Source organism: Faecalibacterium sp. IP-3-29 (genome assembly GCF_023347335.1).
Classification (GTDB): Bacteria; Bacillota; Clostridia; order Oscillospirales; family Ruminococcaceae; genus Faecalibacterium; species Faecalibacterium duncaniae.
Window position 1 is genome coordinate 2,918,733 of the sequence record NZ_CP094471.1, and the last position, 83,331, is coordinate 3,002,063.

General features: G+C 57.0%; 75 protein-coding genes, 4 tRNA genes, 3 rRNA genes and 3 pseudogenes (1 of these 85 cut by a window edge). 25 read left to right on the plus strand and 60 right to left on the minus strand.

All coding sequences use genetic code 11. The features are described 5' to 3' along the window. The 17 genes and pseudogenes from MTP40_RS13995 to MTP40_RS14075 form a co-directional block, all read right to left on the minus strand. Positions 1-397, minus strand: partial view of an amino acid ABC transporter permease gene (locus tag MTP40_RS13995; protein ID WP_207684840.1) — the 5' portion only. The gene continues 377 nt to the left of window position 1, outside the view; 397 of the gene's 774 nt are visible here — the first part of the coding sequence; it begins with the start codon at positions 395-397; its stop codon lies off the left edge, out of view. 1 nt (position 398) lies between these two features. Beyond that, positions 399-689 (minus strand): hypothetical protein, encoded by a 291-nt coding sequence (locus MTP40_RS14450; RefSeq protein WP_255536600.1) that lies wholly within the window; start codon positions 687-689, stop codon positions 399-401. A 234-nt stretch (positions 690-923) separates the two neighbouring features. Then, positions 924-1,586: pseudogene (locus MTP40_RS14005) on the minus strand (recombinase family protein); the annotation flags it as partial. 130 nt (positions 1,587-1,716) lie between these two features. Then, positions 1,717-3,444 (minus strand): ABC transporter ATP-binding protein, encoded by a 1,728-nt coding sequence (locus MTP40_RS14010; protein ID WP_249259574.1) that lies wholly within the window; start codon positions 3,442-3,444, stop codon positions 1,717-1,719. Positions 3,445-3,447: 3 nt separating this feature from the next. Further along, complete coding sequence (locus MTP40_RS14015; protein WP_215697839.1) at positions 3,448-5,217, minus strand: ABC transporter ATP-binding protein; 1,770 nt, start codon at positions 5,215-5,217, stop codon at positions 3,448-3,450. A gap of 68 nt (positions 5,218-5,285) precedes the next feature. Beyond that, positions 5,286-6,041, minus strand: coding sequence for a hypothetical protein (locus MTP40_RS14020; RefSeq protein WP_005935769.1), 756 nt, complete (start codon positions 6,039-6,041; stop codon positions 5,286-5,288). A gap of 73 nt (positions 6,042-6,114) precedes the next feature. Next, positions 6,115-7,092, minus strand: coding sequence for a helix-turn-helix transcriptional regulator (locus MTP40_RS14025; RefSeq protein ID WP_215697840.1), 978 nt, complete (start codon positions 7,090-7,092; stop codon positions 6,115-6,117). A gap of 135 nt (positions 7,093-7,227) precedes the next feature. Next, positions 7,228-7,433: pseudogene (locus MTP40_RS14030) on the minus strand (zinc transporter); the annotation flags it as partial. 111 nt (positions 7,434-7,544) lie between these two features. Beyond that, the gene (locus MTP40_RS14035; protein WP_249259575.1) at positions 7,545-8,024 is read right to left on the minus strand and encodes a hypothetical protein; all 480 of its coding nucleotides are present in this window, start codon (positions 8,022-8,024) and stop codon (positions 7,545-7,547) included. Positions 8,025-8,170: 146 nt separating this feature from the next. After that, a complete protein-coding gene (locus MTP40_RS14040) occupies positions 8,171-8,773 on the minus strand; it encodes an L-2-amino-thiazoline-4-carboxylic acid hydrolase (RefSeq protein WP_249259576.1) in 603 nt (200 codons plus the stop codon). 6 nt (positions 8,774-8,779) lie between these two features. Further along, positions 8,780-9,412: an L-2-amino-thiazoline-4-carboxylic acid hydrolase gene (locus MTP40_RS14045; RefSeq protein ID WP_249259577.1), complete on the minus strand. Its 633-nt coding sequence runs from the start codon at positions 9,410-9,412 to the stop codon at positions 8,780-8,782. A 1-nt stretch (position 9,413) separates the two neighbouring features. After that, on the minus strand, positions 9,414-10,346 hold the full coding sequence (locus tag MTP40_RS14050; RefSeq protein ID WP_249259578.1) for an acyl-CoA thioester hydrolase/BAAT C-terminal domain-containing protein: 933 nt from the start codon (positions 10,344-10,346) through the stop codon (positions 9,414-9,416). Then, positions 10,343-11,185, minus strand: coding sequence for a class I SAM-dependent methyltransferase (locus tag MTP40_RS14055; protein ID WP_207684842.1), 843 nt, complete (start codon positions 11,183-11,185; stop codon positions 10,343-10,345). Before MTP40_RS14055 ends, MTP40_RS14050 begins: the two co-directional genes overlap by 4 nt. An 11-nt stretch (positions 11,186-11,196) precedes the next feature. Next, positions 11,197-11,688 carry a hypothetical protein gene (locus tag MTP40_RS14060; RefSeq protein WP_207684843.1) on the minus strand — a complete coding sequence of 164 codons (492 nt, stop codon included), beginning with the start codon at positions 11,686-11,688 and terminating at the stop codon, positions 11,197-11,199. Further along, entirely contained in the window at positions 11,688-12,389 is a 702-nt protein-coding gene (locus MTP40_RS14065; RefSeq protein WP_207684844.1) for an L-2-amino-thiazoline-4-carboxylic acid hydrolase, read from the minus strand. Before MTP40_RS14065 ends, MTP40_RS14060 begins: the two co-directional genes overlap by 1 nt. After that, on the minus strand, positions 12,386-13,249 hold the full coding sequence (locus MTP40_RS14070; RefSeq protein ID WP_249259579.1) for an MBL fold metallo-hydrolase: 864 nt from the start codon (positions 13,247-13,249) through the stop codon (positions 12,386-12,388). The genes MTP40_RS14065 and MTP40_RS14070 overlap by 4 nt, the downstream gene beginning before the upstream one ends. A 101-nt stretch (positions 13,250-13,350) precedes the next feature. After that, positions 13,351-14,118, minus strand: coding sequence for an alpha/beta fold hydrolase (locus MTP40_RS14075; protein ID WP_207684846.1), 768 nt, complete (start codon positions 14,116-14,118; stop codon positions 13,351-13,353). Between the two features lie 608 nt (positions 14,119-14,726). On the opposite strand from MTP40_RS14075, the gene MTP40_RS14080 reads away from it, so the two are divergent. The 4 genes from MTP40_RS14080 (at position 14,727) to MTP40_RS14095 (ending at position 18,593) form a co-directional block, all read left to right on the plus strand. Beyond that, positions 14,727-16,043 (plus strand): penicillin-binding Tp47 domain C-containing protein, encoded by a 1,317-nt coding sequence (locus tag MTP40_RS14080; RefSeq protein WP_156059605.1) that lies wholly within the window; start codon positions 14,727-14,729, stop codon positions 16,041-16,043. 80 nt (positions 16,044-16,123) lie between these two features. Then, complete coding sequence (locus MTP40_RS14085) at positions 16,124-17,236, plus strand: FMN-binding protein (protein WP_156059606.1); 1,113 nt, start codon at positions 16,124-16,126, stop codon at positions 17,234-17,236. Then, positions 17,233-17,697 (plus strand): FMN-binding protein, encoded by a 465-nt coding sequence (locus MTP40_RS14090; RefSeq protein WP_156059607.1) that lies wholly within the window; start codon positions 17,233-17,235, stop codon positions 17,695-17,697. Before MTP40_RS14085 ends, MTP40_RS14090 begins: the two co-directional genes overlap by 4 nt. Beyond that, positions 17,694-18,593, plus strand: a complete 900-nt coding sequence (locus MTP40_RS14095) for a 4Fe-4S binding protein (protein ID WP_156059608.1) — start codon at positions 17,694-17,696, stop codon at positions 18,591-18,593. The genes MTP40_RS14090 and MTP40_RS14095 overlap by 4 nt, the downstream gene beginning before the upstream one ends. 69 nt (positions 18,594-18,662) lie before the next feature. On the opposite strand, the pseudogene MTP40_RS14100 reads toward MTP40_RS14095, so the two are convergent. Next, positions 18,663-18,875 (minus strand): annotated as a pseudogene (locus tag MTP40_RS14100) (heavy metal translocating P-type ATPase); the annotation flags it as partial. A 1,064-nt stretch (positions 18,876-19,939) separates the two neighbouring features. Between MTP40_RS14100 and MTP40_RS14105 the strand changes: the two are divergent. The 4 genes from MTP40_RS14105 (at position 19,940) to MTP40_RS14120 (ending at position 22,496) form a co-directional block, all read left to right on the plus strand. Beyond that, positions 19,940-20,263 (plus strand): PadR family transcriptional regulator, encoded by a 324-nt coding sequence (locus tag MTP40_RS14105; protein ID WP_117506180.1) that lies wholly within the window; start codon positions 19,940-19,942, stop codon positions 20,261-20,263. Beyond that, a complete protein-coding gene (locus tag MTP40_RS14110) occupies positions 20,260-20,844 on the plus strand; it encodes a DUF2812 domain-containing protein (RefSeq protein ID WP_156074789.1) in 585 nt (194 codons plus the stop codon). Before MTP40_RS14105 ends, MTP40_RS14110 begins: the two co-directional genes overlap by 4 nt. A gap of 344 nt (positions 20,845-21,188) precedes the next feature. Then, positions 21,189-22,064, plus strand: coding sequence for a hypothetical protein (locus MTP40_RS14115; protein WP_156074787.1), 876 nt, complete (start codon positions 21,189-21,191; stop codon positions 22,062-22,064). 138 nt (positions 22,065-22,202) lie between these two features. Further along, on the plus strand, positions 22,203-22,496 hold the full coding sequence (locus MTP40_RS14120) for a transposase (RefSeq protein WP_249259580.1): 294 nt from the start codon (positions 22,203-22,205) through the stop codon (positions 22,494-22,496). On the opposite strand, the gene MTP40_RS14125 is transcribed toward MTP40_RS14120, so the two are convergent. From MTP40_RS14125 to MTP40_RS14145, 5 genes are all read right to left on the minus strand, one after another. Continuing rightward, on the minus strand, positions 22,485-22,736 hold the full coding sequence (locus tag MTP40_RS14125) for a DUF6061 family protein (RefSeq protein WP_249259581.1): 252 nt from the start codon (positions 22,734-22,736) through the stop codon (positions 22,485-22,487). The genes MTP40_RS14120 and MTP40_RS14125 overlap by 12 nt on opposite strands. A gap of 168 nt (positions 22,737-22,904) precedes the next feature. Next, positions 22,905-22,980, minus strand: a tRNA-Lys gene (locus MTP40_RS14130). 38 nt (positions 22,981-23,018) lie between these two features. Beyond that, positions 23,019-23,135 (minus strand): 5S ribosomal RNA (gene rrf / locus MTP40_RS14135). Positions 23,136-23,260: 125 nt separating this feature from the next. Continuing rightward, positions 23,261-26,095: ribosomal RNA gene (locus MTP40_RS14140) — 23S ribosomal RNA — on the minus strand. A 271-nt stretch (positions 26,096-26,366) separates the two neighbouring features. Next, a 16S ribosomal RNA gene (locus MTP40_RS14145) occupies positions 26,367-27,877 on the minus strand. The 16S, 23S and 5S rRNA genes sit together here with 1 tRNA gene alongside, the layout of an rRNA operon. 569 nt (positions 27,878-28,446) lie before the next feature. Between MTP40_RS14145 and MTP40_RS14150 the strand changes: the two genes are divergently transcribed. Both MTP40_RS14150 and MTP40_RS14155 read left to right on the plus strand, forming a co-directional pair. Beyond that, positions 28,447-29,223 (plus strand): type III pantothenate kinase, encoded by a 777-nt coding sequence (locus tag MTP40_RS14150; protein WP_097773115.1) that lies wholly within the window; start codon positions 28,447-28,449, stop codon positions 29,221-29,223. A gap of 27 nt (positions 29,224-29,250) precedes the next feature. After that, positions 29,251-30,657, plus strand: a complete 1,407-nt coding sequence (locus tag MTP40_RS14155) for a S41 family peptidase (RefSeq protein ID WP_249259582.1) — start codon at positions 29,251-29,253, stop codon at positions 30,655-30,657. Positions 30,658-30,727: 70 nt separating this feature from the next. Here MTP40_RS14155 and MTP40_RS14160 read toward each other — a convergent pair. Then, positions 30,728-30,801, minus strand: a tRNA-Arg gene (locus tag MTP40_RS14160). A gap of 234 nt (positions 30,802-31,035) precedes the next feature. Between MTP40_RS14160 and MTP40_RS14165 the strand changes: the two genes are divergently transcribed. Next, complete coding sequence (locus MTP40_RS14165) at positions 31,036-32,403, plus strand: MATE family efflux transporter (RefSeq protein WP_156181969.1); 1,368 nt, start codon at positions 31,036-31,038, stop codon at positions 32,401-32,403. A 48-nt stretch (positions 32,404-32,451) separates the two neighbouring features. Here MTP40_RS14165 and MTP40_RS14170 read toward each other — a convergent pair whose 3' ends face one another. From MTP40_RS14170 to MTP40_RS14195, 6 genes are all read right to left on the minus strand, one after another. After that, the gene (locus tag MTP40_RS14170) at positions 32,452-33,477 is read right to left on the minus strand and encodes an aldo/keto reductase (RefSeq protein ID WP_098924057.1); all 1,026 of its coding nucleotides are present in this window, start codon (positions 33,475-33,477) and stop codon (positions 32,452-32,454) included. A gap of 125 nt (positions 33,478-33,602) precedes the next feature. Next, positions 33,603-34,619, minus strand: a complete 1,017-nt coding sequence (locus tag MTP40_RS14175; protein ID WP_249259583.1) for an ATPase P — start codon at positions 34,617-34,619, stop codon at positions 33,603-33,605. Between the two features lie 159 nt (positions 34,620-34,778). After that, positions 34,779-36,284 (minus strand): carbon starvation CstA family protein, encoded by a 1,506-nt coding sequence (locus MTP40_RS14180; protein ID WP_154277209.1) that lies wholly within the window; start codon positions 36,282-36,284, stop codon positions 34,779-34,781. A gap of 411 nt (positions 36,285-36,695) precedes the next feature. Next, entirely contained in the window at positions 36,696-38,201 is a 1,506-nt protein-coding gene (locus MTP40_RS14185; protein ID WP_249259584.1) for a carbon starvation CstA family protein, read from the minus strand. Between the two features lie 72 nt (positions 38,202-38,273). Further along, the gene (locus MTP40_RS14190) at positions 38,274-38,438 is read right to left on the minus strand and encodes a hypothetical protein (RefSeq protein WP_249259585.1); all 165 of its coding nucleotides are present in this window, start codon (positions 38,436-38,438) and stop codon (positions 38,274-38,276) included. Between the two features lie 64 nt (positions 38,439-38,502). After that, positions 38,503-39,423, minus strand: coding sequence for a LysR family transcriptional regulator (locus MTP40_RS14195; protein WP_005929228.1), 921 nt, complete (start codon positions 39,421-39,423; stop codon positions 38,503-38,505). Between the two features lie 336 nt (positions 39,424-39,759). Here MTP40_RS14195 and MTP40_RS14200 point away from each other — a divergent pair, with 336 nt between their 5' ends. Then, on the plus strand, positions 39,760-40,308 hold the full coding sequence (locus tag MTP40_RS14200) for a histidine phosphatase family protein (protein WP_156059309.1): 549 nt from the start codon (positions 39,760-39,762) through the stop codon (positions 40,306-40,308). A 41-nt stretch (positions 40,309-40,349) separates the two neighbouring features. Here the strand turns inward: MTP40_RS14200 and MTP40_RS14205 are convergent, their stop codons facing one another. From MTP40_RS14205 to MTP40_RS14240, 8 genes are all read right to left on the minus strand, one after another. After that, complete coding sequence (locus MTP40_RS14205; protein ID WP_156059283.1) at positions 40,350-41,702, minus strand: MATE family efflux transporter; 1,353 nt, start codon at positions 41,700-41,702, stop codon at positions 40,350-40,352. Between the two features lie 25 nt (positions 41,703-41,727). Further along, positions 41,728-41,967 carry a hypothetical protein gene (locus tag MTP40_RS14210; protein WP_005929223.1) on the minus strand — a complete coding sequence of 80 codons (240 nt, stop codon included), beginning with the start codon at positions 41,965-41,967 and terminating at the stop codon, positions 41,728-41,730. Beyond that, positions 41,960-45,298, minus strand: coding sequence for an ATP-binding protein (locus MTP40_RS14215; protein WP_249259586.1), 3,339 nt, complete (start codon positions 45,296-45,298; stop codon positions 41,960-41,962). Before MTP40_RS14215 ends, MTP40_RS14210 begins: the two co-directional genes overlap by 8 nt. Then, complete coding sequence (locus tag MTP40_RS14220) at positions 45,295-45,900, minus strand: DUF4194 domain-containing protein (protein ID WP_249259587.1); 606 nt, start codon at positions 45,898-45,900, stop codon at positions 45,295-45,297. The genes MTP40_RS14215 and MTP40_RS14220 overlap by 4 nt, the downstream gene beginning before the upstream one ends. Beyond that, positions 45,884-47,317 (minus strand): Wadjet anti-phage system protein JetA family protein, encoded by a 1,434-nt coding sequence (locus MTP40_RS14225; protein ID WP_117534272.1) that lies wholly within the window; start codon positions 47,315-47,317, stop codon positions 45,884-45,886. Before MTP40_RS14225 ends, MTP40_RS14220 begins: the two co-directional genes overlap by 17 nt. Before the next feature lie 131 nt (positions 47,318-47,448). Beyond that, positions 47,449-47,658, minus strand: coding sequence for a BrnA antitoxin family protein (locus tag MTP40_RS14230; RefSeq protein WP_097769926.1), 210 nt, complete (start codon positions 47,656-47,658; stop codon positions 47,449-47,451). 149 nt (positions 47,659-47,807) lie between these two features. Beyond that, positions 47,808-48,332, minus strand: a complete 525-nt coding sequence (locus tag MTP40_RS14235; protein WP_249259588.1) for a hypothetical protein — start codon at positions 48,330-48,332, stop codon at positions 47,808-47,810. Positions 48,333-48,535: 203 nt separating this feature from the next. Then, complete coding sequence (locus MTP40_RS14240) at positions 48,536-49,036, minus strand: hypothetical protein (protein WP_035393267.1); 501 nt, start codon at positions 49,034-49,036, stop codon at positions 48,536-48,538. A gap of 313 nt (positions 49,037-49,349) precedes the next feature. Here MTP40_RS14240 and MTP40_RS14245 point away from each other — a divergent pair, with 313 nt between their 5' ends. Further along, positions 49,350-50,018 (plus strand): hypothetical protein, encoded by a 669-nt coding sequence (locus tag MTP40_RS14245; protein ID WP_249259589.1) that lies wholly within the window; start codon positions 49,350-49,352, stop codon positions 50,016-50,018. A gap of 72 nt (positions 50,019-50,090) precedes the next feature. On the opposite strand, the gene MTP40_RS14250 is transcribed toward MTP40_RS14245, so the two are convergent. Continuing rightward, on the minus strand, positions 50,091-51,746 hold the full coding sequence (locus MTP40_RS14250) for a putative manganese-dependent inorganic diphosphatase (protein WP_249259590.1): 1,656 nt from the start codon (positions 51,744-51,746) through the stop codon (positions 50,091-50,093). A 194-nt stretch (positions 51,747-51,940) separates the two neighbouring features. On the opposite strand from MTP40_RS14250, the gene MTP40_RS14255 reads away from it, so the two are divergent. The 3 genes from MTP40_RS14255 (at position 51,941) to MTP40_RS14265 (ending at position 55,112) form a co-directional block, all read left to right on the plus strand. Beyond that, positions 51,941-52,738, plus strand: a complete 798-nt coding sequence (locus MTP40_RS14255; RefSeq protein WP_249259591.1) for a hypothetical protein — start codon at positions 51,941-51,943, stop codon at positions 52,736-52,738. Between the two features lie 91 nt (positions 52,739-52,829). Further along, a complete protein-coding gene (locus MTP40_RS14260; protein ID WP_249259592.1) occupies positions 52,830-54,188 on the plus strand; it encodes an MATE family efflux transporter in 1,359 nt (452 codons plus the stop codon). 270 nt (positions 54,189-54,458) lie between these two features. Continuing rightward, the gene (locus MTP40_RS14265; RefSeq protein ID WP_249259593.1) at positions 54,459-55,112 is read left to right on the plus strand and encodes a phosphatase PAP2 family protein; all 654 of its coding nucleotides are present in this window, start codon (positions 54,459-54,461) and stop codon (positions 55,110-55,112) included. A 58-nt stretch (positions 55,113-55,170) separates the two neighbouring features. On the opposite strand, the gene MTP40_RS14270 is transcribed toward MTP40_RS14265, so the two are convergent. The 5 genes from MTP40_RS14270 to MTP40_RS14290 all read right to left on the minus strand — a co-directional run bounded on the left by MTP40_RS14270 (position 55,171) and on the right by MTP40_RS14290 (position 60,848). Next, a complete protein-coding gene (locus MTP40_RS14270) occupies positions 55,171-56,199 on the minus strand; it encodes a leucine-rich repeat domain-containing protein (RefSeq protein ID WP_005929212.1) in 1,029 nt (342 codons plus the stop codon). Positions 56,200-56,322: 123 nt separating this feature from the next. Further along, entirely contained in the window at positions 56,323-56,634 is a 312-nt protein-coding gene (locus tag MTP40_RS14275) for a hypothetical protein (protein ID WP_156076673.1), read from the minus strand. A 117-nt stretch (positions 56,635-56,751) separates the two neighbouring features. Then, entirely contained in the window at positions 56,752-57,696 is a 945-nt protein-coding gene (gene gluQRS / locus MTP40_RS14280) for a tRNA glutamyl-Q(34) synthetase GluQRS (RefSeq protein WP_249259594.1), read from the minus strand. Next, on the minus strand, positions 57,693-59,009 hold the full coding sequence (locus MTP40_RS14285) for a M18 family aminopeptidase (protein WP_249259595.1): 1,317 nt from the start codon (positions 59,007-59,009) through the stop codon (positions 57,693-57,695). Before MTP40_RS14285 ends, gluQRS begins: the two co-directional genes overlap by 4 nt. Positions 59,010-59,306: 297 nt before the next feature. After that, the gene (locus tag MTP40_RS14290; protein ID WP_249259596.1) at positions 59,307-60,848 is read right to left on the minus strand and encodes a PTS transporter subunit EIIC; all 1,542 of its coding nucleotides are present in this window, start codon (positions 60,846-60,848) and stop codon (positions 59,307-59,309) included. Positions 60,849-61,107: 259 nt separating this feature from the next. On the opposite strand from MTP40_RS14290, the gene MTP40_RS14295 reads away from it, so the two are divergent. Next, positions 61,108-61,695, plus strand: coding sequence for a hypothetical protein (locus MTP40_RS14295; protein WP_227611717.1), 588 nt, complete (start codon positions 61,108-61,110; stop codon positions 61,693-61,695). Between the two features lie 69 nt (positions 61,696-61,764). On the opposite strand, the gene MTP40_RS14300 is transcribed toward MTP40_RS14295, so the two are convergent. Together MTP40_RS14300 and MTP40_RS14305 are read right to left on the minus strand one after the other, a co-directional pair. Further along, on the minus strand, positions 61,765-62,889 hold the full coding sequence (locus MTP40_RS14300; protein ID WP_249259597.1) for a DUF362 domain-containing protein: 1,125 nt from the start codon (positions 62,887-62,889) through the stop codon (positions 61,765-61,767). 158 nt (positions 62,890-63,047) lie between these two features. Beyond that, a complete protein-coding gene (locus MTP40_RS14305) occupies positions 63,048-63,878 on the minus strand; it encodes an undecaprenyl-diphosphate phosphatase (RefSeq protein WP_005929199.1) in 831 nt (276 codons plus the stop codon). A 252-nt stretch (positions 63,879-64,130) separates the two neighbouring features. Here MTP40_RS14305 and MTP40_RS14310 point away from each other — a divergent pair, with 252 nt between their 5' ends. The 8 genes from MTP40_RS14310 (at position 64,131) to MTP40_RS14345 (ending at position 69,167) form a co-directional block, all read left to right on the plus strand. Next, positions 64,131-64,544: a potassium channel family protein gene (locus MTP40_RS14310; protein ID WP_249259598.1), complete on the plus strand. Its 414-nt coding sequence runs from the start codon at positions 64,131-64,133 to the stop codon at positions 64,542-64,544. A 183-nt stretch (positions 64,545-64,727) separates the two neighbouring features. Beyond that, positions 64,728-65,393, plus strand: a complete 666-nt coding sequence (locus MTP40_RS14315) for a potassium channel family protein (RefSeq protein ID WP_005929193.1) — start codon at positions 64,728-64,730, stop codon at positions 65,391-65,393. Beyond that, on the plus strand, positions 65,390-65,821 hold the full coding sequence (locus MTP40_RS14320) for a PH domain-containing protein (protein WP_249259599.1): 432 nt from the start codon (positions 65,390-65,392) through the stop codon (positions 65,819-65,821). Before MTP40_RS14315 ends, MTP40_RS14320 begins: the two co-directional genes overlap by 4 nt. Next, positions 65,818-67,194, plus strand: a complete 1,377-nt coding sequence (locus tag MTP40_RS14325; RefSeq protein WP_249259600.1) for a PH domain-containing protein — start codon at positions 65,818-65,820, stop codon at positions 67,192-67,194. Before MTP40_RS14320 ends, MTP40_RS14325 begins: the two co-directional genes overlap by 4 nt. Before the next feature lie 94 nt (positions 67,195-67,288). Further along, positions 67,289-67,945: an HAD family hydrolase gene (locus tag MTP40_RS14330; RefSeq protein WP_249259601.1), complete on the plus strand. Its 657-nt coding sequence runs from the start codon at positions 67,289-67,291 to the stop codon at positions 67,943-67,945. A gap of 150 nt (positions 67,946-68,095) precedes the next feature. Beyond that, complete coding sequence (locus MTP40_RS14335) at positions 68,096-68,764, plus strand: hydrolase (RefSeq protein ID WP_249259602.1); 669 nt, start codon at positions 68,096-68,098, stop codon at positions 68,762-68,764. Positions 68,765-68,924: 160 nt separating this feature from the next. Then, positions 68,925-69,001 (plus strand) — tRNA-Met (locus MTP40_RS14340). Positions 69,002-69,092: 91 nt separating this feature from the next. After that, positions 69,093-69,167, plus strand: a tRNA-Glu gene (locus MTP40_RS14345). Positions 69,168-69,279: 112 nt separating this feature from the next. Here MTP40_RS14345 and MTP40_RS14350 read toward each other — a convergent pair. From MTP40_RS14350 to rpmH, 14 genes are all read right to left on the minus strand, one after another. Further along, a complete protein-coding gene (locus tag MTP40_RS14350; RefSeq protein WP_249260102.1) occupies positions 69,280-70,176 on the minus strand; it encodes an IS3 family transposase in 897 nt (298 codons plus the stop codon). After that, positions 70,125-70,481, minus strand: a complete 357-nt coding sequence (locus MTP40_RS14355; RefSeq protein ID WP_197039581.1) for a helix-turn-helix domain-containing protein — start codon at positions 70,479-70,481, stop codon at positions 70,125-70,127. Before MTP40_RS14355 ends, MTP40_RS14350 begins: the two co-directional genes overlap by 52 nt. A gap of 117 nt (positions 70,482-70,598) precedes the next feature. Next, positions 70,599-71,930 (minus strand): serine--tRNA ligase, encoded by a 1,332-nt coding sequence (gene serS / locus MTP40_RS14360; RefSeq protein ID WP_156062311.1) that lies wholly within the window; start codon positions 71,928-71,930, stop codon positions 70,599-70,601. Between the two features lie 201 nt (positions 71,931-72,131). Further along, on the minus strand, positions 72,132-73,001 hold the full coding sequence (locus MTP40_RS14365) for a ParB/RepB/Spo0J family partition protein (RefSeq protein WP_117476658.1): 870 nt from the start codon (positions 72,999-73,001) through the stop codon (positions 72,132-72,134). Between the two features lie 3 nt (positions 73,002-73,004). Next, a complete protein-coding gene (locus MTP40_RS14370; RefSeq protein WP_005929178.1) occupies positions 73,005-73,856 on the minus strand; it encodes a ParA family protein in 852 nt (283 codons plus the stop codon). 193 nt (positions 73,857-74,049) lie between these two features. Beyond that, positions 74,050-74,844, minus strand: coding sequence for a ParB/RepB/Spo0J family partition protein (locus MTP40_RS14375; protein WP_005929172.1), 795 nt, complete (start codon positions 74,842-74,844; stop codon positions 74,050-74,052). A gap of 157 nt (positions 74,845-75,001) precedes the next feature. Next, positions 75,002-75,709 (minus strand): 16S rRNA (guanine(527)-N(7))-methyltransferase RsmG, encoded by a 708-nt coding sequence (gene rsmG / locus MTP40_RS14380; protein WP_005929169.1) that lies wholly within the window; start codon positions 75,707-75,709, stop codon positions 75,002-75,004. A gap of 138 nt (positions 75,710-75,847) precedes the next feature. After that, positions 75,848-77,722 carry a tRNA uridine-5-carboxymethylaminomethyl(34) synthesis enzyme MnmG gene (gene mnmG, locus MTP40_RS14385; protein WP_249259603.1) on the minus strand — a complete coding sequence of 625 codons (1,875 nt, stop codon included), beginning with the start codon at positions 77,720-77,722 and terminating at the stop codon, positions 75,848-75,850. Between the two features lie 174 nt (positions 77,723-77,896). Next, positions 77,897-79,267: a tRNA uridine-5-carboxymethylaminomethyl(34) synthesis GTPase MnmE gene (gene mnmE / locus MTP40_RS14390; RefSeq protein WP_249259604.1), complete on the minus strand. Its 1,371-nt coding sequence runs from the start codon at positions 79,265-79,267 to the stop codon at positions 77,897-77,899. Positions 79,268-79,396: 129 nt separating this feature from the next. Next, complete coding sequence (gene jag, locus MTP40_RS14395) at positions 79,397-80,518, minus strand: RNA-binding cell elongation regulator Jag/EloR (RefSeq protein WP_223384571.1); 1,122 nt, start codon at positions 80,516-80,518, stop codon at positions 79,397-79,399. A 5-nt stretch (positions 80,519-80,523) separates the two neighbouring features. After that, positions 80,524-81,606, minus strand: a complete 1,083-nt coding sequence (locus MTP40_RS14400; protein ID WP_249259605.1) for a YidC/Oxa1 family membrane protein insertase — start codon at positions 81,604-81,606, stop codon at positions 80,524-80,526. A 262-nt stretch (positions 81,607-81,868) separates the two neighbouring features. Then, entirely contained in the window at positions 81,869-82,168 is a 300-nt protein-coding gene (gene yidD, locus MTP40_RS14405; protein ID WP_005929149.1) for a membrane protein insertion efficiency factor YidD, read from the minus strand. Then, complete coding sequence (gene rnpA, locus MTP40_RS14410; RefSeq protein WP_249259606.1) at positions 82,165-82,563, minus strand: ribonuclease P protein component; 399 nt, start codon at positions 82,561-82,563, stop codon at positions 82,165-82,167. The genes yidD and rnpA overlap by 4 nt, the downstream gene beginning before the upstream one ends. Positions 82,564-82,810: 247 nt before the next feature. Continuing rightward, positions 82,811-82,945 (minus strand): 50S ribosomal protein L34, encoded by a 135-nt coding sequence (rpmH, locus tag MTP40_RS14415; protein WP_005929142.1) that lies wholly within the window; start codon positions 82,943-82,945, stop codon positions 82,811-82,813. Between the last annotated feature and the right edge of the window lie 386 nt (positions 82,946-83,331).

The following is an 83,331-nucleotide window of genomic DNA, read 5'->3' on the forward strand; positions in this document are numbered from 1 at the left end:
CGTTCAGGCCGCCGCGGACGATCTCCGCAATGACCGAAGAGTTGAACAGGATCAGAGCCAGCGCGGCCTTGAACAGCAGCTTCATTTCCACGCTGGTCAGGCCGAACATTTTCCGGGCAAAGAATGCCGGGCAGGGACAGAAGACCACGCACACGAAGATCCAGAGCAGATAGGGCGTGTTGCGGAAAAGCTCAATATACGCCGCCGAGAACCACCCCAGAATGCGGGCCGGGCCCTTTTTACAGTAGGTGCGGGCCAGCGCCAGCAGAGAGCCCAGGATCAGGCCCAGAATGACACCCAGCACCGAGAGGATGCAGGTAAAGGCCACGCCGCGCAGCAGGTACAGGAACACACCCGGCTGCGTCAGGATCGAAAAGCTGGAAGCCAAAGTGCTCATATCATGCCGCCTCCTTCAGAGCCGTGCGCTTGACCGCGCGCAGAGCCGGATCTGCCTTGCCCTTGCGCTCCTTGAGCGAGGCCTCCCAGCGGGTGGCCAGCGTGGACAGTGGGAAGCACACCACAAAGAAGATCAGACCGCAGACGATATAGGCCGGTGCATACGCGCCGCCGGTGGAAGCACCGGTGACAAAGCTGTAAGTCACGCTGATGAGGTCGGCACCGCCCACGATGTACAGGCAGGAGGTGTTCTTGAACAGGTTGACCACCTGATTCACCATGGGAGGCAGCATCACCGGAATGCTCTGGGGCAGGATGATATAAGCCCATCCGCTGCAGATAGTTGAAGCCCTGTGCCTGTGCGGCCTCGAACTGACCCTTGGGCACCGCCTCAATGGCGGCACGGACGACCTCGCCCATATACGCACCGGTATAAACGCCCAGCGCGATGATGCCGGTGCGGATCACGCCCAGGCTCAGGCCGGCAAAGGCCAGTGCGTAGTACAAAAAGCACAATTGCAGCAGCAGCGGCGATTACTCAGCATCCGCTGAATCGTATTGTAGGTCATCTCCCCGCCCATCGAATTTTTAATGTTGTGTGCCTTTAACCAATCCCGCAGATCAGTCATGGTCGCGCCATCTGCATATTTCTGGAACGTCTGCTCCACATACGGGGCCAGCAGCGGGTCAGGCTGGTAATGCCGGGTCTCATCGATCATGTAGCCGAACGGAATCGTGCCACCATTATAAATGCCCTTGAGAGCGTTCTCGGTCATGCCGCGCACGACCTTTTCGGACAGGTCAGCCGAGTAGTATTCGGCGTAGCCTTCCAGCACCGATTCCAGAATAATACCCTCCGGGCCAGCCGAAATGACTTCCGTTGCCGATACCAGTTTCACACCGTTTCGCTTCAGCTGAGTCTTGTACCGTGCGCTGTCGTAACGGTTCCGGGCAAAGCGGTCGAGCTTCCAGACAATGATGACATCAAAGATTCCCCGCTCGCTGTCCTTGATTATCTGTTGGAACTGCGGGCGGTTGTCCGTTTTTGCAGAAACGGCACGGTCGATATAATGCTTGACCACCGTGAATCCGTTCTTCTCCGCATAGGCCGTGCATTCCCGGATCTGGCCTTCGATGGATTCTTCTCGCTGGCTGTCAGTGGAATAACGGGCGTAGATTACGGCGGTCACGGCAAGCACCTCCCATTTATACATCATTGAACGGTGGAGCGTTCTTTCAAAGCAATGTTTCGTATAATGTATATACCATGTTTTGATAGGAAAATCAAGACTTTTTCCCAAATAAAAGCCGCCATCATTCTCAGATCGTCCAATTCTGGCTTGCCGACTGCAGATCCACCATGTGGGCATACAGTCCCTTCCGGGCGTACAGCTCTGCCGGGCTGCCCTGCTCGGCCACGATGCCACCCGACAGCACCACCACCTGATCCGCACCAGCTACGGTGCGCATCCGGTGGGCGATGATGAGGACGGTTTTGTTTTTAATGAGCCGGGACAGTGCCCCCTGAATGGCAGTTTCGTTTTCCACATCCAAGCTGGCGGTGGCCTCGTCCAGCAGGATGATAGGCGCATCCTTCAGAAAAGCACGGGCAATGGAAATGCGCTGACGCTCGCCGCCGGAAAGAGCACAGCCATTCTCGCCGATGTTCGTGTTCCATTTGTCCGGCAGCTTTTCGGCAAATTCCTCGCAGTTTGCCAGCTTTGCCGCCGCAAGGACCTCCTCGTCGGTGGCACCCTTGCGCCCCAGACGAATGTTTTCCAGGATCGTGTTGTCAAACAGCGTCACATCCTGAAACACGATGGAATACAGGCTCATGAGCTTTTCCGGGTCGATTCGGGAAACCTCCATGCCGCCCACGGTGATGCTGCCCTTCTGGTAGTCCCAGAACCGTGCCGCCAGTCGGGAAACGGTAGTCTTGCCGCCGCCGGAGGGGCCCACCAGTGCCGTGACTTCCCCCTGCTTTGCGGTAAAGGAGACATCCCGCAGCACCGTTTCGCCGGAGTTGTAGGCAAAGCCCACATGGTCGAACACGATATCGCAGCCCTGATTGGTCAGCTGCTCGCTGCCGGTCTGCAAGGGAGCGTCCAGAATCTCGTTCATCCGCCCCACATTGGTGCGCATGGCAATGACCGCTGCCAGATTCTGCAACGCGCCCTGCATGGGGTCGTACATCCGGGAAGCCGCCATCAGGAACAGAAACAGGGTCAGCACGTCGATACTGCCCTGCACCAGCAGCACCGCGCCGGTGAGTGCCACCGACGCAATGCCCAGCTTGAGCACCATGCCCGCAGAGGACACGAACAGCGCCGTTTCCAGCTCTGCCGCGATGGACTGCTTTTCCACAGCCCGAATTTTGTCGGAAAGGCCGGACAGATAACGTTGCTCCGCATTGCTGGCTTTCAGGTCCCGGAGGGTCTCGATGTACTCCTGAATGCCGTCCGCACAGGCCATTTTCGCCGCCATGGCCTTGGCCTGCACCTTGTCTTGCACCCGGTAGCTGCCCACCACGATGGCAGCGGATACCGGGATGACCCACAGGGCTGCCAGTGCCATCCGCCACTCAAAGGTAAACAGGCTCAGGGCAATGAGCACCGTGGAGATAAGAGAGCCGAACAAACCGGGGATGAAGTGGGAGCAGTCCTTTTCCAGTACCTCGCAGTCCGCCATGATGGTGCTGGTCAGGTCGGCAAGGTCCCGCTTGCCAAAAAAGGACAGGGGCAGCTTCCGCAGCCGCTCCGCAAGGGTCAGGCGGCGGGTGCCGCTCTCTTTATAGGTCGTAAAATAGGTGCCGTTGTACTGGAACCATGTGGTCAGCAAGATCAGCGCAAAGCAGGCCGCACACCCCAGCAGATAAAAGGTGCTTCTCCCGCTCGTAGAGCCTGCCAGCAGGTCTTTTACCAGAAGATATAGCAGCCCGGTGGGCAGCATGAACGCCATGTTCTGGAACGCACAGGCCAGAACGCCCTTTACAAGCCCCTTTGCGCCCTCCGGGGAGCTGGCTGTGGCGTGTTGAATTTTTTCGATCATTCCTTACCCCTCCTTTGCGACCTTCCACTGCACCGACGCCTGATACTCCTGCCACATCCGGGCAAACAGACCGTTCTGCGCACACAGTTCGTCCTTTGTGCCGGATTCCACAATCTGCCCATCCTGCACCACATAGATGCAGTCGGCGTTAGCTACGGTGGACAGGCGGTGCGCGATCATCAGCACCGTTTTGCCCTTGGCAAGCTGCGCAAAGGCTGCCTGCACCTTAGCTTCGTTATCCGGGTCGGCAAAGGCGGTGGCCTCGTCCAGAATCAGGATGGGGGCATTTTTCAGCATGGCGCGGGCAATGGCAATGCGCTGCTGCTCGCCGCCGGAAAGATACACGCCCTTGGTGCCAATGACGGTATGGATACCCGCCGGAAATTTCTCCACAATATCCATGCACTGTGCAGCTTTTAGCGCCGCCAGCACCTCTGCTTCGGTGGCCTGCGGTCTGCCCAGACGGACGTTATCCAGAATGCTGCCCTTGAGCAGGCGGCTGTTCTGGAACACAAAGGAGATGGTATCCATCCGTTCTTCCTTGGGGATAGCCCGCACATCCGCTCCGCCTACCCGGACGCTGCCACTCTGCACATCAAAGAACCGGCAGACAAGGTTTGCCAGCGTAGATTTTCCGCCGCCGGAAGGGCCTACAAAAGCCACAGTCTGTCCCGGCTGGATCTCCAGCGAAACGCCCTTGATGACCTCGGTTTTTCCGTCATAGCTGAAATGCACGTTCTGCAGCGCGACAGAAGCATCCTGTGGGTGCTGCGGAACAGCCTGAACCTGCATGGGCGCTGCCTCCAGCACCAAGTCGATGCGTGCCAGCGCATCCGCTACCACCATCTTGTTCTCGCTCATGTACATTATGCGGGTCAAAGTCAGGGAGATCACCGGCGTGATGATGATATAGAACAGTAGGTTCAGCAGAAATTCCGGGGTGACGCCGTGGGTCGTGAACAGCAGCCCGCCCGCGATCAAAAAGGCGAACACGCCGTTGACGGCGGCGGTATAGAACATCATGGGCAGGCGCAGGTCTTTGGTGTAGGAGATGACCCACTTTTCATACTCATCAATGGTGGTCTTGAACTTTTTGAAGGAAAACACCGACTGCCCGAAGGTCTTGACCACCGGGATACCCCGGACGTACTCCACTGCCTCATTGGACATAGCCTCCAAGGCGTTGCCGTACTGCCGCATTTTCTCAGCCATCCGCTTGCCGGTCATGGTCGCCATAATGAGGAAAGCCAGCACCACCGGCGCAAGGCTCAGCAGACCCAGCCTCCAGTCGAACGCCAACAGCAGCACCAGCAGCCCCGCCGGGGTAGCGATGGCGTTGTACTGGTCTGGCAACTGGTGGGCCAGATAGGTCTCGGCGGCTCCGGTGCTCTCATGGATGATCTTGCGCAGCTTACCACTGCCAAAAGTTTCGGCAAAGCCCAGCGGCAGCACCGCCAAATGCTCCGACACCGCCAGCCGCAGATTGGTCGCCACCCGGAACGCCGACAGGTGGGAGCACATCAGCGCCGCAATGTAAACAAGGTAAGACAACACTGCAAATAACACTGCCATCCAGCCGTAATGGGGGATGTTCACCGCCTGCGCATAGTTTGGCGCGGCGTTCAGCACATCCCGCAGGATCTTCCAGATGTACACAAAAGGCACCAGCGCCACCAGCGCACTGACCGCAGACAGCACCCACGAAGCGTAGGTGAAATATCGGTAGTTCCCGGCGTAGCCCATCAGCCGGGAAAAGTCCGATCGTTTTTTCAATCAAATCACATCCTTACCGTAATATTGCCATGCGTACCGCCTGACATGATCGGGTGCGCATGTGCCGTTTATTCTGCCTCAGACAAATTTTCCGTGACAAAAAGTTCAATGACATTTTCCATAGTTGCCTGATCATAGTCCTCTGCGATGGCGGCAGCATTCCAATAAGCATAATTTCCTTCATACCAGCTCTGCAGGTCGTCGAGATCCTCTGCATAGCGGAATTCCAGATGATACGTCGTTTCCATCGTATCGGGCGCAAAGGCAAAGTAGGTAAACTCCCCGGAATCCGCATCCTCGCTCTGGTAGAAGAGGAAGCTGTTTTCATTGTCCACATCCAGTTTCTGGTAGGTGTGTGCAAACACTTCCTGTCCTTGCGCATCCAGACCGGTGATGGTGTCGCCATTCATCACGAATTTTTCCACGCCGCCCAGAAAATAGCAGTTGAACGCCGTGCTGTCCGGATCTGCTGCATATTTTTCAACAGCCTCCTCGCCATACGGCTCTGCCATGCACATTCCCAGCAGCATATCCGTAGCCGATTCCGCATTGTCCTCGCCTACCAGCGGAGTCGCAGCGTCGATCCACAAATTCCGGTATTCACTCTTTGCCATCTCCGGGAACAGTTCCACATAAGTCCCGCTGATACCAGACAGATAATCCTCTGCATCCATTACCTGACTTGCGGAAGCCGAAGAAGCCACCGAGGAGGAAACGCTGGATGCCGAAGACGCTGTGCTTGCGCTCTGCTGGCCGCAGCCGACAGCAGACAGCAGGCAGACCGCAGACAAGGCCACTGCAACAAATTTCTTTTTCATCATCATATGAAAGTACCTCCGGTTTTAAAGTAAGTTTGTTCTAACCGCTCTGTACTTTAGCATATTTTTCGGCCGTGGACTACTCCATTCTGATTTCCCTGCTCCGTTTTGCGAGTCCATTTGCGTGGGTGCGGTACTGCGACGGGGTCGTTCCATATCGTTTCCGGAAAGCCTCCGAAAACTTGCTGGCGTTGTCATATCCTGCATTCTGTGCGATCTGCGTAATGGGCTTTGCGCTCCGGACAAGCTCTACGGCAGCCTGTTCCAGACGGTATTCCTTGATATAGTGGTATACTGGCACACCGTAGACCTGTTTGAACATTTTTTGCAGGTGCGAAACCGAGATCCCGTGTTCTTCTGCCAGCTGCGCAAGGGAGACATACCCCTCCCGGTTTGTCAGAAGGTGATCCCGGAGATGGTGTGCCAGTTCGGTCTGTACGGTAGAACAGTACAAGTCCGTTCCTTCCTCCTGCGGAATGCGGCTCAGCAGCATCAACAGCTCCACCACCTTGAGCCGCAGGAACCGGAGATCCATGTAGGGCGCATTTTCGTACAATTCCCGGAAAACGTGCTCACAGCGGGGTCCTGCCGTACCGAACATGAACCATCGGTTTCCCAGAAGATTCTGCTTCAGTACCGCAAAATCCACCGAAAAGCCCGGTGCGTTCTTCTCAAGCCAGTTCTGAGCGGCTGCTGGATCAACTTCCAGACACAGCCCTTCGTAACAGCCCAGCGGGAACCGTGACTCTGAACGTGTTCCATGCCGTCCGTCGTAGCAGCTGACGGCCATATCCCCCGGCTTTAGCAGAACGCTATCGCGCATGGAAAAGCTGGTTTCAAAACGGCCATTGATGCAGAAATTGATCTCTATCATACCGATCTGCGTGCGGATTTCCGTATAGGTCTCCATCTCCAGCCGCAGCAGCATGATCCCCACGCCATCAAACAGCCGGTAATAGTGAATTTCTCCACTTCCGGCCGCATTTTCAAAGCCGCCTGTTTGTCCGGGATTATAGGGAGTGACCCCCGTTTTGTCATGAAAAATGATATCAATCATACTGTTTATTCAATCCGATCTCCACAATCCGTCTTTTGCAGGGCTTGGAATGGCAGCTGTGGTCAACTGGCAGATCTCTGTCTTTCATGTTTTTCCTTTCTTCGCCCCTTGCATCGCAATTTTCTCAACCATGCGCTATCCCAGTGCCACATCCAGTACCATCATCACGCTGAAGCCTACCGCAAAAACACCGTGCCGACGTTAGAGTGCTGCCCCTGCGACATTTCCGGGATCAGCTCCTCCACCACCACATACAGCATGGCTCCGGCGGCAAAGCTGAGCAGATAGGACAAAGCGGGCACCACAATGCCTGCCGCCAGGATCGTCAGTACTGCCCCGATCGCACCGAAAATGCACCATCGAATCAGCTTTTTCGGTTTCTCCGTCTTCATCTTTTTTGCCTCCGATTGCAGTTCATGATTCTACTTTTCATTTGGGCAATTTCCAACTTCTTAGAAAATCAAATGGACAATACCGCCGACAATTGCCGCTCCCGCAACCCAGATCAGCGCCAGTATACTTCGCTTTTTCTGCACCTGCCTCCAGGTCTGCACGAACGACGCATCTTCAAGCCCTGGCAGCACCCAAAACTGGCTGTGCCCGACCCATAGCTTGTCGATTACAACGCCGTCATAGATATTCATAACCTCAAGAAACAGCAGCGCCTGCCAATAGGCCTCACCAAAGGAGGAAGCCTCGTTCCACAAACCGATGATCAGCACAAGAGCAGCAAGCATCACGATAAAGAACGGTATCATAAAACATTTTCGTTTCCGGTTCATCGTATTGCGGTCGATCAGTCCCAGTTCGATGGCGCGGTCCTGCACCTCCTTGGGATAAAAGTACAGTCCATTGACAGCACCGCCGATCACAGCGATTTTTATCATTGCGGTAAACAGCAGACAATAAAGCAGCAGTTGCAGTACGATCATTGTTTTTCTCCTCTCAGTCTGCGTGCGAATCGGGCATATGCTCCCATTTCCTTCGTCTTCCATCGTGATTCATACAAAACAAGAAAGTATGCCAGAAATACCATGTACCGAATCGTTTGATTTCCATTTCAATATGCCGCCCACTATTATCTGACCTTCATGCAAAAATCGCAGCGGTCATTTCCACGCCCCAGCGTCATGCTTCTCTCCCAGATCAGCTTCGGATGCAGCCCGGTATAGCTGATGTCATCACTGTCGCAAAAGCAGCGGCACAGCTCCGGGCAGCCGTATTCTATGCAGGTGTCGTGATAGGGACACTTCACCATATCCACACGCCAGACGCCGTTACCGGTCTGCAGTTCTTTTGGGGCAAAGCCCGCCGCCGGGCCGAAAACGCTCCGGGTGGATTTGACAAAAACGCCGGGAACAAGGCGGTAAAGCCCCGGTATGTGCAGCAGGGCGGCAAGCTGTTTGTGGCTCGTTCTCGCCAGCCGCTCCACATAGCCGTGAACGGTTTGCAGTGCCTCCTCTTTCGGCATGACACGCTGCAAGGTCTCGTAGGCCGCAATGCCCGGCAAGATCTGCCGCTTGAGGTGGTATTGCTTTTCCTTGCTTGCATCTGCATTTTCAGCCAGCAGTGCATTCAGGCGCATATCGAAAGCGGCGTTCAGTTCCTTTGCCCGCGCGGGAAAGCGCAGTGCCACAGTCTCCCGGAAATCACGGGAGAGATAGGTTTCCTTCCTCTTCATCGTCCGTTACCCTTTCTTTTTGTACCCGCAGTCGCAGTAGGGTCCGCCGGAGGCAAGGGTGTACTGCCGCACAAAATTTGTCACACCGCCCGCTTCGCTCATGGTGTAGTCCAGATGGCACAGGGCGGGGGTCAGGTCGTACAGCCCCAGTTCCTTCATCAGCACACAGATGCCGCATTTGGTAAAGCGTCCCTCGTAGCCGCTGCCATCCGGGTATTCGTAAAACTCCATGTTCCACGAATAGGGGTTGCGGTCGGCGGCTTTCAGGGCAGCGGTTGCCTTCATGGCGGCAATGTCCTTTGCGGTAAATTTGCTTTTTCCGCTTTTGCGGCAGAACCACTTCATCAGCGGCGTCATCTGAGCGTTCTCATAGTAAACCGTCAGCGCCTCTGCATCCGGCCGCTGCGGCATACAGAGAACAAACGCCCCCAGCATGGCGCATCCAATGATGTTCATGCTGAACCGATCACCTTTTTCAAATTTGGGCAGCTTTGCGATGATCTCTTTGTATTTCGGCTTGGCGGTTTTGGTGATCTGCTTTGCGGTGGCTGCATCATAGCCCAGCACCGCCGTCAGCTGCGTCTGAAACGATTTCGCAAACACGGCCCACATCGCCATAGGGATTCCCATCCAACGCATTTTACTTTTCCCCTTTCCATTCTGCCAGCACCCGGCACATCCGTTTCTCGATGTCTTTCCGGGTCTCCCGGCATTCCTTCGGATATTTCCGGGCCGCATGGAAGGCCCATTTCACAAATAGGCCGGAGCCAACCGGCAGCATAATTTTCAGCATCCCATCCGGGAAAACGAAGTGGGTGCCGTGGGCATAAACCATCGTCTCGATCTCGCATTCATGCGGTTTTTCGGCAAGGCGCTTTTCCATCCGGCGGATATACTTTGCGGTGTCCCACAGCGCATCGTCCTCCGCGCCGATCAGCAGCAGCTTTCCCCGGATGTTTTCAACGGGAATGTATTCTTCCGGCTCGATCGGATGAGCTGTCTCGGAATCGTCAAACAGCTTGCGGGAGTTTACCATATCGCCGGCGCGTTTGCTCTCGGCGGCGATGCAATGCCAATAGTCGGGATGCTGATAGCAAAACGGCATATAGGGCAGCGGCTTGCCCCGGTAGGAGAACAGCGATTCACCCTCGACCGGCCACTCCTTGCAGCCGTCCCTTTTGCCCTGCAGAAAGCCCTGCCACACAAAGTCGCTGGGTGTCATGGCAATGGTCAGGGTGATATCCGGGAACATGGCAGCCGCTGTCAGCGCAAGCGTTCCGGTGGTCGATGCACCGGCAATGCCGATCTTTCTGTTACCGTTAGCTTTCAGCCATGAAATTGCCGTCTCCACACGCTCAAGCGGGTAATTATGATGTCCGTAATCTTTTTTCGCGGGCGACATTGTGAGCACGTTCACACCGCACCCGCAAAGCCATTTCACTGCCGAGCGCGCAAGCCGATCCTCCGGATCATCCCCGATCATCGTGATGACCGCACAGTCTGAACCGCCGGCACACGCCCAATACGCACCGTAAAAGCCATTGAGTTCCACATCAAAGTGCAGGTGTTTCATGCTCTCCCTCCAAATCCGATCTTCACGATCTGCATTTTCATCCCGTTATCCCCGACCTTTGCAAGAAAACGGAAAAAGCTGCTGACAGAAGGGTCTTTCAAATCGTTGTACCCCAGCATATAGCCCCGGCTGGACACTTGCAAACGGCTGTCCCATGGGGAAAGCTCACTTTTGGCATCCGAAACGGCGAAATATGCTCCCACATCCTTGATCTTTGCAGTCTTGAGCCATGTTTTTGCGATCATCTTCACCGCCGTACGGTTGGCGGCATCAAAGACCAGCACACCGCCGGGGAAAGCGTCTGCCATCCCCCGCACCAGTTCCCGGACCTGCTGGGTCGGGAAGTAATAGAACACCCCGGAGGCAAAGAACACCGCCCCGCCGGAGGTATCGATCTTGTCAAACCATACGGGGTCTTTCAGGTCGCAGGGAATGTTTTGCTCCCGCTCCCCGGCGGGCAGCAGCTGCTGCCGCAAGGCAATGACATCGGGAAAGTCCAGATTGTAGATCTTGCAGCTGCCGTTGTCGCAGGCTCTGCCGGTGTTGTCCAGCCCGCAGCCCAGATTGACCACCGCTGCGCCGGGGTGCGTTTTCAGGTATGCCCGCACCTCAAAGGTAAGGTCGTTCTGCCGCATGGCCACCTCCAGCGCACCGAACCGCTGCATCAGACTGCGGGAGCTTTTCTCCGCCCCTGAAAAATCGTAGTCGATCTGGTCGAGCAGACGAACCGCGGTTTCATCCCGGTAAAGGTTCGGGTACAGCTCCGTACACAGCTTCCGGGAATACAGCGGGAGGATCAGCGTCTCCTGCACGGTGTTTTTCTCGATTTTATATTTCATAGGCACCTCCCTCAGTAAAGAAAAACAGTCATAATTGCCGCCAGCACCGCCGCTATGACTGCCATGCCTACCGTACCAAAAAGCCATTTTTTCTGCTTGTCTTTTGCGGTAATGTACGGCTTCAGATCCTCTGTTCCGGGGATCGTCCATGCGTTCGTATGCCCCACCCAATAGCCGTCAACCAACAGGCGGTCCATGAGATTCATAACGGACAAGATAACGAGTAACTGCCAGAAACCCTGAACAAAGCCCTTTGCACCGTTTATCCCATAGACACAGACCAGCACATAGCCGATATAGCCGGGAATGCAGACTGCTTTGAACAGCAGGCTGTTGCGTCGGATGCGTTCCGGGCTTGTAAGTCCCAGCTTCACGCACCGCTGCTTCACCGCCGGGCTGTAAAGATGCACCATCCCAACAGCCCCTTTGCGGATGCCCGCAGCGCAGACCAGAACCAGCAGTGCCCCCAGCCCAAGACCTTCCAGAATCACCTGTAAAAGCATTACTTATTCCTCCTGTATCCGTTTTCATCCCGGTATTCGGGATGTTCCTTTACGTATGGATCCTTATCGCCGCAGATGGTATAGTCGCATCGGCAGCCGTCCACGCAGGTGGTCGTCCGCACGAGCTTGGCATGGAGCAGTTCCATGGACGCATAGTCCACATTGCACAGGGCGGGCATAATGTCCGCAAATCCAAACCGCTTGGCAAATTCCGCCGCCGGACACGCCGTAAATTCATAATAGATGGGCTTGCTGTTTTCGTAAGGCGCAACATCCATCTCGTAATCATGCCATGTGTCACAGTGCTTTTGGGCGGTGCTGAATGCCCGATACATCAGCTTTTTCCAGAATGGCTTGTTGATGTCAACGAATCGCAGCTTCCGGAAGGACGGCAGGATCAGATTTTCTTCTATCTCTTCCATTTCGCGGAATGTGACCACATCCCGGCACACATCGTAAAAGCACATGATGGCGATGCAGTCGTAGGTGCCGCCTACGCCGTTGTGAAAATTCTTTTTACCGCCGAGGTCGGTGCGCCACTTGGAAAGAAGCTCTGCGTATCTCAGCTGCACCTGCTCCCAGACCACCTCGCGCTCCACCTCCGGATAGTGCAGAGTGATTTTCGCCAGAATTTCCTTTTTGCAGGGTTTGGAATATAGCACATGGCAGCTACGGTCAATTTGTAATTCGCTGTCCTTCATCTTCCCACGCCTTTCAGAAAACCGCTCTTTGCATTTTCTTCGGTGTCGTCCGATTCGTCGTAGGCATCATAGGGTGCCGATGGGTCGTGGACTTTTTTCTTGAACGGTGAGCTCAACTCATTTCTGTGCGCAAAGGCAAACTCCATGTTGTCCGTCCAGCCGGTGTGTCCGGTAATGAACAGCGGATGCAGCCCACGTTTTTTCAGCTTTTTCTCCAGCAATGCCAAGGACTTCACCGCCAGCTTGTTGTCCTCTGTCAATGCGGAAATAAAGCTGTATCCACCGTCCGCGCCGAACCAGACGGTATCGCCGGTAAAAAGGTACTTATCGTCAATGAGGTAGACCATATGTCCCCATGTATGACCGGGAACCAGAAAACACTCGATCCTGACGCCGTCAATATCAAAGACCTCTCCATCGTGAAGCAGCTGCTTTTCGTTGTAGATGGTCACTTGCGGCAGCTTATAGAGATGATAAATAACCTTGCGGCGTGCTTCTCCGATCAGATACCGGTTCTCGATCTCGCCGATGTACAGCTTCGCATTCCGGAACAGCCCCGGACTGTCTGCTTCCACCGCACCCACATGGTCGGTGTCCTGATGGGTGATAAGGATATGGTGTATCGACTTCGGATCAATCTCAAGCCAGCCCATTTTTTCGGCAAGGCGGTCGTAGTTATATCCCGCATCGATCATAATGGTCGTATCGCCTTTGCGGTAGAAGAAGATGTTAGCCACCCATTCGCGCACGCAGGCAACATTCTCGTCGATCCAGCCGGTGTTCAAAGGCTTGAAGATCTCCTTGCCCCGGTACATCCAGCTCATTGCTTTTCTTTGAAATTCCGTTGCCTTTTTCGACATGATCGCACCTCATTTCTGTGCTGTGACGCACAGCCAGCCCTTTTTATTTTTGTGACTCTGAACCCTGCCAAAGCCTGCTTGCTCCAGATACGTTTTACCGTTCACAATGCAATACTTTTTACCAGATGCGCCCACTGCTCCGGGTGACAGGCCAGCAATTCCTCGTGCTGCAAGTTCTGCTCATGGAGAACAGGATGTGCAAAATGCTGCTGATACCGGGCACGATATTTTGCGCCCATTTTCAGGGCGTAAAAAATATGGATCTCGGTACCGGGCACATGGATCTTATCCGGCAGCGGAGTGATAAGATCGGAGTAGAACTGATTTTTACAGCTCTGCATGGTCACATAAGGGCGGGCCTCACCGAACATTTTCAGAAAGGCTTTGACATAATCCCCCGACTCTCTGGCACGCTTATCCAGACGCTTTTGGAGAAATTTTGCCTTAAACTTTCCGTCCCGCACCACAGGGTAGATCAATGGCAGCAGAAAATCAGTCTGCAAGCTTGCCGTCAACGGCGATGCCTGATCCAAATCGGAGCTACCCAGAATGCCGTAGTCCATGTGGATGTTCTGCCGCGCCGCCAGCAGCCCCACGAAGGAACCGCCCAGAGAACAGCCGTAGGCTGCCCGGATGTGACCGCCGCAGTGGGTCTTGAGGTAGGCCTCGATCTTTTCGGTCTCCTCCAGCATGGTGGGAAATTCGGTCTGTTCAGTCTCATCAAAGCCATCGTAGCTGACGCACAGCACCCGGAAGCTGTCAGCCAGAAGCGGGATCACGGCACCGAAATTGCTTTTCCAATGGCAACAGGTGCCCGGCAGCAGCAACAGCACCGGGGCATCCTCTGCACCAAAATGGTAGATCTTCATCCTGATACGCTCCTTCTCTATTTATTTTCCACCTGTAAATAGAAGAGATATATTCCTTCGTATAGGGCAGAGTTTTGAGTTAGACAATACTAACTTTTCATTCTATAAAAAGCCGCTTCTCAGCGGTCCTTCTGCCAAAATAATACGCCCTGCCGTCTCCTCTGTCAAGAAGTTTAGGCATTTTCGGAGATTTTGAAAAAGATTTCGCTTTCGGGAACCCCCAACCGTCACCCCAGTGCCACATCCAGCACCATCATCACGCTGAAGCCCACCGCAAAAAACACCGTGCCGACGTTGGAGTGCTATCCCTGCGACATTTCTGGGATCAGTTCCTCCACCACAACATACAGCATGGCTCCGGCAAAAAGGTCAATGGCTTTGCGGTATAGCGGGTGCTGTCGGCACCTTTTGCCGAAAAATTAGCCTCTATAAACATCCCTGTTTTTTCTTGACAAGCCCCTGTATGCGTGCTATTTTAAATTTCGTCAAATTAGTTCAACCTAACCATCTGAGGGGCATTACCCCACAGATTTTTTTGCGCGAAATGTTAGGATCAACTAACTATGTGGCAGTGATTCTCTGCCATTGCGATGAAAGGAGCACTTTGCATGAAACTGAAGAAATTTCTTTCCCTGCTGCTGTCGGCAGCTATGGCGTTCACTCTGTTGACCGCTACCGCCTTTGCAGCAGCCCCCGCCGAGGAGGAGAACGACTTTTTCGATTTTCTGCTGGGCAAAAAGTACACCTATCTCTATGCTGCCCTGACTTGGGATGAGTACTGGGCAAACGAGAAGGTCTATGCTGCCGGAAACGCTGCCGCCTCTGCACAGCTGGACAGCCACGAGGAGCACGACCTTGGCGCATTTGATGCAGTCTCCCGCGCTACCGTCAACCACGGTCTGCACCGCGGCAGCTTCCAGAGCACTGCTGTGATCTACGCCAAGGACGGCAGCAGCTACACCGTTTCCCACTGGTCGGAGGATGGTAAGACCATCTATCTGGCCGATGGCACCACCGTGGGCTGGAACCGGGGCACCATTACCAAGGCCGACGGTTCTACCGTGCAGATGGATCACTACGAGGTGCTGGGCACCAAGTATGTGCCGGTGCGCGTGGCCACCAGCGACCTTGCAGATTTCTGCTCCAAGTACACCGTGGTGGAAAATGGCGGTCAGCTGGTGGGCGGCTACTCTGAAAAGAACCTGACCGCCTATACCTTAACGGCTGCGGTGGACGAAAACACCAACGGCCTGAAGTACGCAACCAAGAGCGGCGATGGCTACACTTTCTCTGCCGCGCACACCGGCACCGGTTCCGGCGTGGCAGAAGCCGCCCAGAAGGCTGCGGATGGTCTTACCGTGAACCTGCGCAGCGGCAGCGATGTAGGCAGCTTTGGCGAGTTTATCCGTGTGGACCTGAACGGCAACTACGGCGAGCTGGGCTCCCGGATGCAGTCTGTGGTGTGGACCTACTACGGCGATGACAGTACCTACACCCACGCCAAGGCCTCCTACGGCACCAAGTTTGCAGCCGACAACTGGATGCACAAGTCCATGGGCATCCAGCTTGGTCTGAGTAATTCTGCCCGCTGCCAGCTGCCGGAGGGCACTGATGGCACTGGCTACTGGACCGTCACCATCCGTGCACTGGGCTACGCCGACACGGTGGTCAAGTTCCAGACCACTGCCGAGAACCTTGCCAAGCACGAGCTGGCAAGCGATGCCGACCGCGCCGCCCTGCAGGCTGTGGTCGCCGAAGCACAGAGCAAGGCAAAGGCCGCTTACACCGCCGACAGCTATGCCAATCTGGAGACCGAGCTGGCCGAGAGCGTGGAGCTTTTGAGCCGCGAGACCCTGTATAAGGCCGCTGCACTGGAGCAGGTGACCCACCTGACCGATGCCGTGCAGAACTTGAAAGCTGCCTGATCCGGCAAAAAACAGAACACCAAAAAAGCAAGGTCGCTTTATGCAGGCGGCCTTGCTTTTCCGTGTCAGGAGGAGTTGGAATGAACAAAAAACGATGCAACACACTGCTGCCACTGGTGCAGCTGCTCCCGGCGGTGGCGGCAGCGGCAACCGTGCTTTTTGCCCTGCCCCGCACCGTGCCGGTGCTGGCCGCCGTGCCGGAAAGGCTGACGGCTGTGGTGGAGCAGCCGGCAGAAGCCGCTTCCTCCGAAGCGGAGGAAGAAGCGCTGCCCAAGCTGCCCTATGCCGATGGAGTTTACGTTGGCTCTTCCCGGGGCTACGGCGGTGCCGTCCGGGTGCAGGTCACCATGGAAAACGGCAGCATCACGGAGGTCGAGATCTTGGACGCTTCCCACGAGACCAGGCAGTTTCTGCGGCGCGCCAAGCGGCTTCTGACCACCGTGGTGGAAGCCCAGAGCTGGGAAGTGGATGCCGTTTCCGAGGCCACCTACACCAGCCGGGGCATTCTGGGCGCAGTGCAGAACGCCCTGACCGGCGAGGTAGTCAACAACCCCCTGCCGCCGCAGCCGGAGCCCGCCGCACCGCTGGTGGTGGAGGAATTTACCGCGCCCTCTACCTATCTGGACGGCATCTACACTGCCGAAGCTATGGGTTTTGAGGGCGAGATCACGGTGCAGGTCACGGTGGCAGAGGATAAGATCACCGATATCACTCTTCTGAGCGCTGAGGATGAGGAGGAATATCTCTCCCGGGCAAAACAGGTCATCCCTGCCATTCTGGAAGGGCAAAGTCCCAACGTGGATGCTGTTTCCGGCGCCACCTACTCCTCCACCGGCATCCTGAACGCGGTCAAGCTGGCACTGGCAAAGGCGGCTGTTGCTCCGGCAGAGGAAGCCGCCCCGGAGCAGGCAGCATCGGAAGAAGCGGCAGAAGAAGCCGCCGCACCGTCTGAAGCAGCAGGATCCGAGGAAACGCCGGTCGCTGCGCCCACCGTGGAGGTGGTGCAGCCGGAGGAAAAAAGCGCCGTTCCTCCATGGCTCAAAGAAATATGGCAGCAGCTTTTCCCGGCAGAGGCACCGGCATCCCCCGAACCGGAACCGGCATCTTCTGAGGAAGTGCTGTCGGCATCCGAAGCGGTGCTGCCGCCGGAAGAGACCGAAGCCGAACCCGAAACGGAAGGAGCAGCGGAATGAAATACAAGAATTTTCTTCTCCGGGCGGTGAACCTGCTGCTGATTCTGGGGGTACTATGGCAATACCAGCAGGTGACGCTGGTCCGGGCAGCAGCGGTGAGCCAGCGCAAGCAGGAGATCGCTGAGGTGGAAGCCTACAATGCTTCCGTTTTACAGGCGCAGAGCGCAGCGCAGGCAGAGCAGACCCAAAACGGCTACCGGGACGGCACCTATGAGGGCAGCGCCTTTGGTTTTGGCGATGTCATCCGGGTGTCGGTGACCATCCAGAACGGCAAAATGACCGATATTGCGGTGCTGGATGCCTCCGGTGAGGATAAGCCCTACTATAAACAGGCGCTGCCTTTGCTGGACGAGATACTGGATGTGCAGTCTGCCGAGGTGGACACTGTTTCCGGCGCTACCCTCACGGCAGAAGGACTTATCGGTGCAGTAGAGGACGCACTGGGAAAGGCGGCAGGATGATGGAAAAAACACAAGCAAAGCCTTTAACGGCGGCGCAGCAGCGTCAGTTGGACAAAAAGCGCCGCACATGGCTGCGCGCCGGGGTACAGCTGTTCTTCTTTGTGACCATGCCGGGCGCATTCGTAGCCGGTTTTTCCGGGGTAAAACAGATCTTTCTGCACATCGGCGCAGGCGAGGTACTCACAGCGGACAGCTTCACGCTTTCTCTGCTGGGGCTGTGCGGCTTCACTTTGCTGTTCGACCGTTTTTTCTGCGGATACGCCTGCGCCTTTGGCAGCTTGGGCGATGCCGTCTGGGCGCTGTCCGGGCTTATCCAGAAAAAGCTGTTCCACCGCAAAAAGCAGCTCTGTCTGCCGGAGCGGGCGGTGCTTTGGGGGCAGAAGGTCAAATATCTGCTGCTGGCGGGGCTGGTGGCGCTGTATGTGACCCGGCAAGAAAAGCTGCTGACCGGCGCAAGCCCGTGGGAGGTGTTTTCCCGCCTGACGGCTCTGCGTCTGCCGCCGGAGGGCTTTGGTGTTGGCATCGGGCTGTTTGTGCTCATCTTGCTGGGTATGGCAGTGCAGCCCCGGTTCTTCTGTCAATTTCTCTGCCCCATGGGAGCGGTGTTTGCCCTGCTGCCGGTGCTGCCTTTTGCGCGGCTGCACCGGCAGAACGATGGCTGCATCCCGGGTTGTAATGCCTGCAAGCAGCAGTGCCCGGTGTGCCTGAAGCTGGAGGAAAGCAGCCTGCGCAGCGGGGAGTGCATCGCCTGTGAGGCCTGCGTGGGCACCTGTCCCAAGCAGAACATCCACCGGTGGGATCTTGCCTTGTGCAAGAGCCTGTGGCTGCCTGTGCTGGCGAAGACGCTGCTCTTCTTCCTGCTGGGCTGCTGGCTGGGTTTCTGCCGGTTTATCTGAGCTAAAAAAGGAGGCTGCCGCACGGTATTTGTGCAGCAGCCTCCTTTTGGCTGGGATGATTTGTCATTTTTACAGGGAAGGCTTCTGCTCCAACAGGTCTGTCATGCTGCGCAGACTGATGCCAAGGGTGGAAAGGTTATGCAGTATCGCACTGGTAGCAGGGGGCAGGATGCCCAGTGCGCCCAGAAGGATGAGCGCTGAGTTGAAGCTGAGCACAAAGCGGTAATTGCTGCCCACCCGCTTTTGCAGGGCGTTGGCAATGGATTTTAACATTGTTAGCTGCAGCTTGATACGGAGGATCATTTCGGTCATGCTCACTTGCAGAAGTTCGCAGACGCGGCCTGTAAAGGCAGCAGAAAGATTGAATGCGTCGTACTTTTTTCGATTTTGCACAACAAATTTTTCAAAAGCCTCTTGACGCATTCTACATACCGTGGTATTTTTCTTGTAAATCCCACTGATTTTGTGGATTAGTCTGGAACCATCTACAAGATGTGGTCGTGTTCATTTTGAACACTGCCTCACCGTGGATTATCCCTGAAAGATTTACCGCCCCGCAACACACCCGATTCATTTTGCCGCCGTTTCACCCCGACAAAATCCATCGCTGCGCTGCTTGGGCGGTATTTTTCTTTTCTAGGGAAGATTGCACCTTGAAAATTTCATGAGCCGTCCGAACGTGATATCGGCTTTCCAGTCAACGCCGCTGCATAAACAGGGGCAGAAACTTCGTTCGGAGCAAACGGTGACCCACATACATGAGCAGCATAACCTCTACTTATTTTTACGCCTTAACAATTCGGAAACAATTACCCAGAAACAGTTTTGAGCGCAGCGGTAGAGGGCAAGAACCGTCCCGTGGCCACAAATTTTCAATTCTTGAAAATTTCCTGTCCATCCGGGACTTCACTTCTCAAACTCTTGCGAGTTTTGATGTGATCTTGTTGGGGTAGCGCTTGTCGGGGCAACGCCCCTCCATCTGCTGTCGCAGACCGCGCTGCCGCTTAAAAGCTCCACTGGGGCTTTCATTGCTGCGCTGCGCTTCGCAAACGCGGTCCCACCCCAAACCCTGCTCATATTCGCACCTTGCGGTGCGAAAGAACGGCGTGTCGTGCTTACATAACTTCACCGAGAAGTTATCGAACAGACAGGAGGTACAATGACCAAAACAAATGTTCAACCGATTCCTAGCAATTCTCAGCACCACGACACGCCGAACAACAAAACAAATAGAGAGCAGACTGTTCTTCTTTCACACACCCATTATATAATTTTCCTGAATCTGCTTGGCGAATATTACGGTTAGTGATATATTTATTACAGTAACCGTAACAAGGAGGCAAACCATGCGCGATAATGCAAAAGGTGGTGCGCTTACAGAAGTCACCTTTTATATTTTGCTTTCTCTTTATACGCCAAAACACGGATACGCTGTTATGCAGTTTATTGAAGAAAAAACAGACGGACGGCTTTCCCTAGGCGCAGGCACTTTATATGGAGCATTAAACTCTTTGCAGGACAAGAAGTGGATTGAACCTTATGGCGATAGTGAGGGAAGAAAAAAAGAATACCACATTACAGCACAGGGAAAAGAAATTGCAGAAAAAGAGCTTGCAAGACTAACCGAACTTGTAAGCATTGCAAGTGAAATTATTGGAGGTGCAGTATGAGTAAAAAATGTTATCGCTTCTTTGGTGGATTGCTAAATGCACAGGCAAAATGGTTAAACAAAATGTCCGAAAAAGGTTATCGACTTGTCCGGACAGGAAGAATGCTCTATGAATTCGAAAAATGTAATCCTGACGAAGTGACCTATTGTGTAGAGTTTATCGGAGAAAAATCAAAAGATAACGCAACAGACTATGCTAACTTTTTGGAGGATATGGGCTACAAGGTATTTTTCAAGAATATCAATCTAAACTATTCTGTCGGAAAAGTTCGATTGCGTCCATGGGCGGAAATAGGCGGTTATATTGCAACAAACGCAACAACTTTTAACCGCGAACTATTGATCGTAGAAAAAGCAAACGACGGAAAGCCTTTTGAACTCCACACCTCCTATGCCGATAAAGAAAAATACTACCGAAACTTGCGTAACCCATGGCTATTCCTACTACTCCTGTTTGCACTGTTTGCCCTTATCAAACATTCTCTCGCCTTGGGTATTTTTTCATTGGTTTCTGCAATTCCCAGCATTCTGTACCAGATCCAAATTATAGTTGTCCGACAAAAAGCCAAAACGTGGGAATAAATAACAATCAAGAGGGCGGCAACAAAAGTTGTCGCCCTCTTGATTGTTATTTATAGAAATACAAAAAAGATTGCTCAACAGCTTTTGAGGAACAGCATCGTGCAGAGCTGGCAGCGTACCGGGCGGCAGCAGCCTATTTCAAAGCAAACAACATCACAAAGCTGCCCAGCCCGAAAAAACTGGAAGCCGAGTATGCGCAGCAGGCATCCGAAAAGGCAAAGTTCTACGAGCAGTACAAGGAAGCCAAGTCCGAACTGCTCAAACTGAAAACCGCAAAGCAGAATGTTGCGTCCTTTTTCCGGGAGGAAGAACCGGCGCAGCAGGAGAGATAAAGGAGTGTGCGTATGATCAATCTGAAAATCGATCCGGAGTTCCAGTCCCAGATTCCTCCTCTGACCGATGATGAATTTAAGCAGCTTGAAGAAAATATCCTCAAGGAAGGCAAGCTGATTTCTCCTTTGATCGTGTGGAACAACACACTTGTTGACGGACACAATCGTTATGCAATCCTCCAAAAGCACCCAGAGATTTATTTCTCCACGATGCCGCTCCCGTTTGAAAACCGGGAAGAAGTCCTCGCTTGGATTTGTAAGAACCAGTTGGGGCGGCGCAATCTCACGCCGGAGCAGAAGAAGTTCCTCATTGGAAAACAGTACAGTGTGGAACATCGAAAGCCCGGTGGAAACGGCAACAACCAGCACACAGCTGCTTCCAAGAAAAGCACACCGGAGGAATTGTGTCAAATTGACACAATTCCTCCCACCTCTGCGGAAGCGAGCATCCGCAAGCAGATTGCGGAGCGGAACAATGTCAGCGAATCCTACGTTGCCCGTTCTGAAAAATTCATGCGCGGCGTAGAGATCATGGAACAGATGGTGCCCGGTATGCAGGAGAAAATCCTGTCCGGGCAGTTCAAAGTTCGTGATGCTGATATGCACCGCCTTGCCAGAGCCGATTTTCCGAACCGCAAGCAGATCGTGCACGAGATTCTGCACCCGGAGGTCCGCTCTGCTCCGCAGAAACGAATCTACGGAATCAACTATTCTGCACTGGAAGCTGCTGTCCGGCGAATCCAGCAGGATGTTGATTTCCTGATGAAGTATCTCCCTAAGGTGCCTGATGATGCCTATGTGAAAGTGGAGACCACGAAGATTCTCAAACAGCATAAGGCATATATGGCACAGTTTGAAGAACTGCTGAACGATGAAAAAATCGCATAACGACAGGCACTTGTAAGCCATCAACGAGCCACCAGCCGCAAGTGCAGGGCGGAAAGCATCCGCGCCCTTGCGCCTGATATGAAATTGGAACTTTGATTTTCTCGCCCGACTTTGCCACAGTGGGACGATCAAAGGAGCGTGCGTTTGAACAAAAAGAAAAAGTCCACAAACACTTCCCCTTATCCCGATGAAGTCATCGACCGTCTGGCACGGGCATTCTATCCGGCGATTCTCGCTTGCTGGAACAGCGAGGAAGGCCAGCGCGAGTTTGCCGCGTGGCAAGCAGAGCAGGCTCATCATATCCCCAGCAAAGAAAAACAGAGCGTTCCCGACGGGGAACGCCCTGTTGTACATATCGCTATCATATGTGGATTTTGGCAGGGTGCGTCCGGGTGGCGCACCCTGTTTTTTGTTTTACACTTAATCTTCTAAGCCATGGCTCCCGGTCACATTCTTCAAATATTCCTCCGAGTCGCCGTTCAGAATCAAATCGGCATAGCTCAGTGGGTCATTGTAGATAAGGTAGTCCAGTTCCGTCTGCTGTGCCGTGGTCACATCCAGCGCATTCTCGACCCCGGTGCAGTCGATGGTAATTTTTCTCCCATCCCGGAGCAACAGCTCCACGCACCCGGTATCCATGTTGAATTTACAAATGCTTTCGTCGTACTTCATGTTCGTGTCCTTTCTACCTTATGGCACTCTTACCGTGGTCTGTCGTGCTTTCTTATGATAAGGTCTAGGACGTTTTTCGATGGAAGCAAGGGATTCGTTCTGTTTTCCAAAGAATACAAAAAATCCGAACCCTTCTCCTATTGGAAAAAAGTTCGGATTTTGTTGTTGTGGTGCACCTCCAGGGACTCGAACCCTGGGCCCACTGATTAAGAGTCAGTTGCTCTACCAACTGAGCTAGAGGTGCATATTGTCGAGATGCGGTTTCAAACATCCCGACATTTGAGTCGGCGACTACCTATTTTCACGCGCCGTTTCCAGCGAACTATCTTGGGCACGAGTGAGCTTAACTTCTGTGTTCGGAATGGGAACAGGTGGAACCTCACCGTCATTGTCACCGACCAATATGACTGGTTCAGTATAACACTTCTGTTTTACTTTGTCCAGTGTTTCTTAGAAGGACGTGCCTTCAAAACTGAATAATCACTGCTTACATTTTGTCATTGACTTGAGAATTCAAGCGAATTGTGGTCAAGCCCTCGATCTATTAGTACACACTTGCTGAATGGATCACTCCACTTACACATCGTGCCTATCAACCTCGTAGTCTACAAGGGATCTTACCTGATTGAATCAGTGGGATATCTTATCTTTGGGTCGGCTTCACGCTTAGATGCTTTCAGCGTTTATCCGATCCGTACGTAGTTGCCCAGCTATGCTCCTGGCGGAACAACTGGTGCGCCAGAGGTACGTCCGTCCCGGTCCTCTCGTACTAGGGACAGCTCCCATCAAATATCCTGCGCCCACGACAGATAGGGACCGAACTGTCTCACGACGTTCTGAACCCAGCTCGCGTACCGCTTTAATTGGCGAACAGCCAAACCCTTGGGACCGAATACAGCCCCAGGATGCGATGAGCCGACATCGAGGTGCCAAACCTCCCCGTCGATGTGGACTCTTGGGGGAGATCAGCCTGTTATCCCCAGGGTAACTTTTATCCGTTGAGCGATGGCATTTCCACTCACATACCACCGGATCACTAACTCCAACTTTCGTTACTGCTCGACCCGTCAGTCTCGCAGTTAGGCTCGCTTCTGCGTTTGCACTCTTTTGCTTGATTTCCGTTCAAGCTGAGCGAACCTTTGAACGCCTCCGTTACTCTTTAGGAGGCGACCGCCCCAGTCAAACTGCCCACCTAACAATGTCCCCCGACTCGATTCAGAGCCGCAGGTTAGAATTCCAATATCGCAAGGATGGTATCCCAACGGCCTCTCCGCCAAAGCCAAAGCCTTGGTTTCCAAGAGTCCCATCTATCCTGTGCATGCAACATCGAAACCCAATATTAGGCTACAGTAAAGCTCCATGGGGTCTTTCCGTCTTGTCGCGGGTAACCGGCATCTTCACCGGTACTACAATTTCGCCGGGCGGGCTGTTGAGACAGTGCCCAAATCATTACGCCTTTCATGCGGGTCAGAACTTACCTGACAAGGAATTTCGCTACCTTAGGACCGTTATAGTTACGGCCGCCGTTCACTGGGGCTTCGATTCAATGCTTGCACATCTCCTCTTAACCTTCCAGCACCGGGCAGGCGTCAGCTCGTATACGTCATCTTTCGATTTAGCACAAACCTGTGTTTTTGGTAAACAGTTGCTTGGGCCGATTCTCTGCGGCTCCATCTCTGGAGCACCCCTTCTCCCGAAGTTACGGGGTCAATTTGCCGAGTTCCTTAACAACCCTTCTCCCGTTGGCCTTAGAATCTTCTTCCTACCTACCTGTGTCGGTTTGCGGTACGGGCACCTCAGAAATACACACAGCTTTTCTCGCCATCTTCCATCTCAGACTTCGGTACTAATTTCCCTCGATCTCTACCGGAACCAACACCCGGCTCTGAGACTTCATATGTGTCCCTGTGCTTAACTCTTTTGGTGGTGACGGAATCTCTACCGTCTGTGCATCGGCTACGCCTTCCGGCCTCACCTTAGCTCCCGACTAACCTGGAGCGGACGAACCTTCCTCCAGAAACCTGAGGCTTTCGGCCATGCAGATTCTCACTGCATTCGCGCTACTCATTCCGGCATTCTCACTTCTATACACTCCACAGCCGCTTACGCTACTGTTTCTCCGCGTATACAACGCTCCCCTACCCAATGTATTACTACATTGCCTAAGCTTCGGTGTCAGGTTTAGCCCCGTTAAATTCTCCGCGCAAAGACGCTCGACCAGTGAGCTATTACGCACTCTTTGAATGAGTGGCTGCTTCTGAGCCAACATCCTGGTTGTCTGCGTATCTTCACATCGTTTTCCACTTAACCTGACTTTGGGACCTTAGCTGTAGATCTGGGCTGTTTCCCTTTTGACAATGACATTTATCTGACACTGTCTGACTCCCAAGCATCAATACTCTGGCATTCTGAGTTTGATAAGCTTCGCTAACCTCTCGGCCGCTAGGCTATTCAGTGCTTTACCTCCAGGTATCTAACTTGAGGCTAGTCCTAAAACTATTTCGGGGAGAACCAGCTATCTCCGGGTTCGATTGGAATTTCTCCGCTACCCACAGTTCATCCGCCGCCTTTTCAACGGAGGTCGGTTCGGTCCTCCATGGAATTTTACTTCCACTTCAACCTGACCATGGGTAGGTCACCCGGTTTCGGGCCCATTATATGCAACTTAACGCCCTTTTCAAACTCGCTTTCGCTTCGGCTCCAGACCTTAAGTCCTTAACCTTGCTGCATACAATCGCTCGCCGGACCGTTCTACAAAAAGTACCCTATCACGCTTTGACGCGCTCTAGGTGCTTGTAGGCACAGGGTTTCAGGTTCTTTTTCACTCCCCTCCCGGGGTGCTTTTCACCTTTCCTTCACAGTACTATACGCTATCGGTCACTGGGTAGTATTTAGGGTTGGAGGGTGGTCCCCCCGTATTCCGACCAGGTTTCACGTGTCTGGCCGTACTCTGGATCCTGCGCAGCTCTCTCCGTTTTCACCTACGTGGTTCTCACACTCTCTGACCGGCCTTCCCATGCCGTTCGGTTAACAGATTGAGTCTTAAAAGCAGTCCGTACCCCGAAAGTATTTCTACTCTCGGTTTGCCCTCTTCCGCGTTCGCTCGCCACTACTTACGGAATCTCGTTTGATGTCTCTTCCTCGCCCTACTTAGATGTTTCAGTTCAGGCGGTTCCCTCAATACACCTATTTTAAATTTCAGTGTATTGTACCTGAGTATGAACCCAGGTGAGTTTCCTCATTCAGAAATCTCCGGATCAATGCTTATTTGCAGCTCCCCGAAGCTTATCGCAGCTTATCACGTCTTTCATCGGCTCCCAGTGCCAAGGCATTCGCCCTGCGCCCTTGTTCGCTTGACCTTTCAAACGTTCTTTCAGAACATTTGGTATCCTCTTGATTCTCTCTTATTGCCAACGAAGATTATGTTACCCTTCCTTTTGAAATTGCAATATTTCTTAAAAGAACTTACTATAATCTTTGTTTCGCAGTTATTATTCAGTTTTCAAGGTACGTCTTTGAGTGTCCTTTTCAGGGCCCTCAAAATCGAACAATATCTACTCTGCTTGTATCTGTCACCTGTTCCAGATGGTCGACCATCTTCGATGTTCTTCCATCTGCCTGACTCCTTAGAAAGGAGGTGATCCAGCCGCAGGTTCTCCTACGGCTACCTTGTTACGACTTCACCCCAATCACCAGTTTTACCTTCGGCGGCGTCCTCCTTGCGGTTAGACTACCGACTTCGGGTCCCCCCGGCTCTCATGGTGTGACGGGCGGTGTGTACAAGGCCCGGGAACGTATTCACCGTGGCATGCTGATCCACGATTACTAGCAATTCCGACTTCGTGCAGGCGAGTTGCAGCCTGCAGTCCGAACTGGGACGTTGTTTCTGAGTTTTGCTCCACCTCGCGGTCTTGCTTCTCTTTGTTTAACGCCATTGTAGTACGTGTGTAGCCCAAGTCATAAAGGGCATGATGATTTGACGTCATCCCCACCTTCCTCCGTTTTGTCAACGGCAGTCCTGCCAGAGTCCTCTTGCGTAGTAACTGACAGTAAGGGTTGCGCTCGTTGCGGGACTTAACCCAACATCTCACGACACGAGCTGACGACAACCATGCACCACCTGTCTCCTTGCTCCGAAGAGAAAACATATTTCTATGTTCGTCAAGGGATGTCAAGACTTGGTAAGGTTCTTCGCGTTGCGTCGAATTAAACCACATACTCCACTGCTTGTGCGGGCCCCCGTCAATTCCTTTGAGTTTCAACCTTGCGGTCGTACTCCCCAGGTGGATTACTTATTGTGTTAACTGCGGCACTGAAGGGGTCAATCCTCCAACACCTAGTAATCATCGTTTACGGTGTGGACTACCAGGGTATCTAATCCTGTTTGCTACCCACACTTTCGAGCCTCAGCGTCAGTTGGTGCCCAGTAGGCCGCCTTCGCCACTGGTGTTCCTCCCGATATCTACGCATTCCACCGCTACACCGGGAATTCCGCCTACCTCTGCACTACTCAAGAAAAACAGTTTTGAAAGCAGTTTATGGGTTGAGCCCATAGATTTCACTTCCAACTTGTCTTCCCGCCTGCGCTCCCTTTACACCCAGTAATTCCGGACAACGCTTGTGACCTACGTTTTACCGCGGCTGCTGGCACGTAGTTAGCCGTCACTTCCTTGTTGAGTACCGTCATTATCTTCCTCAACAACAGGAGTTTACAATCCGAAGACCTTCTTCCTCCACGCGGCGTCGCTGCATCAGGGTTTCCCCCATTGTGCAATATTCCCCACTGCTGCCTCCCGTAGGAGTCTGGGCCGTGTCTCAGTCCCAATGTGGCCGTTCAACCTCTCAGTCCGGCTACCGATCGTTGCCTTGGTGGGCCGTTACCTCACCAACTAGCTAATCGGACGCGAGGCCATCTCAAAGCGGATTGCTCCTTTTCCCTCCGGTCGATGCCGACCTGTGGGCTTATGCGGTATTAGCAGTCGTTTCCAACTGTTGTCCCCCTCTTTGAGGCAGGTTCCTCACGCGTTACTCACCCGTTCGCCACTCGCTTGAGAAAGCAAGCTCTCTCTCGCTCGTTCGACTTGCATGTGTTAGGCGCGCCGCCAGCGTTCGTCCTGAGCCAGGATCAAACTCTTTATAAATGATATTTATCACTTAAAAAGTGTTAAATCTTTTTCGCTCAGCACGCAATCGCTTGCGTCCTGTGTGAATTACTTTGTTTGGAATTGTTTAACGTGTTTTTCCAACACGAAAATAGGTTCCGTTACAAGTTTTTCGATATTGTTCAATTTTCAAGGTCCTGTGCGCCTCAGCCTTGCGGCTGACGACTTGATTATTTTACCACAGAAGTGATTTTTTGTCAAGCACTTTTTTCAGAAGCTTTTCGACCTTTTCGAACTTGTGGCTCGTTTTTCAACGTATCCATATTGGTTCTTTTCGCTTTGCTTCCGCCGCTTTCAGAAGTCATTCTTTCCGGCGGCCCTTGGCGCTCAAGTATAATACCACATCCCCGCCCTTCTGTCAACACTTTTTTGCATCTTTTTTAAGTTTTTTCTATATTTCGCAAAATGAGTGCTTCCGGGCAGGTTTTGAACCCCTCCGAAATGGCCACGGCCATTTCGTCTCCCCTTTGCCAAGGGGAGAGCCCTTGCAGTTTCCGGGGCGGTGTTATATTATATAATTACATTATAGAGCGGAGGAGGCCCCAACCATGATCCTTACGGTCAACATCGGCAACACACACATCACGATTGCCGGCTACGAACACGACACCCTGCAGTTCAGCGGGCGGCTGCATTCCAGCCCGGCCGCAACGGTGGACGAATACGCCATGAACCTGCTGAATCTGCTCTCCTTATATCAGGTTGCCCCCGAGCGGATCGAGGGCGGCATTCTGGGCAGTGTGGTGCCCGCACTGACAGGCCGGGTATTGGGTGCACTGCGGATGTTCTGCTCTGCCCGCTTCCTGACCGTTGGCCCCGGCCTAAAAAGCGGCATCAAGCTGCGGCTGGACAATCCGGCCCAGCTGGGCGCAGAACTGCTGTGCGGTGCTGTGGCCGCGCTGGAGGAGGGACCCGGACCGCTGGCGGTCATCTCGGCAGATACCGCCATCTCCATCATGGCAGTCAACGGCAAACAGGAGCTGGTGGGCGGTGTCATCCTGCCTGGGCCACAGCTCTCCCTTTCCGCGCTGGTGCAAAAAACCGCCCAGCTGCCCCAGATCGACCTCTCCGCTCCAGCTTCCTCCTCGATCTTGGGCAAGAACACCTCTGCCTGCTTACAGAACGGTTTTGTGCTGGGCACCGCCGGGCTGCTGGACGGGCTGGCCGAGCGCTTTCAGGCAGAGCTTGGCCCGGATATCCGCTTTTATGCCACCGGCAACCTGCCCCGCACCATCCGGGAGGCCTGCCGCACGCCGATCGAATACCGGGAGTATCTGATCACGGACGGACTTTACCGCATCTGGCAGAAAAATCGGAAAGGGTAATATCAAAATCAAAAGGAGTCCTACACCATGAATTCCAAACTTGCATCTCTGCTCTGCTGTCTAATCATGCTCGTGAGCTTTTCCGGCTGTACCAAGGTCACACAGCTGGTGAAAGACGCGCAGCCAACCAAAGCGGAACTGCTCGCAGAAATCAACGAAGAGCATCGCCGTTATGAGGGCGGTTCCTCTGACCCAACTCCATACCTACGGCATTACGATGACCCCGCTGATGCCCAGAAATCAACCGATTATCTCACTGACACCTACAGCGAATACGATGCAGCCAAAGAATTAAATCCGGAAGAAGCCGAAGAAGATGTGAACTATCTCTTCGACGCATTCTATTATGATTTTGCCTTTTATGACTATTTTGGCGGACACGCTGTATTCGATCAGGCAAAGGCTGATACTCTGCAGGAAGTCCAAAGCAGGGACAGCCTGACCTGTGAAGATTTGCAGAAGATTCTGGTAAGTCATCTTACCTTTATCAAGGACGGTCACTTCAACATCAATCAGGACTATCCGTCGGAAAAAGACATTCCGTTTTTCTTCCGTCAGGTGATGTTTGTAAAAACGGATTCGGGCTATCAGAATGCCAATGGAAAAGTCGTTGCATCCGTGGACGATCATCCCGATCTGGATGAACTGTTCAAACGCTCCATTTCCAAAGAAGGATATCTTGTGTACTATCCTGTGCTACTGAAAGAAGCAAAATTTGATGGAACCGAGTGGGACAAGCATGTGTGCGACGAGCAATTGACCGTGCACTATGCCGATGGCAGTACGGATGTATTGACAGCAGACACTTGGAGCCAGTATTACAAAGATCTCCCCAAAGGGCAGAATACCGACTTGCGCCAGACTGACGGGATCCCGGTGTTCCAGTTCAACCATTTTGACCCGTCCTTCCTGGAGGAGACCAATGATGCAGCGGCACAGATGAGCAATGCGGAGATCTCCATGCTGGACCTGCGCTCCAATGTTGGCGGCTATGAAGAAGTTGCGCATCAGTGGTTCAACCGATACAGCCACCAACGGGTATTTGGCACTGGAGTTCGTTATTCCGTTCTTCCAGCTTCTCTTGTCGCTTCACCTTCCACCTCAAAAACGCCCCGCGCAAGCAATGACAACATTCTGATCCTTCTAAGCGGAAAGTGCTCTGCATCTTGTGCGGAGATCGCACTGGATCTTTCCTATAATTTAGACAATAGCCTGATTATTGGAGAGAACACAAATGGAAGTATGATCAGCAACAGCGGCCATATCGAATTGCCCAACAGCAAGTGTTCGGTGGATATGACTTTCTCCACGGTCTATCTGACCCCGGATGGCTCCGATTATTTTGAAGAACTTCGGGGATTCTTCCCGGATATCTGGGTTCCGGCCAAAGAAGCCGAAACGCTGGCGGCAAAACTTATGGAAAATCTAAAGTAAGGTCTGACCCTCCCGGCCACAAAGAAAAATCCCCGGCGCACTTTTGTGTACCGGGGATTTTATTAACACATGCGACCGGGAGGATTCGAACCTCTGGCCTTCCGGGTCGGAGCCGAACGCTCTATCCAGCTGAGCTACGATCGCACATTACTGGCAAACCAGTGTAATGTAGTATAGCACAGCCGGAGGCAAAAATCAAGCCGTCTGGCGGCTCTGTATCCGGATTCCGTGCCCGATCCCGCGCCAGCAAGACGCTGATACATTCTGTTCCTCCTTTTTGAAAGATTCATCTTGCAAAAGTGTGCGCATCTCTTATAATAGGTGTTGTGCCCCGGTATGCGCGGGCACGGTTTAGGACTGGAAAAGGAAAAAGAGAACATGAAATCTAGCACAAGATCCCTGACAGAAGGCCCTCTGGCAAAGCAGATCCTTCTGGTCAGCCTGCCGCTGGCATTATCCAATCTGCTGCAGGTCTTATTCAACATGTCGGACGTGGCCGTGGTGGGGCGGTTTGCGGGCTCCACAGCGCTGGGCGCGGTGGGCTCCACCAGCATCTTTGTCACGCTGTTCACCGGCTTTCTCATTGGCCTGGGCAACGGCATCAACGTGCTGGTGGCCCGCTTCTACGGAGCCAGACACCCGAACGATGTCCACGACACCGTCCACTCGGCCCTGATCGTCAGCCTGATCGCAGGCGTAATCCTGCTGGTTGTGGGCCTGCTGGGCTCCCCTGCCATGCTGCGGCTGCTGAACACCAAGGAGGACCTGCTGCCGGGTGCGATCCTCTACCTACGGGTGTATTTTCTGGGTATGCCGGCACTGGCTCTGTACAATTTCGGCAACGCCGTGTTCAGCGCCATCGGTGAGACCAAAAAGCCGCTGTACATCCTGAGCTTTGCCGGTGTGCTGAATATCCTTCTGAACCTGTTCTTTGTCATCGTCTGCAACCTGGACGTGGCAGGCGTGGCGCTGGCCAGTGCCATTTCTCAGTGTGTTTCTGCCGGGCTCATCCTCCACGCCCTGACCAGGGTGCAGGACTGCTACGCCCTCCATTTCAAGGAAGCAAAGCTCGATCCCGCCATGACCAAAAGCATTCTGGCGCTGGGCCTGCCTGCCGGGTTCCAGAACGCCATTTTCGCCATCGCCAACCTGTTCATCCAGGCCGGTGTCAACTCCTTTGATTCCCTCATGGTCAAGGGCAACAGCGCCGCCGCAAACGCTGATCCGCTCATCTACGACTGCATGGCCGCCTTCTACATGGCCTGTGCCAGCTTTATGAGCCAGAACTACGGCGCAGGCAAGCCCGACCGTGTCAAGAAAAGCTACTTCATCTCGCTGGCCTATTCCTTTGGCGTGGGTCTGGCGCTGGGCGGCGGCCTGTTCCTGTTCGGGCGGCAGTTCCTCGCCCTTTTCACCACCGAGAGCGCCGTCATCGATGCCGGTATGAAGCGTGTGGGTGTCATGGCGCTGGCCTACTGCACTTCGGCCTTTATGGACTGCACCATCGCTGCTTCCCGCGGTCTGGGCAAGACCGTGGTGCCCACTGTCATCGTCATCATGGGCTCCTGTGTGTTCCGGGTGATCTGGGTATACACCATCTTCGCCCACTTCCACACCATCCCCTCGCTCTACCTGCTCTACCCCTGCTCCTGGGCTCTGACCGCCATTGCGGAGATCCTCTATTTCATCCGCTGCTACAAGCAGGCCATGAAGATCTTCCGGGAGCCGATCCCCTCTTCGCTGTAAAACAAAAAGATGGATGTCGTGCGGCATCCATCTTTTTTGTTTTTTCTATTACACCTTGACTTCCCCGGCCAGGACCCGCTTGTAGTCCTCATAGTTGCGGGCCAGCAGGGCGGGCGTATCCAGCCCGTAGGGGCACTTGGCCTTGCACTGGTTGCAGTGCAGGCAGCCCTCGATCTTCTTCATTTTGGCCTGACCGGCAGGGCTCAGATGCTCTGCCGAAGGCGAGCGCCGGAGCAGCAGGCTCATGCGGGCGCAGTTGTTGATCTCGATGCCAGCCGGGCAGGGCATACAGTAACCGCAGCCACGGCAGAACTCACCGCACAGCTCCTCCCGGTCGTGGGCAATGACCGCAGACAGCTCTGCGTCCATCCGGGGCGGGTTATCAATGTAGGAGAGGAACTCGTCCAGTTCCTTTTCCCGCTGAACGCCCCAGATGGGCAGAACGCCCTCGAACTGCGCTTCAAAGGCATAGGCGGCGGCGCTGTTGGTAATGAGACCGCCGGACAGACCCTTCATGGCGATAAAGCCCATCTCGTGCTCTTTGCACAGCTGCACCAGCTCCAACTCCTGCTCACCGGAAATATAGCTGAACGGAAACTGCAGGGTCTCGTACAGGCCGCTCTCAATGGCTTCCTTGGCCACGGACAGGCGGTGGTTGGTGATGCCGATGTGTCGGATCATCCCCTTTTCCTTGGCCTCCAGCGCGGCTTCGTACAGGCCGGAGCCGTCGCCGGGCTTGGGACAGAAGGACGGGTTGTGGAACTGGTAGATGTCCACATAGTCGGTGCGCAGATTGTTCAGGGAGGTGTGCAGGTCCTTCCAGAACTCCTCCGCGTTCTGGGCAGCGGTCTTGGTGGCGATGTAGACCTCGGAGCGGATGCCGTCAAAGGCTTCGCCCAGCTTCACCTCGCTGTCGGTGTAAGCGCGGGCGGTATCAAAGAAGCGGATGCCCGCCTTGTAAGCCTTGCGGGCCAGAAAGACCGCGTCCTCCTGGGAAATGCGCTGGATGGGCAGGGCACCAAAGCCGTTTTTGTTCACGGTGATGCCGGTGCGCCCCAATGTGACCATATCCATAGGGAACCTCCTGCTTTTTCAAAAATACTCTCTGTGCTCATTATAAGGCGAAGCGCCCCACAACGCAAGAAAAACCCTCTCCATCAAAGCGTGGCAGTGCACAGCGATGACAGAGAGGGTCAGTTTTACTGATAGTCGTGGTTCAGGAACAGCGCTTTGATGGCGACGATCTCGTCGTACTCCTCCTGCTCCACCTGCACATCCGCATTGACAGCCTGCAGGCGGGCCTTGACGGCATCCAGTGCCTCGGCGGCGGTCACGGCCTGACCTTCCTCCACGGCATCGATCATCCGCTTGAGGACGATCGGGTGGGCGTAACAGCTGGGCACCGGGAAGCTGCCGTTGGGGTAGTGCTTCACATACTCCGCCATGGCGGCATCGGCCTGATCGGCCCGCTTCATAATGGCGCTGTTGTTATTGTGCGCCGTGGGCAGCATGTTGTAGCTGGAAAAGAGGAAGATGGCTGCAAAGCCGAACAGTGCAAAGTACACGCCGTAGCTGCCGGTGTGGGTGAACACCGCGTACAGGCCGTAGGCCGCGGCGGCAGTGCCGAACAGGAAGATGGCAAGGGCCACATAGCGGTAGACCGGCTTGCTCTTGAGCTGGGCGCGCTTGCGGCGCTGGGCAGCACTGAGCTCATTGGAAAGCTCAGGCTTTGCGTCCAGATACTCCTTTGCCCTGCGCAGGATCGTCACGGTGTGTTTGGCATCGTCAGACAGCTCCGGCAGCTTGCGGGCGGCCTTTTCCTCAGCCTTTTTCTGCAGCGCCTGTTCCCCGGCGGCACTCAGCAGCCGGATCTGGGGCTGCTGCTTTGCCAGCAGCTCCAGCAAGGCATCCACGTCCCGCTCGTCCTTGAAGTTGCACTGCTTCTGTTTGCCGCCGTCGTACTCCACCACAAGGTAGGCCATGGAGGCAAACATTCCCTTGCCGGTAAAGCCGCCCGCACTCATGGCCACCCGCTTGAACACACGGGTGATGCTGGTGTAGGGCAGGTAGTAGCGGCGGTCGATGTAAAAGCTGTTCAGATACAGGGCTTTTTTGCCCACGCCGCAGGGGCCGATCTTTTTGCAGGCCTTCCGGTCGGCCTCCAGTTCGGCAGAGTCGAGCCTGGCAAGGCCCAATTGTGCAGGTTTGAAGAGCATAACGTTCATCCCTCTTTTGCGTTTTTGTTTGTACCCATTTTCCCACTCCGGCAATGAAAATGCAAGACCCAGCCCGCACTCTTAGCCAAAAACAGGAAACCGGCCGCTGAGCTGACAGCGGCCGGTTTGTTTTACTGAGAAATTGCCGCTATGAATGGGTTATGCGGCTTTCTTCTCGGTGTTCTTCTTGGTTGCATAGATGAACAGTGCCAGCATGGCAATTGCGAAGACGATACCGATGGGATATGCAACTGCGGTGTTGTAAGCCACCAGCTTGCCGTCTGCATAGGTGTTGATCATCTTGCCCAGGCACTCAGGAGCCAGCACGAAGTAGGTGCAGGACACAGCGCTCATAAAGGTAGCGGGCACTGCGGTGATCCAGTAGTTCTTCTTCTCCTTGAACAGGTACATAGAAGCAGCCCACAGGACGATCATAGCCAGCGTCTGGTTGGTCCAGCTGAAGTAGCGCCAGATGACGGTGTAGTTGATGAAGCCCAGTGCATTGCCGATGCCCAGGAATGCACCCACGCCCAGAACGGGAACGCAGAGCTTCAGGCGGTTTGCATAGCTGTCCTGATCGATCTTGAGCCAGTCGGACAAGGTCAGACGAGCGGAACGGAAGGCGGTATCACCGGAGGTGATGGGGCAGATAACGACACCGATCATAGCCAGTGCCACGCCAACCTTACCCATGGTCTTGAGGCAGACGTCGTAGATAGCGGCAGACTGACCGGCAGCCAGAGCCTCGGCCAGACCGACCATCTTGCCGTCGGTGATGGTGTACAGTGCGCAGCCGGCAGCGGCCCAGATCAGAGCGATAACGCCCTCACTGACCATTGCACCGTAGAATACGAAGTGGCCCTGCTTCTCACTCTTCATGCAGCGAGCCATCAGAGGCGACTGGGTGGAGTGGAAGCCGGAGATAGCACCACAGGCAACGGTGATGAACATGAAGCTCCAGATGGGGGTGTTGGAGGGGTGCATATTGCTGAAGTTTGCCCAGATCTCGGGGATGGTGTAGGCGGGGTTGGTGAAAATACCAAAGATAACGCCCACTGCCATGATGATCAGGCAGATGCCGAACAGGGGGTAGATCTTACCGATGATGGCATCGATGGAAATAAAGGTTGCGATGAAGTAGTAGGCCAGAATGATGATCAGCCAGAACAAGGTGGTGGTCAGCAGACCGGACATACCGCCGTTCTTGCACAGGGTCACGATCAAGCCTGCGGGACCCACTGCGAACACGGTACCGACCATGATCAGCAGCACCACAGAGAACACACGCATGATGTTCTGCATCACGGGGCCCAGATAGCGGCCGGTGACCTCAGCGATGGAAGCGCCGTCGTTGCGCTCGCTCATCATGCCGGAGAAGTAGTCATGCACGCCGCCGGCAAAGATGGTGCCGAAGGTGATCCACAGGAACACCACGGGGCCCCACAGAGCACCCTGCAGTGCACCAAAGATGGGTCCCAGACCTGCGATGTTCAGCAGCTGGACGAGGAACAGCTTCCACTGGGGCATCACAACGTAGTCAACGCCATCGTTGATGCGCACAGCAGGAGTTTCGCGGTCGTCCGGTCCGAACGTATTGTCAACGATCTTGCCATAGACAAAGTAGCCGATGATCAGGAGCGCCAGACAGAGTAAGAAACTAATCATACCAGAAACCTCCTTTTATCGTCCGTGCCCGGAGCCCCATTCTGCCCCGTCACGGCCATTCCTTGGCCCTATGTTAACACAATCTTCATAAGTCTGGTAATATCCTTCCAGAATGGCCCTTATATCAAAAACTATATAAGTCAGCCGTTCCCGGGAATCCCGGCAAATATTTTTTAACGTATCCTCGGCAAAACTTCTTTGCAGAAATCGTTTCAGCGGGTGTTTTTCCGTTTTCAGTGCACCCTGCCAAACTTTTTGGCATATTTTTGTGCATCTTGTCTGCATTCCTGTTCTTTTTGCCGCAATTCGTTGTTTCTCTGCACAAGCAAAAGCCGCCTGCCGGACGGCCCGGCAGGCGGCTTTTGCGGTTGTGAATGGGTATCGAGAAGGTTGAAGAGGGGAAAATGTCAATTATGCAGTCTTTTTCACTGTCTGCTTTTTGGTCGCATAGAGGAACAGCGCCAGCATGGCGATCGCAAAGAGGATGCCCACCGGGTAAGCAACTGCGGTGTTATAGACGATAGCGCCCTCAGCAGTCTTATGGTTCAGCAGGCCGCCCAGGCACTCGGGAGCCAGCACGAAGTAGGTAGCAGACACAGCGCTCATAAAGGTAGCGGGCACTGCGGTGATCCAGTAGTTCTTCTTCTCCTTGAACAGGTACATGGAAGCGGCCCACAGAACGATCATGGCCAGCGTCTGGTTGGTCCAGCTGAAGTAGCGCCAGATCACGGTGTAGTTGATGAAGCCCAGTGCATTGCCGATGCCCAGGAAAGCGCCCACGCCCAGCACGGGAACGCAGAGCTTCAGGCGGTTGCCGTAGCTGTCCTGATCGATCTTGAACCAGTCGGCCAGGGTCAGGCGGGCAGAACGGAAGGCGGTATCGCCGGAGGTGATGGGGCAGACGACCACGCCGATCATGGCCAGCGCGATGCCCACGCCGCCCATGGTCTTGGAGCAGACATCATAGATGGCCTTGGACTGACCCATTGCCAGTGCCTGGGCCAGACCGGTGTTCAGGCCATCTGTGACCTCGTACAGAGAGCAGCCTGCAGCGGCCCAGATCAGGGCAATGACACCCTCGCAGACCATGGCACCGTAGAACACGAAGTGACCCTGCTTCTCACTCTTCATGCAGCGGGCCATCAGAGGCGACTGGGTGGAGTGGAAGCCGGAGATCGCGCCGCAGGCAACCGTGATGAACATGAAACTCCAGATGGGCGTGCCCGACGGGTGCATGCTGCCGAAGTGATCCCAGATCTCAGGGATGGTATAGGCAGGGTTGGTGAAGATGCCAAAGATGACACCGATGGCCATGATGATGAGGCAGATGCCGAACACGGGGTAGATCTTGCCGATGACCGCATCGATGGAGATAAAGGTCGCGATGAAGTAGTAGGTCAGAATGATGACCAGCCAGAACAGCAGCGAGGTCATCACGCCGGATGCGCCGCTCTGGCTGCACAGCTCAACGATCAGACCGGCAGGGCCGACGGCGAACACGGTGCCCACCATGATCAGCAGCACAACAGAGAACACACGCATCACATTCTGCATCACGGGGCCTAAGTATTTGCCGGTGATCTCTGCGATGGAAGCACCGTCGTTGCGCTCACTCATCATGCCGGAGAAGTAGTCATGCACACCACCGGCAAAGATGGTGCCGAAGGTGATCCACAGGAACACCACGGGGCCCCACAGAGCGCCCTGCATGGCACCAAAGATGGGGCCAAGGCCCGCAATGTTCAGCAGCTGGACGAGGAACAGCTTCCACTGGGGCATCACGACATAGTCCACGCCGTCGTTGATGCGCACAGCAGGCGTTTCACGGTCGTCCGGGCCGAAGGTATTGTCCACGATCTTGCCATAGACGAAGTATCCGCCCACCAGGATCGCAAGACAGAGCAGGAAACTAATCATACCAGAAACCTCCTTTTTGCCCCTGCCGGCCGCGGCCCCATTCTGCCGCATACCCGGGGCTCTTTTCTAGCCTCATGGTAGCACACTTTTTTCCAGCGGAGAAATATCTTTCCGGCATGGGGCCATATCGTTTCCGATATAGCTGCAAAGAATTTTTGCCGCTTTTCCGTTTATTTTTTGACCATTTATCAGCAAAAATAAAACCGGGCGCTTATTTTCGCCCGGTTTTTTATCCATTTATTGGTTTTTTTGTCAATTCCAAAGGAAGCAACCTTTGCCGTGCCTTAGCCGGAAAGCCCCTTTATTTCACGGTGGAAGCCGCTTCCTTGTGGAGCAGATCCACAAAGGCCTGCTCCTCGGGGCGCAGGCGGCCCTTGTCCGGGTAGACCAGCACATCCCGCATCTGCTGGCGCTGGGCCGGGCACTTCTTCAGCACCAGATGGTACTGCTCCAGTGCCCTGCGGGGCATGGGCGATGCCCACATGTAGGCCGTGGGCAGCCGCTGCAGGATCGAGAACTGGCTGCACCGCTCATACACATGGATGCGGCGCTCCGGGTTGACATGCCAGCGCACACCGTCGCCGCCCTCCTCGCCGGGCAGCTGGAAATCATCGTGGAGGATCTCCATATACTTGTCCAGCTCAGACAGGTCGCGGATCGCCTTCCGGGCCAGCGGGCCGTCCCGGTTGGTCAGCAGACTGTATTCAAAATCCATAATGGGTTCCATTTTCAGGCCCCGCCGGGCGCAGTAATGGGTATAGTGCTCGTCATCCTCCACGGCGTACCGCAGCAGAGCCAGATGATACCCCTGCCGCAGGACATGATCCAGTGCCTCCATAGAGCCGCCCTCCCGGATGTGGATGTGGAGCCGCTCAATGGATGCTGCCTGCTCCAGATAATCCACCGCCGCATAGGAGGCATAGGTGGCGTGGGGGATCATTACCCGCAGTTCGGCGCAGCGCTCCTGCTCCTCCTGCACGCTCCGGTCCAGCCGGTCCACCTCCCGCAGCACCCGCTCGGCCTGCTCGATGAAATGCCGCCCCTGCTCCGTGGGGATCATGCCGGTGGATGACCGCTCAAAAATGCGGAGATGGTATTCTTCTTCCAGATTTTTCAGCGCCTTGCTCACGTTGGGCTGAGCGGCATACAGCCGCTTTGCCGCCGCACTCACAGATCCGCATTCCATGATGGCGACGAGATACCGCAGTTCTGTAATGTTCAACTTTTTCTCTCCTTTTGGCGTTTTTATCCCTTGCGCCTAGTTTATCAGGCGGCACACGGGGCTGTCAAGCGTTGACGGGGCCCCGCTGCCGTTTTATAATGTAAGAAACAATCTGCCCGAAAGAGGTCGAAGAGGATGGAAGAAAAAAACTACCGCGTTCTGCGCATTGAGGAGCAGCTTTATGGCTGCGAGGAGCTGCCCGAGGGCCAGCCCGTGCTCTGTGATGTCCTGCTGGAGGCTGCCGACGGCACGCAGCGGGTTCTCCCCTACCCGGATGCCGAGCTGACCCGGCTGGACATCAACGAGGGCAGCACCGTCACCCTGCGGGATCACAGGCTGGCCAAGGCGGCGCACAAGGTCTATTTCACCCGCCACGGCGAGACCGTGTGGAACGTGGAAAACAAGATCTGCGGCATGACTGACAGCCCACTGACCGAAAAGGGCCGCGCCCAGGCCCGGGAGCTGGGCGAAAAGCTCCGGACCAGCGGTCTCCGCATCGATGAGATCCTGTACTCTCCCCTGTCCCGCGCCGCCGACACTGCCCGGGCCATTGCAGAGGCCACCGGCATTCCTGCCCGGTGTGAGCCCCGGCTCCGGGAGCAGTGCTTTGGCCGCTACGAGGGCACGCCCCGGGACGGCGAGGAGTTCCGCATCTCCAAGACCCACTTTGCCGACCGCTACTCCGGCGGCGAGAGCATGATGCAGCTGGCCCAGCGCATCTACAACCTGCTGGACGAGCTCCGGGCCGACACCGACAAGACCTACCTGCTGGTGGCCCACAACGGCATTGCCCGGGTGGTGCAGTCCTATTTTTACGATATGACCAACGAGGAGTACGCGGCGGCAGGCATCAAAAACTGCGAGTTCGTGGAGTTTACATTCTGAACAAAGAAAGGACCCGCCGAGGGTCCTTTCTTTGTTTGCGGTTATTCTGCCTTGCGGTAATGGAACTGCTGGTCTCTGGTGATGAACAGGCCGATGCTGACCAGCAGAGCGGCCAGCTCGGCGGCAGTCACGGCCAGCCAGATGCCATCGATGCCCAGCAGGAGCGGCAGCAGCAGAACCGCCGCCACCTGGAACAGCAGGGTGCGCAGGAACGAGATGAGCGCACTGGTCACGCCATCGCCCAGGGCCGTGAAGAAGGAGGACGCATAGACGTTGAAGCCCATGATGAGGAAGCTCAGGCCATAGAGCCGGAAGGCCCGGGTGGTCAGAATGAGCAGGTTTTCATCATAGCCCACAAAGAAACGGGCCACATGGGGGATGATGAACATGGAGCCGATGGTCATTACCACCGCAACCACACCGATGAGCTTCAGGCTCTTGCGGTAGAGGTTGTTGACCTCTTTGCGGTTATTGGCACCATAGTGGTAGCTGACGATGGGCGCGCTGCCCACGGCGTAGCCCACAAACACTGCCACGAACAGGAAGGACGCGTACATGATCACACCATAGGCGGCCACGCCATCCTCGCCCGCAAAGCGGAGCAGCTGATAGTTGTACAGGATGTTCACCAGCGACATGGAAAGGTTGGTCATCAGCTCAGAGGAGCCGTTCACACAGGCTTTCAGCAGCACACCGCCCTCAAACTGCGGGCGGCAGAGGTGGAGCAGGCTGGTGTTTTTCCGGTTGAGGAAGTAGAACACCGGCAGCAGGCCGCCCACCACCTGGCTGAGCATGGTGGCAATGGCGGCACCCTCCACGCTCCAGTGCAGGATGCCCACCAGCAGCACGTCCAGCACCATGTTGGTGCAGCCCGCGCCCACCGTGAAGTAAAAGCCCAGATGCGGCTTTTCGGCGGTGACAAAAAAGCTCTGGAACATATTCTGCAGGATAAAGGTGGGCAGGCTGAGCATCAGCACCCGGCCATAGCGCAGGGCGTAGTCCAGCATCTCGCCTTCTGCACCCAGCATCAGGGCCACCGGCCGGAGCAGCAGCATCCCCAGCACGGACAGCACGATGCCGGCGATCAGCGCCGTTGACATAAACAGGCTGAAATAGCGGTCGGCACGGGCTTTATCGCCCTCACCCAGCGTGATGCCCACAATGGCGCTGCCGCCGGTGCCCAGCATGAAGCCCACTGTGCCCACCAGCATGGGCACGGGCATGATGAGATTGACTGCCGCAAAGGCCGTTTTGCCCACAAAATTCGAGACACACAGGCCGTCCACAATGCCGTAAATGGAGGTGAACAGCATGGTGCCGATGCAGGGCAGCACAAAACGGATCAGCCGTGAATAATCAAAGTGATCCGAAAGTTGGATTTTCTGTTTTGACATGGATTCTCCTTTTTGCCGGGGTGGATCACATCATCCCGCCGGGCCGCCAGCCGGTGCAGTAGCGGGCGTAATCGCGGTCGGCCTGTTTGACGTAAAGGAGGAACTGTTCCCTGCCTTCCTTGTCCGTGACCTGACGGACTTTGGTGGGCAGGCTCTGGCGCTGGAGCAGCTCCAGTTCATCGTTGAGCTCTTCCTCGGTATCAAAAGCATCCAGCTTGGTCCAGTGGGTGGCAAAGAGCCAGATGTTTGCAAGGGTGTTATTCATATTCAGTCTCCTTTTCCGGGGCATCGGCAAGGGTGCCGGCCCGGTAGAACGGCGCAATGGCGTTGGCATCGCCGTGGCGCACGATGGAATAGGTAATGTCGCAGTAGGGCTGGATGGCCGTGCTCTTTTCCACGGTGGAGATGAGCAGAACCTGCAGCTGCAGGCGGCGGAACAGCTCCATCATGGGGCGGATGCGGTCACTGGTCATCTTGCTGAAGGCCTCGTCCAGCAGGACAAGGCGGATGCTGTTCTCGCTCTTCTGATAGATCTGCAGCAGGCTGGCGCAGATGGCCACATAGAAGGGAGCCTGATTCTCGCCGCCGGAGGAATCGCGGCTGACGCGGGAAAGATAGGCCTGCTGGCCCGAGACGGTGTTGGTCACCTTGATGTCATAGTCCAGATAGGTGCGGTAGTCCACATAATCCGAGAGGGTGGCACCGGAGGTGGTGCGGCCCTCCTGCCGGGCCCGGGTGTTCTCGTCCACATCGGCCATGATCTTTTCCATCAGCGCGTCCACCTGCCGCTCGTAGACGGGGTCGGCGGTGGCGGCAAGGTTGTCCAGCGAGTCGCCATCGGTCATCTGCTGGTTGCCCTTGTCCACAATGACCTGATAGAAGGCGGCCAGCTGGGGGTCACGGCTGGGTTCCAGCTCAAAGCGGTAGACTTCCTCGCCGTAGGTCAGCTGCTCCATCACCTTGTTCAGCTCCCGGAACTGGCGGCGGGCGTTGAAAATATCATCCTTCATCCGGAAGAGGATATCCTTGCGGAAGCGGTCCTTGCAGTCCCGCTGTGCCTGCTCCAGCCGGGCGGCGTAGCGTTCCAGATCAATGCGGACAAGGCTGTCGTGCTGGGCGCGGTACTGCTCCACCCCGGCCAGACCCAGCGGATAATCGCAGACGTAGTGCTCGTTGTAATCCCTCTGGGCAGGTTCCAGCGTGGAAGTGAGATAAGCCCGCAGGGCATCGTCCAGCCTGGTCTGTGCCTTTTCGGCAGTCTGCGCGGCGGCACGGGCCGTGCGCCCGCCCGTCATCAGGCCCTTTTTGCGTTCCTGTGCCAGAGGCTCCAGCAGCGGGTGCTGTGCAAAGAATGCCTCTGCCGCCTCCCGGCTCTGTGCGGCGGTCTCCACCGCCTTGCTCTGTTCCGCCTCGCAGGATGCGATCTGCTTTTCGCAGACGCGGATATCGCCGCCCACCTGCTCCACGGCCTTGCGGGCAGCCTCCCATGCGGCTTCCCGGGCTTCTTCCTCGCGGTAGAGCTGCTGCAGCATGGGGTTCTCGCGGCAGTCCGCCAGCTTCTGCTCCTGCGCGGCGTAGTCGGCACGGGCGGCATCCAGCGCGGCCCGGCTGGCCCAGAGTTCGGCCAGCTGTTCCAGCGCATGGCCCCGCAGGACGTTCTGGTACTGGTCGTAGGCAGATTTCAGGGTCTTTTCGGTCTGGGCGGCTTCGCGGCAGCGGTCGGCCTGGGCGGCAAGCTGTGCTTCCAGCGCTTCGGCACGCTCCCTGCGGGCATCCAGGCCGATATAGCGCTGAGGCCTGCGCAGGCGTTCCAGCCGGAAGGGGTGGTGGCGCAGCAGGTCCCGGGTGGCGCTGTCGGGGAAATGTTCCAGCGTATCGGGGGTGTCGCAGCAGACGATGCGGCGCAGGATGGTGTCCGCATACTGGGCAGCCAGCGGGTTTTCGCTGGTGACCTGGGCGGCAAGGCTGTCGGCGGGGGCCGTCTCCGCATGGCGGTCCGCCTTGCGGATGCCTGGGGTATCCAACAGGCTGATGGGCCCCACCCGGTCGCCCAGCGCCACAAAGGCGCTCTTGGCGGCGGCATAATGGGCAGGCGGCACAAGGATATCGAACCGGCGGTCACCCAGGCAGGCTTCCACACAGTCCTGCCAGCTCTCGTCGGCCACGGTCAGCAGCTCACAGAAGATCTTTGCATCCGCTGTCATGCCGCGGCTTTTCAGCTCGGCGTTCACGGCATCCCGCACTTTGGTGGCGGCATCGCCGTGGGGGTAGACCCACTTGCCGCCGGACACGGCGTTCAGCTCGGCCCGCAGGCCCTCCTGCTCTTTTGCCAGATCCGCCGAAGCCTGCCGGGCAGCGAAATACTGCTCCTCCAGCGGTTTTTCGATGCAGGCCAGCGCCTCGGTCAGGGCGGGGAGATGTTCCGCTGTCAGGCGCTGGGGCCAGAGCTCCTTCTCCACCGCAAAGCCGCTGCGGTTCAGCTGAGTCAGCAGGCCGGTGATGGTATCCGCAGTTGCTTCCAGACTATTCCTTGTCCGGGCCGCTGCATCCAGCGCGCTCTTTTTCCGGGCCAGCTCCTCGGTCAGGGCATCCAGCGCCCGGCCCGCGCCGCTGTCACCGGCCGCACCGTGGGCCGCCAGATAGGCCCGGCGGGCTTCGGCTTCGGCGTTCTTGGCGGCCTCGTATTTTGCGTTCAGGTCGGCCAGCTGGCGGCGGCCTGCATCCAGATGGCTCTGCCAGGAGGTATCCTCACCGGCATCCGCTTCGGCGCGGGCCAGCAGGGCCGCGCCCTGGTTGACAAGGGCATCCGTCTCTTTGGCAGCGGCTTCCCGGCCATACGCCACGATCTGTTCCAGTGCGGCGGCACGGGTCTGGGCCTCGGCCAGAACGGCGTGGAGGTTTTCCAGCTCCACCCGGTCGCCCTGCAGCGCTTCCAGATCCAGCTCAGGCTGGGGCAGGATGTACTGGTACAGGAACTCCCGGAAGTTGGGGATCTCGTCCATGCTGGTGCCCATCTGGAACACTTCGTTGAACTTTTTGCCCAGCGGGCTGGAGGCGCGGCCAATGCCCAGGGCACGGCAGATGCGGTCCCGGGCCTCGCTGGGGCTGCGGGTGTAGGACAGGCGGCCCACGGCGGGCTTGAAGTCCTCCTTGGCGCTGGGGGCACCGGTGCGTGGATCAAGGAAGGGCAGCTTTTCCAGCGTGATGCCGTCCTCGGAGATGTACCAGGTCTGGTCGCCGGGGTGAAGCTCCTGCATGGGGCCCTCGGATTCCACCCGGACAGCGATGACAAAGTTTGTCCGCTTGACGGTATCCCAGAACTCGGCACCGATATACGCCACCGTGCGGCCCGGGCGGCGGTAGGCGTTCTCACCGCGCTGCTTGGCGTGGACAGAGCCCTGCAGGGTGCGGCCGCTCTTTTTATTGCCCAGGGCATTGAAATTGCGGTTGGTGGTCAGGCAGTAGCGGATGGCATCCAGAATGGTGGTCTTGCCCACCGCGTTGACACCGATCATATAGGTCAGACGGGCACAATCGAAGGTGACATTTTCAAAGTTGTGCCAGTTGATGAGCTTCAGGCGCTTTAATTCGATCATTCTTCTTCCTCCCCGCTGGCATCTCCGTCAGGCCGCTCGTAGAGGGCCAGCTCTTCCCGGGTGCGGCTGCTCTCGGCGGCGGCATCGGCAAGGTCTGCGTCCGGCAGAGCCAGCAGCACAGTGGGGAACACCTCGATGCGGCTGTCCAGACCGGTCAGCCGCCCCACCGGGCGGGCCAGATTATACCTGCGCAGGGTGCGCATCAGCTCCTCCAGCGTGCGCTGGTCCAGCCGCCGGGGCAGGTTCATCTTCTGCAGCTCTGTCTGCACCTCTTCCACCGTGACCAGCACCTGATCGGCGCTGGTGGCAAGGCTCTCCCGCTTTTGCAGGTAGAGCAGGCGGAGCACCAGCAGCAGGATGCTCTCGTATTTCAGCAGCCGTGCCTGGCTGCCCTCATGCTCGTTGACCAGCGCCGCCGCCTGCAGCGGAGCCGGGTAAAGCGTTACCGCATAGCCCAGCGGCGCGAACACGGCCCGCACCTCGGGCAGATGATCCTGCACATAGAGGTATTTTGCCCGCTGATCCTCCACGCCGCCCAGCACAAAGCAGTGGTTGAGCAGATAGTTTGCGGTCTCTTCCAGCATTTTATTCGGTTCGGCCATGGTCAGCGTCCTCCCTGCGGGGTGTCAGAATAAACTCTTCAAACCGGAAGCCGCCCCGTTCGACCCAGTTTCCGGTAAGGGTGATATCGTAAGCCCGGCGCGGCGACTGCGAGTAGGTGTGCAGGCCGATGATGCGGGCAAAATCGCGGGGGTATTCCTCCGCCAGTGTGGAAGCGGCCACCGCACTGCGGGCGGCAAGGGCCTGTTTTGCCAGCAGGCCCACGTTTTCCTCAGTCACGGCCATCCGGGCGTAATCCAGCAGCAGCTGCTGTTCTTTGCGCAGCTGCTCCGCATCCAGCCCGGCCTGCCGCACCGGGGCCAGCGGCGTTTCGCTGCGGGGCGCGGCAGGCGGGTAGAGGGGCTTTGCCCCGAACACCGCCGCCGGGTAGAGGTGCAGGCGCTTTGCCACCGGGCCGTCATCCGGCGCGAACAGCTGATCGGGCGTTTTGATCTCCTCGGCATAGCGGCGGAGCAGGGCGGTGACACTGCCCTGCGAAGAGCGGTCGCTCAGCAGCAGGAACTGGGCCCGCTGCACGGCCCGCTTGCGGTAGCGGATGTGGCTCTGGTCGATCTGGCGCATCAGGGTGCTCATCTCTTCCAGCGAATCCCGCAGTTTCTGGATGAGGGCACGCACGGCAGGGGCGGCCTCGCCGGGGGCACAGCGCTCCACCCGGGCGTAATCCAGCGCCAGCCGGGGCAGGTGCTCTGCCTCGCAGTCGTCCAGCTCCTCTTCCAGATAAGCGCGGTAATTGAACAGGTTATCGCTGGTCTTGAAGCGGTGGTAAGCGGCGGCCACCACCTTTTCCTCGTACTGGTCGAAGAGTTCCAGCACCTCCTGCGGGGTGCGGTTGCGGGTGAGCCGGTCGATATAATGCCCGATGGATGCGTTCAGCGCCCGCAGGGACTTGTTCAGTGCTTCCAGATCGGAGGCCACCTCCCGCAGAACATTCTCATAGGGGCTCTTTTCCTCCCCGATGTTCTGCAGCAGCTGCCAGGCCTTGTACAGCTTGCCGGTGTAGGTGACAACGCGCGGGTTCAGGATCTCTTCCAGCGCTTCCAGCAGAGGAGCCACCTCAGGCACAAAGGCAAGGGCAGGCTCTTCCTCATAGCTGCCGGGCTGCTCTTCCAGCCAGCCGGTGCGGCGCAGGCGGAGCAGAAAGCCCAGCGCAAGGGTATGGGGATCCCGGGTGGGCTGTTCGGCTTCATCGCCCGCGTCATCGGCATCCAGTGCCAGCGGCTTTGCCAGTGCCGCAAAGTAATCCTCGGCCCGGCTCACCGCTTCTGCCCGGGAGATGGAGTAATCCGCCGTGTGGCGGCACTCCTCCCACAGCAGGAGCAGCAGCTCCGCATAAAACGCCCGGTTGGGCCCCGCCAGCGGGCGGAACAGCCGCGGGCTGACCAGTTCAAACAGCTGCATCCAAAGGTTCCTTTCTTTCGACAAAATCTATCTTTTATTGTACCACATCACAGCCTTTTTTGCATCTTTTATGGGAAAGTTGCAAACAAAAAGCCCGTCCGGAGCAAAACCGGACGAGCCTGTTTTTCTTCTCACTGCCACGACAGAGACAAATGACGGTTATTGGCAACGCAGTCTTTCAAGTACAAATTGATCAGGGTCTGGTAAGGGATACCCACCACTTCGGCCTGCTCCTTGAAGTAATCAATGGTATTGCTGTCAATGTTAATGGTGATCTGTTTTTTCAGCGCCTTGGCGTAGGGATTCTTTCTTGCATTGCTGAAATCGTACTCTTTGAGCATAACACAGACCTCACTTTCTATATCTACATTATAATTATATTATAATTATAAATCAAGTGCTCCAGACGCAAAAAGCCCCGGAGGGCGGCAGGGGTTCCGCGCTCCGGGGTATGCTCAAGAAAATTTTGCTTGTATTCTAATCGTTACAATCAGGCGTTAAAGTTTGCCTTTACAGTCATTCTGTATGCAACGCCAACATAGGTCTTGCCATTCTTCACGATGCTTGCAGCGCCGACAGCTTCCGGCTTCTGAGAGGAAATCTTATTCACGTTGTTTGCATTTGCCTGGCTCAACAGTTCCTCAGTCACTTCGATGGCCTTATACTTGGTCTTGTCAGCATTGATACCCTGAGCAATGACATACACAGTGAAGGTGCCAGTGCCGTCCTTGTTATCAACAACATCGCAAGGCAGGCCATAAATCTTAGACTTGTTCAGAGAAGCAATATCGATTTCGCCGTTCTCATCAATCTGGTTCAGCATTGCACCAACTTTATTCTTCAGGTCTGCGTCATTCTGATAGGTAGTATCGTAAGCCTTATTGAAGCTTTCGATCATCAGGTTTTCTGCACGCTGGCCCAAAGACTGCGGTGCCTCCTCGCCGCAAGCGGTCAGCATCACCAGAGCCAGCACGCTGGCCAGCAGGATTGCAACAAGACGTTTCATTTTTTTCATAAAACAATTCCTCCATAATAAAATTCAGGCCCCTGTATAACCCCAAATCATACAGTGCGTCTAGGTTCATTTTAGCTCCCCCCCCCCCCTATGTCAATTCGCAGACTAGCTAAAATTTTCATTTCTTTTTTGTGCAAATAAAAAAGCCCCGGAGGGCGGCCTTTCAGCCACGCTCCGGGGAAAAATCATATAATTTGTTTTGCTCAGGCATTTGTATCAATAGCCACCGAGATAGCCATGTAGGTCTGACCATTCACAGCTTTGACAACAACGCCAACCTGTGTCCATTTCGTGCTCTGTGCAATATTCACGTTTCCAAGATTGCCGCCTTCGGCAATTTTCTGAACGAACTTATTCAGCTTTGTGCCATCATAGTCAAATGTCGTCACAAATGTAGCTGCACACTTACCATCTTTGGGGCCATCAATTTTGAACCAAACCTTAGACGAATAGCCAAACAGATTCAGCGAGAAGTTCAAATCTCCATTTGCTGCCTCATCAATACTTTGGCTTGCAATCGCTCTGCACTGTGCGTTGTTTTCCAGTTTCTTTCCCTCTGGGCGATTTGCATTGATTGCACTCATTACCTGATTTTCCGCCTGAGCCTCGGGGCTCTGGGCGGTATCGCCGCCGCAGGCGGTGAACAGAACAAGTACCATGGTCGCCGCCAGAATCAAAGCGGCCAGTTTTTTCAGCATTTTCATGTCGGGACCTCCAGTCGTTTTGTTGTGTTTTTCATAATATGCAGGGTGCCTTTCCATTTTGAAACAGGGCCCCCTCTGGCTTTATTTTATCCAACGACTGTCGCTTTTGTCAATTGCCAGCTTCACCAAACATTTTCTCCTGCTTTTGTTATTTTTTCCAGAACGAATTTTCGCAAAGATCCTTTGCCATGCCCGGGGTAAAAACCGGAAAATATTTCCGGCGTTTACACAATTCTACCACGATTTGGTGCTAAACTTAAGGCAATGGGAACCGCCGGGTGCTGTTCCTGAACAAGGAAAAGGAGTTTGCCCCATGCAGCATGGTTCCCTGCGCGCTCCGGTGCGCGTTTTCATGGCAGCAGTTCTGCTGTGCCTGACCTTTCTGGCCGCGCCAAAGGCTGCGGCGGCACAATTGCAGGATGTGAACGGCATCACGCTGCTGTCCTTCGACAGCCAGCAGATCGTCTCCATCGGCAACCAGACCTCGGGCCGGTGCAGCTGGTACGCCCTGCGCTACGCCCGCACCATTCTGGATGGCAAGCCCTGCTCAGGCAGCGGGATGTGGTCGAACGGCGCGGTATGGTCTGCCGCCGGGTACTACGCTTACAGCGGCTCCCTTTCCGCCTGCCTTTCCCGCCTGTATGAAGAGCTGCAGGCCGGGCGGCCCGTCATTGTACATCTGAAAAACACCGCTGTCAGCGGCGTGTCCAAGCACACCAACCGCGTGACAAGCTATGAATACCACCTCTCTGGCTCCGGCTGGAAAGAGGTCAATTACCCCCACATCGCCACCAGCAGCACCTACGGACACTGGGTGTGCGTGGTGGGCATCTCCCCCACGGCAGACCCCGAAAACCTGCGGGAGAGCGATTTCTATGCGCTGGACCCCGCGCGGGTCAGCGTGAACGGCACACTGGCCGTAACAAAGCTTTTGGATGGCACCATCTGGACTGATAACTCTCCCTTAAAAGTCGCAGCCTGACGCTCCCTTACAAAACACAACAGCCCCCGGAACATGCAGGGTTCCGGGGGCTTCGTGTTTTGTATCGGGGGGTTACAGCTCCTGATAGGCGCTCATCATGGCGGGGATGAACTGCTTTTTGCGGCTGACCACGCCGGGCAGCGTCCAGCTGCCGTCGGCGGCGGGCCGGCTCTCAAAGCCGTTGCTCAACACCTCGGCGGCGTAGCGGCCGGTGCAGATGACCACGCTCTCCTCCTTAGGCACATCGGTCAGCAGCATGTAGAGGTCCTCCACGTTCTGCTTGTTGCGGGCTTCCTCCAGATAGGGCTGGAGCAGCGCCTGGGCGGCCTGCAGGTTTTTGCGGGTCATGTAGCTGCCCTGCGCCACGCCAAAGCGGATATCGCCGCACATGAACACCTTGAAGTCCTGCAAAAAGACCTCTTCGGGGGTCTTGCCGTCCAGTTTTTCACCGGCCTCGAACATTTCGGTGGAAAACTCTTCGATGTCCACACCTGCGATCTTGGCCAGACGTTTGGCGTTGTTTTCATCCACGGGGGTGCAGGTGGGGCTGCGGAAGGCCAGCGTATCCGAAAGGATGGCCGCCAGCAGCAGGCCCGCGATCTGGGGCGGGATGTCCACACCGTTTTCATCGTACATCTGGGTGATGATGGTGGCGGTGCAGCCCACGGGCTGGTTGCGGAAGTAGACCGGCCCGCTGGTCTCCAGACTGCCGATGCGGTGGTGGTCAATGATCTCCAGGATCTCGGCCTGATCAAAGCCCTCCACGGCCTGGGTGGCCTCGTTGTGGTCCACCAGAATGATGCGCCGCTTGCGCAGGGCAATGACGTTGCGGCGGCTGACCATGCCGCAGTATTTGCCGTCCTCATCGAGGATGGGGAAATAGCGGTGGCGCACCTTTGCCATCACCCGCAGCACATCGGCCACGGGGGTGACGAGGGTGAATTTGAGGATGTTGTCCCGGGTCATATAATAGGAGATGGGGGCGCACTGGCTGATGAGCTTGCCCGCCGCGTAGGTATCCACGGGGGTGGTCATAATGGCAACGCCGGTCTCATCGGCAATGCGCTGGATGGTGCGGCCCACCTTGGCCCCATTGCAGATGATGAGCAGGGAGGCTTCCTTTTCAATGGCGCAGAGCTGGCTTTCGTACCGGTTGCTCAGAATGACGATATCCCCCTTTTCCACGCTGCTTTCCAGCATCTCGGGGGTGGCGGTGCCGATCTTGATGTGGCCGGTGGTGCAGACCGCGTCGGCATTGCCCACCACCATGGTGCCGTTCAGCGTTTCAAGGATATTCTTATAAGAGGTACGGCTCTTGGCCAGCACCGCGGTATCGAACACGTCCATGTTGGCGGTGGCAAGATCCTTCACGGTGATGATGCCCTCCAGCTCGTTGTCCGCGCTGGTGATGGACAGGGTGTCGATCTGCTGGTCACGCATGATCTTCCATGCGCGGCGCAGGCTGGTGGAGCCCGGGATGCCCGGCATCTCGCGGTAATCCACGTCCCGGATCTTGGGGTTCACGTCGGTGCACATCCGGGGCGGCGTGACACCGAATTTTTTCAGGACGAACTCGGTCTCCTGATTCATTTTACCGGCACGGCGCGGCTCGCAGACCAGCGTGCTGGTGCGGTTTTTGAGCTCCGCATAGGCAATGGCGGAGCAGATGGAATCGGTATCGGGGTTGCGGTGCCCGATGACCACGACCTTGTGTGCTTCTTTTGGCATAGGTTGTTCCCCTTTCTGGGTCAGATTCATTTACCTTCCGATCGGCCCCATGCCCCAAACCACCGGGCACGGCTGCCAGTTCCATTTTAACACAACCGGCCCCGGGGGTAAAGGCGGCAGATATCTTTTTCTTGACAGCGCCCCAAAAATCGTCTATCCTTGACCTGAATTTTTTTCTCTTTGGAGGTCACCCCATGAAAAAGCTGTTCCGCGCCCTTTCCCTCTGCCTGACGCTGGCCCTGTGCGTGTCCGGCAGCACCGCCGCGCTGGCCGAGGCTCCCGCCGCCACGCCCGCCCCCCAGGACGAACGTGTCATCACCGATGTAAGCCCCCTTGAGGATCAGATCCGCAACATCGTCGGCTTTACCACCAGCACCGGCGGCCCCTATGATTTTGAGCAGGCCGACCATAAATCTGCCGTGCAGGCCTACGGTGCAGAACCCGCCGAGGGTGCCGTGGCCCTGCTGCGCATCTACGCCCGGGCCGAGGACCGGGGCGATGCCTCCATCAATTCCAGCGGCCACTCCTTCCTCTCAGTGCGGAACGTTTCGGACCACGACATCGAGGTGGGCGGCCTGTGGATCGCGCCCGACACCGAGATGACCTTCAGCCCCCGCGGCAACCGCTGGGAGCACACCGGTATCTGGTACAATCTGGAGGGCTACTACAAGCGCTATCTGGCCGATTCCTACTACCAGAACATCTATGCTGTCCAGACCTCGCTGGATCAGGGCCAGCTGGACGTGGTCAACCGCAACCTTGCCAAATCTGACCACTGGTCGGCCTACTTCAACTGCGCCGCCTTTACCGAGAGCATGTGGAACGCGGTCTGCGCCGACACCCTTTCCGCCGGGCAACCCTACACCCCGGAGAACCTGCGGAACGACATTCTGGCCAAGTACGGCGATCTGGCCGCATACAACCCCCAGATCCCCTACGACTACATTGTTTATTACGGCACCAGCCTGACCCCCAGCAAGGAGTTTGCCTGATTTTCAGGTTTGTTGGATACAACATCTTGATTTTCACGTCATTCCGCGCTATCATGGGTGTGTTTGAATCCACGCGCCAAGGGAGGACACCATGACAGACGCATCGACCACATCAAGACCGCTGTTCAACCGTCAACAGCTCATTTCACTTTTCCTGCCGCTGGTGGCAGAGCAGGCCCTCAGCATCTCCATCGGTCTGGCGGACACCCTGATGGTCTCCTCGGTGGGCGAAGCCGCCGTTTCGGGCGTGAGCCTGGTGGACTCCTTCAACGTGCTGATGATCCAGCTGCTCAGCGCACTGGCCACCGGCGGCGCGGTGGTCGCCAGCCAGTACATCGGCCACCGGGAGCCCAAACGGGCCAAGGCCAGCGCCGCCCAGATCATGTTCATTATGATCTCGCTCAGCGTGGTCACCGCTGTCATCGTGGCGGTAGGGCGGCACGCCATCCTGCGGGGCATCTTCGGCTCCATTGACGCGGATGTAATGCGCTACGCTGAGACCTATTTTCTGCTCTCGGCTCTGAGCTATCCCTTTATTGGCGTGTACAACGCCGGTGCGGCCCTGTTCCGCGCCCAGGGCAACAGCAAGATCAGTATGCTTTCCAGCCTGGTGATGAACGTGGTGAACATTGGCGGCAACGCCATCCTGATCTACAGGTTCGGCATGGGCGTGATGGGTGCGGCCACTGCCAGCCTCGTGAGCCGGATGATCGCCTGCTTCACCGTGATGTTCCTGCTGCAGAAGCCGGACTGTGCGCTGCGCATCGACCACCTCACCGACCTGAAGCCCGACCTCGACCTCATCAAGCGCATCCTGAAAGTCGGCATTCCTGCCGGCATCGAGAACGGCATGTTCCAGATCGGCAAGCTGTCGGTCTCCAGCCTGACCAGCACGCTGGGCACCGCCGCCATTGCCGCAAACGCCGTGGCAGGCAACATCTCCAGCTTCCTGAACGTGCCCGCCTCCGCCGTGGGCATCGGCGCGCTGACCGTTGTGGGCCAGTGTCTGGGTGCCGGGGAAAAGGTGCAGGCCAAGCGCTATTCCCGCCTGCTGCTCCTGACCGCCTACGCCGGGGACTGGGTGATGAATCTTTCCGGCCTGTTCTTCCTGAACAAGCTGGCACTCTCCTGGTTCAACCTCTCGCCGGAGGCCTACGGCATGGCACTGGAACTGATGGTCTGGTTCAACGTTGTATCGCTGATCCTGTGGCCCTCCAGCTTCACCCTGCCCAACATCCTGCGCGCCGCCGGAGATGCCGCCTTTACCATGACGGTCAGCGTCATCTCCATGTGGGTGTTCCGGGTGGCCTTCTGCTACCTGATGGTGCTCAAGTTCCACTGCGGCCTGCTGTTCATCTGGATGGGCATGTTCCTGGACTGGGCCATGCGCTCGCTGTTCTTCTGCGTCCGCTTTGTCCGCGGCAGGTGGATGGAACAAAAGGTGATCTGAGTTTCCGTATATCCGGCCCTCTCCGCCATTGCAGTTTTGGCGGGGAGGGCCTTTTTTGTGCAGGAAATCCGCATCCTGTCTCGTATCAATAGGCAGAAGCTTCTCTCCCCTGCATCCGCTTCCCCAAAGCATACCAAATTCCGCGCGGATGTGTTCACGATTTTGTCAGCTTTTTGTCTTGTTTTCTTCGTCTTTGCGCGGTATAATCATACGCTGCAAAGAACTTTAGGCGGGGCTGCGGCCCCCATTCCAGAAAAGGAAGTGTGTTCCATGCGCAACTGGTTTTCCCGCCATCCCGTTTCGTTCATGGCGTTTTATCTCCTGTTTTACCTTTCGGCGTTCCATTGGCTCGAAGTCCATATTGCCGTGCCCGATGTTCTGGTGCACTGCCATCTGGACGACCTGATCCCCTTTTGCAAATATGCCATCGTGCCCTACTTTGCGTGGTTTTTGTGGATCCCGTTCACCCTGTTCTACCTGCTGTGGAAAGCGCCCCGGGCCGACTTCTGGCGGCTCTGCCTGCCCCTGTTTGCGGGCATGACCATTGCGCTGGCCTGCTATGTCATCCTGCCCACCGGGCTTGACCTGCGGCCCTACCGGGTGTACGGCAGCGACCTCTTTGCTCAGGCCGTGCGGATGCTCTATGCCACCGACACGCCCCTCAACGTCTGCCCCTCCATCCATGTGTTCAACTCGGTCACCCTGATGATGGCCTACTACCGCAGCCGCATTTTTGAAACGCCGGGCCGCCGCTGGATGCGGCCTGCTTCGGTCGTGCTCTGCGTCTCCATCATCGCGTCCACGGTCCTGCTCAAGCAGCACAGCTGCATTGATGTATTGCTGGGCATCCTGCTGGCCATGGCGCTGGATACGGCCATGACCGCACTGGAACGCAGCGACGCAAGAGCCTTGCAGCGGCTGTGAATCCACATAGAAAAAACGCCTCTGTCGGCCGACAGAGGCGTTTTTTCATTTTGGGGCATTACGGAGCCGGAGCAGTGAACTCTTTCAGGTGCGCTGTATCCAGCTCTTCGGCATCTTTGGCCGCTGATGTATAGGAAATTTTCAGATATTTCAGGGCCGTATCGTTTGCCAGCAGTTTTTTGCAGGTTTCCGTATCAAACGTGATGTTGTTGGTCAGATCCAGCCAGATCAGCTGCGGCATCTGGGTCAGGGGAGTATAATCCATGTCCTTGTAGGCTTCCTGTGCACCCTGAGAGAGAGACATACTCAGATACTGCACACTGCTCTCCGCCAGCGGGGCAAAGCTGTCGATCTCCGGCCCTTGGCACAGCTGCAGAAAGCTCAGATTTTCCATCTGCTTCAGCGGTTCCAGCGAACCGATCCGGGTCACGTCCAGTCTCAGGACCCGCAAGTCAGCTCCGGCCAGCTGGGTCAGATCGACCTCACTGCCGGTGATCCACAGCATCTTCAGCGACTTCATCTGCGCCAGCGCCGAAAGGTCGGAGACATTGGAATCCGCCCGGATCCCGTCACTGCCATACTTCAGCTCTACCACAGAATCCAGCTTTGCAAAGGTCGGGAATGCGCTGCTCTCCACACTGGGCACACTCAAAAGCATCAGATTTTTGCATTCCTCCAGACCTGTCAGATCTGTAATGGGTGGGGCTCCCCTTCTATTATTGACCGACAATACCTGCAAGCTGTCAAAATGCCGCAGGTCTGCCAGAGAGGTCACCGGATCATACGTTCCCTCTACGCTGACTGCGCAGGCTGCCAGCTGCTCATTGCTGTTGACGTTTCTTCCAATGTCCACCCCATCCGGTGCATCTTTGACGATGAGATCCCCTACGCCGGTTCCGGAATTTATCGAGACCCGCTGATAATCCCAGACATCGCTGTGATAGATATCTCCCTTCGGGCGGTCAAGCCATTTCCGGACGTGCTTTTCCATCACAGGGTCCTGCCACTCAATGACATAATCCTCCCCATGCTCGGCGTGACTGGCCGGAACCGTAAGTGTCGTCTGCTGAACGAAAACATCCTGCATTTCCGAACGGAAAGGTCCCGGTCCCAGATTCAAAGAGCTTGCACATGCGCTGAACAAAAGCATTGCACAAATCAATAAACTCGACGCTTTTAACATTTTACGCATAGCAGGCTCCTTTCTGTTTTAGTCTATTTGCGTAACACTCTCGTTCTCATTATCATTCTTTTTACGAGTTGTCTGATTGGGAATTTGAGACATTACTTCATTACTCGAATAGTCGCCATTTTCGCATACCACATATACCCATATAGTTGTGTAATAATATGTGTATTCCGTCCATGTTCTTTCAATATTAAGTACGCCACCACATTTCGGACACTCAGGAAAAAAAAGCGGCTGCACTCCTTCATCTTCTGGCTCAGCAGCAAATGCACCAAGCGGCATCGCACACACAAGTGTCAATACCACCAATAGACCAGCTAACATCTTTTTCATTTTACTTCCTCCAATCTTTGTTGTGATTTTCGCTATTTATATTCTACCATAAGAGCATTATTTTGTAAACAATAAACCACAATCTTTACCGTTTCCAGTGAAAGATTGTGGTTTTGCTTAAAACAGACCTTCCGGCAGGCAGATATCCTGCTTTGGCACCTTGTCCCAGGAAAAGTCTGGGATCAGGCTTTCCGGGGTGCGGGGAGCCGGTTCAGGTTGGAGACCATAGGCAAAGGCAAGCCTGCCCACGATCTCTTCCGCCGTATACTTTGCCCGCAGGTTTTCCAGGCTCTGGTCCCCGTCCCGTTTGGACAGGCGGCGGCCATCGGGAGCCAGCAGGAGCGGGCAATGGGCAAACTTTGGGGCAGGCAGGCCCAGCAGACGATAGAGATAGAGCTGCCGGGCGGTGGAAGAGAGCAGGTCCGCGCCCCGCACCACCTCCGTCACGCCCATGCGGGCATCGTCCACCACCACAGCCAGCTGGTAGGCAAACACGCCATCGGCGCGGCGGAGGTAGAAATCCCCGCAGTCACGGAGCAGGTTCTCGGTGTGGAGGCCCATACAGCCATCGGTGAAGGCGATGTCCTCATCGGGCACCATGAGCCGGTAGGCCGGAGCCTTCTTTTTGCGCTTTTCAGCGATCTGCTCCGCCGTCAGCCCCCGGCAGGTGCCGGGATAGATCACATTGCCGTCGGAGGTGTGGGGTGCGCTGGCGGCATGGAGCTGGGCACGGGAGCAGAAACAGGGGTAAACAAGGCCCTGTGCTTCCAGTTTGTTATAGCTCTCGGTGTAGATAGCGGCGCACTCGCTCTGGTAATAGGGGCCGTTGGGGCCGCCGCTGCTGCCGCCCTCGTCCCAGACAAGGCCCAGCCAGCGCAGATCCTCTTCCAGTGCGTCGGCATACTTGCGGGGGCAGCGCTCGGCATCCAGATCCTCAATGCGCAGAACGATGCGCCCGCCCTGACTTCTGGCGCTGAGCCAGGCCAGCAGGCTGCAGGCCAGATTGCCCAGATGCAGCCGCCCGCTGGGGCTGGGGGCAAAGCGCCCGGTCACAGCGCTCACAGGCCCAGCTTCCACTCGCCGTCCACAGGCTGGGAGATGGGCGTGTTATAGAACTCGGCCACGGCCTTTGCCATGTACTCGGCATCCTTGCAGCTGGCGGTCTCCATTGCGGAATGCATGGCCAGCTGTGCCAGACCGATATCCACCATGGGGATCAGGATCTGGTGGCCCAGCAGGTTGCCCAGCGTGGAGCCGCCGGGAACATCCGCGCGGTTTGCGGCCACCTGCACCGGCACACCGGCCTTTTTGCAGATCTCGGCAAAGGCAGCGCCGGTAAAGCCGCTGGTGGTGTAGGTCTGGCGGGCATTGTACTTCAGCAGCACACCGCCGCCCATGACCGCCACATTGGCGGGATCGCTCTTTTCGGGGTGGTTGGGGTGGGTGGCGTGGCCATTGTCGGCGCTCAGCAGCAGGCTGTTGGTGCAGGCACGGATGCTCTGCTCCCGGGTGACCCCCAGCTTTTCCTCAATGCGGGCCAGCACGTTGGCCATCAGGGTGCCCTGTGCGCCCTGCCGGCTGGAGGAGCCCACCTCCTCGTTGTCGAACATGACCCACATATCGCCCCGGCCTTCCTCCTCGCCGCGGCCCTGCAGGAAGCCCCACAGGGTGGTGTAGGCGCATTCCAGGTCATCGATGCGGCCGGACATGAAGTATTCGCCCTTCAGGCCCACGCGCTCGGCCTTTTCACGGGTGCAGAGCACCAGGTCAGCGTCCACGATGTCCTCAGCCTTGACCCCGGCCTCCTCCGCCAGAGCGTCCCGCAGGGTGGAGCCCGCCTCACCAAAGATGGGCTGCAGATCCACCTGAGGGTTGTACTTCATGCCGTTGTTCAGGTCATGGTTGAAGTGGATGCAGAGGTTGGGGATGACAGCCAGCGCCCGGTCGGGGTGGACCAGCAGGCTCCGGATGCCGTTCTCCGTGCGGACCAGAATGCGGCCCGCCACGCTCAGGGGACGGTCCAGCCAGGTGGGCATGATCATGCCGCCGTAGCCCTCGGTCTCCGCCTTGGCAAAGACCATGTCCTTGCCGCCGTCCAGCTGCTTGATGCGCCAGGTGGGAGAATCGCTGTGGCTGGCGGTGACATGCCAGCCGGTCAGCTCACCCTTGGGCATCCGCCATGCCAGCACGGCAGAGCCGTTGCGGGTGGTGTAATATCTGCCGCCGGGCACCAGCTCCCAGGCTGCGCTCTCGGGGCAGTTCTGGTAGCCGTTCTCCTCCAGGATCTTCACAGCCGCAGCCGTGGAGTGGAAGGCGCTGACACCGGCGTTCAGAAAGTCGAAGAGACCTTCGACGGAAAAAGCAGTGTTCTGCATATCTATTGTTCTCCTTTATTTTCAGGTTATCCATTGCTAAACCTCTCCGTCATTGCTTCGCAATGCCACTTGTCCGGGTTGCGGCTCCCAACATTCACTTCGTGCAAAGTATTGCACTTGTGCCTTGTTGGCCGCTGCCCCAACAACAACTCCCTTCATCCGCCACTGGCGGCGGTTGTTGTTGTTGCCTAATAGGAGAGGCAGGGGCCTTTCTTGGCTCCCCTGTTAGAGGAGCTGTCGCCGCAGACGACTGAGAGGTTTCGCCACAATTATACCGTTTCTCTTATCAAAATGCAATCACACCGGGGCCATCTCGGCAAGCTGCTGTTCAAGCGCATGGCGGAGCTGGGCGGCGTGCAGACCGCAGACCAGCTGGACCCGGGTGCCCTGCACCACAAGACCTTTATGGGGCAGGGAGAGCAGAGCCCCCATATCCAGCAGCGAGGCATCCCGCACCGTGAGCCGGAGGCGGGTGAAGCAGTTTCCCAGCTGGGCGATGTTCTCCGGCCCACCCAGCGCGGCGATGAACCGGCACACCTCCTGCGGGTCGGCGTACGGGGACTGGTCTGCGGAAAGGGCTGCTTCCCGGCCCGGGGTGGGCAGATCCTTTGCCTTGATGAGGACGCTGAACACGACAAAGTAGGTCAAGGTCTCCGCAAGGCCCAGCAGATAGAGCAGCGGCATGTTCTGCAGCTGCTCCCCGGCGCTCAGGTTGAACACCAGCGACCCCAGCAGGTTGGAGGTAAAGGCCCGGACGTGCAGGACATGGAGCAGCACCATAAAGCCGCCCGTAATGACCGCATGAGCCACCCAGAGCAGGGGCGAAACGAAGCAGAACAGAAAATCAATGGGTTCGGTGATGGAGGCCACCGAGGCCGTGACCGCCAGCGGGATCATAGCGGCGGCGGTACGGGCACGGTTCTCCCTGCGGGCCGTGAAGATGAAGGCCGCTGCAATGCCCAGATAGCCAAAGGTCTTGGTGAAGCCGGTGTACATCCAGACGATGCCGTCCGAGAGGGGCAGGCCCATGGTGTACTCGGTCATGCAGACGGCGTAAGCGCCCGTGTAGGTCACAGAGCCTACGGTCAGGCTGCCGCCCAGCGAAGAGAACTGGAAGGGCATATAGATGAGGTGATGCAGGCCGGTGGGGATGAGCAGCCGTTCCAGAAAGCCGTAGAGGAACACACCCGCGTTCCCTGAAGCCGCGATCCAGCCCGTGAGGGCGCTGACCGTCCGCTGCAGCGGCGGGCAGACAAAGCAGAACCCCAGCCCCAGTGCCACCGCCAGCGCCGACAGCCACAAAAACGACCACCGCAGGCCCGAATAGAGCTGGGTGATCATGCCATAAAACTGCTTTTCGCAGGTGCGGTTGAAGAGCCACGCCGCCGCAAAGCCCAGCACGATGCCGCTTGCCACGCCGGTGTCCACCACCTGAATGCCCAGAATGGTGGTCTGGCCCGTGCCCGCAAGGCCGGTCATCCCGTTCGGCTGGGCAAGCAGTCCCAGCGCTTCCAGCGCGGTGTGGTTGGCTGTGAGGAACACAAGGTAGGCCATCAGCGACAGCAGGGCGGCATCCTGCTTTTCGGTTTTGGCGCGCACGGCAGCCACCCCAACGCAGAGAATGACGCTGAGGTTGTTGATGAGCACCATCATCCCGTTGTAAAGCAGCTGACCCATCAGCTGCAGCGGAGCCCACTGCAGCACCGGCAGCGCCTGACACAAGGGCTTGCTGGTGAGCAGCGCCCCCAGCACCAGCAGCAGGCCCGCCGCCGAAAGATAAGACAGCGGCGACAGCAGCGACTGTGAAAAGCGTTCCAGCCGCCGCAGAAATTTCTGCATCCGTTTCTCCTCCTTTTCCCGGTTCTTCACCCGTTTCTCCCAGTTTGACCATGGCCGGATTATACGCGCCAGCGCAAAAAATGTCAATCCCGCCCGACTGAGAAAAAAACGACAAAAGTTTGTATAGTTTGCACAGCCGGGGTGAAAAATCGTCCTGCGCACGCCGATTGACAACAGCCCGGCAGAACAGTATACTAGAAATGTACCAGAGCAGTTTCTCCGGCAGATGGGCCGGAACACGATAAAAGGAGGCTTTCCTATGATTCGCAAGCGTATTCTTTCCCTGCTGGTCTGCGCCGCCCTGCTGTGCGGCGTGCTGGCAGGCTGCAGCACCTCTTCCGGCAGCACTGCCGCTTCCAGCTCTTCCGCTTCTGCAAGCGAGAGCATCCCCTCTTCCACTGTGACCGCCGACACTGGCAAGGTGGGCCCGCTGGACGCAGGCGAGAACTCCCTGTTCTCCCTCTCTGACCCGGATGATGCCTTTGCTCCCTGCCTCGGCTGGGGCCCCGGCGTGTCCGGCTGCTCGCTGAAATCCGTCATCGCGGCGGCTTCCCTGCTGAAATGGGCCGATGGCTGCAACATGAGCATCCAGCCGGTCAGCGACATCAAAGATGCCTATACCCAGTGGTTCGACAGCCTGAGCGCCGATGACCAGCAGAGCTTTGCCGATGCCTGGCCGCTCATCAAGGCCGATGCCGAGACCCTGCTGACCGACAAGGACAGCATGACCGGCCGCATCGAGGATGCCGGTCTGGATGCCAAAGAGCTGCCCGGCTGTTCCGAGGAAAACTGGAAGGCCCTGGCCGATGTCATTGACGTACTGGTCCCGGCTTCCAGCGAGTATTGATCGTTCCGTCTGCCCCTGAATGCAAGAGACATAAAAATAAGCCCGACGTTGTCGGGCTTATTTTTATGTTCAGATCTTCTTCAGGGTGCACTGACGGGTGCCCATGCCGATCTTTTCGGCCTGCTCCAGCGTTGCCTTCCACTCGACATTGGGGTTGGAATCCTTGAAGTTGTCGTGGTGGCAGTTCCAGCCGGGCTTTGCAAGGTTCTGGCCCAGCTGACTGTTGGGCAGGGGCTGTGCGTTCAGGCAGGCATCGGCACAGGCCTGATCCAGCGCCACGGGGTCAAAGGAGGCGAACATGCCGATATCCGGCAGGATGGGGGCATCGTTCTCGCCGTGGCAGTCACAGTTGGGGCTGATATCCTGCACCAGGCTGATGTGGAAGCAGGGGCGGTCTGCACAGACGGCGGCGGCATACTCCGCCATCTTGCGGTCCAGCTCCTCGTTGGCGCTGCTGTCGATGGAATAGATGGCATCGAAGTTGCAGGCACCGATGCAGCGGCCGCAGCCCTTGCACTTTTCGTAATCAATGACCGCCTTGTTGTTCTCATTGTAGCGGATGGCATCGGAGCCGCACTCCTTGGCGCAGCGGTGGCAGCCGCGGCAGAGCTCCTCCTGCACGGCGGGCTTACCGGAGGAGTGCTGCTCCATCTTGCCCGCACGGGAACCGCAGCCCATGCCGATGTTCTTGATGGCTCCGCCGAAGCCAGTCGCTTCGTGGCCCTTGAAGTGGGTCAGGCTGATGAAGATGTCGGCATCCATAATGGCGCGGCCGATCTTGGCGGTCTTGCAGTATTCGCCGTTGGGCACGGGCACCTCAAGCTCATCGGTACCGCGCAGGCCATCGCCAATGATGATCTGGCAGCCGGTGGTCATGGGCCAGAAGCCGTTTTCCTGCGCGCAGCTCAGGTGCTCCAGCGCATTCTTACGGCTGCCCGGGTACAGCGTGTTGCAGTCGGTCAGGAAGGGCTGGCCACCCTGCTCCTTGCACAGATCTGCCACCACCTTGGCGTAGTTCGGGCGCAGGAAGGCCAGGTTGCCCAGCTCACCAAAGTGCATCTTGATGGCCACGAACTTGCCGTCCATATCAATGCTCTTGATGCCCGCCGCAATGCACAGGCGACGCAGTTTTTCGGTCAGGCTGGTGCCCACAGGACACCGGAAGTCGGTGTAATATACAGTCGATGCTTCCATAGGGATCTCCTCCGTTTTTGACAATTTCAGGCGCGGCACTTTCCCGCCGCCGGGTTCTCTCTTTATTGCTCCAGTATAGCACAAGGCCGGGGGCGGTGCAATTGCCCCAGGGCGCAAAAAAGCCGCTCGGACGGGCGGCTGGGGTGTTCGGGAGCAATTTACGCAATGGCGGTGATGGCGGCCACGGCCAGGACGATCAGGCCCAGCACGATGCGGTAGAGGCCGAAGAACTTGAAGTTATGGCGCTTGACGTAATCCATCAGGAAGCGGATGGCGGCAAGGCTGACCACAAAGGCGACCACGCAGCCCACCACGAGGACAGCGATTTCGGTGCCGGTCATCGCAGCGCCGGAGAGGACGAACTTGACCACCTTGAGCAGGGACGCGCCCGCCATAACGGGGATGGCGAGGAAGAAGGTGAACTCGGCCACGCAGGCACGGGACAGACCCAGCAGCAGGCCGCCCACGATGGTGGCACCGGAGCGGGAGGTGCCGGGGATGATGGCCAGCATCTGCCACACGCCAACGATGAAGGCTTCGCGGTAGGTGATCTGTTCCAGCCGGGTGACATGCGGGGCGGTGCGGCGGTTCTCCACAAGGATGAAGAGGACACCGTACAGGATCAGCATGGCGGCGACCGTGATGTAATTGTAGAAGCGGGTCTCAAACCAGTCGTCCAGCGGGCTGATGATGAGCACCGGGATGGTGGCGGCCACCACCTTGAACCAGAGCTGCCAGACGGCAGGTTTGGAGCAGACGCGGCCATGGCGCAGGCCGAAGGGCCAGAGCTTATTCCAGAACAGCACCACCACGGCCAGAATGGCACCCAGCTGGATGACCACGCGGAACATGGACATAAACTCCTCGCTGGCGTTGAACTTGACCACCTGCTCCACCAGGATCATGTGGCCGGTGGACGAGATGGGCAGCCACTCGGTGATGCCCTCCACAATGCCCATCAGGATGGCTTTCAGTATTTCAAGAAACATGGGTTCTCCTCCCTGCAAAGCGGCACAGGCACTCTGCACACATTCAGATTGGGTTCGCTTTCCAGTATATCATATTCTGAGAGCCTGCGCACGAAAAATCACAAATTTTATACAGGAGCACTGTCTGCTTTTTCTGTATTTATCTGCCGCCGGAAATATGCTATACTGGACACAACGTTTTTCCCTGTGTTTCCTTCTGACACGGACTGCCGGGCCAGATAAAAACAGATTTTGAACAATGAGGTGACATCCATGAATATTCTGGTGATCGGCTGCGACCAGGTGGGCGCGGCACTGGTGCGGGATCTGGAACGCATCGGCCATGATATTTCCCTGATCGAAAAGGACCCCGAGCAGCTCAAGCGGCTGGACAGCTTTGATGATTACTCCTTTGGTGGCACGGCCCTTGTGGGCGACCCCACCGACCCCGACATCCTCAAGCAGGGCGGCGTGGAGAACTGCGACGCTGTGGCCGCCGTGAGCGAGGATGACTCCGTGAACCTGATGGCCGCACAGATCGCAACGAACATCTTCCGGCGCGAAAAGGTCATCTGCCGCGTCTCTGACCCGCATTTGCAGGTGCTCTACCACAAGACCTACGAGCTGGACACGATCTGCCCCACCATCCTGACAGAGCAGGCCGTGTTCCGTGCACTGGCGAAGTGAGACGTAAAACCTCTCAGTCTCGCACCCGCTCGACAGCTCCCCTAGTAGGGGAGCCCTTGGCAAATGCGTAAAGCTTTACCTGACTGCCAAGGCCTCTCCTACTAGGAGAGGTGGCAATGCGAAGCATTGACGGAGAGGTTTTATCCCAAAACAGTTCTACCCAAAGTAATACGAGGTATCAATATGAAAGTTTGTATTGCAGGCGGCGGGCGTGTTGGGCGGTATCTGGCCCAGAGCCTGCTGACGAACCACCATTCGGTGGTCATCATTGAACCCATCGAGGCCCAGTGCCGGATGCTGGCAGATTCGCTGGACATCCCCGTGATCTGCGGCGATTCCATCAGCGTGGACACCCTGCGCACCGCCGATGTTGGCAGCTGCAACGCCTTTGTGGCCGTGACCGGCTCGGACGAGGACAACCTCGTGGCCTGTCAGATCGCCAAGCGGGAGTTCGGCGTGGACCGCACCGTGGCCCGGGCCTCCAACCCCAAGAACCGGGAGCTGCTGCACACCTTAGGCGTGGACACCGTGGTCTGCGGCACCGACAACCTGAGCCACATTCTGGAGCGGGAGATCGAGACGGATACCATCCGCCAGCTGCTCAGCCTGGGCGGCGGCACAGCCAGCTTGAACGAGATCCTGCTGCCCGAGAACTTCAAGTTTGCGGGCAAGGCCATCATGGATGTGCCCATTCCCGGCGATGCCATTCTGGTCAGCATCACCCGCGACACCGAGTTCATCATCCCCCACGGCAACACCGTTCTGCTGCCCTGGGACCGCATCCTGGTGCTGACGCAGGACGATACCCTGCACCTGCTGACCGATGCCTGGGAGCTGAACAGCAAGTGACGGAGCGGGAGCTGCGCCGCACGGCGCTCATCATCCCGCCCCGGGGCCGGGCTGTGCTCTGCTGCTGGGCCGCCATCCCGGGCCTGTTGGCGGCTCCCTTTGTGTTCTGGCAGAGCATGCCCGCCGGGGTGGTGTTCTGCCTGCTCTGGGCCGCACTGGTGGCGGTGGTGTACCAGCGCGCCTGCAGCTATGCCGCCGCGCTGGGCGCGGAGACCCTGACGGTGTACTCTGGCATCGTCTTCCCGCTGCGGCGGGCGATCCGCCGCAGGGCCGTAACAGGGCTGTTCCGGCTGCGCACGCCGCTGCTCCGGCTGGCAGGGGGATCGGTGGTCGTCATCACGGCACCGGGCACGCGGCTTATTTTACCGGCGGTCCCGGCAGAGCAGGCCGCTGCCCTCACCCATGCCCTTGCGGAGGAGATCCGATGAACGAACGCCGCCTGCACCCCTTTACCGTTCTGCGGTTTCTGCGCAAGACGCTGGTGGTCTATCTGCTGCCGCTGGTTCAGGTGCTGTTTGAGCGGAACTGGACAGCCCTGCACACGGCTCTGCGGCAGGATGCGCTGCTGTTCCTTTTACTCTGCGCCGTGAGCTGGGGCATCCTGCGTGTGAGCAGCTGGAGCATGGATGACACCGGAGTCTTTCATCTGCACTGGCGGCTGGGCATCCGGCTGGATCGTGCCCTGCGGGGCGAGATGCTGGCTGCACTGACCATCGACCGGCCCCTGCTCTACCGGATGGCCGGGGCAAGCCGCCTGACCCTTTACCCGGTGGGCGCGGCGCAAAAGCACACCCTTTCGGTCTGCCTGCCCAAAGCCGATGCCGAGGCGGTGGCAGACCAGCTGATGCCTCTGGTAAAGCCTACCCTGCACCGGCCCGCCGGAGGGGAGCGGGCGGCGCTGGGTTTTCTGGGGGCCAACGGCCTCTCCACGCTGGCCCTGTTCGTGCTGGCCGTGCGCCAGACCCGGGATGTTCCGGACTGGAACCCTGCCGTTTTTGCCCAGATCCAGGTGAGCTTTCTGGCCCGCTTCGCAGCGCGGTGGCTCCCTGCAGGCGCGGCGTGGCTGCTGGCGGCCGCAGGCTTTCTGCTGGGGGCCAGCCTGATGCGCAGCTTTGCCCAGACCGTGCACTACACTGTCTGGCACACGGCCGACCAGATCGGCAGCCGGGGCGGCTGGCTGGGGCACTTCGAGTGCCGGGTGCGGACAAGCGAGATCAGCTTTGCAGATGTCCGCATCTCCCCCGCTGCCCGGCTGATGAAACGCTGGCCGGTCTTTGTAACGGCGGGCGGCTGCTCCCCCGAGCTGCCGCTGTTCGTCTACCGCAGCGGCGAGGAGGCATTGTTCCGGGAGCTGCTGCCGGAGTTTCGGATGCCGCCCGACCTGCTGGCCCGCACCGAGCAGCGCAGTCTCATCTTTTTTGCATCGGCAGGCATTCCCTTTGCCCTCTGCCTGCTGCTGACGCTGGTCTCTGCCACAGTGCTGCCCCAGCTGACCGTGACCCTGCTCATCCCCACGCTCTTCTTTGGGGCACTGCTGGCCGGAGCCGCGGCCGGCTACCGGCGGGAGGGCCTCTGGCTGCGGGAGGGCCGCATGACCCTGCGGCGGCAGCAGGGGCTCTACCTGCATTGCATCTGTGTGTTTCACCCGGATGTCTGCCTGACCGCAGCACAAAGCCCCTGGGCTGCCAGCGTTGGCCGCACCAACCTGACCCTGACCTTTCCCGGCTGGGTAAAGCTCAAGGTGAGGAGCGTGCCGCTGCGGGATGCGGAGAAATTTTTCAGATTTATGGAAACGAATTAAATCTCTCAGCCGCCGATCGGCGACAGCTCTCCCAATAGGGGGAGTCCTTGGCATAGAGATAAAGCTATTTGTTCTTAGGGGAAGTAAAATTGTTATGATTCATACGGTATTATTTGATTTGGACGGCACTTTGCTGAACACCATCGACGACCTGGCTGATGCAGGCAACTGGGTGTGTGCACAGCATGGGTGGCCGGAGTTTACGGTGGAGCAGTTCAAGCACATGGTGGGCAACGGCATCCCGAAGCTCGTGGAGCGGTTTTCGCCCGCCGAAGCCCGTACACCGGAGCTGCTGGCCGCTACGCTGGCGGAGTTTACCGCCCGGTACGATGCCCACAAGGAGGACAAGACCGCGCCTTACCCGGGCATTGCTGCCCTCATTGACGCGCTGAACACCGCGGGCGTGCAGTGCGCGGTGTTCTCCAACAAGGCTGACCCGCTGTGCGGCAAGATCATCGAGCATTATTTCGGGGCAGGTCGGTTTGTTCTGGTGCGGGGCAGCCGCCCGGGCGTGCCCACCAAGCCCGACCCCACCGGTGTTTACAGCCTGATGCAGGACCTGCACGCAGACCCTGCCAGCACCCTGTTTGTGGGCGACAGCGATGTAGATATCCTGACCGGGCACAATGCCGGTCTGCCTGCCATGGGGGCGCTGTGGGGCTTCCGGGGCCGCGCAGAGCTGACTGCTGCCGGAGCCGATGCACTGGCCGGCGTGCCTGAGGATATTTTAGAATACGTTAGAACACATTAAAGGAACGACCCTCTCCGGTGCTGTGAAGCACAGACGGAGAGGGTCGATTTTTATTTGCAGACTGTTCACAGGATGTTTCTTGCATAAACTCCCCTGTTTTCCTATAATATAGTTCCTATTTGAAACAATTGAGAAACGGAGGACTTGCCCATGGCAGCTGAAAAGAAAACTTCCCCCAACGTAGAGAGCCGCCTGCGCCACAACATCCTGAAAATGCCCCAGGAGGTGTATGCCGCCAGCGGCATCGTCATCAACGGGCGGCGGCTGAAAAGCTTTGTATTCACCACCGACCTTGCCATCATCCGCAACTGCGACGCGGACGCGGTGTTCGCGGTCTATCCTTTCACGCCCCAGCAGGCCATCAGCGATGCCCTCATCAAGGCATCCTACATCCCGGTGTTCTGCGGTGTGGGCGGCGGCACCACCCACGGCGTGCGCACCCTGAACCTTGCCCGCGACGTGGAGAGCCAGGGTGCCATGGGCGTGGTGCTCAATTCCCCCATCTCTGACCTGAACCTGCTGGCGGTCTCGCGGGTGGTGGACATCCCGGTCATCATCACAGTGACAAAAGAGGACACCAACATCCAAAGCCGCATTGATTCCGGGGCCTCCATCCTGAATGTGGCCTGCAGCACCGACACGCCCCGGGTGGTGGCAAAGATCCGGGAGCAGTTCCCGGATGTGCCCATCATCGCCAGCGGCGGCAAGACCGGCGAGAGCATTTCCGCCACCATTGCGGCGGGTGCCAACGCCATTACCTACACGCCGCCCTCTCCGGCTGTGCTGTTCAAGGAAATGATGGAGAAATACCGGGAATGATTTATGCAAGACGCTGTAACTTTTTTCTGTTACAGCGTCTTTTTTACGCCATGGACGGAGATATTTCAGAAATTTTTGAATTTTTGCGAAATAATTGTTGACAAATCGCGGTCGATTAGCTATAATAATAAAGCACTGTTCAAGTGCACAAAATAAATATGGCGGTATAGCTCAGTTGGCTAGAGCATTCGGTTCATACCCGAAGTGTCACCGGTTCAAATCCAGTTACCGCTACCACGTTACAGAGTTTCGCTAAGATAAGGGGGACGGTCGTCCGCAGTAGTGGATGATGGATGTCGGAGGTTTTAGCGAAGCTCTGTGTTTTTGAGGCCCGTTGGTCAAGCGGTTAAGACACGGCCCTTTCACGGCTGTAACATGGGTTCGATTCCCGTACGGGTCACCAAAAAGCTTCTGATTGAAAAATCAGGAGCTTTTTTCTTTTTGTTTTTTCTACACAACAAAACCCCGCCGTCTGCATCACTGATATGAACCCCAAAAGTTAGACAAAAATCAAATTAAGCGACCCCAACGGTCTGAATCCTGTATTGCACAGGGCTCAGGCCGTTTAGTTTTAATTTGATTCGGCGATTGTTGTAATAGTCGATGTAATCGATAATGGCCTTTTCAAGCTGGTCAATGGAATCAAATTTTTCCAAATAGAACAGTTCTGTCTTGAGCAGTCCAAAGAAGTTCTCGGCAACCGCATTGTCCAGACAAGTGGCTTTCCGAGACATACTTTGCGTAATTCCTTTTGCTTTCAGTAGATTCTGGTAGGACTTCATCTGGTATTGCCAGCCCTGATCCGAATGCAGAATCAGATTGTCAACCTTGTCCGGCAGCTTTTGAAAAGCACCTTCCAGCATATCCGTGATCTGTTTGAAATTTGGATGGCGGCTCAGGTTATAGCTGACAACTTCGCCATTGAACAGATCGAGAATTGGAGACAGATAGAGTTTTTGGTCGTTCACTTTGAATTCAGTAACATCTGTGACCCATTTTCGATTTGGCTGGTTTGTCTTGAAGTGCCGTTCCAGCAAGTTTGGCGCAACTTCTCCGACTTCACCCTTGTAGGAGTTGTACTTTCTTTTTGCGCGAACCTGACAGACTAAGCCCAGCTGCTTCATGAGTTTCCGAACCGTCTTGTGATTCACACAAATATCGTTGTTGTGTAGTTCTTGTGTAATTCTGCGATATCCGTATCGCTTCTTGTTCTCATTGAAGATTGTAATGATCTGTTTTTTTACCATCTGGTACTTCGCAGGATTTTGAGACCGATGCAGGTAGTAGTAAAATGTGCTGCGAGGAAGTCCGGCAAGTTGCAGCAATGCTTTCAATGGATATTTCTGCCTTAGCTCCTGAATTACTTGTGCTTTCTGTTTTGGCGTTCCTCTTCCAGTACCAAGGCGTTCAATTTTTTTAAGTAATCGATCTCCATCCGAAGCCGTTGATTTTCTGCAATCAGATCTTCTTCTACTTGCTTATCCAGCTTTGGCTTCCGACCTTTCTGTGTCCCACCGGCGGCACAGGCTCGACCTCGACGTTCTACCAGAAGTGCCTCTTCGCCTTCTTCCAGATAGATGCGCTCCCAATCTTGAAGCGTACGTCTTGGAATTCCATACTTGCTGGATGCTTCATAAAAGCTTAATTTTTCATTGTGAAGCTGTTTGATGATTTCTACCTTTTGAGCTCCGTTGTACTTTCGTTGTCCCTTTGGCATACAAAAACACCCCATTTCCTAAACAGTATACCATACTGTCTAACAAATGGGGTGCAGTTCACACGCGGACGGCGGGGTTTTCAACATTTTATGAGTGCTTTGTGGAAAAGCTCAGGCTCAGCCCTTCTTGTGGGTGGGAACCATAACTTCCAGGCCGCCCATGTAGGGCTGCAGCACCTTGGGGATGGTCACGGAGCCATCGGCCTGCAGGTGGTTCTCCAGGAAGGCGATCAGCATACGCGGAGGAGCCACGCAGGTGTTGTTCAGGGTGTGGGCCAGATAGCTCTTGCCGTCCTTGCCCTTGACGCGGATGTGCAGACGGCGTGCCTGTGCATCGCCCAGGTTGGAGCAGGAGCAGACCTCGAAGTACTTCTGCTGGCGGGGGCTCCAGGCCTCGATATCGCAGCTCTTAACCTTCAGGTCAGCCAGATCGCCGGAGCAGCAGTTCAGCTGGCGCACGGGGATCTCCATGCTGCGGAACAGCTCCACGGAGTTCTTCCAGAGCTTCTCGTACCAGTCGGCGCTCTCCTCGGGGCGGCAGACCACGATCATCTCCTGCTTCTCGAACTGGTGGATGCGGTAGATGCCGCGCTCCTCGATGCCGTGTGCGCCCTTCTCCTTGCGGAAGCAGGGGCTGTAGGAGGTCAGGGTCAGGGGCAGAGTGGCCTCGTCCAGGGTCTGGTCGATGAATCGGCCGATCATGGTGTGCTCACTGGTACCGATCAGGTACAGATCCTCGCCCTCGATCTTGTACATCATGGCATCCATCTCGGGGAAGGACATCACGCCCTGCACCACGTTGCCGTGCATCATAAAGGGAGGAATGACATAGGTGAAGCCCTTGTCGATCATAAAGTCGCGGGCATAAGCCAGCACAGCCTCATGCAGGCGGGCAATGTTGCCCAGCAGGTAGTAGAAGCCATTGCCGGCAACGCGGCCAGCAGCGTCCATATCGATGCCGTCAAAGCTCTCCATGATCTCGGTGTGGTACGGGATGGGGAAATCGGGCACCACAGGCTCGCCAAAGCGCTGAGCCTCCACGTTGTAGGTGTCATCGGGGCCGATGGGCACGCTGGGGTCGATCATCTGGGGGATGGTGTACATGATCTCCTGGATGCGGTCAGCCAGCTTGGCTTCCTCGGCTTCCAGCTCTGCCATCTTGTCCGCATCGGCCTTGACGGCGGCGTTGTTGGCATCGATCTGTGCCTGCAGCTGGGCCTTCTGGGCCTCGTCGGTGCACTTCTTCAGCTGACCGAACAGGGGGCCGTTGGCCTTGCTCAGCTTGTTGCGGGCAGCCTTCAGGCTCTCAACTTCCTTCAGGCACTCGCGGTACTTTGCGTCCTTCTCGATGACTTCATCCACCAGAGGGAGCTTGGCATCCTGGAACTTCTTCTTGATGTTTTCCTTGACAGCATCCGGGTTGTCACGGACAAATTTGATATCAAGCATGATTTACTCTCCTTACTCTATTTCGGTTCGCATGGGGCGGGTAAGCCCGTTCCCATGCCGTTCAAAGGCGGCGTGCGCCTTAGATCGCTATGTTTTTCTTCTCGGGCAGGCTTGCCTTCGTACAACCTCTCTGGCGTATACGAAAAGTTTCCATCGGCTACCAAGGCCTCTCCTACTGGGCAACAACAATGACGGAGAGGTTTAATCCTCAACCTGATATTGCCCTAATAAGTTTGCAAAAGCCTTCAGCTGCTCATCCGAGTAGAAATGGACGGTCAGCTTGCCCTTGCCATCGTGGTAGGCCACATTGACCTCACTGCCCAGCGCCTGCTTCAGGCTCTCCTCCACCTCCACAGGCAGGGTGCCGCGCGGGGCAGGCTCCACAGGCTCTTTGGGGGGCTTGGCCAGCTTCTTGCACAGGGCCTCTGCCTGCCGGACGTTCAGCTCATGGTCGGCAATGATCTGTGCCGCCTGCTCCTGCAGCTCCGGGGTGGGCAGGCCCAGCACCACCTTTGCGTGGCCGGTGGTGAGAAAACCGCTCTTCAGCAGCTCCAGCACCGTTTCGGGCAGGTTGAGCAGACGCAGGCTGTTGGCCAGTGCGCTGCGGCTCTTGCCCAGTTTGCGGGCGGCCTGCTCCTGGGTCAGGTCACAGCGGGTCATCAGCTCCCGGATGCCCAGTGCTTCTTCCACCGGGTCCAGATCCTCGCGCTGAAGGTTTTCCACCAGCGCCAGCTCCATGGCCTGCTCATCTGTGACATCCTTCACGACAACGGGTGCCTCGGTCAGGCCCGCCATCCGGCAGGCACGCCAACGGCGTTCACCGGCCACGATGAGATAGCGGTCTACCCCGTGGGGCCGCACCGCGATGGGCTGCAGCAAACCGTGCTCTGAGATGCTGGCCGCCAGCTCTGCCAGCGTTTCCTCATCAAAGGTCTTGCGGGGCTGAGCCGGGTCCGGCTCGATCTCCCGCAGGGGCAGCGTCTCGATCCGGTTATCGGACTCAAAACTGGGGGCTGTGTCCTCAAACAGACTTTCCAGGCCCCGGCCCAGTCCTCCTCTTTTTTTTGCCATAGGTTACGCTTCCCCCTGCTTCACTTGTTCCAGTGCGCTTTTCTGCTCGGCGGGGGCACTGTTCCCTTTTGTGCGGCGGCGTGCCGGCTCATGCGGGCGGTTGTTCTTTACGAACTCAATGGCGAGATCCATATAGGCCTCGCTGCCCTTGCCCTTGGGCTCATAGAAATTGATGGGCTGGCCGTAGCTGGGCGCTTCCGAGATGCGGATGGTGCGCGGGATGGTGGTCTTGTAGACCTTGGTGCCAAAATACTTTTTGACCTGATCCACCACCTGCAGCGTCAGGTTGAACCGCCCGGAGAACATGGTGAACACCACACCCTCGATGTCCAGATAGGGGTTGTACTTCTTGCGGATGGTCTTGAGGGTGCTGATGAGCTCCGACAGGCCCTCCAGTGCGTAATACTCACACTGGATGGGGATAAGCACGCTGTCGCAGGCGCACAGACCGTTCAGGGTGAGCAGATCCAGGCTGGGCGGGCAGTCCACAAAGATGAAGTCGTAGTCCTTCTGCACCGAGGCCAGTGCCTTGCGCAGGCGGCTTTCGCGGCCCGGCAGATCGATCATTTCCAGACCCGCACCCGCAAGCCGGGTGTTGGAACCGATGACATCGGTGCGGAACTCGGTCTTGCGGATGGCATCCTTTGCCTCCGCCTCACCGATCAGCAGCTCATAAGTACCCACATCGACACTCCGCTTGGGAATGCCGTAACCGGTGGTGGTATTGCCCTGCGGGTCCAGATCGACGATGAGCGTCTTTTTGCCCAGAGCCGCAACGCAGGACGAAAGGTTCACGGCCGTGGTGGTCTTGCCCACGCCGCCTTTTTGGTTTGCAATTGCAACGATTTTAGCCACGCTCTTTGTTTCCTCCCGGGAAAATTATTTGTTCCACGTGGAACATTCGAGGCCGGGCCCCGCTGTTTTCCCACCAGCAAAGCCCCTTTAAAGACTAGTATAGCACATCAGCGCGGCTTTTTGAACCTGTTTCCTGATTATTTTGCGTAAAAACCCTGTGGAATTGCATTTTTTGTGAAAATTGCGATGCGTTTTATCTTTGTGCGGCTGCGGTTGGAATGCGCACCGTGTATTCGATATACCCGTCCCGCTCTTCCCTGTGGGCCGTGGCAGGCACACCGTTGTCCGTCATCAGCCGGATGGCATGGTCGATGGTGTTGACAAAGATGCGCACATCCTTGACCATAGAGATGCGGTGTCTGCCCGGGGCGGCGGCATTGAGCACCTGCTCAATGTACAGGTCGGTCTGCCGGGCATTCATCCGCCGCTTGGCAATGGTGATAAGGGCTTCGCTCCGCCGGTTCTCGGGCAGGCGCAGGACAGCCCGGGCGTGGCGCTCGGTCAGGCCATTGTCCAGCACGAACTGCCTTTGGTCGGTGGTCAGCTGCAGCAGCCGCAGCTTGTTGGCAAGGGTGGGCTGTGCCATGCCCAGCCGCTTGGCCGCCTCGGCCTGGGTGCAGTCCCAAAGGGCGATCACATCCCGCAGCCCTTGTGCCTGCTCAAAGGGGTTCAAGTCTTCCCGCTGGATGTTTTCCAGCAGACCCAGCGCCGCAGTCCGCTGGTCGCCGCAGTCGCAGAGGATGGCCGGAATGGTCTCCATCCTGGCCAGCTTGCAGGCGCGGAGCCGCCGCTCCCCTGCCACCAGCTCGTAACCACCCTCGACCTTCCGCACCGAGATGGGCTGAAGCAGGCCGTTTTCCCGGATGCTCTGGGCCAGCCCCGCCAGCTCCTTTTCATCAAAAACAGTCCGAGCCTGAAACGGCGAGGGACGGATGCTTTCCACAGGCAGGGTGTAGATCTTTCCGGCAGATTTCTTCCATTCAAACATGATTCTTTCCCCTTTCGCTGAAATGTGACGCAGTTTTCCACTGTTTCCCGGGAAACAGTGGAAAACTTACTCATTGCAGTTCCAGTGTACCAGAAATCAAAAAGCCCTGCCAGAAGAATCGTTCGGCAGGGCTTGGCATTTATCTTGCGGTTTTGCGTTATTTCAGCGGAGATTTTGCGATCTTTCCACCGTTTCTGGGGTAGGCTGTCGGAGTTTGCGAAATCTTTTTGCAGAGGATGAGGGTGCGGGTATCACCGCCCGGCAGATGCAGGGTACGGGTCTCCTTGTACTCGCCGCCCAGCTTCCGGATGGCACCGCGGGCCGCAGCCAGCTCCTCCTCGCCGGAAGCGCCTTTCATGGCAAGAAAGCTGCCGCCCACCTTGACCAGCGGTAAGCAGTACTCGGCCAGCATGGGCAGAGCCGCCACCGCACGGGCAGAGGCCAGATCAAACTGCTCCCGCCATGCTTTGCGGGCGGCTTCCTCGGCGCGCTCCTTGGCAAACTCCACCCCGGTCAGGCCCAGCTGAGCGCAGGCATACTTCAAGAACTCCACCCGCTTGCCGGTGGGCTCCATCAGGGTCAGCTCCAGCTCGGGCTTGTAGATCTTTGTCACGATGCCCGGGAATCCGGCACCGGCACCTACGTCCACCATCTTCCCTGCTACCTCGGGCTGGCTGGCAAACAGCAGGCTGTCGAGGAAGTGCTTGTCCTCAATGCCCTCCGGGTCGGTGATGGCGGTCAGATTGACCTTCTGGTTGTAGTCCACCAGGATCTGCGCAAAGGCATCCAGCTGGTCCAGCTGTTCCCCGGTCAGCGCAATGTTCCACATGGAACATTTTTGCTCTAATCTGTTCTTGTCGATCATTCATCTGTCCCTTTTCGTTTTAGGCAATTCTTTTCTCTTTCTACCAATGGCTCTCCTATCAGGGGAGCTGTCGCCGCAGGCGACTGAGTGGTTGTACAGAGGTTCTGCTATCCTTCGTCCAACCTCTCCGTCATTGCATCAGGTTTTCTCTCTCACTGTTAAAGCAATACTCAGCTGCGCCACATCGGAGGGCGAAACACCGGGGATGCGGCCCGCCTGCCCCAGATTCTTCGGGCGGATGCGGGTCAGCTTCTCACGGGCCTCCAGCGTCAGGCCGGTCAGGTCAGCATACTCAAAATCTGCGGGAATCAGGGTCTTTTCGTGGCGGGCCACGTCACGGATCATCCGATCCTGCCGGGCAATGTAGCCAGCGTACTTGATCTCGGTCTCCAGCCGCTCGGCCAGCATGGGGGTAATGCCCTCGCCCCAGCCGATCATCCCCGCCAACAGCGGATAGCTGATCTCGGGGCGGCGGAGCAGCTCTTCGGCAATGCCGCCCTCAGCGGCAGGGGTCAGCCCGGCTGCTTCCATGGCAGCGCGCAGGTCAGCAGTGCGCAGATGGGTCTCGTGCAGGCGGCGGCGCTCCGCTTCCAGAATGCTCTGGGTGTGCTGGTATTTTGCCCAGCGGTCATCCTGCACCAGACCATACTCCCGGCCAATGGGGGTCAGCCGCTGATCGGCGTTGTCCTGCCGCAGGGTCAGGCGGTACTCGCTCCGGCTGGTCATCATGCGGTAAGGGTCCATGACCCCCTTGGTGACAAGGTCATCCACCAGCGTACCCAGATAGCTGGTCTGGCGCTCCAGGATCAGCTGGCTCTCCCCTTTTGCACTGCGGGCAGCGTTCAGACCTGCCAATAGACCCTGCGCGGCAGCTTCCTCGTAGCCGGAGGTGCCGTTGAACTGGCCCGCACCATACAGGCCCCGCACCACCTTGCTCTCCAGTGTGGCTTCCAGACTGGTCGGGTCTACGCAGTCATACTCGATGGCGTAGGCCGGGCGCATGATCTCAATGTGTTCAAAGCCCTGAATGCTCCGGTAAAAGGCGTTCTGCACATCCTCAGGCAGGCTGCTGGACGCACCCTGCAGATACATCTCCTCTGTGTTCTCGCCGCAGGGCTCCACAAAGATGGGGTGCCGGTCCTTGCCCGCAAAGCGCACCACCTTATCCTCAATGGAGGGGCAGTACCGGGGGCCAACCCCCTCGATCATGCCGCCATAGAGCGGGCTGCGCTGGATGTTGTCCAGAATGATCCGGTGGGTCTCGGGGTTGGTGTAGGCGATCCAGCACTCGACTTTGTTGTGCATGGGTGCATCCGTCAGAAAGCTGAAGGGCTGCAGTTCACTGTCCGGGTCGCCGGGCTGGCATTCCAGCTTGGAGAAGTCGATGCTTCTCCGGTGGACGCGGGCAGGCGTACCGGTCTTGAACCGCCGCAGAGGCAGACCGGCGGCTTTCAGGCTTTCGGTCAGGGCATTGGCGGCGTGCATCCCGTCAGGGCCGGAAGCATACCACGCATCACCGACAAAAATCTTTCCACCCAGATTGGTGCCCGTGGCAATGACCACACACTTTGCGCTGTACTCCCCGTTCAGCTGGGTCACAACGCCCTTGACATGGCCGTTCTCCACCTCAATGCCCACCACCTCGGCCTGATGGATGACAAGGCCGGGCGTGAGTTCAAGGGCGTGCTTCATATATTCGTGGTAGCGCTTGCGGTCGGTCTGAACGCGCAGGGCATGAACGGCAGGGCCTTTGCCCTTGTTCAGCATCCGGCTCTGCAGGTATGTGGCATCCGCCGCAAGGCCCATCACACCGCCCAGCGCATCCAATTCGCGTACCAGCGTTCCTTTTGCAGTTCCGCCGATGCTGGGGTTGCAGGGCATGTTGCCAATGGCATCCAGGCTCATGGTAAACACCGCCGTTTTGGCACCCAGCGTGGCGGCAGCGTGGGCCGCTTCAATGCCAGCGTGGCCCGCGCCTATTACGATCACATCGTAATCTCCAAGATGATTCATACTTTTCCTATACTTTCCTCTATGGTTCAATCTGCTGTTACCCGGCAGCGCGGCTGGAAGTTTCTCCGAGGACCGTCCGCTGGGGTGGGACCCTGTTGCCGCAGGCAATAGGGCGGGCGATGGAATGGCCCGTTTCGTGTCCGAGGAGAAAGCTGCCAGACGGGCTGCCCTCCGTTACTTTCCCACACAGAACCGCTCAAACACTTCATTGATGACATTCTCCGACGCATTTTCGCCGGTGAGGTCACAGAGGGCAGCCAGCGCATCGTCCACACAGACCGATACGGCATCCAGCCCGAACCCGCCGCTGACCGCATCCAGCGCACCGGCCACTGCATCCCGCGCGCGGGTGGCGGCAGCAAGCTGTCGCTGGCCCGAAAGGCTGGCAGCGTGGGGATCGATGTTGTTGGTGCCCAGCAGACGGGCAACGGCAGCAGCGATCACCCTGCGGCTCCCCTCTTCCTGACAGCAGACCGGGATCACCATGGCAAAATCGCCTGCAATGATCTCTTCGTCAAACTGAGTGGGCTTGTCCTCTTTGTTGACCAGTGCAATGGCCGGGCGACCAGCGCACCGCTGCGCCAACGCAAGATCCTCCCGGGTCAGGGGCTCAGAGCCATCGAACACCGCCAGGATCAGCCCCGCCTCTTCCAGTTTTTTCCAGCTTCGGCGGATACCTTCGGCCTCGATCGCATCCTCGGTCTCCCGCAGACCGGCCGTGTCGAACAGGTTCAGCCGGATGTCCCCCAGCCGGACGGCCTGCTCCACCACATCCCGGGTGGTGCCCGCCACGGGGGTAACGATGGCCCGGTCGAACCCGGCCAGCAGATTGAGCAGGGTGGACTTGCCCGCATTGGGCCGCCCCACGATGGCACAGTCCACACCCTCCCGCAGGACAGCACCGGCATCATAATTCCGGATGAGGGTGTCCAGCTCTCCCTTCACGGCAGTCAGGGTGGATACCAGCTGGGCATCCTCCAGCGCGGGAACGTCCTCCTCGGGGAAATCCACCCAGGCAGTCAGATGGGCCTGCAGGGCGGTCAGGGCATCCTTTTCAGCCCCGATCTTCTTCGCCAGCGCGCCGTTCAGGGAGGCATTGGCCAGCGCCGCACCCTGTCTGCCATCGGCAGAGATCAGGTCCATCACAGCCTCGGCCTGGGTCAGCCCCAGCTTGCCGTTGAGGAAGGCGCGGCGGGTGTACTCACCGGGAGCGGCGGGGGCGGCCCCGGCTGCGATGCAGCTTTCCACCAGCCGCCGGGCCACCGCACTGCCGCCGTGGCAGGAAAGCTCCACCACATCCTCGCCGGTGTAGCTGTGGGGAGCCCGGAAGAAGAGTGCCACGCCCTCGTCAAAGGCTTCCTCCCCTTCCATGAAATGCCCAAACAGAGCGGTGTAGCCCTTGGCCTCCTCCACCCGCTTATCGGGATTGGCCGGGTGGAACACCTTTGCCGCCACGGCATAGCTCTCCGGGCCGGAAAGACGCACCACGGCAATGCCGCCTGCGCCGGGCGCGGTTGCAATGGCCGCGATCGTTGAATGTTCCATGTTGGTGCTCTCCCTCCGCTCTCAAATCAGAATTATTGTATCACGAAGCGACGAAAAAGGAAAGAGACAAAAAGCCCCCTTCCAGTTTTCCACCGGAAGGGGGCAGCATTGTGCAAAACTCAGCGGAGTTTACAGCTCGATCTTGCCGAAGCTGAAATCGGCAAAATCATCCACGCGCTCGGTGCGCTTGGGTGCCACGGGTGCGGCAGTTTCTGCATCACGGGGAGCATAGGTGCGCTCGGGCACACTGGAAGGACGGGGACCGCGGCTGCCTGCGGGGCGGCCATTGCGGGGACCGCCATTCCGGGGGCTGCTGCCGCGTCCGCCGCGGAAGCCGCCATTGCGGTTGCCGCCGGGGCGGCGGCCATTGCCCCGCGGGCGGCGCTCGCCGTAGGTGTTGTCGGTCTGGGCATCGGGAGCAGTGGAGTAGATGACCACACGGCGGTCACGGCCCTCCCCCTTGCTCTCGCTGCGCACACCCTCCATCTTGCCGATGGCAGAGTGGATGATGCGGCGCTCGTAGGGGTTCATGGGCTCCATGGCAAAGCTGCGGCCGGTCTTGCGCACCTTGTTGCCAATGCGCTGTGCCAGCACGGTCAGGTCATTCTCACGCTTGTCGCGGTAACCGGCCACATCCAGGCCCAGCTTGATGTAATCGCCTTCCAGACGGTTGGCCACCAGGCTTGCCAGGTAGGACAGGCTCTCCATGGTCTCGCCGCGGCGGCCGATCAGGGCACCCAGCTTCTCGCCATCCAGACGGATGATGGTAGCCTCGCCCTTCTGCACGGCGCTGAAGGTGACATTCTCCACGCCCATCAGGGCAATGACTTCCTTCAGGTAGTCCACAGCAGCCTTGACCTTGGCGTTCTCTTCGATGTTGATGGGAACTTCCGGCTCCTCACCCTCTGCGGCGGGGTCAGCAGTCTCCTCAGCAGGAGCGGCCTCCTCTGCCACAGGGGCAGCGGCAGGTTCCTCGGCCTTGGGTTCCTCAGCGGGAGCTTCCTCCACAACAGGCTTCACCTCAGGCTCCACCTTCTCCTCCACCACGGGAGCGGCCGGGGCATCGGGCTCTTCCACGCTCACACGCACCTTGGCGGGGGTGGTCTTCAGGCCCAGAAAACCGGTTTTCTGGGGCATTTCGAGCACTTCATAGCTCACATTCAGGTCGTCGGCCTGCACGCCCAGCAGGGCGCAGGCTTTTGCGCGGGCTTCATCGACCGTCTTGCCGGTCGCTTCCTGAGTACGGATCATAACCGTCAATCCTCCTTCTTGTTTTCCAGCTCGCTCAGCGGAACGGTGCGCTCGTCCTTATAGCGCTCCGCATCCAGCTTGCGGGCATACTCCAGGCGGCGCTTGTTCATTTCGCTGGCGGAGATATTTTTCTCCACGACCTCGCCGGTCTTTTCATCCGTGACCTTGATGGTGGTGCTCTTTACACCGCGCTTCTGCTCCTTCTTGCGGGCAGCCATCTCGGCGGCGACCTCTGCCTTCATCTTCTCAGGGTCGTAGATCTTCTTCATCAACAGGCTCTGCACGGTCATCAGAATGTTGGAAACAACGTAGTACAGAGAGAAAGCGCTGGGTACGGTGAAGCAGAAGAAGACGTACATCAGCGGCATCATATACATGGTCAGCTTCATGCTGCCCTGCATCTCCTGGCCGCTGGCCTTCATGCTGATGTGGGTGGACAGGAACATGGTCACGATTGCCAGGACCGGGAGGATCAGCAGGGGCAGATTCTCTGCAGCCAGGCTGTACTGGGGCACACGGGTCAGGTCGATGCCAAAGAAATCCATGTGCTGGCCGAACTCGGTGATGGTAGCCACCTGATCCGGGGTGAAGCAGGAGGAAACGGTGCTCTCGCCTGCAATGACCTGTGCAATGATGTTGGTGTCGCGGGTCACGGTGGTAAAGCTGATGCCCATGGCAGTCAGGGCCTCACCTGCGGCGGTCAGGGCATCGGCACCAATGTGGAAGATGCGCTGCAGCGGGCGGTACACCACCTCGATAACGCCGAACATGACCAGGAAGTTGACCAGCATTGGCATACAGCCTGCGGTAGGCTTGTAGCCCTGCTCCTGCAGCTTCATCAGCTCTTCCTGCTGCTTTTCGGGCTTGTCGCGGTACTTTTTCTGGATCTCGGCCACCATGGGCTGGAAAGCGCTCATGCGGGCCATACTCTTCTGCTGGTTGAGCTGGAGGGGGATCTTGATCACGGTGATGAGCAGGGTGAACAGGATGATGTCCCAGCCGTAGTTGGGGATCAGCTTGTAGATCCACTCCATTACATAGCCCAAGGGCCAGCCCAGGATGTACAAAGGATTCATAGTTTCGTCCATTCTGCCCCGCCTGTGGTGCGGGACGTTTAGATTTTTATGAGAAGGACACCCCGCCCACAGTGCGGAGCGTCACAAGAAGCATAAGAACGGATTAAACCTCTCAGTCAACGCCTGCGGCGTTGCCAGCTCCCCTAATAGGGGAGCCCTTGGCAAAACCGTCAACTGGATCGGACTGCCAAAGCCTCCCCTACCAGGGGAGGTGGCATTGCGAAGCAATGACGGAGAGGTTGTACAAAGGAGCCGTGTATCATAAGCACGCTGCTTAACCGTGCCGCCCCCGGAACAGCTTTGCCGGGGACAGTCTCCGCTCCGGGCTCACCCAGCGGCCTTTGGGCGGCACCGGGTCAAAGCCCCACCGGCCAAGCGGATTGCACCGGGCGATGCGCCAGGCGGTGAGCAGCAAGCCCTTGATACAGCCATGGGTCTGGATGGCTTCTATGCCATACTGGCTGCAGGTGGGGGTAAAGCGGCAGTTGCGGCCCAGCCCCGGGCTGATAAAGCGCTGGTAGAACCGGATGGGCGCACAGAGCGCGTTCCGGCAGACGCGGGAGACGGGATTCACTGTTTTGCGGCCCGGTCTGCGGGCGGGACCGTGGCAGGGGGCTTTGCGCCCGGCTGCTTTGCCTTGTCGGGCAGGCCAGCCTGGGCAAAGAGCCTGGCCACCACTTCGCTGAGCTGCCAGCTCTTCAGGCGGGGGGTCATGCCCCGGGCCACGAACACCAGATCATAGCCGCCGCTGTTCTGATCCAGATGCTCATCAATGGCAGCCTTCATCACGCGGCGGGCGCGGTTGCGTTGGACGGCATGGCCGATCTTTTTGGTGGCTGTCAGGCCCACGCGGGTCTTTTTGCCGCGGGTCTTGAGCACATACAGCACCAGCGCCGGGTTTACATAGGACTTGCCGCGGGCATACACGCGGCCAAACTCGCTGTTGCGGCGGATGGGACGATAGCGCACTGCTCCGTCGCCTCCTTTTCGGTTAAAAAATCGCAGAACTTCCCTAAAGGCAAAGTTCAAAATTCAGTATAGCAAAAAAACGCCGACATGAAAAGGCTGTCCGGGCGTTTTTTGTGCCAAATCTTTTGCCAAATTTTTAGTCATTCCGCGCGCAGAACGTCCAAAATAAGAAAAAGACCGCCAATTCTGGATCAGCAGTCTTTTGTGCGCATGTTCAATTCTGCGCCGGATCCCTGGCAAAACGGGATCAGACGGTCAGGCTCTTGCGGCCCTTAGCACGGCGAGCATTGATGACCTTGCGGCCGTTCTTGGTGCTCATGCGGGTCAGAAAGCCATGAACTTCCTTGCGATGACGCTTCTTGGGCTGAAAAGTTCTCTTCATGGTTGTATCCTCCGTAAAAACTCGTCCCCGGTAATGGGGTATTTCTGGTCCCAAATTGGGGACAGGCTTGCAATTCAACAGTATATCGCACACTATCCCCTTCTGTCAAGCGTTTTTTTCACTTTCCAGCAAACTTTTTTCAAATTTCTTTGTGAAAAAGCTTTCAACTTTTTCACCGGTTCTCCGTGGAAAACTTTTCTTCCACCATATCTTGTGGCCAAAAACCGCCTTGGACACAAGAGCCGCGAGGTCACGATGGAGCGTCTTTTCTTATGTATTATAAATTACATTATAGAATATAGACGCAGGGAGATTTTTGTGGTATACTAACGGGGTATCAGCAGCATTGTTGAAAACTTCGACCAATTCAATGGAGTGGATGTTTT

Bases quoted from the DNA above. Each gene is read 5' to 3' on its own strand.
- MTP40_RS14450 (WP_255536600.1), bottom strand. From the start codon at position 689: ATGCTGCCTCCCATGGTGAATCAGGTGGTCAACCTGTTCAAGAACACC.
- MTP40_RS14010 (WP_249259574.1), bottom strand. From the start codon at position 3,444: ATGATCGAAAAAATTCAACACGCCACAGCCAGCTCCCCGGAGGGCGCA.
- MTP40_RS14020 (WP_005935769.1), bottom strand. From the start codon at position 6,041: ATGATGATGAAAAAGAAATTTGTTGCAGTGGCCTTGTCTGCGGTCTGC.
- MTP40_RS14025 (WP_215697840.1), bottom strand. From the start codon at position 7,092: ATGATTGATATCATTTTTCATGACAAAACGGGGGTCACTCCCTATAAT.
- MTP40_RS14035 (WP_249259575.1), bottom strand. From the start codon at position 8,024: ATGATCGTACTGCAACTGCTGCTTTATTGTCTGCTGTTTACCGCAATG.
- MTP40_RS14040 (WP_249259576.1), bottom strand. From the start codon at position 8,773: ATGAAGAGGAAGGAAACCTATCTCTCCCGTGATTTCCGGGAGACTGTG.
- MTP40_RS14045 (WP_249259577.1), bottom strand. From the start codon at position 9,412: ATGCGTTGGATGGGAATCCCTATGGCGATGTGGGCCGTGTTTGCGAAA.
- MTP40_RS14050 (WP_249259578.1), bottom strand. From the start codon at position 10,346: ATGAAACACCTGCACTTTGATGTGGAACTCAATGGCTTTTACGGTGCG.
- MTP40_RS14055 (WP_207684842.1), bottom strand. From the start codon at position 11,185: ATGAAATATAAAATCGAGAAAAACACCGTGCAGGAGACGCTGATCCTC.
- MTP40_RS14060 (WP_207684843.1), bottom strand. From the start codon at position 11,688: ATGCTTTTACAGGTGATTCTGGAAGGTCTTGGGCTGGGGGCACTGCTG.
- MTP40_RS14065 (WP_207684844.1), bottom strand. From the start codon at position 12,389: ATGAAGGACAGCGAATTACAAATTGACCGTAGCTGCCATGTGCTATAT.
- MTP40_RS14070 (WP_249259579.1), bottom strand. From the start codon at position 13,249: ATGTCGAAAAAGGCAACGGAATTTCAAAGAAAAGCAATGAGCTGGATG.
- MTP40_RS14075 (WP_207684846.1), bottom strand. From the start codon at position 14,118: ATGAAGATCTACCATTTTGGTGCAGAGGATGCCCCGGTGCTGTTGCTG.
- MTP40_RS14080 (WP_156059605.1), top strand. From the start codon at position 14,727: ATGAAACTGAAGAAATTTCTTTCCCTGCTGCTGTCGGCAGCTATGGCG.
- MTP40_RS14085 (WP_156059606.1), top strand. From the start codon at position 16,124: ATGAACAAAAAACGATGCAACACACTGCTGCCACTGGTGCAGCTGCTC.
- MTP40_RS14090 (WP_156059607.1), top strand. From the start codon at position 17,233: ATGAAATACAAGAATTTTCTTCTCCGGGCGGTGAACCTGCTGCTGATT.
- MTP40_RS14095 (WP_156059608.1), top strand. From the start codon at position 17,694: ATGATGGAAAAAACACAAGCAAAGCCTTTAACGGCGGCGCAGCAGCGT.
- MTP40_RS14105 (WP_117506180.1), top strand. From the start codon at position 19,940: ATGCGCGATAATGCAAAAGGTGGTGCGCTTACAGAAGTCACCTTTTAT.
- MTP40_RS14110 (WP_156074789.1), top strand. From the start codon at position 20,260: ATGAGTAAAAAATGTTATCGCTTCTTTGGTGGATTGCTAAATGCACAG.
- MTP40_RS14115 (WP_156074787.1), top strand. From the start codon at position 21,189: ATGATCAATCTGAAAATCGATCCGGAGTTCCAGTCCCAGATTCCTCCT.
- MTP40_RS14125 (WP_249259581.1), bottom strand. From the start codon at position 22,736: ATGAAGTACGACGAAAGCATTTGTAAATTCAACATGGATACCGGGTGC.
- MTP40_RS14150 (WP_097773115.1), top strand. From the start codon at position 28,447: ATGATCCTTACGGTCAACATCGGCAACACACACATCACGATTGCCGGC.
- MTP40_RS14155 (WP_249259582.1), top strand. From the start codon at position 29,251: ATGAATTCCAAACTTGCATCTCTGCTCTGCTGTCTAATCATGCTCGTG.
- MTP40_RS14165 (WP_156181969.1), top strand. From the start codon at position 31,036: ATGAAATCTAGCACAAGATCCCTGACAGAAGGCCCTCTGGCAAAGCAG.
- MTP40_RS14170 (WP_098924057.1), bottom strand. From the start codon at position 33,477: ATGGATATGGTCACATTGGGGCGCACCGGCATCACCGTGAACAAAAAC.
- MTP40_RS14175 (WP_249259583.1), bottom strand. From the start codon at position 34,619: ATGCTCTTCAAACCTGCACAATTGGGCCTTGCCAGGCTCGACTCTGCC.
- MTP40_RS14180 (WP_154277209.1), bottom strand. From the start codon at position 36,284: ATGATTAGTTTCTTACTCTGTCTGGCGCTCCTGATCATCGGCTACTTT.
- MTP40_RS14185 (WP_249259584.1), bottom strand. From the start codon at position 38,201: ATGATTAGTTTCCTGCTCTGTCTTGCGATCCTGGTGGGCGGATACTTC.
- MTP40_RS14190 (WP_249259585.1), bottom strand. From the start codon at position 38,438: ATGGATAAAAAACCGGGCGAAAATAAGCGCCCGGTTTTATTTTTGCTG.
- MTP40_RS14205 (WP_156059283.1), bottom strand. From the start codon at position 41,702: ATGTCAAAACAGAAAATCCAACTTTCGGATCACTTTGATTATTCACGG.
- MTP40_RS14210 (WP_005929223.1), bottom strand. From the start codon at position 41,967: ATGAATAACACCCTTGCAAACATCTGGCTCTTTGCCACCCACTGGACC.
- MTP40_RS14215 (WP_249259586.1), bottom strand. From the start codon at position 45,298: ATGATCGAATTAAAGCGCCTGAAGCTCATCAACTGGCACAACTTTGAA.
- MTP40_RS14220 (WP_249259587.1), bottom strand. From the start codon at position 45,900: ATGGCCGAACCGAATAAAATGCTGGAAGAGACCGCAAACTATCTGCTC.
- MTP40_RS14225 (WP_117534272.1), bottom strand. From the start codon at position 47,317: ATGCAGCTGTTTGAACTGGTCAGCCCGCGGCTGTTCCGCCCGCTGGCG.
- MTP40_RS14230 (WP_097769926.1), bottom strand. From the start codon at position 47,658: ATGCTCAAAGAGTACGATTTCAGCAATGCAAGAAAGAATCCCTACGCC.
- MTP40_RS14235 (WP_249259588.1), bottom strand. From the start codon at position 48,332: ATGAAAAAAATGAAACGTCTTGTTGCAATCCTGCTGGCCAGCGTGCTG.
- MTP40_RS14240 (WP_035393267.1), bottom strand. From the start codon at position 49,036: ATGAAAATGCTGAAAAAACTGGCCGCTTTGATTCTGGCGGCGACCATG.
- MTP40_RS14245 (WP_249259589.1), top strand. From the start codon at position 49,350: ATGCAGCATGGTTCCCTGCGCGCTCCGGTGCGCGTTTTCATGGCAGCA.
- MTP40_RS14250 (WP_249259590.1), bottom strand. From the start codon at position 51,746: ATGCCAAAAGAAGCACACAAGGTCGTGGTCATCGGGCACCGCAACCCC.
- MTP40_RS14255 (WP_249259591.1), top strand. From the start codon at position 51,941: ATGAAAAAGCTGTTCCGCGCCCTTTCCCTCTGCCTGACGCTGGCCCTG.
- MTP40_RS14260 (WP_249259592.1), top strand. From the start codon at position 52,830: ATGACAGACGCATCGACCACATCAAGACCGCTGTTCAACCGTCAACAG.
- MTP40_RS14265 (WP_249259593.1), top strand. From the start codon at position 54,459: ATGCGCAACTGGTTTTCCCGCCATCCCGTTTCGTTCATGGCGTTTTAT.
- MTP40_RS14270 (WP_005929212.1), bottom strand. From the start codon at position 56,199: ATGCAGGATGTTTTCGTTCAGCAGACGACACTTACGGTTCCGGCCAGT.
- MTP40_RS14275 (WP_156076673.1), bottom strand. From the start codon at position 56,634: ATGAAAAAGATGTTAGCTGGTCTATTGGTGGTATTGACACTTGTGTGT.
- MTP40_RS14285 (WP_249259595.1), bottom strand. From the start codon at position 59,009: ATGCAGAACACTGCTTTTTCCGTCGAAGGTCTCTTCGACTTTCTGAAC.
- MTP40_RS14290 (WP_249259596.1), bottom strand. From the start codon at position 60,848: ATGCAGAAATTTCTGCGGCGGCTGGAACGCTTTTCACAGTCGCTGCTG.
- MTP40_RS14295 (WP_227611717.1), top strand. From the start codon at position 61,108: ATGATTCGCAAGCGTATTCTTTCCCTGCTGGTCTGCGCCGCCCTGCTG.
- MTP40_RS14300 (WP_249259597.1), bottom strand. From the start codon at position 62,889: ATGGAAGCATCGACTGTATATTACACCGACTTCCGGTGTCCTGTGGGC.
- MTP40_RS14305 (WP_005929199.1), bottom strand. From the start codon at position 63,878: ATGTTTCTTGAAATACTGAAAGCCATCCTGATGGGCATTGTGGAGGGC.
- MTP40_RS14310 (WP_249259598.1), top strand. From the start codon at position 64,131: ATGAATATTCTGGTGATCGGCTGCGACCAGGTGGGCGCGGCACTGGTG.
- MTP40_RS14315 (WP_005929193.1), top strand. From the start codon at position 64,728: ATGAAAGTTTGTATTGCAGGCGGCGGGCGTGTTGGGCGGTATCTGGCC.
- MTP40_RS14325 (WP_249259600.1), top strand. From the start codon at position 65,818: ATGAACGAACGCCGCCTGCACCCCTTTACCGTTCTGCGGTTTCTGCGC.
- MTP40_RS14330 (WP_249259601.1), top strand. From the start codon at position 67,289: ATGATTCATACGGTATTATTTGATTTGGACGGCACTTTGCTGAACACC.
- MTP40_RS14335 (WP_249259602.1), top strand. From the start codon at position 68,096: ATGGCAGCTGAAAAGAAAACTTCCCCCAACGTAGAGAGCCGCCTGCGC.
- MTP40_RS14355 (WP_197039581.1), bottom strand. From the start codon at position 70,481: ATGCCAAAGGGACAACGAAAGTACAACGGAGCTCAAAAGGTAGAAATC.
- serS (WP_156062311.1), bottom strand. From the start codon at position 71,930: ATGCTTGATATCAAATTTGTCCGTGACAACCCGGATGCTGTCAAGGAA.
- MTP40_RS14365 (WP_117476658.1), bottom strand. From the start codon at position 73,001: ATGGCAAAAAAAAGAGGAGGACTGGGCCGGGGCCTGGAAAGTCTGTTT.
- MTP40_RS14375 (WP_005929172.1), bottom strand. From the start codon at position 74,844: ATGTTTGAATGGAAGAAATCTGCCGGAAAGATCTACACCCTGCCTGTG.
- rsmG (WP_005929169.1), bottom strand. From the start codon at position 75,709: ATGATCGACAAGAACAGATTAGAGCAAAAATGTTCCATGTGGAACATT.
- mnmG (WP_249259603.1), bottom strand. From the start codon at position 77,722: ATGAATCATCTTGGAGATTACGATGTGATCGTAATAGGCGCGGGCCAC.
- mnmE (WP_249259604.1), bottom strand. From the start codon at position 79,267: ATGGAACATTCAACGATCGCGGCCATTGCAACCGCGCCCGGCGCAGGC.
- jag (WP_223384571.1), bottom strand. From the start codon at position 80,518: ATGATCCGTACTCAGGAAGCGACCGGCAAGACGGTCGATGAAGCCCGC.
- MTP40_RS14400 (WP_249259605.1), bottom strand. From the start codon at position 81,606: ATGGACGAAACTATGAATCCTTTGTACATCCTGGGCTGGCCCTTGGGC.
- rpmH (WP_005929142.1), bottom strand. From the start codon at position 82,945: ATGAAGAGAACTTTTCAGCCCAAGAAGCGTCATCGCAAGGAAGTTCAT.